The following is a 93,714-nucleotide window of genomic DNA, read 5'->3' as shown; positions in this document are numbered from 1 at the left end:
ATTCGCGCCGTTGGCGGTGCAGTTGGCCGGCAGGGCGCCGGCAGTCCAGCCGGTCGGCAGGGTCGCGACCACGGTGTAGCCGTCATTGCCGTCGGTGGCGCCCGGGCCGCGATTGGTCGCGGTCAGCACGATGTTCTGCAACTGGCCATAGTTGCTGTAGGCCGGTGCCGGCGCGGTCAAGGTCACCGCGATGTCGGGCAGGCCATCGATCACCATGGGACAGGCGAGATCCTGCTCGTCGCTCCGGGTGGCGCCGGCGCAAGCGGTCGTCACGACATAAGTGTTGGCGGCGATGCCGGCCGGTGCGATCGGCGTAGCCGAGTAACCGGCGCCGGGGATCACGTACAGCTCGTTAGCGCCCTCGAACTGGGCCAGGTTGTTGACGCCGGCCGGACGCGGATCGCGCACCGCCATGTTGCCGCTGGTGTGGGCCAGCTGCGCAGTCCATCCGCCGGCGCCCAGCGTGGTCGGCCAGGAAAAGTCGGTGAAGTCGAGCGCCGCCGAGAAACGGGCCTGGACGAATTGGCCGCATTGCGCCTGCAGACCGTCGTAACCTTCGCCGCCGTTCTGCGAAACGATGCCGACGTTGATCGTGTCGTTCGTGTTGGTGCAGAACGGGCCTTTCAAGGTATGCACCGCGTTGGGTTCGTTGACGCCGATCGTCTGGGTCGCCGAGAGCGTCGTCGATCGCTTGACCCAGTCGTTGCCATCCAAGGTCATGGCGTAGCACAGGTTCTGCACCGAGCTCAGCCACAGTCCGGCGATGTCGCGGTCGAAACCGCCCATGCGCCCGACGACCTGGTTCGCGCCGCAGGTATTCGAGTTGATCGTTCCCGGCTGGTCGTAGCCGCCGAAGTCGGTGAACCCGGCATCGTTGATCACCGTGACCGTGACGCCGTCGCTCGTGACGGTGGCGCAGCGTGGGTCGTAGTCGGTGGTGATGCCGTCGGCACTGTTCGGCGCGGCGAAGGCGCGGTCGGTATGCCGCGCGCCGACCACCACTTTGTTGGCGGCGCAGACGAGGTTGGACTTGCCGGTCCGCAGCGAGCCGACGACGCCTGAAGTATCGGTCGCGACGTTGCCGATGCCGATGCCTTGCTGCGCGAACGCCGAACCGGCGGGATACGCCGACAGCAGCGCCATCACCAGCAGGGCGGAGGACCGGCCATGGACCGGCCGCGGCGAAGGTTCGGTGCCGGGCATGTTCGTGTCTTCCGAGGCAATCGACGGTGATGGCGCGGCACGGGCGGCAGGCCGGTTCGATGGAACGCTGCCGGCTTCGCCAAGCGCAATGGTGCGTCGGGCAAGGCCGGGGCTTGCAGCGCCGTCCAGCATCGAGACTTCATTCGAGTGTTCCACTGAGTGCCGGCCTTAGGACCGGGACAGCGAATCGCCAACCCTTAACATTTGGTGATACACGTCCCAAATACCATGCCGGCAGCCTACTCCAACTTACGCGCCCGGGTGGGTGCATCCGACTCGCCGACTAGCCCGACCTGGGTTCCGGCCGAGCCCCGGACCGGAGCCGGGCCGGTCTCCCGATCTCCCGGTCTGTCGATGGAATGGGGAAGTGTGCGGCCTCACCGCCTTAGCATATTCATGGGCGCCGGGCCGCTTCCGCACGGACGGCAAAGGCCTGCCCCTATCGATGCGGGCTGGATCGGAGCGATCCCTGGCCGGCGGATGCGCGACGAAGGCGTCGGGCCATGCGGCGGGCCGGGGCCGCGGCGTCCGCAAGAGACGATCGAAAACCATCGGTGACCGCTGCCGAACGAAACCCGCGTATGGATATTCGACACCGCCGGGAGGCAGCCGGCTTCACGGCCGGCGAATCCGCAACATGACCGCGAGCCTCGTCGCAAATGGCGCCTCGAACCCGAAGCCGCGATCGCCGAACGCAGCGCTTGCGCGCATGCGCCGAATGCCCGGTCACCCCCTCTTTACGCCGGCCGCCCTAGCCTCCGGACCAGGCTGGCGGCGGCGCATGCGGCGAAGAACGCCACGAATCGAGCGAGGCCGAGCCGCGCTCCGGTAGCCGGCCATCTTGTGCAGGAGGGAGTGTGAGCGAGGCACCCGCAATGCCCAAGCGCCCCTGGACGGATTACGCGCTGATGGCGCTGCTGATCGGGACCTCGGCCTGGGCTTCGCTGACGCTCTCGCGCGGCCCCGGCGAACTCGCCGCGGTCTGGATCGGCAACGGCATCCTGGTCGGCTGGCTGCTGTCGCGGGCCACCGCGTCGTGGCCGGGCTATGTCGCGCTGGCCTTCGCGGTGGAACTGGCGGCGCGGTTAGCGAGCGCGGAAACCCTCGTCCAGGCCGCGCCGATCTCGGCGACCAACGTGGTCGAGGTGTTGATCGTCGCCGGCGTGGTCAGGCGCTTGGTGCCGAACGTGGGCGACCCGAAGCGCTGGATCAGTCTCGGCGGCGTCGCCACCGCCACCACCCTGGCGGCGTGCGCGATCTCCGGGCTGATCGCCGCCTCGATCGTCAGCACGCTGCACCGGACCCCGTTCGTCATCGACTTCGTCACCTGGTTCGCCGCGCACGTCGTCGGCATGGTGATCTTCGCCACCTCGACCCTGGTCGTGCATCGCGAGGGCAAGGGCCTGATCGCCGCGCCCGGACGGCGCTGGTCGTTCGTTCTGACCATGCTGTTGCTCGCCATCGTCAGCATGGCGATTTTCCTGTCGCGTTATCCGATCCTGTTCATGGCCTATCCGGTGTTGCTGCTCGGCGCCTTCCGGCACCGCTTCGCCGGCGTCGCGGTGGGGGTGATCCTGCTGACCCTGATCGGCAGCGCGGCGACCGCGCTCGGCTACGGGCCGTTGTGGCTGGTCGAGGGCTTCGGCACCGCCGGGCGGGTCGCGCTGCTGCAGCTCTACATCGCCGGCGGTTGCCTGATGACCATCCCGGTCGCGCTGGCGATGGCCGAGCGCAAACGGCTCATGGCCGGGCTGCGCGAGAGCGAACACCGCTACCGGCTGCTGGCGGATTACTCGCACGACGTGATCGTGCGCATGCGCGTGGACGGCGAGCGCATCTACGTCTCGCCGTCGGCGCAGGACATCCTCGGCTGGGCTCCGGCCGAGATGCTCGGCACCCGCTCCAGCCTGATCCATCCGGAGGACCTGCCGCGCCAGACCCAGATCATCGCCGAGGTCATCGCCTCACACGAACCGGTCGTCTCGACCTACCGCGTGCGCCACAAGGAAGGCCACTACGTCTGGATCGAGGCGGTCGCCCGGACCATTCCGTCCGTCGACGGCGAAGGCTTCGACCTGATCTATGCCGGCCGCGACGTCACCCGCCGGGTCATCGCCGAACAGGCCCTGGAAGCGAACCGGCTGGAGCTGCGGCGCCTGGCCCTGGTCGACACCCTGACCGGCCTGGCGAACCGGCGCCAGTTCGACGAGCGCATGGCGGTCGCGCTGGCGCGACTGCAGCGCCACGGCACGCCGGCCTCGCTGATGTACCTCGACATCGACCACTTCAAGCGCATCAACGACAGCTACGGCCACGCCGCCGGCGACGAGATCCTGCGCGTGTTCGCCCAGCGTCTGTTGAACTGCGTGCGCAGCAGCGACCTCGCCGCACGCCTGGGCGGCGACGAGTTCGTGGTGCTGATCGAGGACGCGGCGGTGCCGCAGGCCGCCGAAGCGGTGGCGCGCAAGCTGATCAGGACCATGAGCCAGGACGTGATCGTCGACGGCACCACGATCCGGGTCACCACCAGCATCGGCATCGCCTACACCCACGTGCCGACCGACGCGGCGACCTTCATGTCGGTTGCCGATGCCGCGCTGTACCACGCCAAGCGCGAACGCAACGCCTTCCACATCGAATCGGTCACCGCACCGCCGCCGGACAGCGTCGAGAACGGCTACGTCTGAGTTCGATGCGAGGCTCCGTCGCCGCGCGGCCCGGACGGCCGGGCTTGCAAGTTGACATTGTCATCCCGGCGTCCGGACAATCCGCTGGTCATCCAGGGTGGAACGCCATGCCGGCCAGCCGCGACATCGAGATCCTCAACCTCGTCAACACGATCATGCATCAGGCCACCGCGCGCATGCAGCGGTCGCTGCGCGAAGCCGAACTCGGATTGGCGGCGATGGAGGCGCGCACCCTGCGTTTCGTCGCACGCCATCGCGGCTGCACCCAGAACGACATCGTCCGCGAGAGCGGGCGCGACAAGGCGCAGATCGCGCGAATCGTCAAGACCCTGCTGGAGCGCGGCCACGTGGCGCGGATCGACAACGAGGCCGGCGAAAAGCGCCAGCGCCTGTGCCTGACCGCGAGCGGCGCCGAAACGCATGCCGAGGCCGAGGCCCTGCGCGCGACGGTGGCGAAGGACCTGCTGCGGGATCTGAATCAGACCGAGCGCAAACAGCTCGAAGGACTGCTGCGGCGCATGTCGCACGGCCCCACCTCCGATCCGGGCTGACCCGCCATCAGTTGACTTTATCAACTTTCTACAAGATAGTTGACAATATCAACTCTCCGCCGGCCGGCCTCGCACGGGTGCGGCTGGCTCTATGGGAAATCACGGCATGGCCCAGATTGCGAACGAAACCGCCGGCCCGCCGGTGCCGCCCGAACCCGCGCTTGAGGCGCTGCGCCTTGCGCTGTCGCAACAGGCGCCGGCCGTGCTGATCGACGGCGTCTGGCACGCCTGCGCGTCGGGCCGGACGCTCGAGGTCGACGACCCGGCCAGTGGCGAGCGCATCGCCTTGATCGCCGCCGGCGACGGCCGCGATATCGACCTCGCCGTCGCCGCGGCGCGCCGTGCTTTTCGCGACGGCCCCTGGCCGCGCCTGCCGGCCTCCCGACGCGCCGCGCTGCTGTTCGCCCTGGCCGACGCCATCGAAGCGCGGCAGGACGAGTTCGCGCTGCTGGAATCGCTCGACGCCGGCCACAGCCTGGCCTCGATCCGCAACGGCGACCTGGCGCTCGGCCTGCGTTCGCTGCGCGACTACGCCGGCTGGGCGACGAAGATCGCCGGCGAAGTGCCGATGCGCTCGGCCGACCAGGACGGCATGGACTACTTCCTGCGCGAGCCGATCGGCGTCGTCGCCATCGTCACGCCCTGGAACGCGCCGTTCCTGATGGTGCTGCAGAAACTCGCCGCCGCGCTTGCCGCCGGCTGCACCACGGTGATCAAGCCGGCCGAACTGGCACCGTTGTCGGCGCTGCGCATCGGCGAGCTCTGCCGGCGAATCGGCATTCCCGATGGCGTGGTCAACATCGTCACCGGCGAGGGCGCCGGCGCCGGACAGGCGCTGGCCGATCATCCCGACGTCGACCTGATCAGCTTCACCGGCTCGACCGAGGTCGGCCGGTCGATCATGGCCGCGGCCGCGCACAGCAACCTGAAGCGGGTGGTGCTCGAACTCGGAGGTAAATCCCCGGTGCTGGTGTTCGCCGACGCCGATCTCGACCGCGCGGCGCAGGCCATCGTCGGCGAGATCGCCTTCAAGAGCGGCCAGTATTGCGCGGCCGGATCGCGGGTCTTCGCCCAGCAGTCGATTCATGGCGCCTTGCTCGAGCGGATGCGGGCGGCGATGGACCGCCTGCGGCTCGGTCCCGGCTACCACGAGGCGAGCGACATGGGGCCGATGATTTCGGACCGGCAGCGCCAGCGGGCCGAGGCGATCGTTCAGCACAGCCTCGCCGCCGGCGCGCGGGCGCTGCGCGGCGGCCGCGCGCGGCCGGGACCGGGCTATTTCTTCGAGCCGACCCTGCTGACCGAGGCCACCGCCGACATGCGGGTCGCGCAGGAGGAGATCTTCGCGCCGGCGATCGTCGTCACGCCGTTCGCCGACGACGCCTCGCCCGCCGCCGTCGCCGCGCTCGCCAACGACTCGCGCTATGGCCTGTCGGCGAAACTGTGGGCGCGCGACCTGGGCACCGTGCACGGCCTGATCGGCCGGCTCGAAGCCGGCCAGGTCGTCGTCAACGGCGGTGGCGGCGAAGCCATCCTGCCCTTCGGCGGCGTCAAGCAATCCGGCTACGGCCGCGAGAACGGCCACATCGGTCTGTCGGCACTCACCGAGATCAAGGCGGTGCGCCTGGGTTATTGACGCCCGGCGCAATCGAACCCGTACGCTTCATCCGCGATAACCGGTACCGGGCACGCGGCGCGCGAATTGATCGCACGGGTAAATCTCCTGCACGAGACGGTCGTGTCGGCCGTACACCGCCCAGAATTCTTCTTTTGAAGTCGCCCGGACGTACTCGTCCTTGATTTTGCAGAAGCAGAACATGCTGCCGAACGAACCTTATCCATGGGGGCCGTAGTCCGGGTGCAGGCAGTTGATGCAGGCCTTGAGACAGGCGCCCTGCGGCAGTTGCCGCTGCAGGTAGAGCAGTTCGGTTTCGAAGAAATCGCTCGCTCCGGACGAGACGAGGCGGTAGTCCGCGAATGTCAGCAACGACATCAGGCGTCGGCTGTCCAGATGGCCATCACTCCGGCCGGCACCGAGCTCGATCATCGCGCGCACCGCGCCCATCGCGATCGTCTCGGCGCCGTCCGGCGCCGGCACCACGACCGGCAGCGGAATGTCCTGGGTGAACGTGCACTCGCTCAGGTCGCCCTGATTCGACGAGAACGAGGCGAGGCGCTCCTGCGGCGCAGCGTCCGCCGTGGCGAGCATATCGAAGTCCCCGCCGGCGAAATCGACGCCGCGGATCGTCGTGCACAGCTCTCGGCCGTCGTTGCCGAACCGCAGGCGCTCCTCGCCGTGCCGGTCGATAGGTTCCCGGGTAGGACACCACGCTCATCGCCGCCCTCGCGCCCGGCCTGCACGAAAGTAGTTCCACCGCCTGTCGCGAGCGACCGACGGCCGCCGGACGAGCGGACGAGTCCGCAGCCGCCTGCCCGCCGATACCGGCGGCGCCGACGGCGCCACTGCCGACCGCTGCCGGTGTCCCTTCCGCGGCCGGATCTGCGTTGTGTAGAAAAAGTTTGAGTCGACAGGGGCGAAGGACGAGTCATGAACGAGAACGCGCCGAACGGCGATGCGCTGAGCGAAGCCCGATCCATCCTGCTGGCCCACGAGGACCGCTACCGCCGTTCGGCGTGGCGCTGGAAGGTCGGCTACCGCGCGCTGCTGGTGGCGTCGGCCTTGCTGAGTTCGTTCGCCGCCATCGCCGGCAAGCTGCAGGTCTTCCGGTTCGAGCATCCCGACGATGTCGCGGCCATCGCCGCCGCGGCCGCGGCGGTCGTCGTCACCCTGATCGCCGCCCTCGATTTCGAAACCAATTCGCGCGCGAACCGGCGCTCCCGGCACGAGGTCAGCATTCTGTTGCTGGAGGCGGAAAAATCCGCGGCCAGCCGCGATGCGCTGCTGGCCGGCCTGCAGGAGGTGATCAAGCGCCGCAACGACGAGTTGTGCAAGCTCGACTGAGCCGGCGCGCATCGCTGGCGAGGCTTCCTGGCCGGCCACGCTCCGACCGGGCTCGGGTCCGGCGCTAAGCCGCGCCCGCGAGGATATCGGTGGCGCGATGGCCCTCGTCGGTGCCTTCGACCAGGAACACATCGCCGACCGAGTTCGCGGTCCGCAGCGGCAGGATCGCCTGGTAGGCCGGCGACTCGTACCAGCCCGTGGCCTGGGCCATGTCGGCGAAGCCGATCAGGATCAGATGGCCGGGGAACGCGCCCTCGACCACCTGCGGCGGCGCGCCGTGCACGAGGAAGCGGCCGCCGAACGGCGCCAGGGTGGCGTCGATCCGCTGCAGGTATTCGACGATGGCGGGGTTGAACGAGACTTCGCGCAGATGCGCGACGGCGTAAGCTGGCATGGTGCGTCCTGTGAGAGTGGATGGGCGACGCTGGCCCGGCGATCGTGGGCGCCGACTTGATGCGCCGCGCGCGGCGCGAGGGAAACGCGGTGGAGACTCGCAACGACCCGCGCGGCCGCCGCGCATCGGTCGCGGTGGCGGCGCTGGCCTGGTTCGGCGTACTGCTGCAGTCGGGACTGTCGGTGCGGCTGGCCCAGGATAACGGCAAGTCGGTGCTCGATGGCCTAATCGCGTTCCTCGGTTACTTCACCGTGCTGACCAATCTCCTGGTCGCGCTGGTGTTCTCGCAGCGGTCGTTCGCCGACAGCCGGGAGGGTTCGCCGGGCACCGACCCGCTACGCGGCTGCGCGACCGCCGCCATCGTCATGGTCGGCCTCGCTTACCACGTCCTGCTGCGCCAGGTCTGGGCGCCGGAGGGCTGGCAGTGGGTCGCCGACATCGTCCTGCATTACGCAACGCCGCTGCTCACGCTCGGACACTGGATCGCGTTCCCCCCCGCCCGCGCGCCGGCGCTGCGCTCGGTGCCGGTCTGGTGCCTGTACCCCGCGGCCTATCTGCTGTATGCGCTGGTGCGCGGCGAATGGCTCGGCAGCTATCCCTACCCTTTCATCGACGTCGCCACCCTGGGCTATGCCCGGGTCTCGCTCAATTCGCTATGGCTGCTGTTCGGCTTCGTCGTCGTCGGCACCGCGATCGTCGGATTGGCGCGCTGGCGCAGGCGTTAGCCCCTCTCCCGCGAACGGGAGAGCCGCCCGAAAGCGGGCGCATCAGCAGCGGCTCGCTCTGCCGCTCGCGGCGTCCGGACGAAGTGGACGGCCGGCGGCTCAGGGCTGGGGCAGCGGCGGAATGCCGAAATCGCGCACCACCGCGTCGAGGTGCCCGACCGTGCTGACGACGCCGTCGACCTTCGCCGCGCCGCCGCGGGTGGCGATGTAGGCTTCGGGCCGGACCACGGTGGTGTCGCTGCCGAGCTTGGACACGTCGCCGTCGAACTGGTCGAGTGCGTGATGCAGCTCGGTGCGGAAGCGCTCCAGTTTGTCGGTCGGCATGGCGTTGACCCAGGCGACGAACCGGTCGCGCTGGCCGGGCTCGTCGAGCTTGTAGCCCTTGGCCTCGGCGTAACGCGCCAGCAGGGTCACCGGGCTCCAGCCTTCGCCGCTCTGGTCGACCAGTGCCTGCGAGACCTGCGGATTGAACTGGGCGTGCTCGAGGAACTTCGCCGAGGCCGGGTTCATGTGCGCATTGGAGTGCTCGACGCGGTCCTTGATGGTCAGGCCGGCGGTGGCGACCACCACCAGGCCGATGCCGACCGGACCGAGCCAGCTGCCGGCGCCGAGCGCGGACGCGATGCTGGTGCCCGACAGCGCCGCCATGGTGCCGCCGACGCCGCTGGTCAGGTACAGGCCGGCACGCACGTCGTCGCCCTTCTGGTGCTGTTCGACCGCGTTCCAGTAATCGAAGCCGGCGGTGAGGTAACCGAACACGCGGTCGGCGCGGGTCCAGCGGCCCGGGTCGATGCTCTCGCCGTTGAGTTTGTTGCCGGCGCCGAAACGGCCCAGGGTCGAGTCTTCGGTGACCATGCCCAGGCCGACCGCGAGCTCGGTACCCTTCTGGCCGAGAGCGGCGGCGTCGACGATCGCCTTGAGGTCGTTCTTGTTGGTCAGGCTGAACTGCCCGTCGTTGGCCTTGGCCACCGAGTTCATGAAGCCCATGGTGGCGAAGCCCAGGCCGACGGTGCGCAGCAGCTGGCCAGCCGGCTGGTTCTTCTCGAACACCGGCCGGCTCGACTCGGCGGTGAAGCGGCTGTCGGCGTTGTTCATCGCCTCGGCGTGGGTCTTGAGCTTGGCGACGATCTGCTCGGTGCCGTCGCCGGCCGCCGGCAGGCTCTTCTTGAGCTCGTCGACCAGCTTGACGTAGCTCTGGTACTTGCCGCTTTCCACGTCCATGCCCAGCAATTTGACCAGGGCCGGGTTCTTGAGTTTTTCGATCGCCTGCTCGGCCTGCTCGATGCTGGCCGGGTTGCGCGGATCGTAGTTGTGCGCGGCCGAGAGCACGTCGTTGCGCACGTAGGCGTTGGCGATTTCCTTGCCGAGCTTGATGCCCTGCTCGCCGAACTTGCCGGTATACGCCAGGTTCTGCATCAGCCGCTTGCCGGCGAGCGAATCGATGTAGTCGGGATGTTGCTTCAGGGCCAGGCTGATCGCGTACGAGGACTTGGTGTCGCCGAGAATGCCTTCGATGGCCTTCCTGGTCTTGTCCTGCTGGTCGGCCGGCGCGTTGCTCAGGCTGTCGATCTGGTCGAGCAGGGTCTTGCCCTGGTCGGCGACCTTGTTCTGCAGTTCCTCGGCGGTCTTCGCCCAGCCCGCTCCGGCGCCGCTGGTGTAGTCCTTGATCGCCTGATTGAGCTGGTCCGGCGTCATCGAGCCGCCGTGGTTGTTGATCAGCCAGCTCAGTTCGTCGGTGTGCTTGGCGAGCTTGTCGACATTGCCGTTGACGCTGCCGGCGTACATCTGCACGCCCATGATCGCCGCGTCGACCGACTGCGGGCCGCCGTGCGCCTGCGCCATCGCGATCGACAGGTGCGGACTCGCGCCTTCGGACACGCCCAGGTGGATCTGCGAGCCGTCCAGGGGCAGATCGGTCATGCCGCGGATCGCGATATCGCCTTCGGTGGTGCCGCCGACCTGGCTGGCGATGTGGACCAGCGCGCGGGTGCCGTCGATGCCGAGGCGGATGCTGTAACCGTCGCTCTCGGCGCGGCCGAGGAAGTCCTTCAGCGCATCCACCCCGTGCTCGGCCAGCGCCCCGGCGATGCGCGGTTCGGCGCCTTCGATCAGCTTCTCGAGCTTCTGCATGCTTTCCATCGGCTTGGCGGCCGGGCCGCTGCTCGCGTCCCTCCACGGCTCGCCCTTCAGCGAATCGGTGAACGCGGGCCCGATCTTTTGCTCGATCAGCTTGTCGAAGCCGTCGCTCGACAGCAGCCGCGTCTGCGCCTCGGGCGACAGCTTCGGCAACTCGCGGCTGAGGGTCTCGACCGCGCCCTTCGGGTCCGATGCGGCTCCTGCCGAGGCAAGCGTGGAGTCGACCTCGTGCTGGATGCCGACTTCCTTGACCGCCGCTTCGGCCGCCGCCTTGGCGGCGGGGTCCTGGTCGTAGCGTTTGACGATGTCGGCGCCGTATCGCTGGATCGCCTTGGCGTCGAAGACACCACCGTTCGCGCCCGCGTCGAAGTCGGCCTTGATCTCGGCGGCGATGCTCTTCTGCAGCTCCTCGCGCGCGGTGCCGCTGAGGCCGGCGTAGCCGGAACGGATCGGCTGGTAATCCGGATCGTTGTGCTGGCGGGTGTAGCCGCTGTCGAAAGCGGCGAGGTTGTCTTCGGCGGTGAGATATTTCTTCATCGCCTCGTCGCTCTTGGCCTGCTCGGGCGACGGGTTCGGATCGGGCTTGGGCGCGGCGTGCTGTTTGATCGTCGGCACGATCAGGTCCTTGCCGGGATCGATCGGGCCGTTGTCGATCTGGTTGCGCTCGGCTATCTGCTGCGCGGTGACCGGCGCTTCCGGCGTGCTGTATTTCTGCGCGATCGACTCCAGGGTGTCGCCGGCCTCGACCCGGTGGAATTCCTCCTGCGGCTGCGGCGGCGGAACCACCGGCTGCGCCGGCGCCTGCGGGTACTGCAGGTGGTAGGGAACGCCATCGATGCTGGGAATGCCCATGGAGTCGGATGCCTGATGAGAGATCGCGGCATTAAATCAATCGATCTTCGCCTCGACTAGCTAGGGCGAGCACGGATATGCACTGTCATCGCATTGACATGTATTCGCGTTGTTTTCGCATGTGCTTGTTTGTGTGCGATCTCGCGTTCGTGGCGAACGTCACGGACATGCGCCTCATGCATCGCTTCGCGATTCGCGCGACGCCGCCGCTGGCGCTCAACGCTCGAACGCCATGCCGACCGACGCCGGCGCGGTGAGTTCGAACCCGTACTGCGCATACAGGTGGCGGGCCTCGCCATCGGCGATCAGGCTGACATAGGCGGTTTCCGGCGCGTGCTCGCGCAGGTAGGAGGAAATGTCATGCATGATCCGCTTGCCCAGGCCCCGGCTTTGGTGCTCCGGCAGCACCGCGATATCGACGACTTGGTAGAAACAGCCATCGTCGCCGATCACCCGGCCCATGCCGATCGGCGCGCCGTCGGCGAGAATCTGCACCGCGAACAGGGTATTGGCCAGGCCGCGCACGGCGGCGGCCTCGCTCTTCGCGCTCAGGCCGGAACCGACCCGGAGCAGGCGATAGACCTCGACGGAAGGGGTTTGGTGGATCGCGGTATAGACGGTCATCGGGCTCTCGACAGTGAGTGTCGCGCAGCGGATGCGAATCGCTCGGCGTCGCCTGCCGGTCGAGGATGGACCACAAGGCGTTTGCGATCGGCGCGGGCAACGATGCTACCGCCGCTCGCCGAACCATGGCCCCGCGGATGCGCCGGTTCGCGCAAAAACCACGAATCGACCGCTACGCGACGCCAAGATGCAAGGATTTTCCGGCATTTGGCGTTATCGCCCCCGTTCGGTACTCTTCGCCCAGCCATCCATGGAACCGATATGCCAAATCTTGCTTCGATCCTCAAAGACGAAATCGCTCGCATCTCGCGCAAGGAATGCCGCCGCCTCGTCGATCCGCTGAAGAAGCAGGTCGCCGCCCAGCGCCAGGACATCGCCTCGCTCAAGCGCGAACGCGACAGTCTCAAGCGCGAGGTCGCGGCACTCGGCAAGGCACTGGGCAAGGCCGGCGGCAGGACCGTCGCGGCCAAGCCGCCAGTCGAAAGCGAAAGCCGCCACCGCTTCTCCGCCGCCGGCCTGCGCACCTTGCGCAAGAAGCTGGGGGTTTCAGCGGAGGAGTTCGGCAAGCTGATCGGCGCCAGCGGCCAGTCGGTCTATAACTGGGAACGGGAAAAGGCGCGGCCGCGCCAGGCCCTGCTGCAGCAGATCGCAGCCTTGCGCGGTGTCGGCAAACGGCAGGTCCAGAAGCTGCTCGAGGCCGGCTGAGCCGGTCGCGTGAAGCGATCCAGTCCGCTCCCCTCGACGCCACCGACGGCGCACGCCGGCCATGCCGCTGTCGTCCGGGCGATGGCGCGGCCGCGCCGTCGAACCGCGGCACCGCCTACTTGCTCGCCCTCAGACTCGCCACCGACCGCTGGTGGCATATCGAACGCAGCAGGCCATGCCGCAGCAGGCCCGAAGCGTCGAAGCCGTGGCTGTCGATCTCGACCACGAAGCGCGGCTTGAACCACAGCGCGCCGGGCATTTCCTTGACGTCCGGGCTTACCGTGACCGTCGGCTTGGCCGACCCGCCCTTCAGCCGCGTGGCGACTTCGGCGGTCAACGCGTCGTCGACGACGCGTCGCGCTTGGCCTGCGTAATGCCAGGCCGCCTTGCCTTTCGGTTGCGCGAGCAGCAGCGCATCGAAGCCGCGATCGGCATGGCGCGGGCCGGGCGGTAGGTAGCCGACCACCGCGAACTGGCCCGACTGGAGCAACCGCGTCTTGCGCCAGTCCGGGCTGCATCCGCGCATGTAGGAGGCGAAGGCGCGCTTGGAAATCAGCCCGTCGAAACACTGGTTGACGGTCACCGCACGCGCGACGTCGCCGTTGCCTAGGATGTGGCTGCTGTAGGCCAGCTCGCGCGGCGCCTGCCTCAGCAGGTGCTCGAGCACGGCCTTGCGGTCGACCAGGGGCGCGCGCTCGATCGCGATCCCGTCGATGTGCAACAGATCGAACAACATATAAGTCAAAGGCTCGTTGCGTTCTCCGCAGAATGCCGCCTGCAGCGCGGCGTAATCGGCTTCGGCACCGGCGCCGACGATCAGTTCGCCGTCGAAGGTCGCCGATTGCAACCCCAACCGTTCCAGCGCCGCGGCGATCTCCGGGAAGCGTTCGGTCCATTCCGCGCCATCGCCCGACCACAGACGCGCACGACCCTCGGCGATCACCGCCATCATCCGGTAGCCGTGCCAGTCCAGTTCGTGCAACCACTTGCCGTCGTTCGGCGGCGACGGCCCGGCCACCGCGCGTTGCGGCTCGAAGGCTTCGGCCGGCCATACCGCCGGCTTGGCGCCGAGCAACAGACTGGCCAGACCCGCCCAATCGATCCGGCTGCGCGCGTTGTCCGCGGCCGGTTCGGACCGGTCGGAAATTTCGGTGATCGCGGGCGCCATCGGGCGCGGATCGCGCCAGGCCTGGTCGGCGAACGCGCGAGGGGATGGCCGACCCGCAGCCGCGACGCGCTGGTCGCCGGCGTGCGTGTCCGGCCGGGCATGCTCCCGCTCGTCAGTGGGTCCGGAAGGCGCCTGCTTGTGGGTACCCAATGCGCTCGCTCCTTGAGGTCGGCGCCATGACGGCGCCATAAGTGTCGGCGATCCGCGCGCTTGCGAGTGTGGCTTGCGCGGCAGGATCGCAGTGACGCATGTCGCATGCGGAGACCGCCGTCGGCCACGGCGATACCGTCGCGGCGATCGCAGCCTCCTTGCGCGTACCGGCGTCCGCGCCGGGCCGAGCGGATCGGTCGACCGCCCGCCTCTGATTCGCTTATACGCTTGCGGATGCGGGGCCACCATCGCAGGAGCCGATGGCTGCGCAAACATCGACGCGCGTCAAACTAATGGATGCATTTATACGATGCGCGGCCTGAGCGTTCTTCACCCGCTCTTGACGTTGCGAGGCTCCTGCCCATCCGGTATCGCCGGCGCTCCGCTCAGCCGCCCTGGCCGGTGAAGCCGTGCCGGACTGCGAGCTTGCTCAGGGCGATCGCCCCGCGCAGGCCGAGCTTCTTGTAGACGCGCGAACGGATGGTGCGCACGGTGGTCTCGTCGACCTGCAGCACCTCGGCGATCTGCCGGGTGGTGTACTCCTGCACGGTCAGCGCGGCGACTTCCTTTTCGCGCGCGCTCAAGCGGCGGAACGGCGACAGGCCGAGCAGGACGTTGCGCGGCAATGCATCGTCGACGAACTCGCGCCCGGCCGCGACCTGGCGGATCGCGTACACCAACTTGTGCGCGCTGCTGGCCTTGGTCAGGTAGCCGCGCGCGCCGGCGTCGAACAACAGCCGCGGGATCGAGCTGTCGTCGAGGCCCGAGACGATCAGGATCTTGCGTTCGGCATTCTCGTGCAGCAGTTTGCGGGCCAGGCGCAGGCCATCGGTATCGGGCAAGTCGAAATCGCACAGCACGACATCGACGGCGAGCCTTGGAATCTGCGCCAGCGCGTCGGCGCCGCTGCCCGCCTCGCCGACCACGAGAATGTCGGTTTCCCGCTCGATGATCGAGTGCAGGCCCGTCCTGAGCACCGGATGGTCGTCGACGACATAAATCCGAATCATTCCGATCCTCTGACAAAACCATAGATCGGGCTCGCCGATACTCCGATGCCGCCGATGCCGTTCGCCCGATGCGGACCGTGCATCGGCTGGCATGCGTCCTTCCGTCCGAAGCCCCCGAAGTGTGGATGACGATACTGCAAGAAGCAAAATGTTCTAGTCCACACATTACAACGCGGCGGACGACATCGATAGCGATGCGGCAACCGCAACAAGAAGTTGCGCAGATGCGATTCGGACACTGCGATGTCTACGAAACGTCTTCATTCGTTTACAAATGTGGACTAGCGTCCACAACGATTTCTCGCCGCCTCATGCCGATTTCCGAGCCGTATGCGATAGTGGCGCCGCAACAGCGATGGCGAGCATCGAAGTGTTCCGCGCGGCCGAATCGAATGTCGCGGATGCGGCCGGAGACGATCCGCACGCGCTCATCGCACCCTGGGTTTTCGCAACAAATGCACGGGCAACGTTCCGCAGTCGATCGCGCAGGAAGGGAATCGCAATGAAACATCCATGCACAGGAAGCGTCGCTCGGATAAGGCTCTGGTCCGTGGCGATGCTGTTGGCCGCAAGCTCGGTGGCCACCGACGCCAAGGCCCAACTGCTCGTCAACGACCCGGTCAACCTCACCGCGCACATGCAGCAGATCGCCGAGGACGCGGTCGAGTTCGGCAAGGAGGCCAAGCGCTGGAGCGACACTTACAACCACTACCAGCAACAGCTGATCAAGCTGCAGCGCCTGAACTTCAATTCTCCGAAGATGAGCGACACGTTCCCGCTGCGCCCCGACGACTACGGCATGCAGGACATGTGCCCGGCCGGCAGCGAAGGCGGTGTGCGCGAACGCATGACCGGCCTGCTGCGGCAGATCGCGCCGAAGCTCGACGGCAACATCGTCGAAGAGCAGAAAGCGATCTGCCAGCGCATGGTCCTGGCCGAGAACGCCAAGTACAACGAATCGGTGCGGATGTTGAAGACCCTGATCGAGCGCAACCAGCAGTTCCAGCAAATCGAGGCGCAGCGCGACCGGGCGAGCTCCAGCCAGGGCGCCCTGGCCGCCAACGACAACGAGGCGCAGCGCTTCCTGGTGCGCACCTCGATGGACCTGGATTACTGGCAGGCCCGCATGAAGGCCTATAACGACTACATCGAGTCGCTGAAGTGGGACCAGTCGCGCCTGGCCAAGCGCGCGCTGCAGGGCAACCGCGGTTCGCTGCTCGGCCAGGTCGTGCAGGCCGCCGCGCTCAAGGCGGCGCTGTCGAAGTAGACCGGCCAGGCCGGGTCGCGACCATGCGATCCGGCCGCCACGATCCCAGGGGAAGGCGATGCACGGGTTCAATGGATTGAACGGACTGGTCGACTGGATCGACCCGCGCGCCCAATCGGGCATCGGCGACTTCGTCCTGTTCCAGTTGGTCAACGACTACCTGACCGACCGCATCGACGAGTTCGGCATGCAGTTGATGGGCAGGGCCATGACCTGGGCCAGCAGCATCGCCCTGGTTCTGGTTACCTTGTGGATTGTGCTGATGGGCTATCGCATCGTCACCGGCCAATTGCGCGAACCGATGATGGCGCTGGTCGCCAACGCGACGCGCATCGCCCTGATCGTCGGCGTGGCGACCACGATGTCGTTCGGCGGCAGCGACTTGCATCGTTACCTCAGCTACGACCTCGACCGCGAGATCCACGGTCTGTTCTCGGGCCGCAGCGGCAAGACCACGGCGCAGAGCATCGACGAGAACCTCGCCTACACCCAGCTCGCGATGAGCGCGATCGATGCGGTCCAGATCGTCCCGGGCGATCCCGAGTTGCAGGACCGCAAGGCGCGCGCGGTGCTGTTCGCGGGCGTGGGCGCGGCGAGCCCGGCCATGTCCGCCGGCGCGATGCTGCTGATGTTCAAGTTCGCCATCGCCTTGTTCATCGGCTTGGGGCCGTTGTTCGTCCTGTGCTTGATCTTCGAACAGACCCGGGACCTGTTCCGTCGCTGGCTGATGTACGGCATCGGCACCTTGTTCTCGATGGCGATGCTGAGCGTGGTCACCGGCATGTTGCTGGAGCTGATGGCGCGCGTGTCGGCGGCCCTGTGGGTGGCGAAGATCGGCGCGATCTGGGGCGTCGACGCCGAAGGCATCAGCAATCAGGCCATGCAACAGGGCGGGCTCGGCCTGATCATGACCGTCGTCATCATCACCGTGCCGCCGTTCGCGGCGAATTTCTTCCAGGGTACCCTGGGCGGCTTCATGCAGTTCTCGGCGTTCGGGAGCGGGGCGACGGGGCAGGCTGGAGCTGCAGGGTCTGCACCAGCACCGAACTCCAACGAGCTCGCCAAAACTGCAAGATCCTCGAGTTTGTCCGAGTCGTTCAGTGATATAGGCACCCGAGTTTCGGGGGTGACGACCGCATCCTATGGCGGTTCGCACGATCGAGTTAAACGAGGTTGAACATGAAGATGCAGATGCTTGTTCTGTCTGTCGCCTTGCTTGGCGTGCATCGCCAGACCGCCGCGGAGGGCGGATGCCCCGCCGGCATGATTCCTTATGCAGGCACCTCCACTGCTTCCTGCGGGCCTATCCCCTCGGGCCCGGGCGGCTATGCGGGCCCGACCGCAAAATGGAAGGATCGCTGGGGCGCGATTGCCGGCGACGACGCCAGGGCAGTGGTCGGCGCAGTGACCGACTTGCCGAGCAAGCGCGAGGCGAAGAAGGCCGCTATCGAGAATTGCCTGAGCCGTGGCGGTGTCGATTGCACCTTGACCGTCGCCTACGTCAATCAGTGCGTGGTCATCGTCGCTAGCGACACCCGCTACGTCACGACCAATGCCGCGAACGCGGAACTTGCGGCCGAAGTCGGCATGGCAGATTGCGAGAAACAGAAGGACGGCGATTGCCGAATTTACTATGCGGGCTGCAGCCGGCCCGTGCGAATTCGTTGACGCCCAAGCACAGGACGAAGGAACGCCCATGCCCATCACCCTGCCCTCAGCGGGCGCCCAGGATTGGTTCGCGGCCGTCCGCTCGATCGAAAACGGCGCGTTGTCTGCGTTGATGGTCTTCATCGTCGCGGTGGCGCTGGCGATGATCGGCATCCGTGCAGGCGCCGAGCCGCTGACCCACCTGTCGCGCTGGGTCGCGGCCGGGTCGGCACTGCTGCATGTGTGGGTGGCATTGGCCGGCACGCGTCTGGCGATGTCGGCCCGGCGGCACCTCATGGCGCGCTGGGGCCGCACGCGCTCGGCGCGGTTGGCGCCGTTGCGGCGCGGCCTGCGCAATGCCGTGGCCGGCTTGATCGCGGCCTGGGCGGTCGCGGTGTTGTTGGTAGTGATGGTGCCGTTGATGCGCCTGCCCGTGCACATTCCGGATGCCGGCCTGATCTACGGCTTCTCGATCATCGCATCGAGCATCCATGCGATCTTCGGCACCGCGCTGTACCGGAAGCTGGCGTATCGACTGCAGGAGGCGCGGCGCCTGCCTGCGGCCGGCCATATTCGTCCGTAACGGTGCAGGCATCGGCCAAACTTGCGGGCATCGCGGCCATGATCGAAGGAAATCCGGCCGGCGCCGTTCCCGCAGGCGGCGCTCGTCCTGCGCGAACGGTTCGGCCGGCGAGCGCAGCCTCAGTCGTTAGCGACGCGCAGACGCGGGCGCCCGGCTTCGAGCGCATAAGCGAAGCGGTCGCTGCCGTCGCCGAGGTGGCGCCAGACCGGGCGCAGCACGGCTTCGGCCTTGAGCAGGACTTCCTGGAATTCGGCCTCGGGCTCGGACAAGTAGGTGATCGCGCCGCCGGCGCCGAAGGCGACCGTGGCGCCGTCGTAGGACAGTGTGCGGATGCCGATGTTGAGGTCGGCCACGCGGTGGTAGCCGAGATAACCGATCGAACCGCAATACACGCCGCGCGGGCTGCGTTCGAGACGGTCGATGATTTCCACGGTGCGCTTCTTCGGCGCGCCGCTGATCGAGCCGCCCGGGAAGGTCGCGCGCAGCAGATCGACCAGGCTGCAGTCCGGACGCAGTTGCGACTCCACCGTGCTGACCAGTTGGTGCACGGTCCGGTAGCTCTCGACCACGCGCAGCTCAGGCACCTCGACGGTGCCGGCGACCGAAACGCGGTTGAGGTCGTTGCGCATCAGATCGACGATCATCAGGTTCTCGGCGCGGTCCTTGACCGACTCGGCCAGCTCGCGCGCATAACGCGCGTCGAGCTGCGGGTCGTCGGAACGGCGCGCGGTGCCCTTGATCGGCTTGGTCTGGACGCGTCCGGCGCGGTCGACGCGCAGGAAACGCTCCGGCGAGGTGCTGAGCACGGCGACGCCGCGGCCGCGCAGGAAGGCGCCGAACGGCGCGGCGTTGCCGCGGCGCATCTGCCGGTACAGCGCGTAGGGGTCGACCGCGGCGCGGAAGCGGAAATGATTGGTCAGGCAGACCTGATAGGTTTCACCGTCGACGATGGCGCGCTGGCACTCGTCGATCGCGGCCAGGTAGTCGTCGCGGCCAAAGTCCATTTCGACCTCGAGCGCCTGCAGGCCTTGCGACGGCACCGGCGCGTCGTCGCCGCGCATCTGCCTCGCGGCGGCAGCGACACGGTCGATCCAGGCCTCGGCGGCGGCGATCTCGTCCTCGAACGCCAGCGCCAACGCCCAGGCCCGCGCGCCGGCATGGTCGAAAGCGAGGAAACGGCGCACCCGCATCCACAACGCGTCCGGCGCCGGGCCGCCGTCGCCGCGGTCGCCGTCGAACAGCGCCTTCATCTCATAGCCCAGGAACCCGACGTAGCCGCCGCGGAAGTCGAACGGCAATCGCTCGCCGTCTTCCGCGACGGACTCATCGATGGCGACTTCTTCGAGCTCGCGCTCGAGATCGGCGAGCAGGCCTTGGCCGCGGCTCAAACCGGCGTCGTCCTCGTCGATACGGTAAGCCAGTACATCGGCATCGTCGGCCGCGCCCATGAACGAGCAGCCGGCGCTGTCGTCGAGCGCGAGCTGACTGTCGAGCCAGAACGCGTTGGCGCAGCCGGCGAACAAGGCCGAGAACACCGCCTCCGGATCGCTCGCGCCATCCAGCGGCCGCGCGATCACGCGCAGACGGCGCGCAGGCGGTGCCGCACCGGCATCGACCGATCCGGCCTGCCCTGGCTCGGCTCGCTCGAGCTCAGCATGCCTTGGCTCGCCCTGCCTTGGCTCGCCCTGCCTTGGCTCGCCCTGCCTTGGCTCGCCCTGCCTTGGTTCGGCCCGCCTTGGTTCGGCCCGCCTTGGTTCGGCATGTTCCGGCTGAGCCTGCGATAACTCGGCCGCTCTCGACTCGGTCTGCCCCCACGCAGCCTGCTTCGACTCGGCCGGCATCGGCCCGGGCGATGGCGCTGCCAAGCTCACGAACGCGCGCCGCCGATCGCGATGGGCCAAGTCGCGGAAGTTCGCGATCAGGTCGATGCCGTGCTCGGTCAGGATCGATTCGGGGTGGAACTGCACGCCCCACTGCGGCAGGCGGCGGTGGCGCAGGGCCATGATCAGGCCGGCGTCGGCATGCGCGGTCGCCAGCAAATCGGGCGGCAGCGGCGAGGCGACCATCAGCGAGTGATAGCGGATCGCCTCGAACGGCGTCGGCACGCCGGCGAACAAGTCGCTGCCATCGTGGCGCACGGCCGAGGCGCGGCCGTGGAACGGCACCGGCGCGTGGACGATGCGTCCGCCGTGGGCATGGGCGATGCCCTGGAAACCCAGGCAGACCCCGAGCAAGGGCAGGCCGCTGCGGGCGATGGCCTGGCGCGAGACATGCACGTCGGCCGCGCGGGTCACGCTGCCAGGCCCCGGCGAGATCACCACGCAATCGAAACGGTGGCGGGTGCGCAGCCCGTCCCAGTCGTCCTCGTCGTTATGGACCACGATCGGCGCTTCGCCGAACGCCCGCCCGATCTGGTCGGCGAGGTTCCAGGTGAAGGAGTCGTAGTTGTCGATCAACAGGCAACGCATGATCCGGCCATTGTCGTACAAGTCGCCGCCGGCGCGTCGCGCGGCGTCGACCGGATCAGCCCGGCCGGCGCACGCAGGCCACGGTGCGCACCTCGCCCTCGGCGACGCTGTAGTGAGCGGCGTATTCGGCGCCGGACGGCACCGTGGCCGACAACTCCTCGGTCGCGGCGAACACGATGCGCTCGGCCTCGATCCGCAGGATCCGCATCGCCTCGAAGCCGAAGAAGCGGCCGACCTGGGGATACAAGGCCTTGTACAGGCTCTCCTTGGCCGAAAACACCACCGCCAGGCCGAGGGTGAAATCGGGGAAATGGCTCTGCAGCGCTTCCTCTTCGGCCGCATCGACTACCTCGCGACGGATGTCGGCGGCCATGCCCGGCTGCAGGCTGCCTTCGATGTCGATGCCCAGCCCGAGCACGCCGGGGTCGGTCGAGGCGATGCAGACCGCGCGGTCGCCGGCATGCGAGATCGAGGCGACCACGCCGGCCGGCCAGACCGGCTCGCGGTTCGGGCCGATGGCGATGTCGGTGCCGGTCACACCGAGCGCGGCCAGCGCGCGCTGCGCGCAAATGCGCCCGGCCAGGTAGTCGCTGCGGCGCTTGGACACGGCGCGGGCGAACTGGGCCGGGAAGTGCACGCCGTGGCGTTCGTAGAGCTCGTCGCGGTACATCGAGGCGCGGAAGCGGCAGCCGTAACCGCTCAGCCGCTGGCCTTCGGCCTCGCACTCGAACGCCGAGGCGGCGAACAGAAAGCCGTCGTCGGCGCCGGGCGATTTATCGGACGCCACGCGCGCCTCCGCTGCGGATCGCCGGGCAGAACGGCATCGCGGCAAGACGGCGACTCGACGCGCAGTGCGGACAACCTTGGCTCATGTAGGGCTCGGTTCGGACGGAAGTTCAGCCCGTGCGTTCGATGGCTCGAACCGACGGGGCATGAGGATCGCACACGCAGGCGCCGCGCGCGCGGCGCATGGGCGCCGTGCTCAAACGCGAAAGGCCGCCGTCCACCCTACGTCGCGAGCGGCCCGCCATGGCGGGCCGCTCGCAGCACTTCACCGCACACCGCGCTCAGTTCACGTTGGCTGCGCTCCAGGCCCGCGCCACCGCGGCGTGCTCCGGCGAACCGGCGCCGTACAACTCGGCCGCGGCAGCCAGGGTCGCCGCGCGCGCCTGCGGGTAGCTGGTGCTGGAGGTGAACTTGGTGGTCAGCGCGCGATACCAGATCTTGCCCGCCTTATCGCGGCCGATGCCGACGATGCCGGTGTCGCCATTGCAGACCAGCTGGGCCGGGGTCAGGCCCGAGCCGGCCGGCACCACCGCGCCTTCGGAGACCAGATAGAAGAAGCGGTTGCCGACCCCGGAGGTGTAGTGCGGGTCGTGCGCGCCGCCGGCGCCCTGGCTGGGATCGAAACCGCCGGGGAGGTAGCAGTTGAACGACTTGCCGTCCGCGCCCTGGTTGTACATGTCGCGGAAGGCCAGGCCGCCGGTGCGCATGATTTCGCCGATCCGATAGTCGCCCGGATCGTTGGGATGATTGGCGTAAAACTCGACCAGGGTGCCGAAGATGTCGGAGTTGGCCTCGTTGAGGCCGCCGGCGTCGCCGGAATAGGCCAGGTTGGCGGTCGCGGCGTTCACCCCGTGCGACATCTCGTGGCCGGCGACGTCGATGCCGACGATCGGACCGAAGCCGCGCGTGGCGTCGCCGTCGCCGTAAAACATCACCTTGGTCAGGGCGAAGTAGGCGGCGTTGACGCCGGTGGTGCTGCCGTCGGCGCGCTTGAAGTTGGTGTGGGCGTAGCTCTTGATGCCGACGCCGTCGTTGTACAGGCCGTTGCGGCCGTGCACGTTCTTGAAGTAGTCCCAGGTCGCGCCGACGCCGTAGTGGATGTCGGTGGCGACGGTGGCGCGGTCGCTGAGCGCGTGGTTGCCCCAGCTGTTGTCGGTGTCTGTGAACAGACTCGCGCCCCAGGTCGCGAACAGGATGTCGAACAGGTTCGAGATCGCCGCGCCCTTGGCGTCGTAGACGCTGCCGTTGCCGCGGGTGGTGTCGATCAGGTCGAACCTGGTCGCGCTCTTCTGGTCGGTGGCGATGTTGAGCTCGCCGTAGTAGTAGGTCTTGCCGGTGCCGACCGCGCCGGCGGTCTGCAGACGGTCCTGGACGTCGAGCACCTTGCCGCTTTGCGCATCGACGTAATAGGTGACGAAGCCCGAGTGCAGGCGGGTTTCCTCGCCCTGCAGGGTCACCTCGTAGGCGAGCACCGGCTGGGCGCCGCGCGCGTACACCACGAGCTGGTTGCCGTGAACCTGGCTGACCTTGCCGTCGAAATGGGCACCGGCCTCGACCGCGGCGGCGTCGCGGCCGACGCGCGCGCGCAGGCCAGGACGCTGCTGGCTGCGCAGAGTGGACTGGGTGGCGGCGAGTCGGCCGCGCCGCGAGGCCGTCATCACGTCGCCGCCGATCACCCGCAGGCCCCGATAGGTGCGGTCGAAGCGCACGTGCGTGGTGCCGTCGCGATCGACGATGGTGTCGCGCGCCACGAACCCGTCTTCGGCGACGCCTTGCACCGCGCCGAGACGATCGGCGAGCAGGCCGCGCGCTTGTGTCACCGCCGCCGGGTCCCCGGGCTGCGCGGCCTGGCTCGCCGGTGCGGCGACGAGGGCCGCGGCAATGGCGAGAACGAGTCCTTCCAGCTTCAACCGCTTCGAATGGATACGCATGGTGTCCTTACTCCCGAAGTGATGATCGAATCACCGGCCCGCGGGGGCGGGCGACGGCGGGCCACCCGGCCCGCGCTTCGATCATCGACACAATCCTGGAGCGCGTAGCGGCGTTTCACGGCCGCAATCACGGCAAAACTGCGGAGTAGTTCGGATTTCGCCCAATCGGCGAGGGCGGCGGCGCAAGGCGCGATCGGATATCACCTGTCGGTTGTCGCGGTTGCTCGTTGCCGTGCTTGCCGTCGTTGCTTTTGCTTTTTCGGTCCATCGTAGACCCGTAGGGCGGACCGCATGGATGCGGGCCGTGCGCAAGCAGGCCATGGATGGTCTGTCTGGAGCATCCCTGCTCTACATACGGGACATCCGTGTCCCGATGAAAAACGGCCCGCATCCAGGCGGTCCGCCCTCCGGGTCTGCACTTGACCGGCAGAGCGACAAGCCAAAGCAGATCAAAATCTTGGCAACGGCAACGGCAACGGGCATCGCGGCTCGTTGCAGCTCGCGTCAGTCGACGATCGCGTGCGGCACGAAGCGCGAGCTGTCCTGGGTGATCGGGCCGACGTCTTCGCGCAAGCCGATGCCGGCGGCTTGGTCGGCGACGACCCAGCTGCCGACCAGCGGATAGTTGGCGGCGCCGGCGACATCGTCGAAACGCGGCAACGCATGATGCGCCTGACGGATCGTCGGCGCATCGCGGTAGGGGCCGTCGCTGCTGAGCCGCTCGCCGCTGGCGGTAACCAGCTCGATGTTGGCGCCTTCGCGCGAGAACAGCGGCTTGCGCACCCAGCCGGGCGGCAAAGCGATCGCCGGGGTCTCGTCGAAATGCGCTTCGAGCAGGTTCGGATGGCCGCGATGACGCTCCCACAGCAAGGGCAACACGCCCTTGTTGCTGAGGATCGCCTTCCAGGCCGGCTCGATCAGCTGCATCTGCGAAGCGGCGAGCTTGGAGCCGTATTCCTCGACGAACATCCATTCCAGCGGATACAGCTTGAACAGGGTGCGGATGACCCGGTCGTCGCCATCGGTGAACCAGCCTTCGGCGCTGATGCCGATGCCTTCGATGCTGAGCTCCAGCGTATCCACGCCGGCCTGTTCGGCGCAGTCGCGCAGATAGCGCACCGTGCCCTGGTCCTCGGCCGAGCCCTCGACCGCGGCGAAATGCACCGGCGTGGCGATGCGCTGGTCGCGCGACAGGGTCGCGAAGGTCTCGATCAACAGTTCCTGGATGCGGTTGTACTGGTCCGCACCCTGCGCCAGCACGCCGCGTTCGACGCTCTGCTCCAGCCACAGCCACTGGAAGTAGGCGGCCTCGTAGAGCGAGGTCGGCGTGTCGTAGTTGAGTTCGTAGAGCTTGGCCGGGCCGGTGCCGTCGTAGGCCAGGTCCATGCGCCCGTACAGATGCGGCTCGCGGCGGCGCCAGGAGTCGGAGATCCAGTCCCAGTACGCCGGCGGGATCGCCAGCCGGGTCAGCAGTTCGTCGGACCCGGCGACCTCGTCGACCAGGGCCATCGCCATGTCGTGCAGGTCCTGGGTCGGCTGTTCGAGGTCGTCCTCGATCTGCCTGAGGCTGAAGGCGTAGTACGCCGACTCGTCCCAGTACGGCGCACCGTCGATGGTGTGGAAATGGAAGCCCAGCGACTGGGCCTGGTCGCGCCAGTCGGGGCGCGGCGTTACCGCGATGCGTTTCATGCTGGCTGCAGTCCGCCGGGTTGGGTAACGATGGGGGTGCTGGGGACCGGCTTCAACCGCCGCGACCGCCACCGCGGCTGCTGCCGCCGAAACCGCCGCGTGCCGCGGCGCTGGAGCCGAAGCCCGAACGCGACACGGTCACCGCGCGCGCCGGCAGGGCGGTGTTGCCGTACTTGCCGTAGACGGTGCCGCTGTTGCTGCTGACGCGTTCGCCGCCGGGGCGCAGATAGCCGCCGCTGCGGTAGTCGCGATACAGCGGCGAAACGCCGCCGACGCCGTAATAGCCGCGCGGCTGCATCGCCTGCGACAGGGCGTAGCCGATCAAAAAGCCCGACATCGACGGCATGTAGCTGTGGCCGCCGCCGGTCGGGTTCTGCGGCCCGGATTGGCAGGCGCCGAACTGCTCGTTGCACTCGCGCTCGCTCTCGAAGCGCGGCGCCAGCTTTTCGTGCTCGACCAGGGCCTTGTAGTAGGCCGCCTCGCATTCGGCCGGCGCGATCTCGGTCTGCACCTTGCACTCTTCCAGCGAGGTCAGCACCTTGCCGCTGGGCTCGTCCTCGCAGCCGGTCAGCAAGGCCGGCACCGCGACGGCCATCAGCACCAGCTTGAGGTTGCGCGAGCGCTTGCTCGTGTGGGCAGGAGTCATGGCGGCGCTCACGGGGTCATGGCGGCGGCGTTGATCAGGCCGACGCTGACCGACACGCCGGCCGAGAAGATGCCGGCGGCGGTCTGGTTAAGGGTGATCTGCTGCGACAGCTTCGGCGCGACCAGGCGCGCGAGCAGGAACGCGAACAGTTGCACGATCACCGACACCGCGCCCCAGATTGCCGCGTCGATCAGGCTGACCGAGTTGGAGATCGCCGAATGCAGCGGCAGGGCCAGGCCGATCAGGGTGCCGGAGAACGCGGTCGCGGCGGCCGTGTTGCCTTCGCGGATCAGGCTCAGCTCGCGGTGCGGGGTGATCAGCAGCACGGCCACGGCCGCGGCGACCAGCACGCCGATGCCGATGCCGGCATAGGCGAGGAAGTTGAGGAAACTGTGAGCGGTGATCGGGGCGTCCATGGGAATCCTTGCGGCGTGCGGTGAGGTGGCGGGCTCAGGTGATGTCGAGATCGGCGGTGGTCAGATCCAGGCCGATCGCATAGGTCACGCAGAACTCGTTGGGGCCGTAGTCTTCGGCGGTGACCAGGAGGAATTCCTCGCGGTCCAGCTCGACCACGTCGCGCCGGTACAGCATGGCGTAATGGGTGAGGTCGTCGTCCTTGCGCGGCGGGTCGTGGCGGTACAGCACCTCGTCGTAGACCACCGGCGGCACCTTGTCGGCGGCGCCTTCGTTGCCGAATTCGCGGTACCAGGTGCGGCCGGCGTAATCGATCTGCGCCGCGCCCAGATGGCGGTGCTCGCCGATGAAGCGCTTGAACTCGGCCTGGCTGGCCGGGTTGACCGTCTCCAGGAACATGAAGGCCTTGATGCCGTCGATCTGGCCGCTGGCGGTGCTGACCTGCAGGTAGCCGTCTTCGTCGAGATAGAAGCGGTGCAGGTCGTGGCCGCCGCCCAGGTCGATGTGGCCGTAGCAGGGGATGCCCTGGTGGCCTTCGGGCAACTGCACGCTCCACGCCTGCGGATGGGCGCGGAACATCATCGTGTCGAAGGCGACCCGGCCGTTGATGCGCAGGCCCAGCGGCAACTCGTGCGCGAACGGCGCCGGCGCCGATGCGGGCGCTTTCTTGCCGCCGAATAATCCGTCCAACCAACCCATCTGCGTTCTCTTCTGCGTTCTCTCAGGTGGCCGCCAGCGATGCCCACGGCACGCGGCGGCTGTCGATGCGTGCGTCGGCAAGGTAATACAACACGCTGCCCGGCGCGATCTCGACATGATCGGCCGGATTCAGTACCGGCGCCGCGCTGCGGCCGTCGCGAAAGCCGATCCACAGCGCCGACTCGCTGCGGAACGCCCCGGCCAGCTTGCCGGCGAGGACCGGCACCGCATCGGCCGGTACCTGCAAACTGAATTGGGTCGGGCCGCCGGTCGACAGCCATTCGCCGGCGACCAGCGAGCTGCCGGCGTCCTGCACCGCGCGCGCGATCACGTCCACGTGCAGGGGCCGCGTGCATTCGACGTGCGGATAATGACTGCGCACCAGGTCGGCCACCGCGGGCGACTCGAAATGCGCGACCAGATGCGCGGCCGGGCGATGCGCCATCACCGCGAACACCGCCGCCAGCGAGCGGTCGTCGTTGTCGGCATGGACGATCACGCGGGCGGCGCCGGCGATGCCGGCGCGCACGTATTCGCCGCAATCGGCATAGGACGCCGCCGCGACGAAGCGGATCTGGTCCGGCAGCGGGTTCTCGGCCAGCCCTTCGGCGACCAGGACGATGCCCTCGTCGTCGGTATGGGTATCGGCCAGCAGCAGTTGCACCAGCCGCACCGACTCGCGTCCGTGCCAGCCGATCAGCACGGTGTGGCCTTGCATGTCTTCGTAACTCATCTTGCCCACCTGATGACGCTTCCAGAACTGCAACAGGCTCGCGCTGGTCTTGGCCAGCACCGAGGCGAACAGGGCGACCGCGCCCGGCATCACGAACAGCGCGACGACGTAGCGTCCGGCCGCGCCGCCCGGCGACAGGTCGCCGTAGCCGATCGTGCTGGCCGTGGTCATGTAGTAATAGACGAACGCGTCCCAGCCCAGCAGCTTGTCTTCGCCGGCCCAGGCCAGCAGCAGCCAGGTGCCGGTCATGTGCAGCACCAGCGCGGTCGCCACCACGCCCCAGCTGATCCGGCGCAAATGGCCGCGCAACGTGCGGTACAGCCTTCCGATCAGAATCATGGCAGCGGGTTACGTCCGTGTGGGATGGTGCGGGAGGATGCCGGGATGCCGTTGAAGCTAGCCATCCTACGCATGCATGGATGACCGGCCCAATGCCGGCAGCCTTCAGTCGTCGTCCCCGCGCAGGCGGGGATCCAGCGGATTTTCGTGCGAGAACGCCCGGGGTCTGTGCGGCCTGCCGGGGCGCACAGCGCCCTGGCGCTCATGGATGCGCGAGCCGGTGGCCCGCACAAGCCGCATCCGTTCGCCCCCGCTTTCGCGGGGATGACGAGCAAAACCGGAGCCATCGAGCTTTCGCGACCGGCGACTGACAGACTCGGCGCACCGGACGACCGCCGACGGCGAACGCACGCCGCCGGCCGCCGCGCAACCGGCTCAGTTCTTGCGTTCGACGTGCTCGGCGTCCTTCACTTCCACCGCCGGCAGCGACAGCGGCTCGTGGCTGAGCTGCTGCACCGGCTTCTCGCGGAAACGCTCGAGGATGTTGTCGACACTGGTCGATTCCGGCAGCAAGCCGGCGTTGGCCAGCTTGGCGTTGAGATCGCCGTCGCCGCTTTCGGCTTCGAGCTGGGCCGCCGCCTGCAGGCGCGCGCCGCGCTCGGCCTGGCGGGTCTGGATGCGTTCCAGCGAGTCCAGCGCGGTGGTGACCTTGCCGGTGGCGCCGGAGTGGCGCGCGGCGACCGCGGTCTGGGCGCGCTGCACCGCCTCGGTGGCCTTGACCGTGTCGACCTGCTGCTTGACCCGGGCCAGCTTGCGCTCGGTCGCGGTGATCGCGGTCTTGAGCTGGCTGATGCTGGCGTCGTAGCTGGCGATGGCCTGCTCGTCGTTCTTGAGGTCGGTCTCGACCGTGGCCAGGCGCTCGGCCACTTCGCGCGCGAGCGCTTCGTCGCCTTTGCGCAGGGCGCCGGCGATGTAGGTCTCGTACTCGGCCTTCTTGGCGAAGCGGTCCTTGCTGCGGTTGGCCTGCAGCTGGCGCTGGGCCATGACCTTGGTCAGCTCTTCCTTCGAGCGGATCAGCTCGTTGCCGGCGTCGCGGATTTCCTGGTCGAGGATCTTGAGCGCGTTGGCGTCGACCACGGCCTGACCGGCCTCGTGGGCGGTGCCGCGGAACAGGGTCAGGATTTTCTGCAACAGGCTCATGCGGTCACCAGATAGGACTTGAGGGCTTCCACCGCATCGATCGCGTTGTCGGCCAGGGTGCGGATTTCGAGTTCGATCTGCTCGGCGGTGGAATCGGGCGCCATCTCGCCGAAGACGATGTAGACATCGCGCTCGTTGATCGTGGTCAAACCGAGGTTGGACAGCGGGTTGACCGGGTTCAGGCGCAGGCAGGCTTCGTTGAAGCCGGCCGCGTCGGCGACCTGGGCGGCCTCGACCAGCGGAGTGGACACGAAGATCTCGCGGTCGGTCAGGGCGATGGTGACGCCCAGATCGCCGCTGTCGGGCAGGGTCACCTGGATCGCGCCGTCGGCGGTCGGCACTTCTTCGACGTTTTCGCCACCGAACGCGGCGGCCAGTCGGGTCAACAGTTCTTGCGTAGTCCAGCGGGACATTGGGGCGGTCCTTGAAGGTGAAAGCGGCGCGGAAGGTAAGGCTTGCGCGGGGAGCGTCCGGTCGCGGGCGACGAGGGAGGCGGGCGGCTGCCCGTCCCTGGCCCAGCGATCATCGTCCGTGACCGTGCTCGAGGATCGTGCAGGTTATAGGGGCGAGCGGTGACCGGCGCAAGGCGCACAGGTCCCGACCGGCGCTCCGGCGACGTTACTGGGGCGCACGGCAAGCCCGCGCGGCCCGGAGTGAGATAAACTGTCCGGCGGAACTACCCGACCGGCATTCCCGGCCCGCGGCCCTGCATTCGATGGCAGAAGGCCGGCGGGGTCGTCTCGGCGGGTCCCGTGCAGCGGCCGCGCCGATCCCCGGTGCGGCCACGTCGATGGCATTAGTGCACCCGAACGGGGGCACGCAATAGGTGGATCGTGCGCAATTACGACCTCGAATTCCTGAAGAAATTCTCGATGGTGATCGGCTTTCTGATGCTGGTGACCCTCGGCCTGATGATCGCGGCCTACTTCGTCCACCACCAGTTGCCGCAGGAAGTCGACCCCAAGGCGGCCAAGCGCACCGAGAACCGCATCGGTCCGGTCGGCGCGGTCTACGCCGGCGCGACCGGCGCCGCCTCGCAGCAGGCCGCGGTCGCCGCGGCGGCGGCCAAGGCCGCCTCGCAGGTCGCCTACGGCGGCACCCTGGACGGCAAGGTCGTCTTCGACAGCCTGTGCGCGGGCTGCCACAAGTCCGGCGCCGGCGGCGCCCCGACGATGGACGCGGCGCACTGGTCGGCGCGCATCGCCCAAGGCAAGGAGACCCTGCACAAGCACGCGATCGAGGGCTATACCGGCAGCGCCGGCATCATGCCGCCGAAGGGCGGCAACCCGGCCCTGACCAACGAGCAGGTCGCCGCGACCGTCGACTGGATGCTCGAAAACATCAAGTAAGCCGCGCTCGCGCAGGGTCGCCAAACGCCGCCTCTGGGCGGCGTTTGTATTTGAGGACCGACCGCCGCCCCCGGGCGGCGTCTGTACTTGAGGACCGACCGCCGCCTCCGGGCGGCGACTGCATTTGCGGACCACGCCGCCGCTCCGCGCGGCGTCTGGATTGGCGGTCCGGGCGCGCCGGCCTCGAAGGAAGACTGCGGCAAAGGCTTCGGCCCGATGGCACGCGACGCGACGCCGGCGCGCTGTCGATAATGACCGCTCCGCCGCCGCCGAGCCCGCCATGATGCGATTCCGCCCCGCCCTCGCCTTCGCGCCCTGCCTGCTGCTGGCGGCCTGTGCGAGCGCGCCGCATGCCCAGCGCGGCGCCGGCCCGCTCGCGATCGGCGAGGTCGCGATCGGTAAGGTCCGGGGCGCGGCCGCAGCCAGCCCCTGGCTGGGTCGCGAGGCGACCGTCGAGGGCATCGTCACCGCCGCCCTGCCGGGCGCCGACGGCGCGCCCGGCTGGCTGATCCAGGACGGCGGCGACGGCGATGCCGCCACCCCCGACGCGATCTGGGTGACCGACGCGGCGCTGTCCTCGCTGACGCCCCCGCCGGCGCCCGGGCAAGCGCTGCGCGTCAGTGGACGCGTCTACGAGGGCGCGCTCGACAAACAGGGGCGGCTCACCGCCATCGCGGCCGAACGCATCGAGCCGCTCTCGCGCCGCAGGGTCATGCGCATGCCGGCCGCGGTGGCGATCGAACGGGCGCCGGACTGGCGCCGCCTCGAAGGCATGCGGGTGCGCATCGCCGCGCCGCTGACCCTGGCCGATCGCGACACCGAGCGCGGCACCGTCACCGCGTCCTTCGACGGCCCGATGTGGCAGCCCGGCGAACGCGCCGTGCCCGGCAGCGAGGCCGCGCGCGCGATCGCCGCCGACAACCGTCGCCGCCGCCTCGTGCTCGGCGGCGACGCGAGCACCCTGACCGCAGCCGCGCTCGAGGCCCGCAGCGGCAGCCGTATCGAGGCGGCCGAAGGCGTGGCGGTGCCGATCGACGGCCGCCCCGGCCTGCGCCTGAGCGCGGCGCCGACCGTGCAGGCCGCGCCGCGTCCGCAGCCGCCGCGGGTCGCCGGCGACCTGCGCATCGCCGCCTTCAACCTGGAGAACCTGTTCAACGGCGACGGCCGCGGCGCAGGCTTTCCAACCCCGCGCGGCGCACGCACGCCGGCCGAGTACCGGGCGCAACTGGCCAAGCTCGTCGCCACCATCCAGGCCCTCGACCCCGACATCGCCGCCTTGATGGAGCTCGAGAACGACGGCTACGGCCCCGAGTCGACCCTGGCCGAACTGGTCGGCGCGCTCGACCGCGCCGACGCCGCCCGTGGCGGCGCCCAGGACTGGCGCTACGCCGCACCGTGCACGCAACCCTGCGCCGCGCAACAGCGCGGGCCGGGCGACGATGCGATCCGGGTCGGCTTCGTCTATCGCGGCTCGCGGGTGGCCGCGCGCGGCCTCGCCGCGACCCTCGAACAAGGGCCGTTCGGCTCGCTCGCACGCGTGCCGATGGCGCAGGCCTTCGCCGCGATCGGGCGCGACCGCGCCTCCGGGCCGGTGTTCGTGGTGGTCGCCAACCACTTCAAATCCAAGGGCTGCGGCAAGAACGCGGCCGGCGCCGACCGCGACCAGGGCGACGGCGCCTCGTGCTGGAACGCCTCGCGCAGCGACTCGGCGCGGCGCCTCGACGCCTGGCTCAAGACCGACCCGACCGCGAGCGGCAGCGCGCTGAGCATGATCGTCGGCGACCTCAACGCGTATGCGCAGGAGCAACCGCTGCGCGAGTTGTACGCGGCCGGCTGGCAGGACGCGTTCGCGGCGGCCGGGGTCGAGGCACCGTACAGCTATGTCTATCAGGGCGAACGCGGCCGCCTCGATCACGCGCTGCTGTCGCCGGCCCTGGCCGCGCGCCTGCGCGGCGCCGCCGAGTGGCACAGCAACGCCGACGAACCCGAGAGCGCCGGCTATCGCGCCGGCAGCGGCATCGGCCACGCCGGTCCGTGGCGCAGCTCCGATCACGACCCTTTGCTGCTCGGCTTCGAGCTGATGCCGCGCTGAGCGCGCACCGTTGAGCCGGCGACACCGCGCAGGCGAAGCCGCACACATGGCCGTAACACCCCGCTCGCGGCGGCCCGTATCATGAGCGCATGAGCATTCCCGCCTTTCCCAGCGACGCCTCCACGACGCTGACCCTGCCGGGTCCGGCCGGGGCGATCGAGATGATCGTCGAGGCCGCCGAGACTTCGCCGCGGCCGGTCGTGGCGATCGTCTGCCATCCGCTGCCGACCGAAGGCGGCACCATGCACAACAAGGTCGTGACCATGGCCGCGCGCGCCCTGCGCGAGTCCGGCGCGGCCACGGTGCGTTTCAACTTCCGCGGCGTCGGCGGTTCCGAAGGCGAGTTCGACGAGGGCGAAGGCGAATGCGAGGACCTACGCGCGGTCGCCGCCTGGGTGCGCGCGACCCGTCCGGACGCGCAGCTGTGGCTGGCCGGTTTCAGTTTCGGCGCCTACGTTTCGCTGCGCATGGCCGACGAACTGCAGCCCAAGCTGCTGATCTCGATCGCGCCGCCGGCCGGCCGCTGGGACTTCGACCGCATCGCCCCGCCGAGCGGTTATCCCTGGCTGGTGATCCAGGGCGAAGCCGACGAAATCGTCGATCCCAACGCGGTCTACGCCTGGATCGAAAGCCTGCGCCAGCCGCCCGAACTGGTGCGCATGCCCGATACCGGGCACTTCTTCCACCGCCGCCTGATCGACCTGCGCGGTGCGATCAAGCACGGCGTGCGCGCCCACCTGCCGCCGGAAATCGCCCCGGACCCGTCCTGAGAACCATGTCGATGCTGCCACTAGCCCTCAACGCCGGGCGGCCCGGCTGCGCCTCGCGCTTGCGCGCGGCGCCGCGCCGCGACCGGCGGACGCGACGTTCGCGATGACCGGCAAGACCCCTTCCCAGGCCTATGCCGAAGGCGTCGCGCGCGGCGACTGGAGCGAGGACCCGGCGCAGCGCCCGGCCCTGCGCGAACTCGACCGCATCCATGCCGGCGTGCTCGACCCGCCGTCGCAGGGCCTGTTCGATCGCCTGCGCGGCAAGCCGCGCGAAGGCGTGCGCGGGCTGTACCTGTGGGGCGGCGTCGGCCGCGGCAAGACCTTCCTGATCGACCTGTTCTACGAGCAGTTGCCGATCCGCGAGAAGCGCCGCACCCATTTCCACCGCTTCATGCGCGAGGTCCACGCGCAGTTGCGCGCCCACGCCGGCGAGAGCGACCCGCTGGCGAAGATCGCCCGGCAGTGGCGTTCGGAGCTGCGGGTGCTGGTGCTGGACGAGTTCTTCGTCATCGACATCGGCGATGCGATGCTGCTCGGGCGCCTGCTCGACCGGCTGTTCGCCGAGGGCGTGACCCTGGTGACGACCTCCAACACCGCGCCGCCGAACCTGTACGCCGACGGCCTGCAACGCGAGCGTTTCAAGCCCGCGATCGAACTGATCGAGCGCCACTGCGAGGTGCTGCTGCTCGACAGCCAGCAGGACTACCGCCTGCGCGCGCTGACCCGCTCGCCGGTGTACCGCGCCCCGCTCGACGCCGAATCCGACGCCTGGCTGCGCGGCCGCTGGAAGGAACTGACCGCGGCCTGCATCGCCGAGGCCGGCCCACTGCGCATCGACGGCCGCGACATCCCGGTGCGCGCGCTGGCCGACGGCCACGCCTGGTTCGACTTCGCCGCCCTGTGCGAAGGCCCGCGCGCGGCCGGCGACTATATCGAGATCGCGACCGAATGCCACACCGTGCTGGTCGGCGGCATCCCGCTGTTCGACGGCCGCAACGACGACCCGGCGCGGCGTTTCATCAACCTGATCGACGAGTTCTACGACCGCCACGTCAACCTGGTCTGCACCGCGGCCGACGCGCCGACCGGACTGTATCGCGGCCATCGCCTCGGCGGCGCCTTCGAGCGCACCGCCTCGCGCCTGATCGAAATGCAGTCGGCCGAGTACCTGGCGCTCGAACACCGGGGCTGAGCCGGCGGCGTTACCGCGGCGGCACCGGCGCCGGCACATTGCCGTCGCCGCTACGGCTGCGCAAATCGCACGCGCGGGCCGCCGGCAACCGCACGGCGACTGAACCGCATTGCGACATCGCGACGACGGCGCCGGATGGCGTCACAGATTCGCGCCGCGCTTCGCGCAAACCGTCGCTGCGATGCCGCAGGAACCCGTTCGAGCCGTATTTTCCAGCGGTTTTCGCCGAAAGCGACGAGCGGCGCGAAACATCGCGGCGCGCGCAAAACCCCTCATTCGCAAGGGATTTTGTCGCATCCGCGCCGGCCGTCCGGGGCGCACGCACGAAAAACAGCCGCTATTCGCGTCGAAAACTCTTGGCGGCGCGTCGGGCTTGCCCTACATTCCGCCTTGCCGAGGGGTTATCCAGGCAACCCATCCATTCAACGAGTGCTACCGGAAAAAACTATGGCTACGAAAAAAACCGCTGCAAAGAAGAAGGCCGCTCCGAAGGCCGCTGCGAAGTCCGCCGCCAAGACGGCCGCTCCGAAGCCGATCAAGGAAGTGCTGAGCAAGTCGGGCCTGGTCGCGCACCTGGCTGAAGTCACCGGTGTCGTCGCCAAGGACATCCGCGCCGTGCTCGGCGCGCTCGAAGGCGCGGTCCACGCGTCGGTCAACAAGAAGGGCGCGGGCGCTTTCACCCTGCCGGGCCTGCTGAAGATCACCGCCGTCAGCGTGCCGGCCAAGCCGAAGCGCAAGGGCATCAACCCGTTCACCAAGGAAGAGCAGTGGTTCGCCGCCAAGCCGGCCACGGTGAAGGTCAAGGTCCGTCCGCTGAAGAAGCTGAAGGACGCTGCGGCCTGATGCCGCCGGATGCGGCGTGCCCTGGGCCGCCGCATCGCGTACTGCCAACGCCGCCTCCGGGCGGCGTTTTTCATGGGCACCGCCGCGTGTCCGGGCGAACGCCGGACCGCCCCGGCAGACTTCGCCGACCGATCCGCCGCGCGGCGCCCGCCTCAGGCTGAATGCGACAGCTTGCAGCGCACGGGGCTCCGCGCAACGCAGTGCCGGACACGGTCGCGCATGGCATAGTGCGCGCAATCGCAATGGAGCCTTGTCGTGGACCCGATCAGCCTGGAAGAGCTGGCCTTGCTTAATGTGCTACAGCGCATCGACCAAGGTCATCCGCCCGAAAACCATTCCGGCGCGCTGCGCGATCGGCTGGTCGAATCCGGCTTGGCCGAGATCGGCGAAGGCGACGAAGTTCACCTCACCGATGCCGGCATCGAGCGCTGCAAATCGCTGCGCCACCGCGTCGCCGCCGACGCCGAAGCGGCATTGGTGCTGAAGGAGCGAGAAGAGGCGGCGGCGCAGGACGTCGAGACCACGGCCGAGGCGAAGTAGGCCCGGCGCTCGTTCGCCCCGCGCGCGAGGACTTTACCCTTCCTGCTGTTTCGCGGCCGGCGCCGGCCCGCCGCGGCGTGGGCGCTTGCATCGACCGCGCCGGTCCCGATATCGGCATGGACGCCGATCACGCCCGGGTGACGCATGACCCCGTTCGACCTGCATATCGCCCGATGGACCCTGGTCCCCGACGGCGCCCCGATCCACACCCACAGCAGCGACCTGTTGCCGGTGCGCTATCGCGACACGCCGGCGATGCTGAAGATCCCGCGCGAACCCGAGGAGCGCTACGGCGCGGCGATGATGCGCTGGTGGGACGGCGACGGCGCCGCCCGCGTGCTCGCCTGGGACGACGATGCGCTGCTGATCGAACGCGCCTGCGGGCCGCGCTCGCTCAAGCAGATGGCCCGCCACGGCGACGACGACGAGGCCACCCGCATCCTGTGCACGACCGCCGCGCGCCTGCACGCCCCGCGCGCGACCCCGTCCCCGCCGAACCTGCTCGGCCTGCAGCCGTGGTTCGCCGAACTGGAACCGTATGCGAACAGCCACGGCGGCCCGTTCGCGCTGGCCTGGGACAACGCCTGCGTGCTGTTGGCCGAACCGCGCGAGGTCGTGCCGCTGCACGGCGACCTGCATCACGAGAACGTGCTCGACGCCGGCGAACGCGGCTGGATCGCGATCGACCCCAAGCGCCTGATCGGCGAACGCGGTTTCGATTTCGCCTGCCTGTTCACCGATCCCGACGAAGCCACCGCCCTGGTGCCGGGCCGGCTCGCGCGCCGCGCCGACCTGGTCGCGCAGACCGCCGGGCTGGAGCGGCGCCGCCTGCTGCAGTGGATCGTCGCCTTCACCGGCCTGTCCGCAGCCTGGTATCTGATGGACGGGGAATCGCCGGACAAGGAGATCGCGGTGATCGAACTGGCGAACGCGGAGTTGCTGCGGGGTTGAGGCCACTGCGGCTGACGGCCGGCCGGGCAGGGCGACCGCACCGGCGCCAGCCACTGCGATCAGCTCGGCTGACCGGCAAACACCGGCTTCCTCAGCGCTCCACCCCGTCCCAGCCGCCGCCGAGCGCCTTGTACAGATTGACCTCGGCGGTCAGCGCGTCGCCCTGCAGTTGCGCGACCGTCAGCTCGGCGTTGAACAGGTTGCGTTGCGCGTCCAACTCTTCCAGGTACGAGGCGTAGCCTTCGTTGTAGCGGTTGTGGGCGATGCGCAGCGCTTCGTCGAGAGCGATGCGCTGTCGCTCGGCCTGATCGCGCTGTTCGTGCAAGCGACGGATCGCGGCCAAGGCGTCCTCGACTTCGGCGAACGCGGTCAGCACGGTCTTGCGGTAACCGAGCGCGGCCTGGTCGCGGCGCGCGGCGCCGGCCTGCACTTGCGCGCGCAAACGCCCGCCGTTGAACAGCGGCGCCAGCACGCTGCCGCCGACGCTCCACAGCCGGATCGGGTCGCCATGCAGCAGGCTCGATTCCAGGCTGCCGAGCGTGCCGGTCAGGCGCAACGAGGGCAGCAGCTGCGCACGCGCAGCCGCGAGACTGGCGTCGGCCGCGGCGATCTGCGCCTCGCCCTGGGCGATGTCGGGACGGCGGCGCAGCAGTTGCGAGGGCACGCCCGCCGACGGCAACGGCGGCGCGACGATCTCGCTCAGCGCGCGGCCGCGCGGCACCGCGTCGGGCGCGCGGCCGAGCAGCACCGACAAGGCGTCCTCCTGGCGCCGGATCGCCAGTTGCAGCTGCGGCACGACCTGGGCGGTGGCGCGGTATTCGGCCTCGGCCTGGCTCAGTTCCAGGCGCGAGCTGTAGCCGGTGTCGAATCGGCGTTGGGCGACCTTGCGCGCGCCGGCGCGCGAGGCCAGGGTGCGCTGCGCGATATCGAGCCGCGCATCGCTCGCGCGCAGCCCCAGATAGGCCGAGGCGACCGCCGCGGCGACACTGAGCCGCACGCTGTCGGCAGCGGTCTCGCTGGCGAGCAGGTTGGCGCGGGCGGCGTCGGTCAGCGCGTCCAGCCGGCCCCACAGGTCGACCTCATACGCCGCCTGGAACTGCGGCTGGGTCACGCTGGAGAGGTTGGCGCGGCCGGTCGCGGCGCCGACGCTGCGCGCGCGTTGCGCGCTCACCGTGGCGTCCAGAGTCGGCCAGAGCAGCGCGCCTTGCGCGTCGAGCAGGGCACGCGCTTCGGCCACGCGCGCGGCGGCCAGACGCAGGTCGGTGTTGTCGGCGAGCGCGCGTTCGACCAGTTCGGCGAGCACCGGATCGTTGTAGCCGCGCCACCAGTCGCGTTGCACGGCGAGGCCGGCGCCCGGTGCATCGCGCCAGCCCGGCGGCGGCTCGGCGAAGCTCGGCGGCGGCGGGACGCTGACGCAAGCGGCGAGCGTACAGATCGCCAGGGCGATCGCGCCGATGCGCCGGATGACGAGGGCCCCGCTCATCGTGCCGCGTCCCTGTCGTTGTTGTCGTCGCCCTGCGACTCGGCCGCGGCGGGCCGAGGCTGCGGACGATCGGGTGCGCCGCGCGCCGGCTCCGCTACCACCGCATCCGCGACCACCGGCACCGTCGCATCGCGCGCCGCGCTAGCCGCCGCGGCCTGTTCGGCGCGGCGCACCGCGGCTTCGTCGACCTCGCTCGCGGTATCGACCGTGGCCTCGACCGACATGCCGGGACGCAGGCGGGCCGCCATCGGCTGCTCCGGATCGATCGCGATGCGCACCGGCAGCCGCTGCGCGACCTTGGTGAAGTTGCCGGTGGCGTTGTCGGTCTTGAGCACGCTGAATTCCGAACCGGTCGCGGGCGACAGGCGCTCGACCCGGCCGCGCAGCACCGCACCGTCGAGCGCATCGACGCGGAAGCTCGCGGCCTGTCCGGCGCGGATGCGCGCGGTCTGCGATTCCTTGAAGTTGGCGACCACCCAGACCCGTTGCGGCACCAGCTGCATCAGCTGGGTGCCGGGGGTGACGTACTGGCCCAGGCGCACGCCGATCTCGCCGAGCTGGCCGGCCTGCGGCGCGTGGATGCGGGTATTGGCCAGGTCGATCTCGGCCAGGCGCACCGCGGCCTGGGCGTTGGCGACCGCGGCGGTCAGCGCCTCGCGGTTGACGATCACCGAGCGCACGTCCTCGTCGGCGGAGCGGCGCCCGGCCTGGGCCTGGCCGAGCGCGGCCTCGGCCTGGCGCAACGCGGCCAGGGTCTGGTCGCGTTCGCGCAACGACAGCGAGCCGTCGCCGACCAGGGCGCTGGCGCGGCGCATGTCGGCCTGGGCGCGGGCGAGATTCGCCTGCGCCGCCTTGAGCTGGGCCTCGACATTGGCGACCGCGGCCTCGCGCACGCGCCGGGCCTGGGTCGAGTTGGCCAGGTTGGCCTGCTGGGCGGCGAGATTGGCGCGCGCCTGGTCCAGGCGCTGGCGGTAGTTGCGGTCGTCGAGTTCGACCAGCACCTGCCCGGCGCGCACTTGCATATAGTCCTGCACCCGCACCTGGGCGACGTAGCCGTCGACCTTCGGCGCGATCACGGTGACGCTGCCGCGCACGTAGGCATTCTCGGTGGTCTGGCGCGCGCTCGTGAACGGCCATAGCCGCCAGGCGTAGAGGATCAGCAGCACGCCGACGATGGCGATCGCGACGACCGGCACGGTGGCCTTGGATTTGAAGGGCGTCTTCAGCGGCATGGGGCGTCCTTCGGCTCAGGCAGCGGGAATCGGGAAAGAAGGCGATGCGGCATCGCCCGGGCCGGCGCGTCCGTCGCGTGGCGCAGGCGGCGCCGCGGCGGGCGGGCCGAACGGCCCCGGCACCTGCGAGGCGAAACTGACCACGGTGTGGCCGCGCCGCCACAGATGCCACTTCAACAGCAGCACCCAGGCGAGCACGCCGAGCGCGAGCCAGGCCACCGCCAGGAACACGTCGTTGTAGGCCAGCACCCAGGACTCGCGCGCAACCTGCTGGCTCAGCGAGGTGAGCGCCTGGTTGCCGCGCGCGGCGCCGTCGCCGACCACGCGCGCGACCGCGCCGCCGAGTTGTTGGGTGCGCAGCACCACTTGCGGGTCGCCGAGGGTCAGCGACTGGGTCAGATGCTGGTAATGCGCGGTCTGGCGCTGGCTCAGATAGGTACCCAACACCGCCGAACCGAGCAGGCCGCCGAGTGCGTTGGTGGTGCTGAACAAGACGATGAAGGTGACCAGGTTGCGCACGCCGTCGGCGACCACCCGCACCAGGGCGAGCAGGATCGAACTGGCCAGGAACATCGAGGCGGCCATCGCGATCAGGGTCTGGGTCAGGTAGAAGTTCGCCGGCCGGGTGAGGTTGGTCGCGTACGAATCGAACCAGGCGCAGACGCCGACCAGGCCGACCGCGATCAGACCGAGCATGTCGAAACGCCGGCCCGGCAGGAACGGCAGGGTGATGACGAAACCGGCGACGGTGCCGGCCAGCACCAGCCAGAACAGGGTATGCATCTGTTCGTTGTTGAGGCCGAGCACGTTGAGCAGGCCGACCGCGCCGACCGATTGCTCCGACAGCACCATGCGCGAGAGCACGATCGCCAGGCCCAGCCTGACCATGTAGCCGCCGTGCAACAGCCAGCGGATGTTGACCATCGGCTTGGCACGGTTCATCTCGATCACCACGAACAAGGCGCCGCACACCACCGCTGCGACCAGGCATTCGCCGAGCCAGGGCGTGTCCAGCCACCAACGCAGCCGGCCCTGGGTCAGCACCACGCACAGCAGGGCGATGGCCGAGGCGTAGAGCGGAAAGCTGGCGATGTCGAGCCGGTCGAACATCGGCTGGCGCGGCACCGGGGTGACCCGCAGCAGGTTGATCGCGGCCAGGCAGGCCAGGGCCAGGCCGAGTTCGAACACCACGATGCCGTGCCACTGGGCGTTGAGCAGCAAGCGCTCGGCGATGATCCGCGAGATCGGCGCGCCGGTCTGCAGCGCGGCGAAACCGAACATCAGCCCCAGCACCTTCTTCGGCCCGGTGAAGACCTCGGCCATGTACAGCACGGTCAGCGAACTCAGCGGCGCCGCGGCGATGCCCAGCGCGGCGCGCGCGGCGATCGCCGAGTCGAGATCGTTGGCCAGCAGGTGCACCACCGCGGCGACCACGAACAGACCGATACCGAGGTCGGCGAACAGGCGCAGGCCGTAGTGCAGGCGGAACTTGGTCAGCAGCAGGCTGGCCGGGATGTTGGTGGCGAAGTAGGCGGTGATCAGCCAGGTCGCCTCGGCGCTGGTCGCGCCGAGCGCGCCCTGCACCTGCTGCAGGTTCGAGGCCACCAGGTTCATGCCCAGGCTCTGGGTCAGGCCGAGCAGCAGCGAGATCGAAACGAAGCCGGCGACGCGCCAGCGCGACATCGGCTCCGGCGCGCCGGGCGGCCCGGCCGGCGGCGCGGAGTCGGAAGGCGAGGCGGCGGTGGCGGAGGTGCTGGCCATGGATCGAGGCGCGCGGCTCCCGCTGGTTCGTTGCAGCCGCTAGTAGGCAACAGGCGGCGGTCAAGGATCAAGCGCGCGGCCTGCGAATGGCGCCATGGTGGCTAACGCGTTGTGTGCGTCGCGTCTAAGCCTGCGGACGCCAGCGCGACGACCATGCCGGCGAGCCGGGCCGCAACGCCCGGCGTATCGCAGAACGGGGCACGCCGCTGCGCAACGACCGAGGACCCGCTGCATGATCACCGCCGCTCCGGCCCCAAACCACGCCCTACCCCTGCTGGCGCTCGCGATGACGCTCGCGACCGCGCATGCCGCAGCGCCGGTCGCCGCGGACCGCGCCGCGCTCGAAACCGCCACCGACGCGATCTTCGCACCGTGGAACCGCCGCGATACGCCGGGCTGCGCGGTGGCGGTGTATCGCGACGGCGCGATCGCGTTCCAGCGCGGCTACGGCATGGCCAGCCTCGAACTCGGGGTGCCGATCGGCCCGGACAGCGTGTTCGACATCGGCTCGACCTCCAAGCAGTTCACCGCCGCCAGCGTGTTGCTGCTCGCCCGGGACGGCAAGCTTTCGCTCGACGACGACATCCGCATTCACCTGCCGGAGATGCCCGACTACGGCCGCAGGATCACGATCCGTCATCTGCTCGAGCACACCAGCGGCCTGCGCGACTACATCGCCCTGCTGATCCTCGGCGGCACGGTCTTCGACGACCAGGCCACCGACGCGCAGACCCTGGACGCGATCGTGCGCCAGCGCGCGCTCGACTTCGCGCCCGGCAGCGAACACCTTTACAGCAACACCGGCTATTTCCTCGCCGGCCGGATCGTCGAACGCGTGTCCGGCCTGTCCCTGCCCGCGTTCGCGCAGGCGCGCATCTTCGCCCCGCTCGGCATGCGCGACACCCGATTCCGCCGCGACCACGCCGAACTCGTGCCCGGCCGCGCGATGGCCTACGCGCGCGCCGAGGCCTCCCCAGACGCGCGGCCTGGCGACGGCGCCATGGCGTACCGGCTCGATCAGCCGAACTGGGACCAGGTCGGCGACGGTTCGGTGCACACCACCATCGGCGACCTGCTGCGCTGGGACCGCAACTTCTACGCGCCCACGGTCGGCAGCGCGGCGATGCTCGCGCAGATGCAGCAGCCCGGCACGCTCGCCGACGGCAGGCGCATCGACTACGGGCTCGGCCTGAAGATGGGCGAGTACCGCGGCATGACCACGGTGCGTCATGGCGGCGCCTGGGGCGGGTATCGCGCCGAACTGCTGCGTTTTCCGCAACGGCACCTGAGCGTCGCCGTCTTGTGCAATTTCGCCGAGGCGCAGCCGCAGCGTTGGTCCGAGCGCGTCGCCGAGCTGTGGCTCGGCCTGCCGCCTTCGCCGTCGCGAGCGCGCGCCGACCCACAACGCGAGCCGGTGCGCCCGAGCCCCGCGCAGCTGCAACGATGGAGCGGCGTCTATCGCCAGGCCGGAAGCGGCGAGCTGCGCAGGATCGTTCACGCCGACGGCCGGCTGTCGCTGCGTCACTTCGACGACGAATTCGCGCTGCGCCCGGTAAGCGGCACCGAGTTCGAACTGAGCGCGCCTTCGCCTGCCACGCTGCGCTTCCATGAAGGCAGCGGCGAACGCCCGCGCCGAATGAGCGTGAACACCGACGGCCACACCCGGGACTACTTCGCCATCGACCTCGCCGTGCCCACGCCCGCCGAGCTGCAGGCCTATGCCGGCCGCTACCGCTGCGGCGAGCTCGGCCGCGACTACGAATTCGCACTCGTCGACGGCGCCCTGCGGCAACTCGACCCGCGTTTCCCCGCCGTCGCCCTGGAACCGCTGGAGCGCGATCGCTTCGCCCAAGGCCTGTTGGGCTATCGCTTCCATCGCGGTACCGACGGCCGCATCGACCGCGTATCGCTCGACGCCGGCCACGTGCGCGATCTCGGCTGCACGCGGTTGTAGCGGCGGCGCCCTCAACCGCGCCGGCGCAGCCTCCGCAACACGCCGTACAGCGCGACCAGCAGCACCAGCGAGGCGGCGATCGCGGTCCATTGCGCGCGCGTCATCGTCGCCAGGATCGCCGCCATCGTCAGCACCGCGAGCGACGGCATGGTCCAGGCGCCGCCCGGCATCACGAAGGGCTCGCCGGGGCCGCGCAGGTCGAGCGCCTGGGCGCGCCAGGCGGCGATCGACACCGCCGCGAACAACAGGCAGATGGCGCCGCCGGAAATTAGGGCCAGAGTTTCGAAGTTGCCGATCCAGGCCAGCGCCAGGGCGATGCCGGCGTGCGCGGCGAGCGCCGCCCGCGGCACGTGGTGCCTGGCGTCGACCCTGCCGAAGGCCTGCGGCAGGTAGCCGTCGCGGCCCAGCGCGAACAACAGGCGCGACGATGCGAACAGATTGCCCATCAGGAAGCCGGTCATCGAGACCCCGGCGGTGAGCAGCAACAGGCCGTGGCCGGGCGACCAGATCGCGCCGGCGGCATCGGCGATCGGCGCGGTGCTCGCGGCGAGCCGCGCGCCGAGCACGCCCTGGCAAACCACCTGGATGCCGACGTAGAGCAGCACCACCACCACGATCGCCGACAAGGTCGCGCGCGGCACGTGCCGCGAGGGATCGCGCACTTCGCCGGTCGGCACCAGCGCGGTCTCCATCCCGGAGTAGGCGAACACCACCAGCACCATCGACGAGCCGAGCGCGCTCCACGACGGCACCTCGCTCCAGCCGACCTGCTGCCAGTCGACGAAGTACAGGCCGAGCGTCGCCAGCAGGAACAGCGGGGCGAGTTTCAGGGTCGCCAGCAGCACGATCATGCGCGCGCCCAGGCGCACGCCGAAGGCATTGAGCGCGAACAGGAGGGCATAGACCGCAGCGATGAAGACGCCGCGCGGCAGCGGCTCGCGCAATACCGCCCAGGCATTGCCGGCCTGTTCGGCCAGGGCCGCGGCGACGCCGGCGCTGGAGGCGGTGTTGCAGATCCACATCAAGGCGCCGGCGAGGAAACCCGCGAACGGGCCGAACACCGCGCCGACATAGGTGTAGGGTCCGCCGGTCGCGGCGGCGCGGCTGCCGATGGCCGAGAAGCACAGCGCGATCGGCACGATCGCGATCGCGCCGGCGACGAACACCAGCGGCGCGCTGACGCCCATGCGCCCGGACAGCAGCGCCGGCAGCATGAAGATGCCGGCGCCGACGATGATGTTGATGATCGAGGCGCCGAGCTGGAACGGGCCCAGCGCGCGTACCAGCGCGGCGTCGCCTTGCAGGGTCTTGGAGGAAGCGGCGGGCGCGGCGGCGGCGGTCATGGCGGGTCCCGGACGGGTCGCCGCAGCCTCGCACGGGCCGCGGCGAAAGGCGAGCGGAAGCGGCCGAGGCGAGATCGCCTGCGGGCGGCCGGAAGGCTGGCGCTGTCAGCTGCCCTCGCGCAGGAAATCCACGAACACGCGCAGCTTGGTCGGCAGTTGTTTGCGCGCCGGGTAGTAGAGGTAAAAGCCCGGGAACGCCGGCGTGTATTCGTCGAGCACCTGCACCAACTGTCCGCTGCGCAGGTCCTCGACCAACATCGACTCGAAGGCCTGCATCAGGCCGAGGCCGGCGCGGACCATGTTCAGGGCCAGGGTGCTGTCGTTGAAGATCAGGCGACCGGCGACGTCGACTTCGTAATCGCGGCCGTCGCGGGTGAACTCCCAGGCCATCAGCCGGCCGCTGCCGGGCAGGCGATGGCGCAGGCAGTCGTGGTCCACCAGGTCCTCCGGCGTGCGCGGGCGCGGCCGTTGCCCGAAGTAAGCCGGCGACCCGACCACGATCTGCCGCTGCGGGCCGGCGAGCGGCAGCGCCACCATGTCCTTGGCCAGGCATTCGCCGAGGCGGATGCCGGCGTCGAAACCACCCGCGACCAGGTCGGCGAGGGTGTCGTCGGCGAACACCTCGACCTGCAGTTCGGGATAACGGGCGAGAAACGCCGGCAGCTTCGGTTCGATCAGCAAACGCGCGGCGACCCGGCCGGTGTTGATGCGCAGGCGACCGGTCGGGCGGTCGCGAACCGCGTTGAGGTCGTCGAACGCGGCCTCGATCTGGGCCAGCCCCGGCCCGATCTGTTCGAGGAAACGCGCGCCGTGTTCGGTCAGGCCGACCCGGCGCGTGGTGCGGTTGAGCAGGCGCACGCCGAGCTTGGCCTCCAGGGTGCGTACGGTCTGCGACAACGCCGACGGCGACAGCTCCAGCTCGGCCGCGGCGCGGGTGAAGCTTTCGTGGTGGGCCACCCGGGCGAAAGCGATGACGGCGGGCAGCGGATGCGAGGCCATGCGGGGCACCGTTGATTATGAAGTGATGCTTCAAGAGCTATTCGGATAATCCCTGTTTTTTGACCAATCCGCCAGGGCTATCGTGGTCACCATCCCGCTCCCACCCGTCTCAGGACATCACGATGAGCCTCTCCAGCTTCGCACTCGACGGCAAGATCGCCTTGGTGACCGGCGCCTCGTCCGGCATCGGCGCCGCCACCGCCCGCGCCTTCGCGCGCGAAGGCGCGACCGTGATCCTGGCCGCGCGCCGCAGCGCCGACGGCGAGGCCATCGCCGCCTCGATCCGCGCCGACGGCGGCCGCGCCGAGTTCGTCCGGGCCGACGTCACCCGCGAGGACGACCTGATCGCGTTGGTCGATCACGCCGTCGCCGGTTACGGCCGCCTCGACATCGCCTTCAACAACGCCGGCACCGAAGGCCGTTTCTCGCCGTACCTCGAACAGGACAACGACAGCTTCGAGCTGATCATGAACACCAATGTGCGCAGCGTGTTCTGGGCGATGAAACATCAGATCGCGGCAATGCTGAAGACCGGCGGCGGCGCGATCGTCAACAACGCTTCGATCGGCGCGCTGATCGGCTTCCAGAACGCCGCGGTTTACGTCGCCAGCAAGCACGCGGTGATGGGGCTGACCAAGACCGCCGCACTCGAATTCTTCACCCGCGGCGTACGCATCAACGCGGTCTGCCCCGGCATCATCGACACGCCGTTCCAGGACCGGGTCTGGGGCGACGAAGCCAGCAAGCGGGCCTTCGCCGATGCCACCGTCGCCGGGCGCAGCGGCAGTTCCGACGAAGTCGCCGACGCGGTGCTGTTCCTCGCCTCGCAACGCGCCAGCTTCTTCAGCGGCCAGGGCCTGGTGATGGACGGCGGTTACGTCGCCCAGTGACTGTCTTGCACATCCCGGTCCGCAGCGCCGCCGTGCCGCAACGCATCGACTACCCGCACCTGCCGGCCCCGTCCGGTCCCTACGCGCACGCCGTACGCCATGGCGCGAGCTTGTACCTGTCGGGGCTGACCGCGGCGGGTCTCGACGAGGAACACGCCGACGCCGCGGCGCAGACCCGCGCCGTGCTGCGCCAGATCGAGGACGTTCTGGCCCACGAGGACCTGGGCTGGGAGGCGCTGGTCAAGGTCGGCGTGTTCGTCACCGACCTGGCCGACCTCGCCGCGGTCCGCGCCGCGCTCGGCGAGGCCTACGGCGAAACCCCGCCGGCGGTGCTCGCCCTCGGCTTGCGCTGAAGCGCTTTCGCCGCACGTTTCTTCCCCCATTCGCAAAGGATTCCGCATGAACGCCAACGTCATCCCGACCCGCCGCCTCGGCCGCAACGGCCCCACCGTTTCCGCACTCGGCCTGGGCTGCATGGGCATGAGCTTCGCCTACGGCGACGCCGACGAGAGCGAATCGCTCGCCACCCTCGACCGCGCCCTCGAACTCGGCGTGACCCTGCTCGACACCGCCGACATGTACGGCCCGCACACCAACGAGCGTCTGCTGGGCAAAGCCCTGCGGGGCCGTCGCGACCGAGTGTTCCTGGCGACCAAGTTCGGCATCGTGTTCGACCCCGGCCGTCCCGAGCTGCGCGGCATCAACGGCCGCCCCGAGTACGTGCGCAGCTCGATCGAAGGCAGCCTGCAGCGCCTGGGTACCGACCATATCGACCTGTATTACCAGCACCGCATCGATGCCGAAGTGCCGATCGAGGACACCGTCGGCGCGATGGCCGAGCTCGTCCAGCAGGGCAAGGTACGTTATCTCGGCCTGTCCGAACCCTCGGCGCAGACCTTGCAGCGCGCGCATGCCGTGCACCCGATCACCGCGGTGCAGAGCGAATACTCGCTGTGGACGCGCGACCCCGAACACGACGGCGTGCTCGCGACTTGCGAACGCCTCGGCATCGGCTTCGTCCCGTACAGCCCGCTCGGCCGCGGTTTTCTGACCGGGAACATCGCCAGCCCCAGCGAACTGCAGGACGACGACTTCCGCCTGTCGACCCCGCGCTTCCAGGGCGACAACTTCGTCCGCAACCTGGCACTGGCCGAGCAAGTGAAGCGGATGGCCGCGGACAAGGGCTGCACGCCGGCGCAACTGGCGCTCGCCTGGGTGCTGGCGCAGGGCGAGCACATCGTGCCGATCCCCGGCACCAAGCGCCGCAAGTACCTGGAAGACAACCTCGGCGCCTTGCGACTGGCCTTGTCGCCCGACGAACTCGCCGCGCTCGACGCCGTGTTCCAGCCGGACGCGGTCGCCGGCGACCGCTACACCGCGGTCGGCATGTCCTTGATCGGGCGCTGAGGTTCGATGAGGGCGTTCGACGACGAGCGCATTCGATGGCGGACGCGCGATCCATCGCCCTCGGTGCCGAAGCGCGTGATGTATTGCCCCCCTTTGACAAAGGGGGCGAGCGCCCTGCGCAAGCTTGAGGTCCGAGCGGGTCGCGGCGGGGTATTTGCTCTTCAACGCGATGCTTCAGGTGAAGCAAAGTTGAAGCAGATCCCCGCCCCCTTTCAAAGGAGAGGACAGCGAAAGCAAAGCCGGTTCCGGGTAGGATTCGGTCGACCGGTACGGCGGGACCCTCGACGATCGCTCGATCGACTACCCGAAACGATCACCACTGGTAGCGCGCCGTCGCCGTCACCGTGCGCGGGTAGCCGTAGTAGCACCAGGCCGCGCTGTTGCAGACGCTGACGTATTCCTTGTCGGTGAGGTTGCTGGCGTTGAGCTGGAAGCGCCAGTTCTGCGCGTCGTAGCGCAGCGAGGCGTCGAACACGGTATACGACGGCGTCTTCCACTGGTTGTAGGTGTCGCCGTAGTGCTCGCCGGTGTAACGCACGCCGGCGCCGAAACCCAGGCCCGACAGCGGGCCGTAGGCGATGGCGTAGTCGGCGCCCAGCGAGGCGAGGTTGCGCGGTTGCAAGGCGATCTGCCGGCCGAGCGCGGCGGCGTCGTTGGTCCGGGTCACTTCGCTGTCGGTATAGGTGTAGGCGCCGTACAGGCTCAAGCCGTTGCGCAGGTTCCAGCGGCCTTCGAGCTCGGCGCCGCGCACCCGGGTCCGGCCCTGCTGCACCGAGAACAAGGTGTGGTTCGGGTCGACCGTCAGGGTGTTTTGCTGCTTGATCTCATACACCGCCAGGGTCGCCAGCGCGCGGCCGCTCGCCGGCTGGAACTTCAATCCGGCCTCGATCTGTTCGCCGGTGGTCGGCTTGAACGACTGCCCGGCGAAGTCCACGCCGACGGTCGGCTCGAACGATTGCGACCAGGCCAGGTACGGCGCCCAACCCGAATCGAACACATAGTTGACGCCGAGGCGGCCGGAGAAGCGGCTGTCGCTCTGGCGCTCGCGCGCGACCGGCACGGCCAGCCGCTGATCGGTGCGGGTGCGCACGCGGTCCTGGCGTCCGGCGGCGGTGATCACCCAGCGGTCGATCTTGATCTGGTCCTGCAGGTAAAGCCCGAGTTGCTGCTGGGTCTTGTCCTGGCGCGAGGTGTAGGCCGGCTTGACGATCGGCGCGCCGTAGACCGGGGCGAAGATGTCCAGCGACGGCGCGCCGAAGGCGAAGGCCGAGGCGTAGTCGCTGTCGAGCCGGCGGTAGTCGATGCCGGCCAGCACGGTGTGGCGCCAGGCGCCGGCGTCGAGATTCCACTGCAGGTTGTTGTCGACCGCGAACGAGGTCGATTCCTCTTCGAGCGGAAAGTAGTAGCGCGTCAGCGTGCGCTGATCGGCCTGCAGGCCGAACGCGCCGACGCCGGCATCGTGGTCGACTTCGACCTTGCCGTAGCGCAGGTTCTGGCGGAACTCGAGCGCGTCGCCGAAGCGATGGCCGAATTCGTAGCCGACCGAGGTCATGGTCTTGAGGTAGTCGTTCCAGCCCGGTTCGCCGGTGTAGCGACGGCTCGGGATCTTGCCGTTCGGGTTCGGCAGCAAGGTGCCGGCCGCGGGCAGGAAGCCGCCGCCCTGGGCCGTGTCGGCCTTCTGATAACGCGCGAGCCAGGTCAGCGAGGTGGCTTCGCTCGGCTTCCAGGTCAGCGCCGGAGCGAGGTAGTAGCGATCGTCGTGGACGTGGTCGACGTGGTTGTCGCTGTTGCGCGCCAGGCCGGTCAGCCGGTAGGTCCAGCGGCCGCCGTCGCCGAGCGGGCCGCCGAAGTCGAACGCAGCCTGGCGCAGATCGTAGTTGCCGACGGTGACTTCGACTTCGCGCAACGGTTCGTCGACCGGGCGCTTGCTGACCATGTTGACCAGGCCGCCCGGCGGCATCGCCCCGTACGACACCGACGACGGCCCCTTCAGCACTTCCAGCCGCTCCAGGCCATAGGGCTCGATGCGGGTGCCGCCGGTCCAGACGCCGTCGGTCAAGGCCAGCCCGTCCATGTAGCGCGCCGGGCTGAAACCGCGCACCAGCAGCCAGTCGCTGCGCGTGTCCTGGCCGTAGCCGCCGCCCTGCGCGCCGGCGGTGTACCAGACCGCCTCCTCGATGCCCTGGATGCCGCGATCGCGCATCTGCTGCGCGGTCACCACCGACACCGATTGCGGCACCTCGATCAGCGAGGTATCGGTCTTGGTCACGGTCTGGCTGCGCTTGGCGATCGGCGCACGCACCTGCACCTGATCGAGCGTGGTCGGATCGCTCGCGTCGTCGGCCTCGGCCGCCTGGACGGCGAATGCGCCGAGCAGCAGCGGCAGGCCGAACAGGGCCAGGCGAATCGCGTGCGGCAGCGCGGGCGGGTTGGATGCGGACGAAAACGGCATGGACGGGAGCCTGTAGAGAGGGCGAAAGCGGGGATCGGTGGGGTGTTGGAGCGCGCGCCGCGTCCCTGCGCGTCGTCGCTGGAATGGCGCGACGAACGCAACGCGACCGGGCGCCGGGTCCGGGCCGCCCGGGCGGCCACAGTCACAAACAATAATCATTCTCATTTTAGCGCGGCCGGGCGAGGGCGCAATGCGCAGGACTTGGCGCCGCCGTCCCGCCCAGGCAGGCTGCGTTACCTCTTCGTCGTCGAGAGCTCCGATGCGACTCGTTTCTCCGCGCGCCCTGAAGGTCGCCCTCGCCGCGGCCCTGTCCTGGCTGTCCTGCCTGTCCGCGCCCGCGATGGCGGCCGCGGCCGCCGAACCCGCGCAGGTCGCCCAGGCCGCGCAACGGGTGCGCGAGCAAGTCGTGGCCTGGCGCCGCGACATCCATCAGCACCCGGAACTCGGTCAGCACGAAGTCCGCACGGCGAAGCTCGTCGCCGACCAGTTGCGCAAGCTCGGGCTGCAGCCGCGCACCGGCATCGCCCACACCGGCGTGGCCGCCGTGCTCAAGGGCGGCAAGCCGGGGCCGCGCATCGCGATCCGCGCCGACATGGACGCCTTGCCGGTGACCGAGCCGGCCGGGCTGCCGTTCGCCTCGCAGGTCAAGGCCGATTACCGCGGCCAGCCGGTCGGGGTAATGCATGCCTGCGGGCACGACGCGCACGTCGCGATCCTGCTCGGCGTGGCCACCGCGCTGGCGGCGCAGAAGGAACAGTTGCCCGGCGAGGTGATGTTCGTGTTCCAGCCGGCCGAAGAAGGCCCGCCGGTGCCGGGCGCGCCGTTCGGTGCAGCCATGATGCTGAGCGAGGGCGTGTTCGAGCAGTTCAAGCCCGAGGCGGTATTCGGCCTGCACGTCTGGGCCGGCTTGAACGTCGGCGAGGTCGGCTACCGCAGCGGGCCGATGCTCGCGAGCGCGGACGAATGGAGCCTGACCGTGCGCGGCAAGCAGACCCACGGTTCGCGGCCCTGGGACGGCGTCGACCCGATCACCGTCGGCGCGCAGATCCTGCTCGCCAGCCAAAGCCTGATCGCGCGCCAGGTCAATATCGCCGCGACTCCGGTGGTGCTGACCGCGGGCCAGTTCAACGCCGGCGTGCGCTTCAACATCATCCCCGACGAAGCCCGGCTGGTCGGCACCTTGCGCACCTTCGATGCGGCGGTGCGCGAGGACGTGATCGCGCGCTTGCGCCGCACCGCCGAGGACTACGCCCACGCCGCCGGCGCCAACGCCGAGTTGCAGGTGGTCAACAACGCACCGGCCACCATCAACGATCCGGCGCTGACCCGGCGCGTGCTGCCGTCGCTGCAGCGCGCGGCCGGCGAGGCGCGGGTCAGGGAGTCGGCGATGGTGACGGTGGCCGAGGACTTCTCGCAGTTCGCCAACACCGTGCCGGGCTTCTATTTCTTCGTCGGTTCGACCGCGGCGGGCATCGACCCGGCCAAGGCGCCGATCAACCACTCGCCGCAATTCCTGCTCGACGAGGGCGCGCTGGAGGTCGGCACCCGGACGATGCTGCAGGTGGCGCTGGATTATCTGCACGGCGGCTAGAGCGCGCCTGCGCTTCGAACGGCAGGAGCGGCGCGGGCCGCGACCGCGGCATCGCGGTTACGAGTCAGCCGCGGCTGCGCGGTCGCGCCTTACGTCGCTCCTACAGGGGCTGCAACGTCGGGATCGGGACGACGGCGACTGCGTAACGGCGACATAGGCACGGTTCACGCCGCTCCTGCCATCGAGCCGGGCGCCGGCCGAACCGACCAAGGTCGCGCAGCCCCGCCGGCGGGCATGGGCTAGCATCGGGGCTTTCCTGCCGGAGTCCGTCGATGAAGCGTCCGCTGTCCGTCGCCCTGAGTTGCGTCCTGAGCTGCTCCGCCTTCGCGGCCCTTCCGCTCGCCGCCGCGGCGCAAACCGGCGCGCCCGCGGCCGAACGCCCCGAGGTGAAGTCCGCCGCCGCCCAGGTCAAGGCCGACGTGATCGCCTGGCGCCGCGACTTCCACCAGCATCCGGAGCTGTCCAACCGCGAGGAGCGCACCGCGGCCAAGGTCGCCGAGCACCTGCGCAAGCTCGGCCTCAAGCCGCGCACCGGCATCGCCCGCCACGGCGTGGTCGCGATCATCGAAGGCGGCAAACCGGGACCGAAGATCGCTCTGCGCGCCGACATGGACGCGCTGCCGGTGACCGAGCAGGTCGACCTGCCGTTCGCGTCCAAGGCCACCGCGAGCTTCCGCGGCGAGACCGTCGGGGTGATGCACGCCTGCGGCCACGACGCCCACACCGGCATCCTGCTCGGCATCGCCGACGCCCTGGTGGCGATGAAGAAAGACCTGCCGGGCCAGGTGATGCTGGTGTTCCAGCCGGCCGAGGAAGGCGCCCCCGCCGACGAGGAAGGCGGCGCCTCGCTGATGCTCAAGGACGGCTTGTTCAAGGACTTCAAGCCCGAGGCCATGTTCGGCCTGCACGTGTTCTCGACCCTGCAGGCCGGCCAGCTCGGCGTGCGCCAGGGCCCGCTGATGGCGGCGTCCGACCGGTTCACCATCAAGATCAAGGGCCGCCAGACCCACGGCTCGGCGCCTTGGGCGGGGGTCGACCCGATCGTCGCCGCCGCCGAGGTGATCGGCAGCGCCCAGACCATCGTCAGCCGCCGCACCAACATCGCCAAGCTGCCGGCGGTGGTGAGCTTCGGCGCGATCAAGGGCGGCATCCGCTACAACATCATTCCCGACGACGTCGAAATGATCGGCACCATCCGCACCTTCGACGAAGGCATGCGCCAGGCGATCTTCAAGGACCTCAAGAACGTCGCCGAGCATGTCGGCGCCGCCCACGGCGCCCACGCCGAGGCGACGGTGCCGGACCAGGACGGCAACCCGGTGACCTACAACGACCCGGCCCTCACCGCGCGCATGCTGCCGAGCCTGAAGGCCGTGGCCGGCGAGGCCAACGTGGTCGAAATGCCGCTGGTGATGGGCGCCGAGGATTTCTCGTATTACGCCAAGGAAGTGCCGGCGATGTTCTTCTTCGTCGGCGCGACCGCGCCGGGCATCGACCCCGCGACCGCGCCGAGCAACCATTCGCCGAAGTTCAAGCTCGACGAAACCTCGCTCGACGTCGGCCTGCGCGCGATGCTGCAGGTGACGCTGGACTATCTGCATGGGGCGAAGGCGGCCGGGTGAGGGCTCGCCAGGCCTGACTGCTGCTCCCTTCGACGAAGGGGGCAAGCGCCCGAAGTGGGTACGAGCCCGGAGTGGGCCTCGGCGCAGGAAACGCTGTTCGGCGCGATTCGCGGCAAAAGCAAAATCCCCTGCCCCTTTCCCGGTGGGGAACAGCAGAGTCAGCGGGGACAGCCCGATACGGCCGATCCTAACAAGGCCTGCCTGCGCCAGCGGCTAAAATGCCGGCATGACTTCCCATGACCTGCCCCTCGGCCGCCACGTTGACTATCCGCGCGAGTACGACGCCTCGCTGCTGTTTCCGATCGCCCGCTCGCTCGGCCGCGCCCACATCGGCCTGGCCGACGACGCCCTGCCCTTCGTCGGCATCGACCGCTGGCACGCCTACGAACTGAGCTGGCTCGATGCCCGCGGCAAGCCGCGCGTGGGCACCGCGACCCTGTCGGTGCCGGCGACTTCGCCGCAGTTGATCGAGTCCAAGTCGCTCAAGCTCTACCTCAATTCCTTCAACGCCACCCGTTTCGACGACGACGCCGCGGTGCTGTCGACCATCGCCCGCGACCTGTCGGCCGCGGCCGGCGCGCCGGTCGAGGTCGGGTTCGGCCTGCCGCCGATCGACGACGCCGACGGCGCCGAGTCGATCGACGAGCTCGAGGTCGCGATCGACGACTACGGCCCGCCGAACGCGGAGCACTTGGCCGCCGACGCCGGCGAGATCGTCGAGGAGACCCTCGGCAGCGCCTTGCTCAAGTCGAATTGCCCGGTCACCGGCCAACCGGACTGGGCCCGGGTGGTCATCGCCTATCGCGGCCCGAGGCTCGACCGCGCCGCGCTGCTGCGCTATCTGGTCTCGTTCCGCGACCACGCCGAGTTCCACGAGCAATGCGTCGAGCGCATCCATTCCGACCTCAGCCGCCGCTGTCGGCCGCAGTGGCTGTCGGTCGAGGCGCGCTACACCCGCCGCGGCGGGCTGGACATCAACCCCTGGCGCGGCAGTCCCGGCCTGGCCCGTCCGCGCGTCGGCCGCGACGAACGCCAGTGAGATGCGCGAGGCGGTGCCGTCAGGCCCCCGGGCCGGGCGGTCCGCCGTGCCGATCTGCGGAATCGCATTATTCAGTTTTGTAATGTGAGTTCACGCCGGCGCTATACATTTTTAACAACCGGCATGTCATGTTGCGCTCGCCACTTCGGCAGGAGCCCTCAACCCATGACTACCCCGGACAAGAAAGCCGATTTTTCCGATGTGACCACCAAAGTCGATACCACCGCGGAGAAAGTCGAGAAGGCCGACTTCTCCGACGTGACGGTGAACGTCGACACGACCGCGGAAAAAGTCGGCGAGCAGACCTATACGGTCGAAAAGGGCGACACCCTCTCGCACATCGCCAAACAGTTCTACGGCAAGGCGAGCAAGTGGAACGCGATCTTCGAGGCCAATCGCGATCAGCTCGACGATCCCGACAAGATCCAGCCCGGCCAGATCCTCAAGATTCCGACCGACAACGACTGATCCGTCGACTGCGCTTCGCCATCATCGCCATCGTCTTTCCAGGAGATCCATCATGTTGATCCGCAATCGTACGCATTACGCCGTTGCCGCCGCCCTCGTGGCCGCGCTGGCCCTGGCCGGCTGCAAGAAGAAGGAAGAACCGGTTGCGCCCACTCCGGCCGCGACCGAAACCCCGGCTCCGGCCCCGGTCGAACCCGCTCCGGCTCCGGCCGCGCTGAGCGTGACCTCGGTGAGCCTGGGCACCGCCGCCGGCCCGGACAAGAAGATCGCCGCGCCGACCACCAGCTTCAAGCCGACCGACAAGATCGTCGCCTCGGTCGCCACCGACGGCACCGCGACCAACGCCGCCGTCACCGCCAAGCTCGTCTACCAGGACGGCCAGACCGCCGGCGAGGACACCGAGACCCTCAACACCACCGGTGCCGAGACCACCAACTTCGAATTCGCCAAGGCCTCGCCGTGGCCGACCGGCAAGTACAAGGTCGAGATCAGCACCAACGGCGCCGTGGCCAACACCACCGAGCTCGAAGTCAAGTAACCGTCTCTCTCCGCCTCATGGGCGGGCAAGCCCGGGCGCGGCGTACTGCCGCGCCCTTTTTTTGTCCGCGCGATTCGCGAACGCCGACGGGCTGGGCGTGGAACGGCCCGCCACGGACTGCAGCGGCGAGTCCGCCCTTGAAAAGGGCCGGGAGGAATTTGCTCTGCTATCGCTCGCCGCTCATCCCGCCGGAAACTCCCCGTTCACGTACAGCCAGCACTCGTCGACGCGGACGAAGCGGCTGACCTCGTGCAGGCGCGCGGCCGAACCGCCGCCGACCCGGTAGCGGGCGACGAACTCCACCGTGGCCGCGTCCTCGCCGTCGCGGCGATGCCGCTTCACCTCCAGGCCCAGCCACCGCACCCCCGGCTCGAAATCGAGCTCGCCCGGGCAAGTATCGGGAGACCAACTGGCCCGCAGATACTCCAGGTCGCCCAGGACGTAGGCGCTGTAGCGCGAGCGCATCAGCGCCTCGGCCGAGTCGGCAGCGGCGCCGGCATGCAGCCGGCCGCAGCAGTCGGCATAACGGCGCGAGGGGTCGCAGGGGCAGGCGGCAGGCAGGGCGATACGAGCGGTCATGGCGATATTTTCGTCGCAAGCACGCCGCTGCGACTACCATTCGCGTCCTCTCCCCTGTCCCGAGCCCTGTCATGAAACCGCCTGCCTACCTCGACGACGAGCAGATCGAACGCCTGGCCGACCTGCTCGACCAGCGCGCCGTGCCCCACAAGGGCTTCAATCTGGAAGCGCTGGACGGCTTTCTGTCGGCCCTGGCGGTCAGTCCCGAACAGCCGCCGGCCGAGGAATGGCAGCCGGTGGTCTGGGGCGGCAAGGCGCCGCGCTGGAACGACCAGGGCGAGGCCGACGAGGTCCAGGCGCTGCTGCTCGGCCACTGGAACATGGTCAGCTCGCGCGTCCGCCACGGCGACGACGACCTGCCCGACCATCTGGCGCCGCTGCTGTGGCTGCCGGAAGAACCCGAGGCCGACGCCCCGGACGAGCTCGACGTCGGTCGCGACTGGGCCTTCGGCTTTTTTCGCGGCGTCGAGTTGCGCGAAGCGGCCTGGGACCGGTGGCTCGACGACAACGACTGGATGGACGAGATCTTCGGCCTGTTCGACCGCCTCGCCAGCGGCGAAGTGCTGGGCGAGGACCCGGCCACGCCGCCGGCCCCGATCAGCTACCGCGAGCGCCTGGAGATCGTCGCCGGCCTGCCGGGCATGCTGGCCGACCTGCACCACCACCGCATCGAGGCGCTGACCCCGCGCGAACCGCTGCGTCGCGTCGAAACTCCGGATCGCAACGATCCCTGTTCCTGCGGCAGCGGCAAGAAGTACAAGAAGTGCTGCGGCGCCTGATCGGCGCGCGCTGACACCCCACAGCTATCGCTGCGCCGCCCGGCGCAACGCCCGTTCGCCGGCACAGATCGCCATGCATCGCAGCCGGGTCGATCGCGTCGTTGCGGCCCGGTCGGTGTCGCGACCCGCTCATGCCGCCGGCTCGGCATGGGCTCGCGACATCGCCGGCAGCGCTTGCCGGCCGCGCCTGGGCCGATGAGAAAATGGCGCCGATCCCCTCGGTTCCGTTCGGCGATGTCGACCCACCCCTGCCTGCGTTGCGGCGCCTGCTGCGCCCACTTCCGCGTCGCCTTCCATTGGAGCGAGACCGACGCCCACCCCGACGGCCTCACGCCGTCGGCCGCGACCGAGCCCCTCGACCCGCACCGCGTGGTCATGCGCGGCACCTACGCCGGCCGCATCCATTGCCAATCCCTGCGCGGCGCCGTCGGCGCCGACGCCCAGTGCGGCATCTATCCGCTGCGCCCTTCGCCGTGCCGCGAACTGCATCCGGCCTGGGAAGACGGGCGGCCGAGTGCGCAATGCGACCGGGCGCGCGCGGCGTACGGCTTGCCGCCGCTATCGCCGAGGGATTGGCCGGCCAGCGCGCAGTGCGCCGCGGATGGCGGGCACACGAACGCGAACGCCGCCAGCGCGGCAGACGCCGCGCACTAGACCGGTCCCGGCCCGGCGAGGTCGGGACCGGACGCGGTCCAGGCCCTCAGCAAGGGTTCGCGGTAATCGGCGTCCTTCTCGTTCCATTGGACATAGCCGTTGGGCAAGTCGATGTGGAAGAAGCTCTCGTAGTAGTCCTCCTCGAGCGCCGCGTCGTCCCGGTCGCGGCCGAAGATCTTGGCCCGGACCGCGTGGGTCTCCAGCTCGATGTCTTCCTGCTGCAACGCGATCAGGGTGTAGGACTCGCCGGCCGCGGCCAGCCGATCATACGGCTCGATCGCATACAGCTCGGCCAGGGCGCCGATCAAGCGGTCGCTGGCCGCGCCGATCGACGACAGCACCAGGCCTTCGGCGTAGACGTGCTCCTGGCGCAGATGCATGTCGGCATCGAAGCCGGGGCCGATCCGTTTCACCAGCCGCGCCGCCAGCCCGACGATCTCGCCCTGGTGGCGCGCCGTCATGCGGAAGCAGTAGTGATCCGCGTCCGAGCGCAGGTCTTCGATCTTGAACGTGCAGTCGACGAAACCGTCTTCGCAGGCCTCGGTCAGTTCCGGCAGCGCCGAGTCGGTTTGCTCCGTTTGCATCGCAGTTCCTCTCATCGATGGTCCGAGCGATCGGCGCCTGCGCCGTTGTGGTTGAGCCGGGCCCGCCCGGGGCGAACCCGGGATGCATCATTCCACAGCTCGAAGGGCATATACCCGACCGGTCTTTGCCTCGCCCCGCCCGAACCGCGACAATGGCGGGCCGGATCGCAGCCGCACCGCTTTCCGCAAGGACCCTGCTCCGCCCCGTGCGCCAGCGCACGGCGGCCCCACTGGAGATCGTAATGACCGAGTTCGTAGCGACGCCGCCCGCAGGCGGCGCCAAGATCACCAAGACCCCGACCGGCCTCAACGTGCCGGACCGCCCGATCATCCCGTTCATCGAAGGCGACGGCACCGGCCCGGACATCTGGCGCGCTTCGGTGCGCGTGCTCGACGCCGCCGTCGCCAAGGCCTATGGCGGCCAGAAGAAGATCGAGTGGGTCGAGGTCTTCGCCGGCGAGAAGGCCAACAACACCTACGGCACCTGGCTGCCGGAAGGCACCGTGCAGGCTTGCCGCGACTACCTGGTCAGCATCAAGGGTCCGCTGACCACGCCGGTCGGCGGCGGTATCCGTTCGCTCAACGTCGCCCTGCGCCAGATGCTCGACCTGTACGTCTGCCTGCGCCCGGTGCGTTGGTTCGAGGGCGTGCCCTCGCCGGTGAAGAAGCCCGGCGACGTCGACATGGTGATCTTCCGCGAGAACACCGAGGACATCTATGCCGGCATCGAATGGGCCGGCGGCAGCGCCGACGCGCAGAAGGTGCTCGACTTCCTGATCAAGGAATTCCCGCAGGCCGCCGACAAGATCCGTTTCGGCACCGCCGAGAAGAACGCGGCGTGGCTGAAGGAAATGGAAGCCATCGGCGCTCCGGCGCGCGAGCTGCCGGTCGAAGTCGGCATCGGCATCAAGCCGGTCAGCCGCCTCGGCACCGAGCGCCTGGTGCACAGCGCGATCTCCTACGCGATCGAGAACAAGCGCAAGTCGGTGACCCTGGTCCACAAGGGCAACATCATGAAGTTCACCGAAGGCGGCTTCCGCGATTGGGGCTACCAGGTGGCGCGCGACTACTTCGGCGCGGTCGAACTCGACGGCGGCCCCTGGCACGTGATCCCGGAAGGCAAGCCGGGCGCGGGCCTGGTGATCAAGGACGCGATCGCCGACGCCTTCCTGCAGCAAATCCTGCTGCGCCCGAAGGAATACGACGTCTCGGCGACGCTGAACCTCAACGGCGACTACCTGTCCGACGCGCTCGCCGCGCAGGTCGGCGGCATCGGCATCGCTCCGGGCGCCAACATCAACTACGTGACCGGCCATGCCGTGTTCGAAGCGACCCATGGCACCGCGCCGAAGTACGCCGGCCTGGACAAGGTCAACCCGGGCTCGGTGATCCTGTCGGGCGAGATGATGCTGCGTTACCTGGGCTGGACCGAAGCGGCCGATGCGATCATCGCCGCGATGGACAAGGCGATCGCCAGCAAGCGCGTGACCTACGATTTCGCCCGTCTGATGGACGGCGCGACCGAGGTCAAGTGCTCGGAGTTCGCCGACGAGATCATCAAGCACCTGTAATCGGTGTCGTGACGACGATCGTGCAAAGGGCGCTTCGGCGCCCTTTGTTTTTCGTGGTTTTTACATGCGTCGCAAGTCGGCGCTCCCTGCTTGAGGGTAGGAGCGACGCAAGTCGCGACCGCGCAGGCTCGATCTCGCGACGTCCCGATCATGAGCTCTGTAGGAGCGGCGTAAGCCGCGACCAAGGAACGCGCAGAACCACACTGCCTTCATCATTGATCGAAGCCGAAAACTTTCGCCAGGGTAGGAGCGACGCAAGTCGCAACCGCGCTGGCTCGATCTCGCGGCGTCCCGATCATGACCTCTGTAGGAGCGGCGTAAGCCGCGACCAAGGAACGCGCAGAACCGCACTGCCTTCATCATTAATCGAAGCCGAAAACTTTCGCCAGGGCAGGAGCGACGCAAGTCGCGACCGCGCAACTTCATTCTCGCGGCGCAACTGGGATGTCTTTGTAGGAGCGCCGTGAGCGGCGACAGCGCAGCTGGCGGTTACAGCGTTTCTTATCGCAAGCGATGAAGCAACATCAGTTGCAAAGCTTCCGTCCGCTGACGCGCCCGGGTTACTTTCTTTTGTCATAAGCAACAAAAGAAAGGTAACCAAAGAAAAGTGCTTTTCTTTGAATCAAAAGCCCGCACGATCGATGCCGACGCCGGGATGCTCCAGACAGGCCATCCATGGCCTGCTTGCGCACGGCCCGCATCCCTGCGGGCCGCCCTACGGGTCTTCATTTGACCGGTAAAGCGGCAGATCAAAATCCAGGCAACGGCAGACGCGTCGCGTCTGCTCTTGGGTAGGAGCGGCGCAAGCCGCGACCAGGTCCCTCCGGACAACCGCGCCGCCGCCCGCAGATTCGCGGTCGCGGCTTGCGCCGCTCCTACCCTGCGACAGCACGCCGCTGCGATGGATGGCGTTGGCCTTGTGGTTTCGACGCGTCCCGTGGTCGCGACTCACGTCGCTCCTACAGGGGATGGTGACATCGCACGCGTCGGCTGTTTGCGCTGCGGCCTTGCTTTGGCTGTGCGCCGCCGAGCACTCGCGAAGGCCATCGAAGACCCGGAGGGCGGCGCGCAGGGATGCGCGCCTTTTTCAGCGGGACAGGGAGGTCCCGTATGAAAAATCCCCGCGTATGCATCGAACGCGCGGGCCTGTGATTCAAAATAAAGCACTTTTCTTTGGTTACCTTTCTTTTGTTGCTTTAGACAAAAGAAAGTAACCTGCCGCTTTAGTGGCGGAAGCTTTGGGTTTGACCTTGACCTTGACCTTGACCTTGACCTTGACCTTGATCTTGATCTTGATCTTGATCTTTGATCATCGTTCGATGAACGATGCGCCGCGAGACCGGGGCAGCGATGTCGCGGCTTGCGCCGCTCCTACCCCGGCGACGGCGCGCCGCTTCGACGAATAACAACGGCCTCGCTATCTATGCGCATCCCGCGGTCGCGACTCACGTCGCTCCTACAGGGGGATGGTGTCGCGCGCGTCGGCTGTTTGCGCTGCGGCCTTGCTTTGGCTGTGCGTCGCCGAGCACTCGCGAAGGCCATCGAAGACCCGGAGGGCGGCGCGCAGGGACGCGCGCCGTTTTTCATCGGGACAGGGAGGTCCCGTATGAAAAATCCCCGCGTCGGCATCGAGCGTGCGGGCTGGTGATTCAAAACAAAGCATTTTTCTTTGGTTACCTTTCTTTTGTTGCTTTAGACAAAAGAAAGTAACCCGCCGCTTTAGTGGCGGAAGCTTTGGGTTTGACCTTGACCTTGATCTTTGATCATCGTTCGATGAACGATGCGCCGCGAGACCGGCGCAGCGATGTCGCGGCTTGCGCCGCTCCTACCCCGGCGACGGCGCGCCGCTTCGACGAATAACAACGGCCTCGCTATCTCTGCGCATCCCGCGGTCGCGACTCGCGTCGCGCCTGCAGTGGTTGGCCGCGTCGGTCCACGGTTAGACTCTTCATGCAGCCGCACAATCGACGGCGCAAACGCGCAACGTCGATACGGCGCCTGGAACACGACAAACGACCCCGCCCAAGGATCGGCCGCCATGACAACGACTCCCCCCACCGACCACGCCCTCGCCGACGGTCCCTTCGCCGGCCTCGACCTCGGTGCATTGAGCGAACCGGCCCGCCGCACGATCCTCGAAGCCTCGCAGGACTTCCGCGACGTCCTCGCCGGTCGCGCGCCGAGCTTTGCCCGGTCCGACCTGGAAGCGCCGCTGCCGGCCGACGGCGGCAGCCGTGGGTATGTCGGCCGCGGCTACACGCTCTGGGTCTGCCGCAGCCTGTCGAGCTTCGGCGGCGTCGATGGCTATGTGTACGGCCCGGTGCTCAGCTTCGACGAGGGCCTCGCCGCCGGCAACGAGCGCTCGCTCGCCGATACCCGCTTCTATCCCGCCGCGCGCCTGCACGCGTTGTTGGCCCAGGCATGACCGGCCTCGTCCGCTATCTGTGGCTGCTGATCGCCAGCATCGCCCTGCCGGCCTGGGTGCACTGGCCGTACGTGGTCGGCGAGGTCGATCTGGCGTCGGTCCAGATCATGAGCTCGAGCCGCTTCCTGTTCGAGATGTGGCTGTCGGCGAGCTTCGCATTCCTGCTGGTGGCGCTGCCCACGACGCTGTGGCGGCGGTGGCGGCAACGGCGGCGCGGCGGGCGGCCGCGCGATGCCTGGTTCGCGGCGGCGGCGACGATCGCGGCGACTCTGCTCGCACTGCACGCGAATTTGACCGGCTATGCGGCGTTCTACGGCAACACCTGGGCGCGGTGGGAACCGACCTTCGAGTTGTTCCTGCCGCACGGCCTGTCGGTGCTGGCGATCCTGGCGCTGACGATCGCGCTGGAAAGGTGGATGGCGACGCGCTCGTCGCACGTGAAACCGGCAGCGCTGGCTCCGGTGCCGTCGCGACCCGGCCGGTAGCGCCGCCGCCTGCGGCGCGCTACGGCGCCAGGTCGCGGCCGGCATGATCGTTTCATACGCAAATAGCCACGGCGGAGCACAGACGTCGCGGCTCCGCCGTACACTCCTGCCATGGCCACCCCGCCCGCCGCCGAGACCATCGTCGAAGCCACCGCCATCGCCGGCCTGATCCGCGACGCTTTCGCCGATTATCACGCGCGCTTCGCCGCGATCACCCGCCGTGCCCAGGGCCGCTTCGAGCGCAGCGACTGGAGCGGCGAGCGCGAGGATGCGGTCGAGCGCATCGAGCTCTACGACCTGTGCATCGCCGAGGCCAGCGACTCGCTCGAACGCCGACTCGGCGAACGCGCCCGCGAGCGCGCGCTATGGTCGGCGGTGCACGCGGCCTACGCCGAGACCATCGCGCCGCTGCTCGACTGCGAGCTCTACAAGACCTTTTTCAACACCCTGACCCGGCGCTTCTTCAAGACCCGCGGGGTCGACCCGGCGATGGAGTTCGTCGCCCTCGACATCGAGCCGACCGACGCCATCACCCATCCGGTCGCGCGCCACAGCTATGCGGTGTCGGAAGACCGCCTGGTCGAGACCTTCATGCGGGCGCTCGGCGACTATCCGTTCGCGGTGCCCTACGCGCATCGCACGCGCTGCGCCGCCGGCATCGCAGTGCGCCTGCAGGAGGACTTGCAGCATTGGGGCCCGCACCCGGTGCGCGCGGTCGAGCTGCTCGATACCGTGTTCTATCGCGAACGCCGCGCCTATCTGGTCGGGCGGGTGTTCGGCGAGCGTTCGTTCTCGCCGTGCGTGATCGCCCTGGTCAACGACGGCGGCGCGCTCAAGGTCGATGCGGTGCTGACCTTGCGCAGCGAAGTCGTGCAGTTGTTCAGTTACTCGCGCAGCTATTTCCATGCCGACCTCGGCACGGTCGGCGATGCGGTGGTGTTCCTGCGCACCCTGCTGCCGGGCAAGCCGATCGACGAGCTCTACACCGTGCTCGGCCGCGCCAAGCAAGGCAAGACCGAGCGCTACCGCACCTTCTTCCGCCAATTCGCGGCGCAGCCCGGCGAGCGCCTGATCCGCGCCGAGGGCGAGCGCGGCATGGTCATGGCGGTGTTCACCCTGCCCAGCTATCCGCTGGTGTTCAAGATCATCCGCGACCGCTTCGCCTATCCGAAGGAGGTCGCGCGCGAGGAAGTGGAGGCCAAGTACTCGCTGGTGTTCCGCCACGACCGCGTCGGCCGCCTGGTCGATGCGCAGCCGTTCCGTTTCCTGCGCTTCCCGCGCGCGCGCTTCGCCCCGGACCTGCTGGAAGAATTGTTGAGCACCTGCGCCAGCAGCATCAGTCTGGACGGCGACGACCTGGTGCTGCACCTGTGCTATGTCGAGCGCCGCCTGCGCCCGCTCAATCTGTATGTGCGCGAGCAGACCGCCGAGGCCGCGCGCGCGGCGGTGATCGACTACGGCCAGGCGATCCGCGACCTGGCCTTGAGCAACATCTTCCCGGGCGACCTGCTGCTGAAGAACTTCGGCGTGTCGCGGCACGGCCGCGCGGTGTTCTACGACTACGACGAGCTGTGCCTGGTCACCGACTGCCGCTTCCGCAGCGTGCCGGAGCCGCGCAACCACGAGGAAGAGATGGAATCCGGCGCCTGGTTCTACGCCGCCGGCAACGATGTGTTCCCGGCCCAGTTCCCGCGCTTCCTGGGCCTGTCGCCGGCCCTGCTCGGCGCGCTGATGCACGCGCATGCCGACATCTTCCGCGTCGAGTGGTGGCAGCAGGTGCAGGACGGCCTGGTCAGCGGGCGTCACAACGACGTGGCGCCGTACCCGGAGCGGCGGCGGCTGCCTTAGCCGGAAGACACTCTTAAGAGAGGGGCGGGAAGGCTTGGTCTCGCTCTGTCCTCAACCCATCGCGCGCAGAAGCGACTCCCCGCGCCGAACCCCACCCTGGCTTCGTGCTCGGTCAGGGCGCTTGCCCTTTTCCAAAGGGGCAGTGGATTGCCGACCGTCGTTGCGGCTCCCCCTTTGGAGGGGCTGGGGGATTTGCCTGGTCCGGCCAAGCAGACGAGGCAGGAGCCGTCGAGGAATCGCTTCCCCTCAAGCACACCCATGCGCATCGCCGCAGGCGTCCTGGCGGGTCAGGCGCTCGGGGGTGCGGGCGAACCAGGCGCGCCAGCCGGTGACCGCGGCGGTCGCCGAACCCAGCGCGGCCACCGGCTGGGTACGCTCGACTACGGCCGCGGGGGCGGCCTGGGCGAGGTCCTCGTCGGCATCGCGCGGATCGACGAAATGGCCCTGCAGGAACATCAGGTTCTTGTAGATATTCATCGCTCGTCTCCCTGCGGCGCCGGCCCGGTATGGGCTGGCTTATTGAGTGATTCGCAAGGTACGCTCGCCGGATACGGCAAAAAAGCGCGCCGTTTGCAAGCCAGACTTGAAAGGGATTCAAGATGAATCGACCGCCGCTGCATGCGCTGCTGGGCTTTGCGACCGCCGCGCGCACGGGCAACCTGACCCGCGCCGCCGATTCGATGAACCTGACCGTCAGCGCGCTCAGCCACCAGATCCGCACCCTGGAGGAACGCCTCGGCCGGCGCCTGTTCGAGCGCGGTCCGCGCGGGGTGCGGCTGACCGCCGACGGCGAACGGCTGCTGTCGGTGGTCGCGCCGCACCTGGATGCGCTCGACCACGCGCTGCGCCCGTACAGCCCGCGCCGCGACGAGGTGCTGACCCTGAGCCTGATGGCCTCGATGGCCTCGGCCTGGCTGGTGCCGCGGCTCGGCAGCTTCGTCGCCCGCTGCCCGCAGCTCGAACTCAACCTGTTCTCGTCGGCGGCGGTGGTCGATTTCGACCGCGAGCCGGGCATCGACGCGGCGATGCGCGGCGGCTACGGGCGCTGGCCGGGATTGGTCACCGAGCATCTGTTCAACGAGACCCTGATCCCGGTCGCCAGCCCGGCGCTGATCGAACGCATGGGCGGCGAGTTGCCGGCGCAGGAGGACCTGCACCGCTGGCCGCTGCTCGGCGACCTGTCGCCGTATTGGAAGGACTGGTTCGAACGCTACGGCGGCAAGATGCCGAACCGCTACGTCGCCCATTTCGACGACTCCGAAACCATGCACCGCGCCGCGGTCGAAGGCCTCGGCGTCGCCCTGGGCCGGATGGCGCGCACGCGCCTGCTGATCCAGAACGGCCAGCTGGTGCCGCTGAGCCAGTGCCGGCTGCAGATCGATTGGGGCCACTACCTGGTGTATCCGCAGCGCTCGGTCGATCACGCCGGGCTGGGTTCGTTCCGCACCTGGCTGCACGAGCAGGCGGCGGCCTATGTCGCCGAGATGGAAGCCGACCACCTCGCCCGCCATGGCCGCAGCGCCAAAACCGCGAACGGTCCGGCGAGCAACCCCGCAAGCCGCCCTGCCGGCAACGCCAAGGCCGCCGCCAAGCGCCGTTGAGCACATCCCCGGCACCGGGCGCTTGCGGTAGGCTGACGCCCCCTGTCCGATCCACCGGAGTCCGTTGCATGGAACGTAACCGTCCCGCTCGTTTGCTGTTGCTCGCCGCGTTGTTGCCCGGCCTGGCCCTGGTAGCGCATGCGCAGAAGCCCGCCGCCAAGGCCAAGGACGCCGAGAGCGCCGCCAAGACCGCCGAACCCGCCGCCAGCGCCGCGTTGAAGCAGGCCGTCGCCGGCAGCTGGCGCGACCCCAAGAACGTCGCCCGCGACGCCTATCGCCATCCCCTGGAGACGCTGCAGTTCTTCGGCGTGCGCCCGGACCAGACCGTCATCGAAATCACCCCGGGCGGCGGCTGGTACGCGGAGATCCTCGCGCCGTATCTGGCCGAACGCGGGCGTTACGTCGCCGCGGTGGTCGACCCCGACTCGCAGTCCGAGGACGGCGCGCGCAAGTACTACACCAAGGCCAAGGCGAACCTGGAAACCAAGTTCGCCGGCGCGCCGGCGCAGTTCGGCAAGGCCGTGGTCGCCGCCTACGACAGCTACAAGCCGGCGTTCGGCCCGGCCGCCTCGGCCGACGTCGTGCTGACCTTCCGCAACGTCCACAATTGGCGTTCGGCCGACCAGGCCGAGGGCATGTTCAAGGGCTTCTTCGACGTGCTCAAGCCGGGCGGCACCCTCGGCGTGGTCGAACACCGCGCCAAAGCCGACGTCCCGGCCAGCGACAAGAGCGGTTACGTCGGCCAGGCGCAGGTGATCGCGATGGCCGAAGCGGCCGGCTTCAAGCTCGAGGCCAAGAGCGAGATCAACGCCAATCCGCGCGACACCAAGGACCACCCGAACGGCGTGTGGACCTTGCCGCCGTCCAACGATCACGCAGCCGCCGACGCGGCCAAGTACAAGGCCATCGGCGAAAGCGACCGCATGACCCTGCGCTTCCGCAAGCCGCGCTGAGTCCACGACTGCGCACCGTAGTACCGCGAGGCGGCCCGCGCCGCCTCGCGTTCCTGCCCGGCCCCGCCCGCGTGCTGATCGCCTTCAACAAACCGTATGGCGTGCTGTGTCAGTTCACCGATCGCAGCCAACCGCCGCGGCCGACCCTCGCCGGCTTCGGCCTGCCGCCGGACGTGTACGCAGCCGGGCGCCTGGACCACGACAGCGAAGGCCTGCTGCTGCTGACCGACGACGGCGGCCTGGCCCATCGCCTGACCGACCCGCGGCATAAGCAGCCCAAGACGTACTGGGTGCAGGTCGAGGGCGACCCGCAGGACCCGGCGCTGCGCGCACTGCGCGACGGCGTCGAGCTCAACGACGGCCGCACCCTGCCGGCGCAGGTCGAACGCCTCGACCCGCCGGCGCTGTGGCCGCGCGACCCGCCGGTGCGTTTCCGCAAGACCGTGCCCGATGCCTGGCTGGCGATCACCATCCACGAAGGCCGCAACCGCCAGGTGCGGCGCATGACCGCCGCGGTCGGCTTGCCGACCCTGCGCCTGGTGCGCGTGGCGATCGGGCCGTATCGGCTCGACGGGCTGACGCCGGGGCAATGGAGCCCGCGCTGAGGGCGGCTCCGTCGCGACAGTGCCACGACGCCTGCGCGAGGTCGCGCACTTCCACGCCGTTGCAGCACCCCGGACGTGACGTGGCGCGCTGCGACTGCGACATCGAGCCTGCGACGTAGTTGCGATGGAGCGGTCGCGGTTCGCGCCGCTCCTACCCTGGATGGAACCCAGCTCCGCCGATCGATCTGCGACCGTCGTCGCAAGGATGCGGCCAATCGCGAAATCCCATGAGATATCGCCCCGGTTTGATCCCGGGTCCGCCATGGCAGCGCATCGCCGCGCCCTCTAGCGTGCAGTGACGGGCGCGTGCCAGGACCGGCCGATGCGCCACCAGCCAAGTTCTCTCTGGGGAGACCAGCCATGACCCGACTGCGTTCGATTTCGTTCGGCTTCGGCGCGATGCTGTGCGCGTCCGCCGCTTACCTGTCGTATCCCGCGCCCGCCGACAGCGCGGTCGGCCGGGTCGCCGCCGCCGAGGAACCCGGGTTCGAACAGACCCCGCCGGTGCTCGAAGACAGCTTCATCACCCCGGTCGACGGCAACCCCGGCGGCGACGCGCTGCTGGAGTTCGTCTATGCCAAGGGGCAGGCGCTGCCGGCGGAGATCGCCTTCAACGTCGGCGACAAGCCGGTCACGCTGCAGCGCGACGCGGAAAACCCTCAACTGTACCGGGCGCTCATCCCGTTCGACTTCGACGGCCTGGTCAAGGAACAGGAAACGCGCCAGGCGCTGGCCGCCGAACAGAAGGCCACGGTGCCGAGCTTCGACGGCCGCGAGCACCTCGGCGACAGCCCGATCGCCTTCCTGCCGCCGGACCGGCTGCGCGAGCAGATCGCCGCGCGCGTGCGCATCCGCATTCCCGGGGGCGTGCTGCTCGGCCCGCCGGCGATCGTGCGCCCCGAACGCTCGCTGCTGGTCACCCACCCGGCCGTGGTCGAAGACCCGACCCGCACCTTCGACGCCTGCACCAACGCCGGCAACCCGAACGGCGCCTGGACCTTCAACCGGCTCATGACCAACATGGCCAACCAGCCGCTGACCGGGGTGGACCCGTCCGACTTCGTCGAGAACTGGATCCGCACCTGGAACACCTCGACCACGGTCAACAGCTTCGTGGTGCCTGCGCGCACTTCGGTCAACTCGCAGGTGCTCGCCAGCTGGCCCCGCCTGAGCAACGGCAAGCTCGACCTGAGCCGCTCGCCGATGCGCCTGCTGGCGATCGTCAACCGCGTCGACCTGCGCGGCAACGCCGGCTACGGCGGCGGCAACGCCGGCGAAGGCCGCTTCGTGTTCGGGGTGATCCGCCGCAACACCACCGGCACCTGCACCGTGCACCGCTTCACCGTGATCCTCGAATACGGGGTGCCGATCGCCGGTTGCCCGGCGGTGCGCAGCTTCGCCCAGCAGTGGGGCGCGCTGGGTTCGATGAGCCTGGGCTCGTCGCTGTACAACAGCTCGCTGCAGGCGATCACCGACCAGTTCACCGGCGCCAACGCCGCGCCGCGCAAGCCCAACGGCAGCGCGATCAACCAGATCCGCACCAACGAGTTCCTGCAGAGCCCGTGGGAACTGCGCGAGTTCAACATCGTGCGCGCCACCGCCCAGCTCGGCATCGTGCCGGCCAAGCAGACCCCGAACCACGTGTTCAACAACGCCGGCACCCTGCTCGCCAGCTACGTCAACGCCAACCAGGCGCAGGTGCTGGTCGAACAGCACTCCGTGCCGCTGAGCTATCTGGGCACGCCGTTCCTGACCGGCTCGGTGCGCAACCCGAGCCCCCAGGTGGCCTGGACCCATCCCGGCATCGTCAACAACAACGCCCGCAACAAGCTCTCGCTCAACACCTGCGATGCCTGCCACGGCCGCGAAACCCTGACCACGAGCTTCCTGCACGTGGGCCCGCGCGCGTCCGGCGCGCAGGCGACGTTGTCGCGGTTCCTGATCGGCAACGGCACCCTGGCCAGCCCGACCACCTTCAACATGGCCGACCCGGTGGTCGCCTCGACCGTGCGCAACTACGGCGACCTGGTCCGCCGCCAGGCCGACCTGGCGACCCTGCAGAGCAATGCCTGCTTGTCCGGCGGCGTGTTCCAGCAGGCGCAGTTCCACCCGATGCTGGCCGCCCACTGACGGGCGACAGCCGCAGACCGGGAAGGCGCCGCGAGGCGCCTTCTCTCTATCGGGCCGTTTGACCGACCGGCGCGGCCGCCTACTTGCCGTCCGGCGGCGCCACCGGCACCGAGTTCGCGCCCGGCCGCGACAGCAACACCACCCCGCCCAGCACTACCGCGGTACCGACCAGCTGGATCGCGGTGATCGCCTCGCCGAGCACCCAGGCGCCGAGGAACACCAGCGACACCGGCCCGATCACCGAGAACTGCGCGGCGGTGCCGGCGCCGAGCCGGGCCACCGCGGCCATGGTGAAGGTCACCGGCAGGAAGGTGCAGAACACCGCGTTCGCCGTCGCCAGGCCGTAGACCTGCCACGGCAGGCCGAGCAGGCCGCCCGGATCGCGGGCGATCAGGTAGTGGATCAGGGTCGCCGCGGTCGACACCACCATCGCGTAGGCGACCAGTTGCAACGAGCCCATGCGCTTGACCAGCTCGCCCGACATGGCGAGGTAGAGCGCGTAGCTGACCGCCGCGCCGAGCACCAGGGCGCTGCCGAACAGCACGTGCTCGCCCTGCACGCGCAGGTTCTCGACCATCACCAGGACCACGCCGGCATAGCTGACCGCGAGCGCGATCCACTCCTTGGCCGCGACCTTGCGCCGGTAGGCGAACAGGCCGATCAGCAACACGATGGTCGGGTTGAGGAACAGGATCAGCCGCTCCAGCGACACCGGCACGTACTCCAGGCCCCAGAAGTCGAGCAGGCTCGACAGGTAATAGCCGAGCACGCCGAGCACCAGGATCAGACCGACGTCGCGGCGCGAGGGCAAGGCCCCGCGCCGGCGCGCGCGCCGGGTCTCGCGGATGCCCAGCAACACGAACAAGGGCAGCGACAGCGCCATGCGCAGGGTCAGCACGTCGAGCGAATCGACCCCGTAGCGGTATTGCAGCTTGGCCAGGATCGCCTTGGCCGAGAACAGCACCGCACCGCTCGCGGCGAGGGCGATACCGAGGCGTCGGGCGCGGTGCTCGGCGGCGACGGAAACGGCGGGGGACACAGCGGTCATGGCAGGCAGGTCGTCGGACGATCGGTGGAGGTGGGCGGATGCGAACCGCGCCGCGGCGGCAGGCCCGGCAACGAGCGCCGGGCGGCGCCGATCATGGCAGAGCGCTCAGGCCTCGGCGCTGGCCGCATCGAGCGCGGCGATCTGTTCGGCCGACAGGGACAGCCGCGTCGCCGCGAGCAGCTCGCGCAATTGCGCCACGCTGGTCGCGCTGGCGATCGGCGCGGCGATCGAGGGCCGCGCGATCAGCCAGGCCAGGGCCACCTGGACGGGGGTCGCGCGCTGGGCGGCGGCGACCTCGTCGAGCGCGGCGAGGATGCCCAGGCCGCGCGCGTCGAGATAGCGCGCGACCGCACCGCCCCGGGCGCGGCTCTTATCGAGGTCGCCGCGGCTGCGGTACTTGCCGGTCAGGAAGCCGCTGGCGAGGGCGTAGTAATTGATGACGCCGAGCCCGCGCTCGCGCACCAGCGGCTCCAGCTCGGCTTCGTACACCGCACGGTCGTAGAGGTTGTAGTGCGGCTGCAGGGTTTCGTAGCGCGGCAGGCCGTGGCGTTCGGCGACGTCCAGGGCCTCGGCCATGCGCGCGGCCGAGTAGTTGGAGGCGCCGATCGCGCGGACCTTGCCCTGCTCGATCAGCCGGGCGAACGCGCCCAGGGTGTCCTCGAGCGGCACCTTCGGGTCGTCCTCGTGGGCCTGGTAGAGGTCGATGCGGTCGGTGCGCAACCGGCGCAGCGAGTCCTCCACCGCGGCCTGGATGTTGGCCGGCGACAGGCCGGGCCGCCGCGACCATTTGGCGACCTTCGTGGCGATGAGGATGCGCTCGCGGCGCCCGCCGCCCTGGGCCAGCCAGCGCCCGATCAGGGTTTCCGACTCGCCGCCGGCATTGCCCGGCACCCAGGCCGAGTAGGCATCGGCGGTGTCGACCAGGCTGAAGCCCGCTTCGGTGAAAGCGTCCAGCAGGGCGAAGCTGGTCGCCTCGTCGGCGCTCCAGCCGAACACGTTGCCGCCGAAGGCGAGCGGCGCCGCCGACAGGGATGAACGGCCGAGCGGTCGCAGGTTCATTGCGGATTCCTTAATCGAACAGCGTCCATGATGCGCCGCCGCATTCGACCGTGGCATCACCGAATTCGCAACGCCGCGTTGCCGAGCGCGGCGAGTTGTCACAAAGGGCATGAACTGTTCAGCTTTTTGACTTTTCATCCCGCCTTTGTGTGAAGGTTTCTGTTAACTTTCGACCCGTTTCCTCGCGGTTCATTTATGCGAATTCAGCGTGAAAAACCCGCCCTAGGGGATGCCAAGGACGTATGAGCACTGCCGCGACATCCACGGGCCGGATTCTCGTCGTCGACGACCAGGCCGCGAACCTGCGCGTCGTCACCGCCTTGCTTTCGCGCCAGGGTTACGAGGTGGTGTCCGCCTCGACCGGCGACGAGGCCCTGCGCCTGTACGCCGAGTCGCCGCCGGACCTGATCCTGCTCGACGTGATGATGCCGGGCATGGACGGTTTCGAAGTCATGGCCGCGTTGCGCGCCGGCTCGCCGCTGCGCGTGCCGGTGGTGTTCGTGACCGCCGCCCACGACCGCGACCTGTTGCTGCGCGCCTTCGATGCCGGCGTGGTCGATTACGTCACCAAGCCGTTCCTGCCCGAAGAACTGCTGGCCCGGGTCAACGCCCATGTCGGCCTGAAGCTCACCCGCGACCGCCTCGAGCGCGTCGCCCGCGAGCGCGAGGAACTGGTCAACCTGGTCGCCCACGACCTCAAGAACCCGCTGACCAGCGTGTTGTTCGCCAGCGACCTGCTGCTGCACAACGGCTGCAAGCCCGAGCGCGTGCCGCGCTACCTGCAGATGATCCACGAGAGCGCCGACGACGCGCTCGGCTACATCCGCCATTACCTGGAAAGCCAGGCCGGCACGCGCGAACACGCCGCGAGACAGGGCCGCGCCGACCTCAGCGAGACCCTGGGCTGGCTGGTGCGCCGCTACGAGATGCAGCTCGACGCGCGCGGCATCCGCGTCGAGATCGCCCCGCCGCCGCACGGCACCGCGCAAGTGGCGATGGATCCGCGCGTGCTGCGCCAGGTCAGCGAGAACCTGGTCACCAACGCGATGAAGTACGCCCCCAACAGCGACCTGCTGTTGGCCGCACGCAACAGCGCCCCCGGCTTCTGGCAGCTGATCGTCGCCGACCGCGGCCCCGGCATCCCGGTGGCGCGCCAGCGCGAACTGTTCAAGCCCTTCGTGCGCCTGCACGACGAAGACGTCGACGACGGCCTGTCGAGCGGCCTGGGCCTGTCGCTGGCGAAACAGATCGTCGTCAACGCCGGCGGCCAGCTCTGGTACGAGGAGCGTAAAAACGGCGGCTCGCGTTTCATCATCGAGCTGCCGGAGGCGGCCGCGGAGTAACGCGGTTGGCGTTGGCGTGGCGTTGGCGTTGCCATGAGTGCTTTGTGCCGACCTTGGGAGCCCGCCCCTGTAGGAGCGACGTGAGTCGCGACCGCGGGACGCCCAGAGACAACGGGCCGTCGCCGCTCGTCGAAGCGGCGTGCGCTCGCCAGGGCAGGACCGGGCGCAAGCCGCGACCGCGCCGTTACGGTCTTGCGGCGCCTCTCTCAATCGAACGAGATCAAGATCAAACCCAAAGCTTCCGCCACTGAAGCGGCGAGTTACTTTCTTTTGTCTAAAGCAACAAAGAAAGGTATCCAAAGAAGTTGCTTTTTTCTTGAATCAAAAGCCCGCACGAGCGATGCCGACGCCGTAATTTTTCATACGGGATCTCCCTGTCCCGATGAAAAAGGGCGCGCATCCCTGCGCGCCGCCCTCCGGGTCTTCTTTAGCCGTCGCGAGCGCGAGGCGGCGCACAGCCGGAGCAAAGGCCATGGTCGCAACCAGCTGACGCACGCGACTTCACCATCCCCTGTAGGAGCGACGTGAGTCGCGACCACTGGACGCGCCGAAACCATAAGGCCTATGCCATCCGTCGAAGCGGCGTGTTCTCGCCAGGGTAGAAGCGGCGCAAGCCGCGACCGCGCTGCGACGGTCTTACGGCGCTTCTTTCAGGAAGGATCGAATAGCTGAAGTGTCGCGGTCGCGGCTTGCGCCGCTCCTGCTCTTGGGCGCTGCGATCCGGAAGCGTCGACCACGATGCGCCCGAACGAGCGAGGCCGACGCTGACGCGTCGGCCTCGGGTAGGACGGTCTCAACAACGCGATGCATCGCACCCGACGGCCTGAAACCCAGACCGCCGGTCGTCCGGGCGAAACCCGCGTGCGTTTATTCGCTGGCGCTTTCTTCGCTGGCCGATTTGCGGGTGGCGGACTTGCGACGCGAGGCGTTGCCGTTCGCGCGGCGCGCATCGATGCGGCGCGCGCTGCCTTCGATCGGATCGCCTTCCGCCTGCTGGCGGGCCTTGCGGCGTGCGGCGGCGTACCAAAGCAGGCCGGCGCCGGCCACAGCGGCGGCCGCGATGACCGGGTTGCGGCGGATGAAGCCGCCGGCGGTGCGTGCGCCGGTCTTCAGCGCGCCCAGCTTGACGCCCGTTTCCAGCCACTGGCCGGCGTTGGGCACGTGCTGCCTGATGTTGTCGCCAACCGACGACACCAGTTCCAGCGCGCGGTCCGGCAATGAAGTGAACTTGCTCATCGTGTCGATCCTGTGACGAGAGAAACGGGCTCCAGTGTCGGCGCGGGCCCGTTGAAATTCTGTGAGCGCAGCCGCGCCGGACCGGCTCCCCGCTGAATAAGGCGCGGTATCGACGCATCGGCCGAGGCGCGTAGCCCGCCGCCGCCCCGGCGGCGCCGCGAGACTCAGGTGCCGCGCGGTTTGGCGCGGTGGGTCGCGGTCGCCGTCCATGGGTCGTCGGGCCAGGGGTGCTTGGGATAGCGCCCCTTCATTTCTTTCTTGACCTCGGGATAGGTGCGCTCCCAGAAACCGCGCAGGTCCTGGGTGACCTGCAGCGGTCGCCCGGCCGGGGATAGCAGGTGCAGGGTCAGCGACACGCGGCCTTCGGCGATGCGCGGCGTATCGGCCAGGCCGAACAGCTCCTGCAGTTTTACCGCCAGCACCGGCGCGACCGCGGCGCCGCGTCCGTCGGCGGCATGCGCGTCGTAGGCGTAGTCGATGGCGCGCTCCATCCCCGACGGCACCGCCATGCGGGTCGGCGCGAGCGCGTCGAGCCGTTGCCGCCACGACCAGTCCAAGAGTGAGCGCAGGGCTTCGCCGAATGCGGCCTCGTCGAGCGCGTCGAGGCGGGTCTTGCCGCGCAACGCCGGCTTCAGCCAGTCGTCGAGCCCGGCCATCAAGGCCTCGTCGGAGAGGTCCGCTAATGCGTTCTCGCCCTGCGCCAGCTCGGGCATCCATTCGCGCAGGCAGCGCACGCGGGCGCGCCACTGGCGCAGGCCTCCGGTCCACGGCAGCGCATCGAGGCCGAGTTGGCGCACCGCGTCGACCAGGGCGTCGGCGTAACGCGAGGGGTCGGGTTTGGCGAGCGGGCGGCTGTCGAGCACGATGCGGTCGTAACGGCGCTCGCGCACCGCTGCGATCGCGCGCGCGGCGGGGTCCCACACCACCCGGTCCTCGCTGACGAAGCGCTGCGGAAACTCGCGCTCCAGCCGCGCCTCGTCGAGCGGCGAGGCGCGCAGCACGCGCGCGTCGCGCGGGTCGTCGCGCAGTTCGCTGATCACCAGCCAGGGCTCGCCGTAGACCGCGCTGTCGTCGAACAACTTGGCGCTGCGGCCGTTAGCGAGCTGATAACGGTAAGGGTCGCTGGGGTGCTGGCGGGCGATGCGGTCCGGAAACGCATGCAGCAACAGATCGCCGAGCGCGTGCGCGGGCACCTGGTTCGGCGGGGTCGCCTCGACGCGCAGGCGGCGGCGCCATTGCCTGGCGGCCTGGTCGAGCGCGGCCAGGGCCGAACGCGAGGCCTCGGCCGGAGCCCGGCCCTGGCGGAACGCGGCCAGCGCCTGCCAGCGCGCGGCCAGCGCATCGCCGCCGCTGCGCAGCGGGTCGCGCGCTTCTATCAACGCGGCCAGATCGCCGGCCAGGGCGCGTTCGCGCGGGTCGCTCGGGGCCAGCAGCATCGCCGCCAGACGCGGATGGGTGCCGAGCGCGAGCATGCGCCGGCCGAACGCGGTGATGGTCGGCGCGGCCTCGCCACTGCCGGCCTCGAGCGCGCCGAGCCGCAGCAGCAGTTCGCGCGCAGCGCCCATCGCGCCGCCCGGCGGTGGGTCGACGAAACGCAGGCCGGCATCGCCCCAGGCGGCGAGCTCCAGCGCCAGTCCGGCCAGTTCGACCTGAACGATCTCGGGCCGGCGCTGCGGTTCGAGGCGCTGCGACTCCGGCCACAGGCGATACGCCCAGCCTTCGGCGACGCGGCCGGCACGGCCGGCGCGCTGGTCGGCCGAAGCCTGGGCGATCGCGACCACGTCGAGCCGCGAGAAGCCGCTGTTGGGGTCGTAACGCGGCTCGCGGGCGAGGCCGGCGTCGATCACCACGCGCACGCCGGGCAGGGTCACGCTGGACTCGGCGACGTTGGTCGCCAACACCACGCGGCGGCGGCCGTCGGGGTCGGGCTGCAGCACCCGGCTTTGCTGCTCGACCGGCAGTTCGCCGTGCAGGCTCAGCACGTCGATGCCGCGCAAGGCCTCGCTGCCGGCGAGCGCGGCCTGCGCGCGCGCGATCTCGCGCTGCCCGGGCAGGAACACCAGCAGGTCGCCGGGATGCTGTTGCACGCCATGCTCGACCGCGCGCCGCAGCTGGTGCTCGAGTTTCTCCTCGCGCCGCGCCGGGTAGTGCGCGACCGTCACCGGATAGCTGCGCCCGGCGCTGCTCAGGCGCGGCGCATCGAGGAACTGGGCCAGGCGCTCGCCGTCGAGGGTCGCCGACATCACCACGATGCGCAGGTCTTCGCGCAAAGAGGCCTGCACGTCGAGCGCCAGGGCCAGGCCGAGGTCGGCGGCGAGATGGCGTTCGTGGAACTCGTCGAACACCAGCGCGCCGACGCCTTCCAGGCTCGGGTCGTCCTGGATCATCCGGGTCAGGATGCCTTCGGTGACCACCTCGATACGGGTGCGCGCGGAGACTTTGTTCTCGAAGCGGATCCGGTAACCGACGGTGTCGCCGGCGGCCTCGCCGCGTTGCCGCGCCATGAACTGCGCGGCGGCGCGCGCGGCGACCCGGCGCGGCTCCAACATGACGATGCGCTGGCCCTGCAGCCAGGGCGCATCGAGCAGGGCCGGCGGCACCTGGGTGGTCTTGCCCGCGCCCGGCGGCGCTTCCAGCACCAGGCGCGGATGCGCGGCGAGGCTGTCGCGGATCGACGGCAGCAGGGAATCGATCGGGAATTCGGCGGCGTTCACGCGCGCAAGGATACGGTGCGCGGCGCCGATCCGGGCGCGCGAGCTATACGCGCTTGCGACGCCGCCGCGGCCGCCCTGCATTCCCGCGCGCGGACCGGGCGCGCTCAGTCGTTGGCGAACTCGCCGCAGCCGTACAGGAGTCGGCCGCCGTCCTCGATATCGCCGATGAAGACCAGGATCGCCTGGCTGTATTTCTTGCGCTTGGTGTCCTGACAGGGCTTGTCCTTGGTGCTCGGCGTGAGCATGACCAGCAAGGTCTGCGATTCGCCGGCGATGGTTTGAGTGCCGGACAGGGCGTACTTCGCACTCAGCTCGAGCGGACCCGGCTCGGGCTCGACCGAAGTCAAGGTGCCGTGGGCCGCACGGACTCCGCGCGGAAGGGCGAGATCGAACACGACCTGGCCGGGGCCGCTGCGCTTGAGCTGGATGCTCCAGCCGGCCTGACCGTAATTGCCGCCGTCGAAGCCCGCCTTCGGAAAGTCGTATTTCGCCTTGGACTCGGCGGGTGCGGATGCCGGCAGGCCGGCGAGCAGCGACGCCAGTCCCAGCGCGAAGATCGTCGAGATGATGCGCATTGCGATGTCCCCATGGCGACCGGCCGGCCGCCTTCGAAGGGCATAACGCCGCGTCGCCGCCGTCGTGAATCGATCGCCCGCGACCGTCGCGGCGGAACCTGGCGCCGACGGAAAACTTGGGCTGGCCCGGCCCAGCGCCTACACTGCGCGCTGTTTCCGCGACACCAGCCTCATGCAACTGATCGACATCGGCGCCAACCTGACCCACGACAGTTTCGACCACGACCGCGACGCCGTGCTGCAGCGCGCACGCGAGGCCGGGGTGGCGCGCATGGTGATCACCGGCGCCAGCCGCGAGCATTCGCCGCAGGCGCTCGAGCTGGCGCGCCGTCACCCGGGCGAGCTGTTCGCGACCGCCGGCGTGCATCCGCACCATGCCGGCGAATACACCGCCGAATGCGACGCCGAGATGCGCGCATTGCTGGCGCACGAGGAGGTCGTGGCGGTCGGCGAATGCGGGCTGGATTATTTCCGCGACTTCTCGCCGCGCCCGGCGCAGCGGCGCGCCTTCGAGATGCAGTTGCAGACCGCGGTCGACATCGGCAAGCCGCTGTTCCTGCACCAACGCGACGCGCATGCCGATTTCATGGCGATGATGCGCAACTTCGACGGCAAACTCGGCCCGGCGGTGGTGCATTGCTTCACCGGCACGCGCGAGGAGCTGTTCGATTACCTCGACCAGGACTGGTACGTCGGCATCACCGGCTGGCTGTGCGACGAGCGCCGCGGCCTGCATCTGCGCGAACTGGTCAAGCACATCCCGGCTTCGCGGTTGATGATCGAGACCGATGCGCCGTATCTGTTGCCGCGCACGGTCAAACCGGCGCCGTCGCACCGGCGCAACGAACCGATGTACCTGGCGCACATCGTCGAAGAGCTGGCCCGGGACCGCGGCGAAGACGTCGCCACGACCGCGGCCAACAGCACCGCGGCCGCCACCGCGTTCTTCCGCTTGCCGGCGGCGTAGCCGCGCGCGCCGCCGGTCGCGCGCTCAGCCCGGCCGGTTATTTCATGGTGAAGTTGCCGCAACCCTTCCAGACCTTCCACGGCCCGAGCTTGGCCGGCGTCAGCACGACGGCGTAGTCGTAGGATCCGTATTGGCCGCGGGTACTGCCCTTGGCGTCCTGGCACCGTTTGCCGGGTTCGACCGGCAGCAGCTTCACGGTCAGGCCGGTGGCGTCGGTGCCGCTGCCGACCCGGCCGGCCAGCGTGTAATCGCCCATGCCCGACGCCGACTTCTGCTGCAGTTTGGCCTTCAATGGCGCCTTCGACTCGGGCACGGTCAGGGTGTAGTCGACCGACAGGTCCGGCTGGGTCAGCAGCACTACATTCCAGGCGACGGCGTCGCCGCCGCGGAACGCCGGGTCCGGAAAAGTGATCCGCTGTGCGGACGCGGGCGTGGCCGCGAAGGCGGCGGCCAGACCCAACCCGGCGACGGCGGCGAACATGATGCGCATGGGACACTCCAGTGGGGGCGACGTGGTGCCGCCGTTACCGCTACCAACGAGTCCGCGCGGTGCGCGTGAAGCCGATGCGGCGCGGTGCCGCCCGCGGACGGGCATCCTGGGACGGCAGCGGCGCAGGCACTAGACTGGGCCGCTTTCGCCGCCTCTCTCCTGCCTGCCCCCGCAAGGACCGACTTCATGGATCACCCCGCATCGCGGTCGCCCGCCTGGTTTCCGCTCGCGCTCGCCGCCTGCGTGTTCGTGCTGACCGCTGCGTTCTTCCTGATCTCGCAGATCGAACATCCCCTGCCCGAGGGCGCCGACGGCGCCAGTGCGCAGCTGTTCGCCTGGCTGGAGTGGCTGTGCGGCATCGGCCTGCTGATCGGCGTCAACCTCGTCCTGGCCAGCGCGATCATCGCGCGTCGCGGCCCGCCGCGACGCGCCTGGGCCGCGCTGTTGGTCGCGGTGGCGCTGGTATTCGGGCTGGGCTATCTGTGGTCGATCGCGGTGCTGCAAACCATGCAGGCCCTGAGCGACAGCGTGCCGGCGACCGAACTGTATCGCTGGCTGCCGCCGCTCAACGCCGCCAAGGTGGCGGTCACCTCGGCGATCGGTCTGACGATCGCCTTCGCGATCGGCGGACGCGGCCCCACCCCGGTGGTCTGGAGCGGCGGGCAGCGGCGCCTGCTCGGCGCACTGGTCGCGTTCGGCGTCTGCACCGGCGTGCTGTTGCTGCTGCAGCACACCGCCAGCCGCTTCACCGCCCTGAGCGACAGCGACCAGCGCCATGGCATGAGCATCGCCGCGCTCGCGATCGGCGCCGTGCACGGCCTGTGCTGGGCCCTGCTGCCGGCGCGCCGCGGCAGCGGCACGATGCCGGCCTTGGTCTCCGCCCTGCTGACGCCGTTGCTGATCGTCCTACCGGCGCTGCCGCTGGTGATGCTGGGCGACCGGCTCGGCATGGCCGAGCTGCTGGTGATCGTATTGCTGCTGTTGTTCGCCGCCCCGGTGCTCTCGGCGTTGCTGGTGGTGTGGCTGCACCGCCGGCGCTATCCGGCGGTGCGGGCCTGACGCCACGGCCTGGATTGCACGGCGAGCATGCTCGTTACAGCAGGCCTCCTTACAGCGGGCCTCGTCATGCAGGCCCGGCTCGCAGCGGGCGTGCGTTCGCTGAGGTAGGCGGCGCCGACGCTCAGTACACCGCGAGGTCGCCGCAACCGCGCATCGGCGGCAGGCCCTCGACGGTGACCTGCACGCTGTGCGCGTGCGGGCGGTCGCCGTCGTCGGTGCAGTCCTTGCGGCTGATCTCGACCACCATCGGCTTGGCACCCTGTTTGGTCGCCAGTTCGCCGCTCAACACGATCAAGGAACCCGGCACGTCGGCCGGCTGGCCCTGGTAGTCGACCGTGCCGCTGGCCCGTTCGCTGCCGCTGCCCCAGGTCAGCTCGACCTTGTGCGCCATTCCGCCGCTGGCCTGGATGTCGATGCCCCAGTGTTCGCCGTAGCCCTTGAACGCCGGCACCGGGCTGACCTTGCCGACCTGGTCGGCGCCGATCTTGCCCATCGGCCGGCCCGCCGGCGCCGGATCGCCCGCCGGCGTCGCGGGCGCATCGGCGCCGAACGTGTCCTTGGCCTGGTCGGGTGCCGCGCAACCGGCGGCGAAGGCGATCGACAGGATCGCAGCGAGAGGCATCAGGCGCATGGGGTTCTCCTGGGTAACGTGGGGCCGGTCTATCGCGGCCGGTGCGTGCGAGGTTGTAACGCATGCGGAGTGCATGAGGGGTCAATGGCGACGAGAACGCGTTCAGTCGCGGCTGCGTTGCCGTTGCCGTTGCCGTTGCCGTTGCCGTGAAGATGTTGCCTTTGCTGTGCGTCGCGTCGATCTAGCGAAGGCAAGAGAAGACCCGGAGGGCGGCCTGCATGGATGCAGGCCGTTTTTCATCGGGACAGGGAGGTCCCGTATGAAAAATCACTGCGTCGGCATCGCTCGTGCGGGCCTTTGATTCAAGAAAAAAGCATTTTTCTTTGGTTACCTTTCTTTTGTTGCTTCAGACAAAAGAAAGTAACCCGCCGCTTTAGTGGCGGAAGCTTTGGGTTTGATCTTGATCTTGATCCTCATCTCAAGGACGAATGCGCCGCGAGTCCGTCGCAGCGATATCGCGGCTTGCGCCGCTCCTACCCCGACAGGCTGCGGCTGGCATCGACGCGATAGTGCGAGGCCGCGGTCGCGACTTACGTCGCTCCTACAGGGGAGGTTCGCAGCGACACGCCGGTTTCGGTTTCGTAAAGATGTTGCCTTTGCTGTGCGTCGCGTCGATCTAGCGAAGGCAAGAGAAGACCCGGAGGGCGGCCTGCATGGATGCAGGCCGTTTTTCATCGGGACAGGGACGTCCCGTATGAAAAATCCCTGCGTCGGCATCGATCGTGCGGGCCCTTGATTCAAAGAAAAGCACTTTTCTTTGGTTACCTTTCTTTTGTTGCTTATGACAAAAGAAAGTAACCCGCCGCTTTAGTGGCGGAAGCTTTGGGTTTGATCTTGATCTTTTTCTGACCCTGACCTTACTTGACAGAGACACCGCAAGACCGTCGCAGCGATATCGCGGCTTGCGCCGCTCCTACCCCGACAGGCTGCGGCTGGCATCGACGCGATAGTGCGAGACCGCGGTCGCGACTTACGTCGCTCCTACAATGGGGCGTGGCTACTCGGCAGGCGGCCAGGCGCAGCCTCAGCTGCGCAAACCCACGCCGCGCTTGAGCAACCACAACGCCAACGACGACAACACCACCACGAAACCGATCATCAAGGCGTACGCCACCCACAACGGCACGTCGCTGCTGCCGAGCAGGCCGTAGCGGAAGGCGTTGACCATGTAGAAGATCGGGTTGGCGTGGGTCGCCGCCTCGGCCCAGGCCGGCAGCAGCTTGACCGAATAGAACACGCCGCCCAGGTAGGTCAGCGGGGTCAGGATGAAGGTCGGCACGATCGCGACGTCGTCGAACTTCTTCGCGTAGACCGCGTTGACGAAGCCGGCCAGCGAGAAGATGGTCGCGCCCAGCAGCACGGTGGTCAGGGTCACCAGCGGATGCGGCACGCGCACCGAGGTGAAGCACATGGCGATCAGCAGCACGATCACGCCGACCATCAGGCCGCGCAGCACCGCGCCGGCGACGTAGCCCCACAGGATCACCCAGTTCGGCATCGGGCTGACCAGCAGCTCCTCGACGTGGCGGCCGAACTTGGCGCCGAAGAAGCTCGAGGAGATGTTGCCGTAGCTGTTCTGGATCACGCTCATCATCACCAGGCCGGGGACGATGAACTCCATGTAGCTGTAGCCGCCCATCTCGCCGATGCGCGAGCCGATCAGGCCGCCGAAGATCAGGAAGTACAGGGTCATGGTGATCGCCGGCGGCACCAGGGTCTGGCCCCAGATGCGCAGGATCCGCATCACTTCGCGGCGGACGATGGTGCCCAGCGCAACCAGGTTGCGGCGCATCGGGGTGGGTTCGGCGACGGCCGCGGGCAGGGTCTGGCTCATGCGGCGGTCTCCGTCTGCGCGGCTTCGGGCTGGTTGATCATGCGCACGAACAGTTCTTCCAGGCGGTTGGACTTGGTGCGCATCGAGCGCACCCGGATGCCGGCCTCGCCGAGCGCGGCGAAGACCCGGTTGAGGTCCATCGCGCGCGGCATTTCCAGGTCGAGGGTGTGGTCGTCGGTGGCGACCACGGTGGCGCCTTCGATGTGCGGCAGGCTCGCCGGCAGCACACCGTCGATGTCGAACAGGAAGCCCTCGACGTCGAGCATCGCCAGCAGGGTCTTCATCGGCCCCTGCTGGACGATCCGGCCCTGGTCGATGATCGCCAGGTTGCGGCACAGGCTTTCGGCTTCTTCCAGGTAATGGGTGGTCAGGATGATGGTGGTGCCGGACGCGTTGATCTCGCGCAGGGTCTTCCACATGCCGCGGCGGATCTCGATGTCGACGCCGGCGGTGGGCTCGTCGAGGATCAGCAGGCGCGGCCGGGTCATCATGGCGCGGGCGATCATCAGCCGCCGCTTCATGCCGCCCGACAGGGTGCGGCTCATCATCTGGGCCTTTTCCCACAGCTGGGCGCGCTTGAGCTCTTCCTCGGCGCGCTGCAGCGCGACCGCCCGGGGCACGCCGTAGAACCCGGCGTAGTTGACCAGGATGTCGAGCGGCTTTTCGAACATGTTGAAGTTCAGCTCCTGCGGGACCAGCCCGATCAGGCGCATCGCCGCCTCGCGCTGGCTCGCCAGGTCGGTGCCGAAGATCGACACCGAGCCCTCGCTGAGGTTGACCAGCGAGCTGACGATGCCGATCAGGGTCGACTTGCCGGCGCCGTTGGGGCCCAGCAGGGCGAAGAAGTCGCCCGGGGCCACGTCCAGGGACACGCCCTTGAGTGCCTGGACGCGGTTGTCGTAGGTCTTGCGCAATGCGCGCACGCGCAGGGCCGGCACCGGCTCGGCCGATGCCGCTGCGGACGCGGCCTGGGACTGGGTCATTCGGAGTGTTCTCGGGAAGCCTGCCGCGGGCCTCGCGGCGAATGCCTTAGTATAGGCGGCCCCGCGGTGGCGCTCCGGTCACAGACTGTTGCGAATTCCCGCGTTGCGCAGCGCCGCACAGTCCCCAGACTTTGCACTGGACGGCCGCCCGACCACCGCCCGGCCGCCCCGCGCGCCCGAACGCCCCCGCGCCTTGCCAGGCACGACCCAGAAGCTCGATCTCCATGAAGCAGTTCCCGCTCAAACTCGTTTCGCGCCGGATGCTGGCCCCGACCGTCGGCCACTACGTCTTCCTGCGCGACGACGGCGAGCCGCTGGACTACATCCCCGGCCAGTTCATCCAGGTGCACTTCCAGTATGCCGACGGCACCGCGACCAAGCGCAGCTACTCGCTGGCGACCATCCACGACCACGCGCTCGGCGCCGGTGAAACGGTCGAGATCGCGGTCAGCTACGTCGCCGGCGGCGCCGCGACGGCGCTGTTCGAGGGCATGGACGAAGGCGACCTGGTCCAGGCCAGCGGGCCGTTCGGCCGGTTCTGCCTCAACCCGGCCGACGCCAACCGCCGCTATCTGCTGATCGCCACCGGCACCGGGGTGACCCCGTACCGGGCGATGCTGCCGCAGCTGGAAGCGCAGATCCGCGACCGCGGCATCGAGGTGGTCCTGCTGTACGGCGCGCGTTCGCCGATCGAGCTGCTATACGGCGACGAGTTCCGCGCCTTCGCCGATCGCCACCCGAACTTCCGCTTCGTGCCCTGTTTCTCGCGCGAGCTGCCCGAGCAGCCGCACCCGGACGTGCGCCACGGCTACGTCCAGCAGTTCCTGGAAGAGTTCGCGCCGAACCCCGACAGCGACATCGCCTACCTGTGCGGCAACCCGAACATGGTCGACACCTGTTTCGAGGCGCTCAAGGGCCACGGCCTGCCGGTGCCGCAGATCCGCCGCGAGAAGTACGTCTCCTCGAAGTAAGCGCTCACGGCGCGACCCGGCGCAGCCGGGCATGGCGGCGAGCGCGCAGCCCCGTCAGAAAACCGGTGCGTCCGGTCCGGTCACATTTTTCCCGTCGCCCCCGTCTGTCATTCTTGAAGGCGCACCGCCTGGGAACGAGAAACGGACATGCACCCACTTCGATACGGATACCGACCGCGCAGCCTCGCGGTCTTCGGGCTCGCCGCGATGCTCGCGGCGGCCGCACTGAGCGGCTGCGGCCAGGCCGGTTCGGCCGACGCCGGCGCCGGCGCCGAACGCACCGACACGAGCGCAGCCAAGCGCCACTACGGCCGGATCGTGTTCGATCCGTGCACCCTGTCCACGCCCTACGCCAGCGGCACGATCGCGGCGCAATGCGCGCAGTTCGAAGTGCCGGAGAACGCCGCCGAGCCCAAGGGCCGCAAGCTCAAGCTCAACCTGGCCTGGCTGCCGGCCACCGACGAGGCCGGCGTCGCCGAAGACCCGGTGTTTTTCCTCGCCGGCGGCCCCGGCCAGGCCGCGACCGAGTCCTGGCCCAGCGTCGACGCGGCCTTCCGCGAGGTGCGCAAGCACCGCCACATCGTCCTGATCGACCAGCGCGGCACCGGCAAGTCCTCGCCGCTGGCCTGCCGCGACGCCACCGGCGAGAACGCGGCCCATCGCGACGAGGCCGCGCAGTTCGATGCCGCGGTGCAGGCGGTCGCGCGCTGCGCCCGGCAGCTCGGCGTCGATGCCGCCCGCTTCACCACCAGCGACGCGATCGCCGACCTCGACGCGGTGCGCGCCGCGATCGGCGCGGCCAAGATCGACCTGGTCGGCGTTTCCTACGGCACCCGCGTCGCCCAGCAGTACGCCACGCGCTATCCGCAGCACACCCGCAGCGTGGTGCTCGACGGCGTGGTGCCGAACGAACTGGTGCTCGGCAGCGACCACGCGCGCAACCTCGACAACGCCCTGGCCCTGCAGTTCAAGTTGTGCCAGCAGGTCCCGGCCTGCCGGGCGCGCTTCGGCGCCGATCCGCGCGAGCAGCTGCGCCAGCTGATGGCGCGCCTGCAGACGCCGGTCGACGTCGATTACCGCGACCCGCACACCGGCGAACAGAAGCGCGCTCCGATCGGCGCGGCCCAGGTCGGCATGCTGACCCGGATGTTCTCGTACGCGCCGGAAGCCGCTTCGCTGTTGCCGCTGGTGTTGAACGAAGCCGACCAGGGCCGCTACGCGCCGCTGATGGCGCTGTCGAAGATGATCGAGAGCCAGCTCAGCGAGGAGCTGAACTACGGCATGCAGCTGTCGGTGATCTGCGCCGAGGACGCCGACCTGATCCGGCCCGACCCGCGCGACGCCGATACGGTGATGGGCGATGCCATGACCAAGACCCTGATCGCGCAGTGCAAGGTCTGGCCGACCGGCTCGCGGCCGAAGGACTTCCATGCGCCGTTCAAGTCGAACCTGCCGACCCTGCTGCTGTCGGGCGAACTCGACCCGGTCACGCCGCCGCGCTACGGCGACCAGGTGGTCAAGCACCTGCCCAACGGCCGCCACCTGATCCTGCGCGGCCAGGGCCACGGCGCGCTGCGCATCGGCTGCACCCCGAAGCTGCTCGGCCAGTTCGTCGAAACCGCCGACGCCAAGAAGCTCGACGCGCGTTGCCTCGATGCGCTCGGCTACGTGCCGCCCTTCGTCTCTTTCAACGGCTGGGAGCCATGAGTCGATTCGGAATTAGCGGATGCAGGACGACCGGACCAGCGCAGCGAATGCCCTGCGAGTCCCGAGTCCCGAGTCCCGAGTCCCGAGTCCCGAGTATCGAACTTCAGCTCCGCTCCCCGGCCCGAAACCCGAGTCCCGACACCATGATTTCAGCTCACGATCTGCATAAAAGCTTCAAGACCAAGACCGGTACCGTCCACGCCGTGCAAGGCGTCGATTTCGAGGCCCGCGACGGCCAGATCACCGGCCTGCTCGGCCCCAACGGCGCCGGCAAGACCACCACCTTGCGCATGCTCTACACCCTGATGCGGCCCGACCGCGGCGAAGTGCGCGTCGACGGCATCGACGCCGGCCGCGACCCGGCCGCGGTGCGGCGCGCGCTCGGCGTGCTGCCGGATGCGCGCGGCGTGTACAAGCGCCTGACCGCGCGCGAGAACATCGCCTATTTCGGCGAGTTGCACGGCTTGTCGCGCAGTCTGATCGAAGAGCGCACCCGCGCCTTGTCGCAGGCGCTGGACATGGGCGACATCCTCGACCGCCAGACCGAAGGCTTTTCGCAGGGCCAGCGCACCAAGACCGCGATCGCCCGCGCCCTGGTCCACGACCCGCGCAACGTTATCCTGGACGAGCCCACCAACGGCCTGGACGTGATGACCACGCGCGCGCTGCGCGGCTTCCTGCGCGGCCTGCGCGAGGAGGGACGCTGCGTGATCTTCTCCAGCCACATCATGCAAGAGGTCGCGGCGCTGTGCGACCGCATCGTCATCATCGCCAAGGGCCAGGTCGTGGCCGCCGGCACCGCCGACGAACTGCGCGCGCTGACCGGCCAGGACAATCTCGAGGACGCCTTCGTCCAGGCGATCGGTAGCGACGAGGGCCTGCACGCATGAACACCTCGGCCTTTTCCGCCGTCTGGGCGGTGATCCGCAAAGAACTGCGCGACATCTCGCGCGACCGCCGCACCCTCGCCATGGCCCTGTTGATGGGTCCGCTGCTGTATCCCTTGTTCATGCTCGGCCTGAGCACGATCGCCGAGAAACGCACCCGTACCCAGCTCGACACCGAACTGCGGGTGCCGGTGCGCGGCGCCGAGCACGCGCCGAACCTGATCAAGTTCCTCGCCACCCAGAACATCGTCGCCATCCCGGCCCCGGCCGACCTGGACGCGGCGATCCAGAACCAGGACCACGACGTCGGCCTGATCATCGCCAAGGACTATGCCGGGAATTGGAAACAGGGCCAGCCGGCCCTGGTCGAGATCGTCCAGGACAGCACCCGCCGCGACGCCGAGATCCCGAACCGGCGCGTGCGCGCGGCGCTGGAGGGCTATAGCCGCCAGGTCGGCGTGCTGCGCCTGCTCGCCCGCGGCATCGCCGCGACCGTCAGCCAGCCGGTCAACGTCGGCGACCGCGACGTCGCCACGCCCGAGGCGAAACGCGGCCTGCTGTTGTCCGCGCTGCTGCCCTACCTGTTGATCCTGACTTCGTTCATCGGCGGCGCCTACCTGATCATCGACGCCACCGCCGGCGAACGCGAACGCCAATCGCTGGAGCCGCTGCTGGCCACGCCGGCGCCGCGCTCGGCGATCGTCAGCGGCAAGATCGCCGCCGCCTGCCTGTTCGGCCTGCTGTCGCTGCTGCTGACCCTGCTCGCGTTCAAGCTCAGCGCACAGATGAGCGACGGCGTGGGGCGCATGCTCGACATGAGCCTGCTGGCGATCTTCAAGATGTTGCTGATCCTCACGCCGATGCTGTTCATCGGCACCGCCCTGCTGACCTTTCTCTCGGCCACCTCCAAGAGCCTGAAGGAAGCGCAGAGCCACATGGCCTGGCTGATGCTGCTGCCGGCGGTGCCGTCGGTGGTGCTGATGGTCAACCCGCTCAAGACCCAGTTGTGGCAGTTCGCGGTGCCGTTCCTGGCGCAGAACCAGATGCTGCTCAAGGTCATCCGCGAGGAGGCGATCTCGGGTCGGATCTGGGCGGTGTACATGAGCACCGCCTTCGCCGTCGCCGCGCTGCTGTGGTTCGCGGCGGTGCGCCGTTACCACAACGAGACGCTGGCGATCTCGGGCTGACAGGCGGCCGGCAACCGGTTCGGTCCGGCGGCTGCCTCGCGCGGCCCTGGATCGAATCGGTCGCCGCGACTTCCGGCGACTGCCAACGAAAAGCCCGGCTCGCGCCGGGCTTTTCGTTGGCGACAAGGGCGAACGCCGCGCGGATCAACCGCCCGGGTTGAAGCCGATCGTGCGCCGGGTGGTGACCTGGCTCGGGACCGGCTGGAACCGCCACTTGCGCACCGCGTTGACGGCTTCGCGGTCGAACACGCGGGCCGGGTTGGAACGGACCACGCGCGCGGCGGTGACCGAGCCGTCGGTGCCGACGGTGAACTCGACCTGGACCTCGCCCGACTGGCCGGCGCGCAGGGCTTCCGGCGGGTAACGCGGGGCCGGCGTGGAGACCGCGCGCAGTTCGCTGGCCGGGGTCGCGGCCGACGCGGTCGCCGCACGCTCGGTCGGGGCCGGACGCTCGGCGTTGCGCTGTTCGCTGGCGCGCTGTTCGGCGGCGCGTTGCTCGGCCGCACGCTGCTCGGCTTCGCGCTGCGTCGCCGCCTGGCGTTCGGCCGCCTGCTGGGTCGCCAGTTGCTGGGCGGCCTGCTGCTGTTGCTGCTGCTGTTGGGCCTGGCGCTGCTTCTCGACCTCGGCCTGCTTCTTGAGCTGCTCTTCGGCGGTGAGCTTTTCCTGCTCGGCGCGCTTGGCCAGGGCTTCCTGCGAGGCGCCGATGCTGGCCTTCAGGCGGGCGACCGCCGGATGCTGCGGGTCGGCGCGTTCGATCAGCGCGGCCAGGCGCTGGGCTTCGGCGAAGTCCTCGCGGCCCACGCTCTGTTCGGTCGCGATGACCGTCATCGGCAGCAGGTCGGTCAGCGCGCTCGAGGCCACGGCGTCGGCCGGGGCCTTCTCGCGCAGGGCGAGGTAGTACTCGACGGCGTTGTCCTCGGCCGGCGCGTACAGGCGGTTCTCCACATAGGCCTTGCGCGCGGCCTCGCGCAGTTGCTCGACCGACAAGGCCGAGACCTTGGCCGAGACCGCGGTCTGCGCCGTCACCGCCGGAGCGGTGGCCGCGGCGGCGGGCGACGCGTCCGTGGCGGGCGCGGCGTCTTCCTTCTTTCCGCAGGCGGCCAGCGCGCATCCCAGCGCGATCACGGCGGAGACCTGCTTTACAGCGGACAGCCGGCTGTTACGCCGGTCATTGTTAGCGACGATCATTGGCAAAAACTCCCCTGAAGTACGCGAGACCCGTCCGATACGGGGCCGGGCGCACGCCCGATAGGACGCGCTACGGAGCCGCGTTTGTCAAGCGTTCAGGTTGGCTGGGGCCCCCGGGATAGGCGTCAGACATGGAGTGTGCCACCCATCGCGGCCCGAACCGATACCAGGTGTGTCGGTTCGCGCCCCTGGCGCGACGAATTACACAAATTTCGTCACCCGGCGGCGGGCCCGGCCGCGCGGCCCGGGGCGGCGTCGCGGCGATGCAACATCGTGCGCGGCGCGGTGGTGCGCCGGCCCCGTCGGTGCGCGGCCGCCCTGCCCGCCCCCGTGCAAGCGGTCCGGCCGGGTCCGAATGGGTCGGCCCACCGGCCGGATTCCGGTCCCCGCTGACTTCAGCCGGCGTGATCTAGAATCGCCGCACCACAGGCAGGGAGCGGCACATGAGCATTCTGGGTTTCATCAAGGGCGAGCTGCTGGAGATCATCGAGTGGACCGATGATTCGCGCGACACCCTGTCGTACCGCTACCCGGACGACGACAAGGAGATCAAGAACGGCGCCCAGCTGATCGTGCGCGAGTCGCAGCAGGTGCAGTTCGTCGCCGCCGGCCAGTACGCCGACCTGTTCGGGCCCGGCAAGCACACCCTCAAGACCGAGAACATCCCGGTCCTGTCGACCATCCTGGGCTGGAAGTACGGCTTCGACTCGCCGTTCAAGTGCGATGTCTACTTCCTCAACACCCGCCTGTTCACCGGCAACAAGTGGGGCACGTCCAACCCGGTGATGATGCGCGACGCCGACTTCGGCGTGGTCCGCCTGCGCGCCTTCGGCACCTACGATTTCCGCATCGTCGACGCACCGAAGTTCCTCAGGGAAGTGGCCGGCACCGACCAGAATTTCCGCCTCGACGAATTCGCCGACACCATGCGTTCGCGCATCGTCAGCGTGTTCACCGAGGCGCTGGCGACCGCCAACGTGCCGGCGCTCGACGTGGCTTCGCGCTACGGCGAACTCGGCGACGCGCTGCTGCCGATCATCAACCCGGCCATGACCGGCAAGTACGGCATCGAGATCACCGCCTTCGTGCTCGAGAACGTCTCGGTGCCGCCGGAGGTCGAGAAGGCCATCGACGCGCGCTCGAGCATGGGCGTGGTCGGCAACCTCAACGACTACGTGAAGTTCCAGATGGGCCACGCCATGGGCCAGGGCGGCGAAGCCGGCGCGGCCGCGGCGGTGCCGGCGCAGATGGCGGTCGGCTTCGGCATCGCCCAGGAAATGATGCGCAGCATGCAGAACGGACAGACGCAGGCCTCCGCCGGCGCGACGCCGCCGCCGTTGCCGGGCGCGAACGCGCTCGAGGTGCTGACTCCCGAGCAGGCCGCCGCCGCGCTCGGCGTCTCGGTCGAGGACGTGATGGCCGCGATCGCCGCGGGCGAACTCAAGGCCCGCAAGATCGGCAGCGCCACCCGCATCGCCAAGGCCGCCCTCGAAGAATTCCTGCGCGGCTGATGGATAACGCCACCGTCGGCAAGCATCCCTGCCCGGAGTGCGGCGGGGATCTGCAATGGAATGCGGCCAAGCAGTCCCTGGCCTGCCCCTACTGCGGCACGATCGTGCCGTGGTCGCCCGCGCAGGAAGCGCTGGGCGAGCAGGTCGTGGAACTGGATCTGGTCAGCGCCCTCGCCCACCACCCCAGCGACCAGCGCGGCTACGGCGGCGGCGAGCGCCGAGAAGTGCAGTGCCGCAGCTGCAAGGCGATCTCGGTATTCGTCGACGGCAAGGTCGCGCAGCGCTGCGAGTTCTGCGGCTCGCCGGCGGTGATCGACCACGAATCGCTCGGCGACGCGATCACCCCGCAGAGCCTGCTGCCGTTCAAGATCAGCGACGGCCAGGTCCGCGACAGCATCCGCAAGTGGTACGGCACCCGCTGGTTCGCGCCGAACCGGCTCAAGAACGCGGCCCTTACCGACACCCTCAAAGGCGTGTACCTGCCGTACTGGACCTTCGACGCCCATGTCTCGGCGCAGTGGACCGCGGAGGCCGGTCATTATTACTACGAGACCGAGAGCTACTTCGAGAACGGCCAGCGCAAGACCCGCCAGGTGCGCCACACCCGCTGGGAACCCGCGGCCGGGTCGTTGCAGCATTTCTTCGACGACGACCTGGTGCCCGGCACGGTCGGCGTGCACGCGAACCTGCTGCAGCAGATCGGCCAGTTCCCGACCACCAGCGATCTCAAGCCCTACTCGCCCGAGTTCGTGCGCGGCTGGATCGTCGAGCGCTACCAGGTCGACCTGCGCGCCGCCTCGGTGCTCAGCGAAAGCTCGATGCAGGAACAAACCCGCAGCCTGTGTTCGGCGCAAGTCCCGGGCGACACCCAGCGCAATCTGCAGGTCGACGCCACCTATCGCGGCCGCACCTTCAAGCACATCCTGGTCCCGGTCTGGCTGGTCAGCTACACCTACGGCTCGCGCAGCTTCCAGGTCCTGGCCAACGGCTACACCGGCCAGCTCGCCGGCGAGCGCCCCTATAGCTGGGTCAAGATTTTCTTCGCGGTGGTGGCGGCGTTGATCGCGGCGGTGGTGGTGTTCGGGGTGTTGGGGCGCTGATCGGGGCGGCGGGACGCTGATCGCGCGCAGGCAGGTGGTTGCGGCGGCGTGAGCGAGTTCATCCTGGGTACTTTCGGTCGTTGGCCGCTGGGTGTTGCCGCCGCTGCTGCCGTCGTTGCCGTCGCCGTTGTTTGAGGTTTGAGGTTTGAGGTTTGAGGTTTGAGGTTTGAGGTTTGAGGTTTGAGGTTTGAGGTTGGCGGTTGGCGGTTGGCGGTTGGCGGTTGGCGGTTGGCGGTTGGCGGAAGCTTCGCTCTTTCTCGATCAGCGTAGCGAGTCCTCCCCTGTAGGAGCGACGTGAGTCGCGACCGAGACCTCTCAACATCACGCCGATGCTGGCCGTAACCGTCAGGGTAGCGGCTCGAGCCGCGACCAAGGGACGCGCTAGCCGTCGTCATCTATCGAAGCGGCGCTCTTTCGCCAGGGGTAGGAGCGGCGTAAGCCGCGACATCGCTGCGACGGACTCGCGGCGCATTCGTCCTTGAGATGAAGATCAAGATCAAGATCAAATCCAAAGCTTCCGCCACTAAAGCGGCGGGTCACTTTCTTTTGTCTAAAGCAACAAAAGAAAGGTAACCAAAGAAAAGTGCTTCTCTTTGAATCAAGGGCCCGCACGAGCGATGCCGACGCCGGGATTTTTCATACGGGACCTCCCTGTCCCGATCAAAAACGGCGCGCATCCGTGCGCGCCGCCCTACGGGTCTTCGATGGCCTTCGCGAGTGCTCGGCGACACACAGCAAAAGCAACGGCCAAAGCCGCAAACAGCCGACGCGCGCGACGCCCTCCCTGTAGGAGCGACGTGAGTCGCGACCACGGGACGCACAGAGACAATGATGCCTATGTCATCCATCGAAGCGGCGTCTCTTTCGCCGGGGTAGGAGCGGCGTAAGCCGCGACCGCGAATCTGCGGCCGGCGGCGTAGGCGATTGGGATTGCGCGGTCGCGGCTTACGCCGCTCCTACAGTGGTCGGTACGCGGCGCCGTTGT

General features: G+C 68.9%; 83 protein-coding genes. 45 read left to right on the top strand and 38 right to left on the bottom strand.

Features of this window, described 5'->3' with window-relative positions:
* Window positions 1-1,203 (bottom strand): hypothetical protein (locus tag AC6CH2_RS09930; RefSeq protein WP_498269086.1); only part of this gene is annotated, 1,203 nt, incomplete at its 3' end.
* Window positions 1,204-2,078: 875 nt separating this feature from the next.
* On the opposite strand from AC6CH2_RS09930, the gene AC6CH2_RS09925 reads away from it, so the two are divergent.
* The 3 genes from AC6CH2_RS09925 (at window position 2,079) to AC6CH2_RS09915 (ending at window position 6,077) form a co-directional block, all read left to right on the top strand.
* Window positions 2,079-3,890 (top strand): diguanylate cyclase domain-containing protein, encoded by a 1,812-nt coding sequence (locus AC6CH2_RS09925; RefSeq protein ID WP_498269085.1) that lies wholly within the window; start codon window positions 2,079-2,081, stop codon window positions 3,888-3,890.
* A gap of 107 nt (window positions 3,891-3,997) precedes the next feature.
* Window positions 3,998-4,441: a MarR family winged helix-turn-helix transcriptional regulator gene (locus tag AC6CH2_RS09920; protein WP_498269084.1), complete on the top strand. Its 444-nt coding sequence runs from the start codon at window positions 3,998-4,000 to the stop codon at window positions 4,439-4,441.
* A 106-nt stretch (window positions 4,442-4,547) separates the two neighbouring features.
* Complete coding sequence (locus AC6CH2_RS09915) at window positions 4,548-6,077, top strand: aldehyde dehydrogenase family protein (protein ID WP_498269083.1); 1,530 nt, start codon at window positions 4,548-4,550, stop codon at window positions 6,075-6,077.
* A gap of 198 nt (window positions 6,078-6,275) precedes the next feature.
* Here the strand turns inward: AC6CH2_RS09915 and AC6CH2_RS09910 are convergent, their stop codons facing one another.
* Window positions 6,276-6,749 carry a DUF6304 family protein gene (locus AC6CH2_RS09910; protein WP_498269118.1) on the bottom strand — a complete coding sequence of 158 codons (474 nt, stop codon included), beginning with the start codon at window positions 6,747-6,749 and terminating at the stop codon, window positions 6,276-6,278.
* A gap of 240 nt (window positions 6,750-6,989) precedes the next feature.
* Here AC6CH2_RS09910 and AC6CH2_RS09905 point away from each other — a divergent pair, with 240 nt between their 5' ends.
* Window positions 6,990-7,403: a hypothetical protein gene (locus tag AC6CH2_RS09905; RefSeq protein ID WP_498269082.1), complete on the top strand. Its 414-nt coding sequence runs from the start codon at window positions 6,990-6,992 to the stop codon at window positions 7,401-7,403.
* Window positions 7,404-7,467: 64 nt separating this feature from the next.
* On the opposite strand, the gene AC6CH2_RS09900 is transcribed toward AC6CH2_RS09905, so the two are convergent.
* Window positions 7,468-7,797, bottom strand: a complete 330-nt coding sequence (locus AC6CH2_RS09900; RefSeq protein ID WP_498269081.1) for a DUF1330 domain-containing protein — start codon at window positions 7,795-7,797, stop codon at window positions 7,468-7,470.
* An 89-nt stretch (window positions 7,798-7,886) separates the two neighbouring features.
* Here AC6CH2_RS09900 and AC6CH2_RS09895 point away from each other — a divergent pair, with 89 nt between their 5' ends.
* Window positions 7,887-8,522, top strand: a complete 636-nt coding sequence (locus tag AC6CH2_RS09895; RefSeq protein WP_498269080.1) for a Pr6Pr family membrane protein — start codon at window positions 7,887-7,889, stop codon at window positions 8,520-8,522.
* Between the two features lie 99 nt (window positions 8,523-8,621).
* Here AC6CH2_RS09895 and AC6CH2_RS09890 read toward each other — a convergent pair whose 3' ends face one another.
* On the bottom strand, window positions 8,622-11,510 hold the full coding sequence (locus AC6CH2_RS09890) for a LysM peptidoglycan-binding domain-containing protein (RefSeq protein WP_498269079.1): 2,889 nt from the start codon (window positions 11,508-11,510) through the stop codon (window positions 8,622-8,624).
* Window positions 11,511-11,726: 216 nt separating this feature from the next.
* The gene (locus tag AC6CH2_RS09885; RefSeq protein ID WP_498269078.1) at window positions 11,727-12,134 is read right to left on the bottom strand and encodes a GNAT family N-acetyltransferase; all 408 of its coding nucleotides are present in this window, start codon (window positions 12,132-12,134) and stop codon (window positions 11,727-11,729) included.
* 102 nt (window positions 12,135-12,236) lie between these two features.
* On the opposite strand from AC6CH2_RS09885, the gene AC6CH2_RS09880 reads away from it, so the two are divergent.
* Window positions 12,237-12,839: a helix-turn-helix domain-containing protein gene (locus AC6CH2_RS09880; protein ID WP_498269077.1), complete on the top strand. Its 603-nt coding sequence runs from the start codon at window positions 12,237-12,239 to the stop codon at window positions 12,837-12,839.
* Window positions 12,840-12,954: 115 nt separating this feature from the next.
* On the opposite strand, the gene AC6CH2_RS09875 is transcribed toward AC6CH2_RS09880, so the two are convergent.
* Window positions 12,955-14,406 (bottom strand): ATP-dependent DNA ligase, encoded by a 1,452-nt coding sequence (locus AC6CH2_RS09875; RefSeq protein WP_498269076.1) that lies wholly within the window; start codon window positions 14,404-14,406, stop codon window positions 12,955-12,957.
* Window positions 14,407-14,543: 137 nt separating this feature from the next.
* A complete protein-coding gene (locus AC6CH2_RS09870; protein WP_498269075.1) occupies window positions 14,544-15,167 on the bottom strand; it encodes a response regulator in 624 nt (207 codons plus the stop codon).
* A gap of 646 nt (window positions 15,168-15,813) precedes the next feature.
* On the opposite strand from AC6CH2_RS09870, the gene AC6CH2_RS09865 reads away from it, so the two are divergent.
* The 4 genes from AC6CH2_RS09865 to AC6CH2_RS09850 are packed head-to-tail and all read left to right on the top strand — an operon-like array spanning window position 15,814 to window position 18,664.
* The gene (locus tag AC6CH2_RS09865; protein WP_498269117.1) at window positions 15,814-16,434 is read left to right on the top strand and encodes a hypothetical protein; all 621 of its coding nucleotides are present in this window, start codon (window positions 15,814-15,816) and stop codon (window positions 16,432-16,434) included.
* A gap of 58 nt (window positions 16,435-16,492) precedes the next feature.
* Entirely contained in the window at window positions 16,493-17,611 is a 1,119-nt protein-coding gene (locus AC6CH2_RS09860; RefSeq protein ID WP_498269074.1) for a TrbL/VirB6 family protein, read from the top strand.
* A gap of 2 nt (window positions 17,612-17,613) precedes the next feature.
* On the top strand, window positions 17,614-18,102 hold the full coding sequence (locus AC6CH2_RS09855) for a DUF4189 domain-containing protein (RefSeq protein WP_498269073.1): 489 nt from the start codon (window positions 17,614-17,616) through the stop codon (window positions 18,100-18,102).
* A 28-nt stretch (window positions 18,103-18,130) separates the two neighbouring features.
* Entirely contained in the window at window positions 18,131-18,664 is a 534-nt protein-coding gene (locus AC6CH2_RS09850; RefSeq protein WP_498269072.1) for a hypothetical protein, read from the top strand.
* 119 nt (window positions 18,665-18,783) lie between these two features.
* Here the strand turns inward: AC6CH2_RS09850 and pabB are convergent, their stop codons facing one another.
* From pabB to AC6CH2_RS09800, 10 genes are all read right to left on the bottom strand, one after another.
* The gene (gene pabB / locus AC6CH2_RS09845) at window positions 18,784-21,132 is read right to left on the bottom strand and encodes an aminodeoxychorismate synthase component I (RefSeq protein WP_498269071.1); all 2,349 of its coding nucleotides are present in this window, start codon (window positions 21,130-21,132) and stop codon (window positions 18,784-18,786) included.
* 55 nt (window positions 21,133-21,187) lie between these two features.
* Window positions 21,188-21,919: a 4'-phosphopantetheinyl transferase family protein gene (locus AC6CH2_RS09840; RefSeq protein ID WP_498269070.1), complete on the bottom strand. Its 732-nt coding sequence runs from the start codon at window positions 21,917-21,919 to the stop codon at window positions 21,188-21,190.
* Window positions 21,920-22,199: 280 nt separating this feature from the next.
* A complete protein-coding gene (locus AC6CH2_RS09835) occupies window positions 22,200-23,849 on the bottom strand; it encodes a M4 family metallopeptidase (protein WP_498269069.1) in 1,650 nt (549 codons plus the stop codon).
* A 504-nt stretch (window positions 23,850-24,353) separates the two neighbouring features.
* On the bottom strand, window positions 24,354-25,538 hold the full coding sequence (locus AC6CH2_RS09830) for a glutathionylspermidine synthase family protein (protein ID WP_498269068.1): 1,185 nt from the start codon (window positions 25,536-25,538) through the stop codon (window positions 24,354-24,356).
* Window positions 25,539-25,590: 52 nt separating this feature from the next.
* A complete protein-coding gene (locus tag AC6CH2_RS09825; RefSeq protein WP_498269067.1) occupies window positions 25,591-26,184 on the bottom strand; it encodes a DUF1190 domain-containing protein in 594 nt (197 codons plus the stop codon).
* An 8-nt stretch (window positions 26,185-26,192) separates the two neighbouring features.
* Window positions 26,193-26,600, bottom strand: a complete 408-nt coding sequence (locus AC6CH2_RS09820) for a DUF350 domain-containing protein (RefSeq protein WP_498269066.1) — start codon at window positions 26,598-26,600, stop codon at window positions 26,193-26,195.
* Window positions 26,601-26,634: 34 nt separating this feature from the next.
* On the bottom strand, window positions 26,635-27,297 hold the full coding sequence (locus AC6CH2_RS09815; RefSeq protein WP_498269065.1) for a DUF2491 family protein: 663 nt from the start codon (window positions 27,295-27,297) through the stop codon (window positions 26,635-26,637).
* A gap of 22 nt (window positions 27,298-27,319) precedes the next feature.
* Window positions 27,320-28,369, bottom strand: a complete 1,050-nt coding sequence (locus AC6CH2_RS09810; RefSeq protein WP_498269064.1) for a potassium channel family protein — start codon at window positions 28,367-28,369, stop codon at window positions 27,320-27,322.
* A gap of 375 nt (window positions 28,370-28,744) precedes the next feature.
* On the bottom strand, window positions 28,745-29,509 hold the full coding sequence (locus AC6CH2_RS09805; protein ID WP_498269063.1) for a PspA/IM30 family protein: 765 nt from the start codon (window positions 29,507-29,509) through the stop codon (window positions 28,745-28,747).
* A complete protein-coding gene (locus tag AC6CH2_RS09800; RefSeq protein WP_498269062.1) occupies window positions 29,506-29,922 on the bottom strand; it encodes a YjfI family protein in 417 nt (138 codons plus the stop codon). Before AC6CH2_RS09800 ends, AC6CH2_RS09805 begins: the two co-directional genes overlap by 4 nt.
* A gap of 420 nt (window positions 29,923-30,342) precedes the next feature.
* Between AC6CH2_RS09800 and AC6CH2_RS09795 the strand changes: the two genes are divergently transcribed.
* The 4 genes from AC6CH2_RS09795 to zapE all read left to right on the top strand — a co-directional run bounded on the left by AC6CH2_RS09795 (window position 30,343) and on the right by zapE (window position 34,912).
* Window positions 30,343-30,858 carry a c-type cytochrome gene (locus AC6CH2_RS09795; RefSeq protein ID WP_498269061.1) on the top strand — a complete coding sequence of 172 codons (516 nt, stop codon included), beginning with the start codon at window positions 30,343-30,345 and terminating at the stop codon, window positions 30,856-30,858.
* A gap of 283 nt (window positions 30,859-31,141) precedes the next feature.
* A complete protein-coding gene (locus tag AC6CH2_RS09790) occupies window positions 31,142-32,950 on the top strand; it encodes an ExeM/NucH family extracellular endonuclease (RefSeq protein WP_498269116.1) in 1,809 nt (602 codons plus the stop codon).
* A gap of 89 nt (window positions 32,951-33,039) precedes the next feature.
* Window positions 33,040-33,720: an alpha/beta hydrolase gene (locus AC6CH2_RS09785; RefSeq protein ID WP_498269060.1), complete on the top strand. Its 681-nt coding sequence runs from the start codon at window positions 33,040-33,042 to the stop codon at window positions 33,718-33,720.
* Between the two features lie 103 nt (window positions 33,721-33,823).
* On the top strand, window positions 33,824-34,912 hold the full coding sequence (zapE, locus tag AC6CH2_RS09780; RefSeq protein WP_498269059.1) for a cell division protein ZapE: 1,089 nt from the start codon (window positions 33,824-33,826) through the stop codon (window positions 34,910-34,912).
* Between the two features lie 10 nt (window positions 34,913-34,922).
* Here zapE and AC6CH2_RS09775 read toward each other — a convergent pair whose 3' ends face one another.
* Window positions 34,923-35,237 (bottom strand): hypothetical protein, encoded by a 315-nt coding sequence (locus tag AC6CH2_RS09775; RefSeq protein WP_498269058.1) that lies wholly within the window; start codon window positions 35,235-35,237, stop codon window positions 34,923-34,925.
* 122 nt (window positions 35,238-35,359) lie between these two features.
* Between AC6CH2_RS09775 and AC6CH2_RS09770 the strand changes: the two genes are divergently transcribed.
* The 3 genes from AC6CH2_RS09770 to AC6CH2_RS09760 all read left to right on the top strand — a co-directional run bounded on the left by AC6CH2_RS09770 (window position 35,360) and on the right by AC6CH2_RS09760 (window position 37,246).
* Window positions 35,360-35,755 (top strand): HU family DNA-binding protein, encoded by a 396-nt coding sequence (locus AC6CH2_RS09770; protein WP_057919768.1) that lies wholly within the window; start codon window positions 35,360-35,362, stop codon window positions 35,753-35,755.
* A 255-nt stretch (window positions 35,756-36,010) separates the two neighbouring features.
* Window positions 36,011-36,295, top strand: a complete 285-nt coding sequence (locus AC6CH2_RS09765) for a hypothetical protein (protein ID WP_435395235.1) — start codon at window positions 36,011-36,013, stop codon at window positions 36,293-36,295.
* 144 nt (window positions 36,296-36,439) lie between these two features.
* Entirely contained in the window at window positions 36,440-37,246 is an 807-nt protein-coding gene (locus AC6CH2_RS09760; protein WP_498269057.1) for an aminoglycoside phosphotransferase family protein, read from the top strand.
* 91 nt (window positions 37,247-37,337) lie between these two features.
* Here AC6CH2_RS09760 and AC6CH2_RS09755 read toward each other — a convergent pair whose 3' ends face one another.
* Genes AC6CH2_RS09755 through AC6CH2_RS09745 form a run of 3 tightly spaced genes read right to left on the bottom strand, consistent with a single transcriptional unit; the run spans window position 37,338 to window position 41,722 of the window.
* Window positions 37,338-38,729, bottom strand: coding sequence for an efflux transporter outer membrane subunit (locus tag AC6CH2_RS09755; RefSeq protein ID WP_498269056.1), 1,392 nt, complete (start codon window positions 38,727-38,729; stop codon window positions 37,338-37,340).
* Window positions 38,726-39,961: an HlyD family secretion protein gene (locus AC6CH2_RS09750; protein WP_498269055.1), complete on the bottom strand. Its 1,236-nt coding sequence runs from the start codon at window positions 39,959-39,961 to the stop codon at window positions 38,726-38,728. The genes AC6CH2_RS09755 and AC6CH2_RS09750 overlap by 4 nt, the downstream gene beginning before the upstream one ends.
* Window positions 39,962-39,976: 15 nt before the next feature.
* Window positions 39,977-41,722 (bottom strand): MFS transporter, encoded by a 1,746-nt coding sequence (locus AC6CH2_RS09745; RefSeq protein WP_498269054.1) that lies wholly within the window; start codon window positions 41,720-41,722, stop codon window positions 39,977-39,979.
* Window positions 41,723-41,954: 232 nt separating this feature from the next.
* On the opposite strand from AC6CH2_RS09745, the gene AC6CH2_RS09740 reads away from it, so the two are divergent.
* On the top strand, window positions 41,955-43,676 hold the full coding sequence (locus AC6CH2_RS09740) for a serine hydrolase domain-containing protein (protein WP_498269053.1): 1,722 nt from the start codon (window positions 41,955-41,957) through the stop codon (window positions 43,674-43,676).
* Between the two features lie 11 nt (window positions 43,677-43,687).
* Here AC6CH2_RS09740 and AC6CH2_RS09735 read toward each other — a convergent pair whose 3' ends face one another.
* A complete protein-coding gene (locus AC6CH2_RS09735; protein WP_498269052.1) occupies window positions 43,688-45,019 on the bottom strand; it encodes an APC family permease in 1,332 nt (443 codons plus the stop codon).
* 105 nt (window positions 45,020-45,124) lie between these two features.
* On the bottom strand, window positions 45,125-46,018 hold the full coding sequence (locus AC6CH2_RS09730; protein WP_498269051.1) for a LysR family transcriptional regulator: 894 nt from the start codon (window positions 46,016-46,018) through the stop codon (window positions 45,125-45,127).
* Window positions 46,019-46,140: 122 nt separating this feature from the next.
* Between AC6CH2_RS09730 and AC6CH2_RS09725 the strand changes: the two genes are divergently transcribed.
* The 3 genes from AC6CH2_RS09725 to AC6CH2_RS09715 all read left to right on the top strand — a co-directional run bounded on the left by AC6CH2_RS09725 (window position 46,141) and on the right by AC6CH2_RS09715 (window position 48,315).
* On the top strand, window positions 46,141-46,908 hold the full coding sequence (locus AC6CH2_RS09725; protein WP_498269050.1) for a glucose 1-dehydrogenase: 768 nt from the start codon (window positions 46,141-46,143) through the stop codon (window positions 46,906-46,908).
* Complete coding sequence (locus tag AC6CH2_RS09720) at window positions 46,905-47,261, top strand: RidA family protein (protein ID WP_498269049.1); 357 nt, start codon at window positions 46,905-46,907, stop codon at window positions 47,259-47,261. The genes AC6CH2_RS09725 and AC6CH2_RS09720 overlap by 4 nt, the downstream gene beginning before the upstream one ends.
* A gap of 61 nt (window positions 47,262-47,322) precedes the next feature.
* Window positions 47,323-48,315, top strand: a complete 993-nt coding sequence (locus AC6CH2_RS09715; RefSeq protein ID WP_498269115.1) for an aldo/keto reductase — start codon at window positions 47,323-47,325, stop codon at window positions 48,313-48,315.
* 313 nt (window positions 48,316-48,628) lie between these two features.
* Here AC6CH2_RS09715 and AC6CH2_RS09710 read toward each other — a convergent pair whose 3' ends face one another.
* The gene (locus AC6CH2_RS09710; RefSeq protein WP_498269048.1) at window positions 48,629-50,767 is read right to left on the bottom strand and encodes a TonB-dependent siderophore receptor; all 2,139 of its coding nucleotides are present in this window, start codon (window positions 50,765-50,767) and stop codon (window positions 48,629-48,631) included.
* Between the two features lie 340 nt (window positions 50,768-51,107).
* On the opposite strand from AC6CH2_RS09710, the gene AC6CH2_RS09705 reads away from it, so the two are divergent.
* The 5 genes from AC6CH2_RS09705 (at window position 51,108) to AC6CH2_RS09685 (ending at window position 56,025) form a co-directional block, all read left to right on the top strand.
* Window positions 51,108-52,358 carry an amidohydrolase gene (locus AC6CH2_RS09705; protein WP_498269114.1) on the top strand — a complete coding sequence of 417 codons (1,251 nt, stop codon included), beginning with the start codon at window positions 51,108-51,110 and terminating at the stop codon, window positions 52,356-52,358.
* A gap of 272 nt (window positions 52,359-52,630) precedes the next feature.
* Window positions 52,631-53,980 carry an amidohydrolase gene (locus tag AC6CH2_RS09700; protein ID WP_498269047.1) on the top strand — a complete coding sequence of 450 codons (1,350 nt, stop codon included), beginning with the start codon at window positions 52,631-52,633 and terminating at the stop codon, window positions 53,978-53,980.
* Window positions 53,981-54,206: 226 nt separating this feature from the next.
* Window positions 54,207-55,019, top strand: a complete 813-nt coding sequence (gene queF, locus AC6CH2_RS09695) for an NADPH-dependent 7-cyano-7-deazaguanine reductase QueF (RefSeq protein ID WP_498269046.1) — start codon at window positions 54,207-54,209, stop codon at window positions 55,017-55,019.
* Between the two features lie 165 nt (window positions 55,020-55,184).
* Window positions 55,185-55,487 (top strand): LysM peptidoglycan-binding domain-containing protein, encoded by a 303-nt coding sequence (locus AC6CH2_RS09690; protein WP_435395221.1) that lies wholly within the window; start codon window positions 55,185-55,187, stop codon window positions 55,485-55,487.
* A 52-nt stretch (window positions 55,488-55,539) separates the two neighbouring features.
* The gene (locus AC6CH2_RS09685) at window positions 55,540-56,025 is read left to right on the top strand and encodes a hypothetical protein (RefSeq protein ID WP_498269045.1); all 486 of its coding nucleotides are present in this window, start codon (window positions 55,540-55,542) and stop codon (window positions 56,023-56,025) included.
* 180 nt (window positions 56,026-56,205) lie between these two features.
* On the opposite strand, the gene AC6CH2_RS09680 is transcribed toward AC6CH2_RS09685, so the two are convergent.
* Window positions 56,206-56,604, bottom strand: coding sequence for a YchJ family protein (locus AC6CH2_RS09680; RefSeq protein WP_498269044.1), 399 nt, complete (start codon window positions 56,602-56,604; stop codon window positions 56,206-56,208).
* A 71-nt stretch (window positions 56,605-56,675) separates the two neighbouring features.
* Between AC6CH2_RS09680 and AC6CH2_RS09675 the strand changes: the two genes are divergently transcribed.
* Window positions 56,676-57,383 carry a UPF0149 family protein gene (locus AC6CH2_RS09675; protein WP_498269043.1) on the top strand — a complete coding sequence of 236 codons (708 nt, stop codon included), beginning with the start codon at window positions 56,676-56,678 and terminating at the stop codon, window positions 57,381-57,383.
* Between the two features lie 234 nt (window positions 57,384-57,617).
* The gene (locus AC6CH2_RS09670; protein ID WP_498269042.1) at window positions 57,618-58,037 is read left to right on the top strand and encodes a YkgJ family cysteine cluster protein; all 420 of its coding nucleotides are present in this window, start codon (window positions 57,618-57,620) and stop codon (window positions 58,035-58,037) included.
* Here AC6CH2_RS09670 and AC6CH2_RS09665 read toward each other — a convergent pair.
* On the bottom strand, window positions 58,034-58,621 hold the full coding sequence (locus AC6CH2_RS09665; protein WP_498269041.1) for a hypothetical protein: 588 nt from the start codon (window positions 58,619-58,621) through the stop codon (window positions 58,034-58,036). The genes AC6CH2_RS09670 and AC6CH2_RS09665 overlap by 4 nt on opposite strands.
* A gap of 242 nt (window positions 58,622-58,863) precedes the next feature.
* Between AC6CH2_RS09665 and icd the strand changes: the two genes are divergently transcribed.
* The 4 genes from icd (at window position 58,864) to aceK (ending at window position 64,950) form a co-directional block, all read left to right on the top strand.
* Window positions 58,864-60,192 (top strand): isocitrate dehydrogenase (NADP(+)), encoded by a 1,329-nt coding sequence (icd, locus tag AC6CH2_RS09660; RefSeq protein WP_498269040.1) that lies wholly within the window; start codon window positions 58,864-58,866, stop codon window positions 60,190-60,192.
* Window positions 60,193-62,230: 2,038 nt separating this feature from the next.
* Window positions 62,231-62,617: a hypothetical protein gene (locus tag AC6CH2_RS09655; RefSeq protein WP_498269039.1), complete on the top strand. Its 387-nt coding sequence runs from the start codon at window positions 62,231-62,233 to the stop codon at window positions 62,615-62,617.
* Window positions 62,614-63,102, top strand: a complete 489-nt coding sequence (locus AC6CH2_RS09650) for a hypothetical protein (protein ID WP_498269038.1) — start codon at window positions 62,614-62,616, stop codon at window positions 63,100-63,102. Before AC6CH2_RS09655 ends, AC6CH2_RS09650 begins: the two co-directional genes overlap by 4 nt.
* Window positions 63,103-63,213: 111 nt before the next feature.
* Window positions 63,214-64,950 (top strand): bifunctional isocitrate dehydrogenase kinase/phosphatase, encoded by a 1,737-nt coding sequence (gene aceK, locus AC6CH2_RS09645; protein WP_498269037.1) that lies wholly within the window; start codon window positions 63,214-63,216, stop codon window positions 64,948-64,950.
* 246 nt (window positions 64,951-65,196) lie between these two features.
* Here the strand turns inward: aceK and AC6CH2_RS09640 are convergent, their stop codons facing one another.
* Window positions 65,197-65,427, bottom strand: coding sequence for a hypothetical protein (locus AC6CH2_RS09640; protein WP_498269036.1), 231 nt, complete (start codon window positions 65,425-65,427; stop codon window positions 65,197-65,199).
* Between the two features lie 122 nt (window positions 65,428-65,549).
* Between AC6CH2_RS09640 and AC6CH2_RS09635 the strand changes: the two genes are divergently transcribed.
* From AC6CH2_RS09635 to AC6CH2_RS09620, 4 genes are all read left to right on the top strand, one after another.
* Window positions 65,550-66,551 (top strand): LysR substrate-binding domain-containing protein, encoded by a 1,002-nt coding sequence (locus AC6CH2_RS09635; protein ID WP_498269035.1) that lies wholly within the window; start codon window positions 65,550-65,552, stop codon window positions 66,549-66,551.
* A gap of 68 nt (window positions 66,552-66,619) precedes the next feature.
* The gene (locus AC6CH2_RS09630; protein WP_498269034.1) at window positions 66,620-67,504 is read left to right on the top strand and encodes a class I SAM-dependent methyltransferase; all 885 of its coding nucleotides are present in this window, start codon (window positions 66,620-66,622) and stop codon (window positions 67,502-67,504) included.
* Between the two features lie 71 nt (window positions 67,505-67,575).
* A complete protein-coding gene (locus AC6CH2_RS09625) occupies window positions 67,576-68,109 on the top strand; it encodes a pseudouridine synthase (RefSeq protein WP_435395208.1) in 534 nt (177 codons plus the stop codon).
* A 360-nt stretch (window positions 68,110-68,469) separates the two neighbouring features.
* On the top strand, window positions 68,470-70,239 hold the full coding sequence (locus AC6CH2_RS09620) for a hypothetical protein (RefSeq protein WP_498269033.1): 1,770 nt from the start codon (window positions 68,470-68,472) through the stop codon (window positions 70,237-70,239).
* Window positions 70,240-70,318: 79 nt separating this feature from the next.
* On the opposite strand, the gene AC6CH2_RS09615 is transcribed toward AC6CH2_RS09620, so the two are convergent.
* Together AC6CH2_RS09615 and AC6CH2_RS09610 are read right to left on the bottom strand one after the other, a co-directional pair.
* The gene (locus AC6CH2_RS09615; RefSeq protein ID WP_498269032.1) at window positions 70,319-71,287 is read right to left on the bottom strand and encodes a DMT family transporter; all 969 of its coding nucleotides are present in this window, start codon (window positions 71,285-71,287) and stop codon (window positions 70,319-70,321) included.
* A 105-nt stretch (window positions 71,288-71,392) separates the two neighbouring features.
* Complete coding sequence (locus AC6CH2_RS09610) at window positions 71,393-72,346, bottom strand: aldo/keto reductase (RefSeq protein WP_498269031.1); 954 nt, start codon at window positions 72,344-72,346, stop codon at window positions 71,393-71,395.
* A 242-nt stretch (window positions 72,347-72,588) separates the two neighbouring features.
* Here AC6CH2_RS09610 and AC6CH2_RS09605 point away from each other — a divergent pair, with 242 nt between their 5' ends.
* Window positions 72,589-73,689, top strand: a complete 1,101-nt coding sequence (locus AC6CH2_RS09605) for a hybrid sensor histidine kinase/response regulator (protein WP_498269030.1) — start codon at window positions 72,589-72,591, stop codon at window positions 73,687-73,689.
* 321 nt (window positions 73,690-74,010) lie between these two features.
* Here AC6CH2_RS09605 and AC6CH2_RS09600 read toward each other — a convergent pair whose 3' ends face one another.
* The 4 genes from AC6CH2_RS09600 to AC6CH2_RS09585 all read right to left on the bottom strand — a co-directional run bounded on the left by AC6CH2_RS09600 (window position 74,011) and on the right by AC6CH2_RS09585 (window position 78,214).
* The gene (locus AC6CH2_RS09600) at window positions 74,011-74,184 is read right to left on the bottom strand and encodes a hypothetical protein (protein ID WP_498269029.1); all 174 of its coding nucleotides are present in this window, start codon (window positions 74,182-74,184) and stop codon (window positions 74,011-74,013) included.
* A gap of 372 nt (window positions 74,185-74,556) precedes the next feature.
* A complete protein-coding gene (locus tag AC6CH2_RS09595; RefSeq protein WP_498269028.1) occupies window positions 74,557-74,925 on the bottom strand; it encodes a hypothetical protein in 369 nt (122 codons plus the stop codon).
* Between the two features lie 164 nt (window positions 74,926-75,089).
* On the bottom strand, window positions 75,090-77,639 hold the full coding sequence (hrpB, locus tag AC6CH2_RS09590) for an ATP-dependent helicase HrpB (protein WP_498269027.1): 2,550 nt from the start codon (window positions 77,637-77,639) through the stop codon (window positions 75,090-75,092).
* A gap of 104 nt (window positions 77,640-77,743) precedes the next feature.
* The gene (locus AC6CH2_RS09585; protein ID WP_498269026.1) at window positions 77,744-78,214 is read right to left on the bottom strand and encodes a hypothetical protein; all 471 of its coding nucleotides are present in this window, start codon (window positions 78,212-78,214) and stop codon (window positions 77,744-77,746) included.
* Window positions 78,215-78,386: 172 nt separating this feature from the next.
* Between AC6CH2_RS09585 and AC6CH2_RS09580 the strand changes: the two genes are divergently transcribed.
* Window positions 78,387-79,181, top strand: coding sequence for a TatD family hydrolase (locus AC6CH2_RS09580; RefSeq protein ID WP_498269025.1), 795 nt, complete (start codon window positions 78,387-78,389; stop codon window positions 79,179-79,181).
* A 37-nt stretch (window positions 79,182-79,218) separates the two neighbouring features.
* Here AC6CH2_RS09580 and AC6CH2_RS09575 read toward each other — a convergent pair whose 3' ends face one another.
* A complete protein-coding gene (locus AC6CH2_RS09575; protein ID WP_498269024.1) occupies window positions 79,219-79,671 on the bottom strand; it encodes a hypothetical protein in 453 nt (150 codons plus the stop codon).
* A gap of 186 nt (window positions 79,672-79,857) precedes the next feature.
* Here AC6CH2_RS09575 and AC6CH2_RS09570 point away from each other — a divergent pair, with 186 nt between their 5' ends.
* Complete coding sequence (locus AC6CH2_RS09570; RefSeq protein WP_498269023.1) at window positions 79,858-80,730, top strand: hypothetical protein; 873 nt, start codon at window positions 79,858-79,860, stop codon at window positions 80,728-80,730.
* Window positions 80,731-80,851: 121 nt separating this feature from the next.
* On the opposite strand, the gene AC6CH2_RS09565 is transcribed toward AC6CH2_RS09570, so the two are convergent.
* The 3 genes from AC6CH2_RS09565 to AC6CH2_RS09555 all read right to left on the bottom strand — a co-directional run bounded on the left by AC6CH2_RS09565 (window position 80,852) and on the right by AC6CH2_RS09555 (window position 84,178).
* A complete protein-coding gene (locus AC6CH2_RS09565) occupies window positions 80,852-81,361 on the bottom strand; it encodes a hypothetical protein (protein WP_498269022.1) in 510 nt (169 codons plus the stop codon).
* 1,024 nt (window positions 81,362-82,385) lie between these two features.
* Window positions 82,386-83,195: an ABC transporter permease gene (locus AC6CH2_RS09560; RefSeq protein WP_498269021.1), complete on the bottom strand. Its 810-nt coding sequence runs from the start codon at window positions 83,193-83,195 to the stop codon at window positions 82,386-82,388.
* Window positions 83,192-84,178, bottom strand: coding sequence for an ABC transporter ATP-binding protein (locus tag AC6CH2_RS09555; protein ID WP_498269020.1), 987 nt, complete (start codon window positions 84,176-84,178; stop codon window positions 83,192-83,194). Before AC6CH2_RS09555 ends, AC6CH2_RS09560 begins: the two co-directional genes overlap by 4 nt.
* Window positions 84,179-84,402: 224 nt before the next feature.
* Between AC6CH2_RS09555 and AC6CH2_RS09550 the strand changes: the two genes are divergently transcribed.
* The 4 genes from AC6CH2_RS09550 (at window position 84,403) to AC6CH2_RS09535 (ending at window position 88,930) form a co-directional block, all read left to right on the top strand.
* Window positions 84,403-85,149 carry a ferredoxin--NADP reductase gene (locus AC6CH2_RS09550; RefSeq protein ID WP_435396856.1) on the top strand — a complete coding sequence of 249 codons (747 nt, stop codon included), beginning with the start codon at window positions 84,403-84,405 and terminating at the stop codon, window positions 85,147-85,149.
* A 147-nt stretch (window positions 85,150-85,296) separates the two neighbouring features.
* Window positions 85,297-86,856, top strand: coding sequence for an alpha/beta hydrolase (locus AC6CH2_RS09545; protein ID WP_498269019.1), 1,560 nt, complete (start codon window positions 85,297-85,299; stop codon window positions 86,854-86,856).
* Between the two features lie 143 nt (window positions 86,857-86,999).
* The gene (locus AC6CH2_RS09540) at window positions 87,000-87,746 is read left to right on the top strand and encodes an ABC transporter ATP-binding protein (RefSeq protein WP_498269018.1); all 747 of its coding nucleotides are present in this window, start codon (window positions 87,000-87,002) and stop codon (window positions 87,744-87,746) included.
* On the top strand, window positions 87,743-88,930 hold the full coding sequence (locus AC6CH2_RS09535) for an ABC transporter permease (RefSeq protein WP_498269017.1): 1,188 nt from the start codon (window positions 87,743-87,745) through the stop codon (window positions 88,928-88,930). The genes AC6CH2_RS09540 and AC6CH2_RS09535 overlap by 4 nt, the downstream gene beginning before the upstream one ends.
* Window positions 88,931-89,074: 144 nt before the next feature.
* Here AC6CH2_RS09535 and AC6CH2_RS09530 read toward each other — a convergent pair whose 3' ends face one another.
* Window positions 89,075-90,118, bottom strand: coding sequence for an energy transducer TonB (locus tag AC6CH2_RS09530; RefSeq protein WP_498269016.1), 1,044 nt, complete (start codon window positions 90,116-90,118; stop codon window positions 89,075-89,077).
* 443 nt (window positions 90,119-90,561) lie between these two features.
* Here AC6CH2_RS09530 and AC6CH2_RS09525 point away from each other — a divergent pair, with 443 nt between their 5' ends.
* Together AC6CH2_RS09525 and AC6CH2_RS09520 are read left to right on the top strand one after the other, a co-directional pair.
* Window positions 90,562-91,629: an SPFH domain-containing protein gene (locus AC6CH2_RS09525; RefSeq protein ID WP_498269015.1), complete on the top strand. Its 1,068-nt coding sequence runs from the start codon at window positions 90,562-90,564 to the stop codon at window positions 91,627-91,629.
* Complete coding sequence (locus AC6CH2_RS09520) at window positions 91,629-92,729, top strand: TFIIB-type zinc ribbon-containing protein (protein ID WP_498269014.1); 1,101 nt, start codon at window positions 91,629-91,631, stop codon at window positions 92,727-92,729. Before AC6CH2_RS09525 ends, AC6CH2_RS09520 begins: the two co-directional genes overlap by 1 nt.
* The last annotated feature ends 985 nt before the right edge of the window (window positions 92,730-93,714 follow it).

The sequence above is a fragment of the Lysobacter sp. GQ73 genome, assembly GCF_059758755.1.
Note: the sequence above shows the minus strand (reverse complement) of the source record. Positions and strands in the feature narration are given on the sequence as shown.

Excerpts from the sequence above, each read along its gene's own strand:
- AC6CH2_RS09605 (WP_498269030.1), top strand. The coding sequence starts at position 72,589 with ATGAGCACTGCCGCGACATCCACGGGCCGGATTCTCGTCGTCGACGAC.
- AC6CH2_RS09525 (WP_498269015.1), top strand. The coding sequence starts at position 90,562 with ATGAGCATTCTGGGTTTCATCAAGGGCGAGCTGCTGGAGATCATCGAG.
- AC6CH2_RS09870 (WP_498269075.1), bottom strand. The coding sequence starts at position 15,167 with ATGATTCGGATTTATGTCGTCGACGACCATCCGGTGCTCAGGACGGGC.
- AC6CH2_RS09705 (WP_498269114.1), top strand. The coding sequence starts at position 51,108 with ATGGCGGCCGCGGCCGCCGAACCCGCGCAGGTCGCCCAGGCCGCGCAA.
- AC6CH2_RS09805 (WP_498269063.1), bottom strand. The coding sequence starts at position 29,509 with ATGAGCCTGTTGCAGAAAATCCTGACCCTGTTCCGCGGCACCGCCCAC.
- AC6CH2_RS09615 (WP_498269032.1), bottom strand. The coding sequence starts at position 71,287 with ATGACCGCTGTGTCCCCCGCCGTTTCCGTCGCCGCCGAGCACCGCGCC.
- AC6CH2_RS09635 (WP_498269035.1), top strand. The coding sequence starts at position 65,550 with ATGAATCGACCGCCGCTGCATGCGCTGCTGGGCTTTGCGACCGCCGCG.
- AC6CH2_RS09860 (WP_498269074.1), top strand. The coding sequence starts at position 16,493 with ATGCACGGGTTCAATGGATTGAACGGACTGGTCGACTGGATCGACCCG.
- AC6CH2_RS09545 (WP_498269019.1), top strand. The coding sequence starts at position 85,297 with ATGCACCCACTTCGATACGGATACCGACCGCGCAGCCTCGCGGTCTTC.
- AC6CH2_RS09745 (WP_498269054.1), bottom strand. The coding sequence starts at position 41,722 with ATGGCCAGCACCTCCGCCACCGCCGCCTCGCCTTCCGACTCCGCGCCG.
- AC6CH2_RS09580 (WP_498269025.1), top strand. The coding sequence starts at position 78,387 with ATGCAACTGATCGACATCGGCGCCAACCTGACCCACGACAGTTTCGAC.
- AC6CH2_RS09620 (WP_498269033.1), top strand. The coding sequence starts at position 68,470 with ATGACCCGACTGCGTTCGATTTCGTTCGGCTTCGGCGCGATGCTGTGC.
- AC6CH2_RS09800 (WP_498269062.1), bottom strand. The coding sequence starts at position 29,922 with ATGTCCCGCTGGACTACGCAAGAACTGTTGACCCGACTGGCCGCCGCG.
- AC6CH2_RS09885 (WP_498269078.1), bottom strand. The coding sequence starts at position 12,134 with ATGACCGTCTATACCGCGATCCACCAAACCCCTTCCGTCGAGGTCTAT.
- AC6CH2_RS09730 (WP_498269051.1), bottom strand. The coding sequence starts at position 46,018 with ATGGCCTCGCATCCGCTGCCCGCCGTCATCGCTTTCGCCCGGGTGGCC.
- AC6CH2_RS09900 (WP_498269081.1), bottom strand. The coding sequence starts at position 7,797 with ATGCCAGCTTACGCCGTCGCGCATCTGCGCGAAGTCTCGTTCAACCCC.
- AC6CH2_RS09690 (WP_435395221.1), top strand. The coding sequence starts at position 55,185 with ATGACTACCCCGGACAAGAAAGCCGATTTTTCCGATGTGACCACCAAA.
- AC6CH2_RS09790 (WP_498269116.1), top strand. The coding sequence starts at position 31,142 with ATGCGATTCCGCCCCGCCCTCGCCTTCGCGCCCTGCCTGCTGCTGGCG.
- AC6CH2_RS09725 (WP_498269050.1), top strand. The coding sequence starts at position 46,141 with ATGAGCCTCTCCAGCTTCGCACTCGACGGCAAGATCGCCTTGGTGACC.
- zapE (WP_498269059.1), top strand. The coding sequence starts at position 33,824 with ATGACCGGCAAGACCCCTTCCCAGGCCTATGCCGAAGGCGTCGCGCGC.
- AC6CH2_RS09810 (WP_498269064.1), bottom strand. The coding sequence starts at position 28,369 with ATGATTCTGATCGGAAGGCTGTACCGCACGTTGCGCGGCCATTTGCGC.
- AC6CH2_RS09855 (WP_498269073.1), top strand. The coding sequence starts at position 17,614 with ATGAAGATGCAGATGCTTGTTCTGTCTGTCGCCTTGCTTGGCGTGCAT.
- AC6CH2_RS09835 (WP_498269069.1), bottom strand. The coding sequence starts at position 23,849 with ATGCGTATCCATTCGAAGCGGTTGAAGCTGGAAGGACTCGTTCTCGCC.
- AC6CH2_RS09735 (WP_498269052.1), bottom strand. The coding sequence starts at position 45,019 with ATGACCGCCGCCGCCGCGCCCGCCGCTTCCTCCAAGACCCTGCAAGGC.
- AC6CH2_RS09675 (WP_498269043.1), top strand. The coding sequence starts at position 56,676 with ATGAAACCGCCTGCCTACCTCGACGACGAGCAGATCGAACGCCTGGCC.
- AC6CH2_RS09540 (WP_498269018.1), top strand. The coding sequence starts at position 87,000 with ATGATTTCAGCTCACGATCTGCATAAAAGCTTCAAGACCAAGACCGGT.
- AC6CH2_RS09760 (WP_498269057.1), top strand. The coding sequence starts at position 36,440 with ATGACCCCGTTCGACCTGCATATCGCCCGATGGACCCTGGTCCCCGAC.
- AC6CH2_RS09535 (WP_498269017.1), top strand. The coding sequence starts at position 87,743 with ATGAACACCTCGGCCTTTTCCGCCGTCTGGGCGGTGATCCGCAAAGAA.
- AC6CH2_RS09655 (WP_498269039.1), top strand. The coding sequence starts at position 62,231 with ATGACAACGACTCCCCCCACCGACCACGCCCTCGCCGACGGTCCCTTC.
- pabB (WP_498269071.1), bottom strand. The coding sequence starts at position 21,132 with ATGCGTTGCCTGTTGATCGACAACTACGACTCCTTCACCTGGAACCTC.
- AC6CH2_RS09815 (WP_498269065.1), bottom strand. The coding sequence starts at position 27,297 with ATGGGTTGGTTGGACGGATTATTCGGCGGCAAGAAAGCGCCCGCATCG.
- AC6CH2_RS09755 (WP_498269056.1), bottom strand. The coding sequence starts at position 38,729 with ATGAGCGGGGCCCTCGTCATCCGGCGCATCGGCGCGATCGCCCTGGCG.
- AC6CH2_RS09640 (WP_498269036.1), bottom strand. The coding sequence starts at position 65,427 with ATGAATATCTACAAGAACCTGATGTTCCTGCAGGGCCATTTCGTCGAT.
- AC6CH2_RS09665 (WP_498269041.1), bottom strand. The coding sequence starts at position 58,621 with ATGCAAACGGAGCAAACCGACTCGGCGCTGCCGGAACTGACCGAGGCC.
- AC6CH2_RS09850 (WP_498269072.1), top strand. The coding sequence starts at position 18,131 with ATGCCCATCACCCTGCCCTCAGCGGGCGCCCAGGATTGGTTCGCGGCC.
- AC6CH2_RS09685 (WP_498269045.1), top strand. The coding sequence starts at position 55,540 with ATGTTGATCCGCAATCGTACGCATTACGCCGTTGCCGCCGCCCTCGTG.
- AC6CH2_RS09560 (WP_498269021.1), bottom strand. The coding sequence starts at position 83,195 with ATGAGCCAGACCCTGCCCGCGGCCGTCGCCGAACCCACCCCGATGCGC.
- icd (WP_498269040.1), top strand. The coding sequence starts at position 58,864 with ATGACCGAGTTCGTAGCGACGCCGCCCGCAGGCGGCGCCAAGATCACC.
- AC6CH2_RS09670 (WP_498269042.1), top strand. The coding sequence starts at position 57,618 with ATGTCGACCCACCCCTGCCTGCGTTGCGGCGCCTGCTGCGCCCACTTC.
- AC6CH2_RS09555 (WP_498269020.1), bottom strand. The coding sequence starts at position 84,178 with ATGACCCAGTCCCAGGCCGCGTCCGCAGCGGCATCGGCCGAGCCGGTG.
- aceK (WP_498269037.1), top strand. The coding sequence starts at position 63,214 with ATGGCCACCCCGCCCGCCGCCGAGACCATCGTCGAAGCCACCGCCATC.
- AC6CH2_RS09585 (WP_498269026.1), bottom strand. The coding sequence starts at position 78,214 with ATGCGCATCATCTCGACGATCTTCGCGCTGGGACTGGCGTCGCTGCTC.
- AC6CH2_RS09825 (WP_498269067.1), bottom strand. The coding sequence starts at position 26,184 with ATGACTCCTGCCCACACGAGCAAGCGCTCGCGCAACCTCAAGCTGGTG.
- AC6CH2_RS09520 (WP_498269014.1), top strand. The coding sequence starts at position 91,629 with ATGGATAACGCCACCGTCGGCAAGCATCCCTGCCCGGAGTGCGGCGGG.
- AC6CH2_RS09740 (WP_498269053.1), top strand. The coding sequence starts at position 41,955 with ATGATCACCGCCGCTCCGGCCCCAAACCACGCCCTACCCCTGCTGGCG.
- AC6CH2_RS09785 (WP_498269060.1), top strand. The coding sequence starts at position 33,040 with ATGAGCATTCCCGCCTTTCCCAGCGACGCCTCCACGACGCTGACCCTG.
- AC6CH2_RS09610 (WP_498269031.1), bottom strand. The coding sequence starts at position 72,346 with ATGAACCTGCGACCGCTCGGCCGTTCATCCCTGTCGGCGGCGCCGCTC.
- AC6CH2_RS09595 (WP_498269028.1), bottom strand. The coding sequence starts at position 74,925 with ATGAGCAAGTTCACTTCATTGCCGGACCGCGCGCTGGAACTGGTGTCG.
- AC6CH2_RS09550 (WP_435396856.1), top strand. The coding sequence starts at position 84,403 with ATGAAGCAGTTCCCGCTCAAACTCGTTTCGCGCCGGATGCTGGCCCCG.
- AC6CH2_RS09875 (WP_498269076.1), bottom strand. The coding sequence starts at position 14,406 with ATGGTGGCCCCGCATCCGCAAGCGTATAAGCGAATCAGAGGCGGGCGG.
- queF (WP_498269046.1), top strand. The coding sequence starts at position 54,207 with ATGACTTCCCATGACCTGCCCCTCGGCCGCCACGTTGACTATCCGCGC.
- AC6CH2_RS09905 (WP_498269082.1), top strand. The coding sequence starts at position 6,990 with ATGAACGAGAACGCGCCGAACGGCGATGCGCTGAGCGAAGCCCGATCC.
- AC6CH2_RS09650 (WP_498269038.1), top strand. The coding sequence starts at position 62,614 with ATGACCGGCCTCGTCCGCTATCTGTGGCTGCTGATCGCCAGCATCGCC.
- AC6CH2_RS09830 (WP_498269068.1), bottom strand. The coding sequence starts at position 25,538 with ATGAAACGCATCGCGGTAACGCCGCGCCCCGACTGGCGCGACCAGGCC.
- AC6CH2_RS09925 (WP_498269085.1), top strand. The coding sequence starts at position 2,079 with ATGCCCAAGCGCCCCTGGACGGATTACGCGCTGATGGCGCTGCTGATC.
- AC6CH2_RS09680 (WP_498269044.1), bottom strand. The coding sequence starts at position 56,604 with ATGACCGCTCGTATCGCCCTGCCTGCCGCCTGCCCCTGCGACCCCTCG.
- AC6CH2_RS09565 (WP_498269022.1), bottom strand. The coding sequence starts at position 81,361 with ATGCGCCTGATGCCTCTCGCTGCGATCCTGTCGATCGCCTTCGCCGCC.
- AC6CH2_RS09820 (WP_498269066.1), bottom strand. The coding sequence starts at position 26,600 with ATGGACGCCCCGATCACCGCTCACAGTTTCCTCAACTTCCTCGCCTAT.
- AC6CH2_RS09920 (WP_498269084.1), top strand. The coding sequence starts at position 3,998 with ATGCCGGCCAGCCGCGACATCGAGATCCTCAACCTCGTCAACACGATC.
- AC6CH2_RS09770 (WP_057919768.1), top strand. The coding sequence starts at position 35,360 with ATGGCTACGAAAAAAACCGCTGCAAAGAAGAAGGCCGCTCCGAAGGCC.
- AC6CH2_RS09750 (WP_498269055.1), bottom strand. The coding sequence starts at position 39,961 with ATGCCGCTGAAGACGCCCTTCAAATCCAAGGCCACCGTGCCGGTCGTC.
- AC6CH2_RS09570 (WP_498269023.1), top strand. The coding sequence starts at position 79,858 with ATGGATCACCCCGCATCGCGGTCGCCCGCCTGGTTTCCGCTCGCGCTC.
- AC6CH2_RS09890 (WP_498269079.1), bottom strand. The coding sequence starts at position 11,510 with ATGGGCATTCCCAGCATCGATGGCGTTCCCTACCACCTGCAGTACCCG.
- AC6CH2_RS09530 (WP_498269016.1), bottom strand. The coding sequence starts at position 90,118 with ATGATCGTCGCTAACAATGACCGGCGTAACAGCCGGCTGTCCGCTGTA.
- AC6CH2_RS09700 (WP_498269047.1), top strand. The coding sequence starts at position 52,631 with ATGAAGCGTCCGCTGTCCGTCGCCCTGAGTTGCGTCCTGAGCTGCTCC.
- AC6CH2_RS09710 (WP_498269048.1), bottom strand. The coding sequence starts at position 50,767 with ATGCCGTTTTCGTCCGCATCCAACCCGCCCGCGCTGCCGCACGCGATT.
- AC6CH2_RS09630 (WP_498269034.1), top strand. The coding sequence starts at position 66,620 with ATGGAACGTAACCGTCCCGCTCGTTTGCTGTTGCTCGCCGCGTTGTTG.
- AC6CH2_RS09915 (WP_498269083.1), top strand. The coding sequence starts at position 4,548 with ATGGCCCAGATTGCGAACGAAACCGCCGGCCCGCCGGTGCCGCCCGAA.
- AC6CH2_RS09575 (WP_498269024.1), bottom strand. The coding sequence starts at position 79,671 with ATGCGCATCATGTTCGCCGCCGTCGCCGGGTTGGGTCTGGCCGCCGCC.
- AC6CH2_RS09880 (WP_498269077.1), top strand. The coding sequence starts at position 12,237 with ATGCTACCGCCGCTCGCCGAACCATGGCCCCGCGGATGCGCCGGTTCG.